Origin of the sequence: Microbacterium azadirachtae, from assembly GCF_000956505.1 — a bacterium.
Lineage (GTDB): Bacteria > Actinomycetota > Actinomycetes > Actinomycetales > Microbacteriaceae > Microbacterium > Microbacterium azadirachtae_A.
In genome coordinates this window covers 1-111,574 of sequence record NZ_JYIX01000037.1, presented here as the reverse complement: position 1 = coordinate 111,574, position 111,574 = coordinate 1, and the positions used below count along the sequence as shown (strand labels likewise).

The window sequence follows — 111,574 nt, the reverse complement described above, 5'->3', positions numbered from 1 at the left end:
GGTCACGAGGTCTCCTTCACGAGAGGGGCTTGGATGCTCGGGCGCAGCGAGGATTCGCGCACGTGCAGCTCGGGGCTGAGCTTCACCCGGAAGGCCGGGCGGCCGCCGCCCGCGTCGAGCCGGGCGATGAGCAGGTTCACGGCCTCGCGTCCGACGTGCTGCTTGGGTGGACGGACGGCGGTGATCGCGGGGTCGCCGAACCGGGCGACATCGTCGTCATAGGCGACGATCGCGAGATCGTGCGGCACGCGGAGCCCCCGGTCCAGCACGTGCTGCTCGAGCGCGAGCGCCTGCGGATCCGGGAGCACGATGACCGCCGTGGTGGCGGTGTCGCGAATGACCTTGAGTGCGTCGTCCATCGCCTGCTCGCGACCCGCCGTGTCGAAGCGCACGCCGTTGATGCTGGCGGCGTCGGTCGGCAGTCCGAGAGATCGCAGGGTGCTCTCCCACCCGCGCCGGACGTAGCGCCCGGTGGGACGCTCGGTCTCGGTGATCAGGCCGATGCGCTCGTGCCCCTGCTCGTGCAGGTGCCGTACGGCGAGCGCGGCGCCTGCGGTGTGATCGGAGACGACCGAGTCCAGATGCGGCGCGGCGGCCGCAGCGCGCACCCGGCGCTCCGCGAGCACGACGGGCACGGGCAGCGCGTCGAGCCACTCCAGCATCTCGACCGCGTTCTCGCCGAACGTGTCGGGGGCGACGATGAGACCGTGCAGACCCGGGGTGTTCAGCAGCGCCTCGACCTGGCGGCGGTTGTCCCGCAGGTCGTACGTCGATGCGCGCAGCAGCAGCCGGGCGCGCAGCTGGGCGGCCTGGGCTCTCGCGCCGTGCACGATGGGCGGCCAGTAGTAGTCGAGCGAGGGCACCACCATCCCGATCGTGTAGCGCGTGACGGCCGGGTCGTGCCCGGTGAGCGCGGGGCTGAGCCCTGGTTCGAGGGCGCTGCGCAGGGTGGCCCCGCCGTGCACGCGCGTGACGAGCCCCTGCTGGGCGAGCGTATTGATGTCGCGCCGGATCGTGAGCTCGCTCACGCCCAGGCGGGCCGCGATCGTGGAGACGCTGACGGAGCCGTGCTCGCGGATCTCGTCCATGATCCGCTCCCGGCGCTGCAGGGCGAAGAGCGGATCCCGCCCGCTCACGACAGCTCCTCGATCACGGTCGCGAACGTGCCGGCTCGTCCCCCGACGTCGTAGACGAGGCGGGTCAGCCGCGGACCCCATACGGCGATGAGCTCTGGGTCGTCCAGCTCCCACGCCTCGAGCGAGGGCAGGACCGGGGCGCTCCCGTCGTCCGCGGCGATGCGGATCCTCCGCCCGTCGGCCGCGATCTCGACCGCGCCGCCGGAGCGCGTGACCTCGCCGGCGGCGATGAGGTGGATCCGGTGGGTGCCGTCAGCCGTCAGCCGCCACCGGTCCACGACCTCGATGCGGTCCGCGCCCGCGCCCGCGCCGCCGGCATGGAACCGGAATGTGCGGCGCCAGCAGTCGCCCGCAGGGAGCGGGTAGGCGCCCGCAAGCTCCAGCTCGAACTCCCCGGTCTCCCCGGCCTCATCCGCCTCGCGGACTGTGGGGCGAGTCGATCCCGACTCACCCTGCGGCGCGGCGATCACCCGGGCCGCGAACGTGGGGCCCTCGCCCTGCTCGAGCCCGAACGGCGCGGGGGTGCTGTGCCAGCCGCTCTGCATCGCGCGGATCAGGTAGCGCTCGGCACTGAAGGTCTGCGCGGTGTAGGTGGGCTTCCCCACGTCGACGAGCAGCTGTCGGCCGCCCGCGGCGACCAGGAAGGATCCGAGGTCCTTGTGATTGTGGTTCTCGTCGTTCGCACCGCCCTTCGCGGCGAGCGCGAGTCCCGCGGCGGAGCCGGCGGTGGCGCGCCGCACATGCACCTGGACCGACGGCAGCCACACCGCTTCCGGAAGCGGTGCGGCTGCCGGGACGGCGTCCCGCCAGGCGGTGTCGGCGAGCGCGCGCACCAGCCGCGGCAGCCCTCCCGCGGCGTCCGCCACGGGCGCGCCCGGCCGGCGGGCGGCCCGTGCCCACTCCGTCACCCTCGCGTCTCGGGTGAGGCTCCCCCAGCGGAACGGGAGCTGCCAGGGCTCGTGCCCGCGCGAGCGCGCCCAGCCGTCGGCCACGTTCACGTACCAGGCCCCGCCGAGGTGCATGCGCATCGGGAACCGCAGGACCTCGGCGACGACGGGGATCCCGGTGGCGTCGAGTCCGCCGTCCGTGATCGCGGCCACGGTGTCCAGCATCTCGAGCATGCGGCCGGCGCCGTTCCACCAGTAGGCGACGCCCTCGTCGATCGCCCCGTCGGCGGGCAGCTCCGCGACGTAGCGGTCGAGGCTGTCGAGCCCGCGCGCGAGCAGACGGGCGATGCGGTCGGTGTCGTCGACCAGTAGCACCGCGGCGAGCAGCACGTTGCCGAGGATCCAGGGGTTCCAGTTGTTGACGTCGCGCCAGTAACCGAGCCACCACAGGTCGTCCCGGGTCTCGAACGGAAGGAACACGCGCGTCTCGGCCTCGTGCCGGATGCGCTCGCGCAGACCGGGCCAGCTCTCGTCCCAGCGCGGGCCGATGACGCGGTCTGCGACAGCAAGCTGCGCGACGATCTCGCCCGCGACGAGATCGAGATACGGGGAGGCCACATCGGGCAGCACGAACCCGCGCCGGGCATGCGCGTCGTCGTGCGCGGGCAGCGACCAGGTGCTCTGCTCGCACAGCACCACGACGCCGTCCGCCGCCTCGTCGATCCACCCCGGTTCGTCGGTCACGGCCGCGGCCACCACGGCGCGGCTCAGCCGCTCCTGCCGCGCGGACACCGCGCGCTCGTAGGTCGCCCGGTCGCCGTCGCGGACGTAACGGGCGAACAGCGAGCCGAGGGCGCCGGCCCAGGGGCGGTCGCGGTCGCCCCCGGCGTCCGCCAGGATCCGTTCGATCGTGTTCGGATCCGCGTGCATCCAGACGTCGCGGCGCTCGATCGAGGGGATCCCCACCCGTTCGCGCAGCGCCGCGGCGGTGGCGCTCCCGAACGTCGCGAGCAGCGCCTCCTCGCGCATCGCCGAGCCCCACTCCGCGTACAACGGGCCGCGGAATTCCGCGGCGCTCACGGCTGTTCCGGGCGGCGGCACGGCGTGCGCGCTGACCCGCGAGAGGGTGTCCGCATCGGGGTTCCGCGTCATGGTTCAACCTTCGCTTGTGCTTGTATCTGTTCGACTCTGAATGTTTGGTTTCGTCTCGAACGAGTCCGAGTATCTACTGAGTTCAGCGACGACGCAATGCCTGCCTCGTCCGGATCTGACGAAGGACGGGAACCTCCGGGAATGACCGCAACGACCACCCCCAACGCTCTCGTCGTGATGTCCCGCGAGGTGTTCGAGCGCCAGTTCGACCCCGCACGCATCGCACGACTGCGCCGCATCGCGACCGTCCCGGAGCCGGTCTTCACCGAGGATCTCGACGACCCCGCGCTGTCCGAGCGACTGGCCTCGGTCGAGGTGCTCCTGACCGGCTGGGGCGCCCCTCGCCTCGACGCCGAGCGCCTGGACCGGATGCCGAACCTGCGCGCGATGCTGCACTGCGCCGGCTCCATCCGCCCCCAGGTGAGCGAGGAGTTCTGGCGACGCGGGATCCGTGCCGCCTCGGTCGCCGAGGTCAACGCGGTGCCCGTCGCGGAGTTCACGCTCGCCGCGATCATCTTCGCGGGCAAGAAGGCGCCGTTCATCGCCGCCGACCCCGAGACGCGCCGGCAGAACGGGCTCAGGGCGGAGCGGTTCGGCGGGCTCGGGAACCTCGGTCTGACGATCGGCGTCGTCGGCTTCAGCCGCGTCGGCCGCCGCGTCGTCGACATCGTGCAGCAGCTCGAGGACGTCACCGTCCTCGTGGCGGATCCGTACGCGGACCCATCCGAGATCGCCGCGGCCGGTGGCGTGCACACCACGCTCGAAGAGCTGCTGCCCCGCGTGGACGTGCTGTCGCTGCACGCCCCTGAGCTGCCGTCGACCCGGCACATGATCGGCACGGCGCAGCTCGCCGCACTCCGGGATCATGCGACCGTCATCAACACCGCCCGGGGCAGCGTGATCGACACGGCCGCGCTCGAGCGCGAGTGCGCGACCGGCCGCCTCAACGCGATCCTCGACGTGACGGATCCCGAGCCGCTGCCCGCCGACTCGCCGTTGTACGGCCTGCCGAACGTGATGATCACGCCGCATCTGGCGGGCTCGCTCGGAACCGAGCTGTACCGCATGACCGACGCCGCGCTCGACGAGCTCGAGCGCTTCGCGGCAGGCCTGCCCCTGTACGAGGAGGTCACCGTCGACGCCCTGCAGCTCAGCGCCTGAGCCGCTCCTCCTCTTCCCCCCGGCACCACCCGATTCCACCCGATTCCACCTCAGAAGGAGAACCTCGCATGAAGCGATCCCTCATCGCCGTCGGCACCGTCGCCGCGGCGGCGCTCGCCCTCGCCGGCTGCGCCGGCACGTCCGCCCCGGCCTCCACCGCCTCGGGCGGCGGCAGCACCACACTGCGCGTCTCGGTATGGAACTACGCGCAGACGCCCGAGTTCAAGGCCCTCTTCGACGCGTTCCACACGGCGAACCCCGACATCACGATCGAACCGGTCGACATCCTCGCCGCGAACTACGAGGACAAGGTCACGACGATGCTCGCCGGCGGCGACACGACCGACATCATCACTGTCAAGAACCTCACCGACTTCGGCGGATACGCGCAGAAGAAGCAGCTCGTCGGCGTGAACGACCTGGTGAAGGCACTGCCCGCCGACAAGATCCCCGCACTCGACGAGTACAAGGCCGACGGCACCTACTACGCGGTCCCCTACCGCCAGGACTTCAGCGTGCTGTTCTACAACAAGCAGCTGCTCAAGGACGCGGGCGTCTCCGACCCCTCGGCCCTCACCTGGGACGAGTTCGCCGCGGATGCCAAGAAACTCACGAAGGGCGACGGCGCGGACAAGGTCTACGGCGCGTACATCCACACCTGGAACTCGCTCGTGCAGGGCTACGCGTCCGCGCAGCAGGACAAGGCCTTCGACAAGCCCGACTACTCCTGGATGAAGGACCAGTACGACCTCACGCTCGGCATGCAGAAGGACGGGACGATCCTCGACTACGGCACCGCGAAGAGCCAGCAGGCCCAGTACAAGACGATCTTCGAGACCGGCAAGGCCGCCATGGTCCCGATGGGCACCTGGCTCATCTCGCCGCTGCTGGCCGACACGGCCGCGGGCACCACGTCCGTCGACTGGGGCATCGCGCCGATCCCGCAGATCAAGAGCGGATCCAAGATCACCACCATGGGCGGCCCCACCGGCTTCGGGATCAACAAGAACTCCAAGAACCAGGACGCGGCGAAGAAGTTCCTGTCCTTCGCGGCAGGCCCTGACGGCGCCAAGGCCGTCGCGTCGATCGGCATCGTGCCGGCGTACCACAGCGACGAGATCACGACGCAGTACTTCGCCCTGAAGGGCATGCCGCAGGACGCGACCTCGAAGAAGGCGTTCACGCCCGACACGATCCGCCCCGACGGCGCGACCGGACCGCTCGCGGCCCAGCTGCAGGGTGTGCTCGATCAGGAGCATCAGCTCATCATGACCGGCAGCAAGTCGGTGGCCGACGGCATCTCCGAGATGCAGAGCCGCGTGACCTCCGAGGTGCTGAACCAGTGACACGACGGGGTCGTTGACCGCCCTTCGTCTCGTCGCTGCGCTCCTCGCTCAGGGACCGCTGACCCACCGGTCCCTGAGCGAGCGCAGCGAGACGAAGGGCCCTCGACGCCACTGAACCCCCTCCCCGAATCGGAGCAGAGAGAGACATGACCACCACCACGGACCGCCCGCCCGCAACGGTGCAGCGCACGGTCGCGAGCCGACGGATGCGCCGGCGCAGCATCCTCATCGGCTGGAGCTTCATCCTGCCGAACTTCCTCGGATTCGCGCTGTTCACGCTCGTGCCGGTGCTCGCCGCCTTCGTGCTGGCGTTCATGAACTGGGATGCGTACAACCCGCCCACCTTCGCCGGGATCAAGAACTTCACCCGCCTGTTCGGCGACCAGAACTTCCACGTCGCCCTGGGCAACACCCTGCTCTACGCGATCGGTCATGTGCCGCTGACCCTCGTCTGCGCGCTGGGGCTCGCGATCCTGCTCAACCAGAAACTGCGCGGCATCGCGTTCTTCCGGGTCGCCATCTTCTTCCCGTACATCACCTCGCTCGTCGCGATCGCGATCGTGTGGAACATGCTCTTCGATCCGGTGAACGGGCCGATCAACCAGTTCCTGCATCTGCTCGGGATCGCGAATCCGCCGGGTTGGACCTCGAGCACCGGCTGGGCGCTGCCCGCGGTGATCATCACGAGCGTGTGGCGCGACATGGGCTACTACATGGTGCTGTTCCTCGCCGGGCTCCAGGCCATCCCTCAGGAGTACTACGAGGCCGCCGCGATGGACGGCGCCGGCCGGTGGCGCACGTTCTGGAACATCACACTGCCGTCGCTGCGGCCCACCACGTTCCTCGTGCTCGTGCTGCTGAGCGTGTCGAGCTTCAAGGTGTTCGACCTCATCTTCGTGATGACCGGCGGCGGCCCAGGGCGCGCGACGCTCGTGCTCTCGCAGCTCATCTACCAGGACGGCATCCTGAACGGTCAGTTCGGGTACTCCTCGGCGATCTCGCTCGTGCTGTTCCTGATCGTCCTGATCGTGACCGTCTTCCAGTTCCGGATCCAGCAGAGGAGGGAGCGCTGATGTCCGCTCTCACATCCGACCTCGCTCAGGAGCTCGACGGCGGGCGCGTGCCATCCCCGTCCGTCCCCCGGCGCCGCACGCGGAGGGGCCGCGAGCGGATCGGCCGCATCGGGATGTACGCACTGCTCGTGGTCCTGCTGACCGTCGTGCTGCTGCCGTTCCTGTGGATGCTGTCCTCGTCGTTCAAGCATGACGACCAGGTGCTCACGGTGCCCGTGCAGTGGCTGCCGACCACCTGGGTGTGGAGCAACTACGCGGAGATCTGGACCCAGATACCGATGGCCGGCTACCTCGCGAACTCCGCATTCCTCGCGATCGTCATCACGATCCTGCAGGTGCTCACGGGCAGCTTCGCCGCCTACGGCTTCTCCAAGGTGCGCTTCCCCGGCCGGGACGCCCTGTTCCTCGCCTACATCGCGACGATCGCGGTGCCGTGGCAGGCCTACATGATCCCGCAGTACGTGATGATGCAGAAGGCGGGCCTGACGAACACGTTCACGGCGCTCATCCTGCTGCAGGCGTTCGGCGCGTTCGGGGTGTTCCTGATGCGGCAGTACTACATGACCATCCCGGATGAGCTCAACGAGGCCGCGCGGATCGACGGCCTCAGCGACTACGGCATCTGGGCGAGGATCATCCTGCCGCTCTCGAAGCCCGCCCTCGCCTCACTCGCCCTGCTCACGTTCGTGAACACGTGGAACGACTACATGGGACCGTTCATCTACCTCTCCAGCAACGAGCTGTGGACCGTGCAGATCGGACTCAAGTCGTTCATCGGCCAGTACTCCGCGCAGTACGCGCTGATCATGACCGGATCGGTGATCTCGATCATCCCGATCCTGGTCATCTTCCTCGCCGGACAGCGCTACTTCATCAGCGGCATCGCGACGAGCGGGATGAAGGGATGAGCGCGGTGAGCGGCGATCGCGCCCAGGCCCGCCCGTCGCGGCGGCGGATCCTGCATCTGCGCCAGGAGACCATGGAGTCGATGTTCGGGTACGCGTACACGATCCTGATGACGGATCTGCTGCTCGTGCTCGCGAACCTGCCGCTCGCCGTGCTGCTGTTCGCCTCGCGCGATGCGCTGCAGGCCTGGCCGACCGTGCTGCTGCTCTCCCTCACGCTCGCCCCGTCGCTCGCGGGGGCCTTCGAGGTCTTCCGCCGCATGCGCGGCGAGGAGCCCCCGCGTCCGTTCGCCGCGTTCTGGCACGGCTTCCGCAGCCGCGGCGCGGCGGCCGCGCTGCTCGGCCTCGTCACGGCACTCGTGATCGGCTTCGTCCTGTACGACGGCGCGATCCTGACCGGCACGGTCTGGGCGCCCCTGCTCGCGCCGACGTTCGCCCTGGTGGCGGCCTGGGCTCTGGTGACGTGCACCTCGGCGCTCGCCGGTCTCGTGCTGTACCCGCAGGCGTCGGTGCGTGCCATCGTGAAGGCCGCGATCTACCTGTCGGTCCGGCGCTGGTACTTCAGCGTGTTCGCGCTCGTACTGCTCGGGATCTCGGCGGCCGCGGTCGTCGTGCAGCCCGTGCTGGGCGCACTCGTGCCGGGGCTCCTGCTCTACGTCGTGTTCGCGAACGCGGAGTTCGCGTTCCGCCGGGCGGTGCAGGCAGAGGTCGCGGCGACCGCGTGAGCGCCGCGGCGACCGGAGCGTTCGCGCGAGACACGGCATCGACCCTGGACCCCGCGCCTCCCAGGAGCGCATGCTGGGACCATGACCGCCTTCCAGCCCACGCACGCATTCAGCGGGTTCAGCGTCGATGACGTCGACGCGGCCCGGACCTTCTACGGCGAGACCCTCGGCCTGGACGTCTCGACCAACCCGATGGGGTTCCTCGACATCCGCCTGCCGCAGGGCGGATCCATCCTCGTCTATGCCAAACCGGATCACACGCCGGCGAACTTCACGATCCTGAACTTCCCGGTCGACGACGTCGAGGCGGCGGTCGATGACCTCAACGGCCGCGGCGTGATCACCAAGATCTACACAGATCCCGATTTCGGCACGGACGAGAAGGGCATCGCACACGGCGGACCCGGCCGCGGGCCCGACATCGCCTGGTTCACCGACCCGGCGGGCAACGTGCTGTCCGTGCTGTCCGCGGGCTGAGGGGGATCGCGATGAAGCACGCGACTCTCGGCACCCTCTCCGTCGGCCGCCTCGGGCTCGGCTGCATGGGCATGTCGGCCTTCTATTCCGGTGCGAACACGGACGAGGCCGAATCCATCCGCACGATCCACCGTGCGCTCGATCTCGGCGTCACGATGCTCGACACCGCCGAGATGTACGGCCCGCACACGAACGAGGAGCTCGTCGGCCGCGCACTCGCGGGGCGGCGCGACGGCGTCGTGATCGCCACGAAGTTCGGCGTGCACGCCCGCAGTGAGGGCGGCCGGGCGCTCGACGGCACTCCGGAGAACGTGCGGCGCTCCGTCGAGGGCTCGCTGCGGCGCCTCGGCACCGATCGCATCGATCTCTACTACCAGCACCGGATGGATCCGGAGACACCGATCGAGGACACCGTCGGAGCCCTCGCCGAACTCGTCTCCGAGGGCAAGGTCCTGCACTACGGCCTGTCCGAAGCGGGCGAGGCCACGATCCGCCGCGCGCACGCGGTGCATCCGGTGACCGCGCTGCAGACCGAGTACTCGCTGTGGACCAGGGATCCCGCGGAGGAGCTGCTGCCTGTGCTGCGCGAGCTCGAGATCGGCCTCGTGCCGTACTCGCCGCTCGGCCGCGGCTTCCTCACGGGCGCGATCCGGAAGGCCGAAGACCTGGACGCCGGCGACTTCCGGCGCAGCAACCCGCGCTTCGCCGGGGAGAACCTCGACGCGAACCTGCGGATCGTCGACGCCGTGGAGCGGATCGCCGCCGAGCTCGACGCGACTCCGGCGCAGGTCGCGCTCGCCTGGGTGCTCGCCCAGGGCGACGACATCGCGCCGATCCCCGGCACCAAGCGGGTGTCCCGCCTGGAGGAGAACGTCGGCGCGGACGCGCTCGCGCTCACGGCGGGGCAGCTCGCCGCCCTCGCCGATCTCCCGCGTGCGGCCGGCGAGCGCTACGCCGACATGTCGAGCATCGGGCGCTGAGCCCCTCGCCGTGCGGGCCGGCTCTCCGCAGAGGGCCGGCCCGTTCGCCGAGAGCGCGCCGTGCCGTTCAGTCGGCGAACCGGCGCTGCACCTCTGCGTAAGGGAGGGCGCCGTCGAGGAAGCCGAGCGTGCCCGTGTCGAGCAGCTCGCGCCCCGCGCGCTCGAGCGCGGTCAGCGCGGCACGGGCGAGGCTGCCGCCGAGACTCACCCGCTTCACGCCGAGCGCGAAGAGCTCCGGCGCCGGGATGACGTGCGAGGCGAGACCGGCCACGATGTTGAGCGGGACCGGGATCTCGGCGACCAGGCGCCGGATGCTGTCCTCGTCGTTCACGCCCGGAACGAAGACGCAGTCCGCGCCGGCCTCGACGTAGCGCTGCGCACGGGCCACGGTCTCGGCGAAGGGATCCGCCGCGCCGCCGAAGAAGTACGCGTCCGTACGGGCGTTGAGCACGAAGGTCCCCCGCGGCGCCGCATCGCGGGCCGCGGCAATCCGCTCGGTCGCCTCGTCGATGCCGAAGAGCGCACCTCCGTCCGTGTCCTCGAGGTTGCCGCCGACCACGCCGATCTGGGTCGCGCGCAGCACAGTGCGCGCGACGTCCTGCGGGTCGTCCCCGTAGCCGGACTCGAGATCCGCGGTGACCGGGACGTCGACCGCCGCCACGATCGCCGCGACCTTCTCCAGCATCGTGTCGAGGTCGACCGCCCCGCCGTCGGGCACGCCGAGCGACCAGGCGATGCCGGCGCTCGTCGTCGCGATCGCGGGGAAGCCGAGCTGCGCGAGCATGCGCGCCGATCCCGGATCCCACGCGTTGGGGAGCACGAAGCCGGATCCGTGATGCAGAGCGAGGAACGCGGATGCGCGGTCGTTCGACATGGAGTTCAGTCCTCCGGATCCTCGCCGCGGTTCCACGCGATCTGGACGAGCCGGCGCAGCACGCCGAGGTCGATGTCGTCGAGCTTGCGCACGTAGACGCATCCGCGCCCCTCGGTGTACTTCCCGAGGCTCGGCAGGAGAGCCGCACCCTCGGGCAGATCCTTCAGGCCGTAGAGCGACAACTGCGCCTTGCGGGGCGAGAACGCGACCCGAGGCCAGTCGCCCTCGCTGCTGGCGCCGCGATAGCGGTAGGTGCCGTAGCCGACCATCGTCGGCCCCCAGAGCACGGGCTCGGCGCCGGTCACTTCGCCGAAGATCTCGGCGAGCGCGAGACCGTCGAGCCGGCGGCGCTCCGGCGTCGCCGCGTCGAGGAAAGCAGGGACGTCCGCGGTCGTGGGCTGGGTCTTGATCTCGGCCATGAGGCCATCATCGCGCACGGCGCCGACACGGGACAGGGCGACGCGGGGGGATCCGAACTCGGGCGGTCCGGGACTCAGGCGATCCGGGCGAAGCGCGGGCCACTGTACCCGTCGCGCTCGACGTGCTCCTCGAACATCGCGAGCGGCCGTGCCCAGTGGCTGTAGTCGTCGTAGAGCTTGCGGTAGAAGACCAGCTGCTCCTCGGTCTCGCTGTGGCGACCCACGGCGATGACCTCGTAGCGAGCGCCCTTGAAGTGCTGGTAGATACCAGGCTCGACCGCCATGCGGGATGTCCTTCCCCCGAGGAGGCGCGGATCCGGCAGCCCCAGAAAGGATCGCGGATCAGGGATTCGTGACGAAGACGGAGGATGCGAGCCCTCGGACCCCGTTGACCTCCACCCTACCAAGGCAACGCTCGCGCCCAGGTTCTTCGCGCGCTCACGAGCGTCGTCCGATGCGGATCTGATGCCAGGCCGATGAGGGTCCGACCTACCGCGACGGCTCTTGGGGAGGCACGGCAGGGTTGAGCCGGTTCAGCGCGGCGAGCATCGGCTCGAACGACCAGGACTGTGTGAAGACGATCAACGACTGGTGGCCAGGCGCGCGAAGGACGCAGAAGAAAGTGCCGAAGAGCCTCCCCGCACTGGTGATCGCGCCCACCGACAAAGCCCCGCTGGCGAATGGTGCTTTCCAGTGCAACGTCTCACCGACGAGCTCGACTCGATGCGCAACACGGAACAGCCACCAATAGACGTTCCACCCGAGGACGACGAACCAGATCGCGAGGAACCACAGCGGCGGCCCCGCGTGACCGGTCATGGTCAGCACCAGGATGGACACGCCGACGATGACGAGGACCGACATGGTGAGCAGCTGGAACCATACCCAAACGACCGGCAGCGACCAGCTCTCGTTGCCAGTCACGTCGTCCGGTTCGTCGCGCGTCATGGATTCCCTCCGGAGTGTTATCGGCCGAGAATACCAACGTGCGGCGGGCGTGACACAGCGCCTCGTACGCCAGACATCGCGGAGACCCGGCGGCACACAGGCAGCGCTTGCTGTTATCGGGTTCCATCCTTGCTTGAAGCCCAGCGCGATTCCGTTCGTGTCAGAGGGGATGCTTAGTCTCTACGCATGGCCACGCTCGATGATCTGCGTCGTGTCGCCGCCCGTCTGCCCGGCAGCGAGGAGCGCACGATGACCAGCGGTGCCGCCTGGTTCGTCCGCAACAAGCTCTTCGCGTGGGAGTGCTCGCCGTGGCCGAGCGTCCCGGAAGATCTCCGTGAGGTCATGGCGTCGGAGCTTGTTGTCGGCGTGAAGGTCGCCGACGAGCTCGATGCGCTCGCGTTGCGCGAAATGGTGCCAGACGTGTTCCTCCGCCAGACGACACGGTGGGGCGAGCCGAAGATCGCGTTCCGGATGCGGGCGATTGACGACGATCATTTCGCCGAGCTCGTGACGGAGGCGTGGCGGGTGCAGGCACCCAAGTACCTGCGTCGCGAGTTCGACTAACGCAGTCATCACAGCCAGCAGGCAAAGCGTGGGAGAGAATTGCGTACGCAGACCGCACGCAAAGGCGCTCATCGATCGGCCTGAAAGTGCCTCTGATCAGGAATTCTGTGGCGGAGACGGAGGGATTTGAACCCTCGGTCCCCTTAAAGAGGACTCCACCTTAGCAGGGTGGTGCACTAGGCCACTATGCGACGTCTCCAGATGCCCGACGAGCCGGACACCAGCATCCATCCTAACGGGTCCGCAGGCACCGCGCGAACCAGGCGGGTCCGCGGCGCGGGGCGCGCGCCGGATCCGTCGAGGCCCCCGCTCAGCGCCGACGCCCCCTCGCAGACACGTCGCCACGAGGGGGCGTCGGTGCTGCGAGGGGGCGTCGAGGCAGAAGCAGTCGAGGCAGAAGCGGTGGGCGTCAGCCGCTGAAGCCGTTGCCGTTGGAGCAGGTCTGCTGCGCCGCCGACTGGCCGGAGACGTTCTTCGGCAGCTGGACCGGGCCCGATGTCGCACCGGGCGTCGGCGCCGCCGACGGATCCGTCGTGGCGGGATCGGTCGTGGCGGGATCGGTCGTCGCAGGATCCGTCGGTGCGGGCGTCGCGGAGACGACGGCGTCGTCGCGCTGGCCGGCGACCTGGATCGGCTGGTTCGCGGCGAGCGCGGCCCAGAGCTGGTCTGCGCTGTCGGTGTCGGGGACGACCTTGTTCGGGTCGTCAGGGTCCTGGAGCACCGGGTAGTTCACGAAGTTGATCTGGTCCAGCGGCACGTCCTTCATCGCCAGGGCGATCTGCACGAGCAGAGTCGGGCTGGTCAGCGTCGTGCTGGGCGTGACGTTCGACATCACGGTGTTGGCGAGCTTCAGCAGCGTGCCGGGGTTGCCGAGCACCTCGTTCGAGACCATCTTGCGCGCGAGCGAGGACATGTACACCTGCTGGTTGCTGCCGCGGCCGAGGTCGCTGCCATCCCCGACACCGTGCCTCGTGCGCAAGAACTGGAGCGCCCAGTAGCCCTGCAGGGTGTGCGTGCCCGCGGTCAGTTCGAGCCCCGTGTCGGGGTCGCTCATGCCGTTCGCGATGCACACGTCGACGCCGCCGATCGCGTCCGTGATCTTCATCACGCCGCCCCAAGTGACCTTGGCGGCGAACTGGATGTCGAGTCCGGAGACCTTGCTGATCGTGCGGGCGACGCAGGCGAGACCGTTCTTCGGACCACCGGTCTCGAGCGTGACGTTGATCGGCTGCTTCGACATCTCGCTGGTCGCGTTCCCGTCGGAGTCCGTGCACGACGGAATCGGGACCATGAGGTCGCGCGGGAACGTGATGACCGTCACGCGCCGGGGGCTGTCGGAGATGTGCAGCAGCAGGTTGGTGTCGTTGCGCTCGCCCGCGTTCTCGGGGTCGGAGCAGCGGTCGCCGAACTCGGCCGAGAACTCCGGCTCGCAGGCGTCGCTGCCGACGAGAAGCATGTTCACGCCGCCCTTGATCGCGCCGATGTCCGGCGGCACCGACTTCTCGCCGTCCAGGGCGACCGCGTTCGCGCTGAACGTGGTGCCGAGGTCATAGGCGACGTAGGAAGCGACGGCGACACCGGAGACGAGCACCACGATCGCCGTGATGCCGAGCATCTTCATCAGCTGGCTCCAGGCGGACGGCCTGCGCAGCTGGCCGTGCCCGGCGACGGGACGTCGGGATCGGGTCATCGCGCTCACACGGTGCCTTTCAGGAATCAGCGGGTGAACCGCGCCACCCTGCGCTCACTCAGCGGAGAGTGTGGGATTCGAACCCACGGGACATTGCTGCCCACTGGTTTTCAAGACCAGGTCCTTCGGCCGCTCGGACAACTCTCCTCGGCGCGCATGCGCACACCGAACAGGCGTCGAGTCTAACGGAGAACCGGGTAGCGCCCTGTGAGCGCTTCTCCATTGTGCCGCGGACCCCCTGGGCGGCCGCTGAGTGAAGGCCTGATGAAAGCGCAGAAGAGAATCAGGGAACGACGGGAACGGTCAACACGATGCGCTCGATCGCGGTGGCGAGCCCGCCGTCCTCGACGTCGTCGGTGACCTCGCCGGCCGCGGCCTTGACCTCGTCCGGAGCCTGGCCCATCGCCACGGCGCGCCCGCCGAGCGCGCGCGCCCAGGCGAACATGCCGAGGTCGTTGCGGCCGTCACCGGCGACGAACACGCGGTCATCCAGCACGCCCCGCGACTCCCGCACGCGCGCGAGCGCCGTGCCCTTGTCCACGCCCCGAGGAGCGATGTCGAGCCACGCGGTCCAGCCGATCGCGTACGAGACCTCGTTGAGCCCGGCGTCCTGCACGAGGCGGTGGAAGTCGTCCTCATCGTGCCCCGGGGAGACCACGACCACGCGCGAGACCTCCTGCGCGCTCAGCTCGGCGAAACCGACCTGGCGTCCGCCGTCGAGGGTCCAGTCGTCGAGCTCCGCGGTGTACAGGCGCTGGCCTGATCCGAGTTCGACCATGTACCGCGCGTCCGGCAGGCGGTCATGCAGCAGACCGAGCACGGCGGAGGGATCGAACGTCTCCACGTTCCAGCGCTTGTACTCGTCCACCGCTGGACCGTCGTCCGTGGCGGTGTCATCCGCAGCGGATCCGATCCGGCGCATCGTGACGGCGCCGTTCGAGCACACGACGAACTCGGGACGGATCTCGAGCTGGTCCAGGAAGCGATGCGTGCCCATCCAGCTGCGCCCGGTCGCGAGCATGACCTCGTTCCCGGCGTCGCGGGCCCGGCCCACGGCATCCACCACGCCAGGGCTCATCGTCTCGTCCTGCAGCAGAATGGTGCCGTCGATGTCGAGAGCGACGAGCCAGGCGTTCGTCATGCGCCCGCGCCCCCTGCAGCGTCGTCCGAGTTCAGCGGCCGGAGCACCTCGAGTCCGCCGAGATAGGGGCGGAGCACCTCGGGCACCCGCACGGATCCGTCCTCCTGCTGATGCGTCTCCAGGATCGCGACGATCCAGCGCGTGGTGGCGAGGGTGCCGTTCAACGTGGCGACGTGCTGCGTCTTCGCCGCACCCTCCACGGCTTCCGGACGGTGCCGGATGTCGAGGCGGCGCGCCTGGAACGTGGTGCAGTTCGAGGTGGAGGTGAGCTCGCGGAACGCGCCCTGCGTGGGCACCCATGCCTCGATGTCGTACTTGCGCGCGGCGCTGGATCCGAGGTCCCCTGCCGCCACGTCGATCACCCGGTAGGACAGGCCGAGTGCGGTGAGCATCTCCTCCTGCAGCGCGACGAGGCGCAGGTGCTCGGCCTCGGCGTCCTCCGGAGTCGTGTAGACGAACATCTCCAGTTTGTTGAACTGGTGCACGCGGATGATCCCGCGGGTGTCCTTGCCGTACGAGCCCGCCTCGCGGCGGTAGCAGGTGGACCAGCCCGCGTAGCGCAGGGCGCCGCGGGTCAGATCCACGATCTCGCCGGAGTGATAGCCGGCCAGGGCCACCTCGCTCGTGCCGACGAGGTACAGGTCGTCGTCCTTGTCGAGGTGGTAGACCTCGTCGGCGTGCTTGCCGAGGAAGCCGGTGCCCTGCATGATCTCGGGCCGCACGAGGGTCGGCACGATCATCGGGGTGAACCCGGCGCCGAGCGCCTTGTCCAGCGCGAGGTTCATGAGCGCGATCTCGAGACGCGCGCCGATCCCGGTGAGGAAGTAGAACCGGGCGCCGGAGACCTTCGCGCCGCGCTCCATGTCGATGGCACCGAGCAGCTCGCCGATCGCGAGGTGATCGCGCGGCTCGAAGTCGAACGTCGGAGTCTCCCCCACACGGCGCAGTTCGACGAAATCGTCCTCGCCACCCGCGGGCACCCCGTCGACGACGACGTTCTCGATCGCGGAGAGCGCGTCGGCGGCGACCTCCGCGGCCTCGTTCGAGGCGGCCTGCGCCTGCTTCACGCGCTCGGCGAGGTCCTTCGCCTGCGCGACGAGGGCGGCCTTCTCGTCCTTCGGCGCCTTCGCGACCTGCTTGCCGAACGCATTCTGCTCGGCGCGCAGCTCTTCGAACGCCGCGAGCGCGGCGCGGCGCGATCGGTCGGCCTCGATCGCCGCATCGACGGTCTCCGGCGCGTTGCCGCGCGCGGCCTGGGACTGACGGACGAGCTCTGGCTCGTCGCGGAGAAGGGCGAGGTCGATCACCCGTCAAGTCTAGCCAGGCGGCGCGCCGCGGTTCTCCGGCCCCGGAGCACCCGATTCGCAGCGCGCACATTGCTGGATCCTCGGCCCCGATGCCGCCACTCCCGCGCTTCGAAACCGGGATGCTGTCCTCCGGAATAGGCTGTGCCCATGACTGACGATGCCGGACGCCCGCGCGCCGCACTCGTCGTCAACCCGGTCAAGGCCGATGCGCCGAAGCTCGTCGAACTGCTGCGCACGCTCTCGGCGCAGGCGGACTGGGACGCTCCGCTCATCATCGAGACCTCGGTCGAGGATCCGGGCCAGGAGGCCACCCGCATCGCGCTGGCGGACGGCGCCGCCGCAGTGCTGGTCGCGGGCGGCGACGGCACCGTCCGCGCCGTGTCCGAGACGATGGCGGGGACCGGAGTGCCGCTGGCCATCGTGCCGAGCGGCACGGGCAACCTGCTCGCGCGCAACCTCGGACTCGCCCTGGCCGCGCCCTCGGCCGCGATCGATGCGGTCTTCCACGGCGACCGCCATCCGGTCGACATCGGCTGGGCGGAGCTGACGCGCGCGGACGGCGCGGTGCAGAAGCACGGTTTCGTGGTGCTCGCCGGCATCGGGCTGGACGCGCACATGATCGCGAACACCCGCCCCGGCCTGAAGAAGTCGGTGGGCTGGGTCGCCTACGTGGACGGCGCCGCACGTTCGCTGCCCGGCGCGAAGCCCTTCCGCATCATGTACGCGGTCGACGACCTCAAGCTGCACTCGGTCAAGGTGCACAGCATGCTGTTCGCGAACTGCGGGGCGCTGCCCGCGGGCATCGCCCTGATCCCCGACGCCTCGATCACGGACGGCAGCCTCGACGTCGCGGTGATCCAGGCCCGCGGTCCGTTCGGCTGGCTCGCCGTCTGGCGCACCGTGTGGTGGCAGAACTCCGTGCTGCGGCGCAGCAAGGCCGGCCGGCGCGTGATCGAGCTCACCGGATCCGGCGGTTCGATCCGCTATCTCCAGGGCGTCGATGCGGACGCCGCGACCACCGAGCCCGCTCCCGTCGAACTCGACGGCGACGAGTTCGGCGAGGCGGTGCGGATCCACTGCCGCATCGATCCTGGCGCGCTTGTGGTGGCGGTTCCGGCCGGGCACGTGATCAGCCCGGCCTGATCCGGCGTCAGCCGATGACCGAGACCTGGCCGTCCAGGTGGTCGCCCTTGAGCGTGAGCGAGTAGCCGGTCGGATCCGCGGGCGCCTCGACCCCGAGCACGGTGATCCGGGGCACGAAGTCCATGGTGCACATCTGGGCGGGGTCGGTCTGGAAGGTGACCGTGGCCCCCTTCTTGTCCTGGTTCTCGACCAGATCGCTCACGACGGGGCGGCACGTCGAGGAACCCCAGGTGAGCAGCAGGATGCCGTTGTCGGAGAACCAGCCGGCGCTGGGCTTGCCGTCACTGCTCCCGCCGGCGCTGAGCGTGCTGTTGCCCGCGAGGGGCAGCCGCCCCTGGAACCCACCGCCGTCGAACGACACCGTCACGTCCTTGGTCGGATCCACACCCTCCGGCACGCCGACGAACGTCGCCCGCGGCGCGAAGTCCGCCGTGCAGGCGACGGTGGGATCCTGCTCCGCGAGGGTCACCGTGATGGTCTGCCCGTCGGCGTTGACGTCCTGCACGACCGGAGTGCAGGCGAGGGACGAGGAGCCGTAGGTCACGAGACCGATCCCGCGCCCGCCGTCGAGCCAGGCCGCCGTCGGATCCGTGGACGGCTCGGGCGACGTGGTCGACTCGGCCGTGGGGACCGGCGGTCCGACCGGCTCGAGCTGGGCGCAGCCCGCGAGGGCGATCGTCGCGGAGGCGGCGAGCGCCGCGATTGCCAGAACGGTGCGGATCCTCATGCGCTCATGCTATCCAGCAGGGATGCCCGTCACCATGCCTCGTTCGACGACGTTCCGCCGGTCGGCCGCACCCGGGCGCTGGGCTACTGCAGCGACGAGGTGAGCCGGGCGAGGTTGTCCAGCACGGTGGAGCGCAGCGGCTGCTGCATCCACTCCTCGAGCGTCAGCTCACGGCTGAGGGAGCGGTACCGGTCCTCGACCTCGCGCAGCTCCCGTACGAACTCCTCGCCGCGCACGAGCATCGAGATCTCGAGGTTCAGACCGAACGAGCGCATGTCCATGTTGCTGGATCCGATGACCGCGACGTCGTCGTCGATCGTCAGGCTCTTGGTGTGCAGGATGTACGGCTTGCGATACATCCAGATCCGTACGCCCGCCCGCAGCAGCGCCTCGTAGTAGCTGCGCTGCGCGTGGTAGACGATCGCCTGGTCGCCCTCCTCTGACACGAACAGCTCGACCTGGAGCCCACGGTCGCACGCCGTGGAGACGGCGAGCAGCAGCGCCTCGTCCGGCACGAAGTAGGGGCTCACGATCATGATCTTGCGCTTGGCGGCGTACAGCAGGCCGAGGAACAGCCGGAGGTTGTTCTCGGCCTCGAAGCCGGGACCCGACGGCACGATCTGGCAGTCCAGGTCGCCGCTGCCGCTCTCGGTCGGTGCGAACGCGACCGACTCCGGCACATCGTCCGTCTCGCTGTACCAGTCGGACAGGAACACCGCGTTGACGCTCCCGACCACCGGCCCGTCGACGCGCACCATGAGGTCGACCCAGTGCAGGCCGCGCTTGATGTTCTTCGGCAGGTTGTAGGTCGAGTCGGTGACGTTCTGGGAGCCGAGGAAGGCCACCTCGTTGTCGACGACGAGCAGCTTGCGGTGGTTGCGCAGGTCGGGGCGCTGCGTGCGCCCCTTGAGCGGCTGCACCGGCAGCATCAGATGCCAGTCGGCGCCCATCGCATCCAGCCGCGCGATGGTCTGCTTGTAGCGAGGCTTCCAACGGTTGGCCCAGTGGTCCAGCAGCACCCGCACGGGCACGCCACGGGCGGCCACCTCCTCGAGGGCGCGGAAGAAGTTGTCGGTCGAGGCGTCCGACTGCAGGATGTAGAACTCCACGTGCACGAACTCGGTGGCCTCGCGGATCGCGTCGGCCATCGTGTCGAGCGACACCTGGTATTCGGAGATCAGGTGCGCGCCGTTGTCTCCGAACAGGGGCAGGGCGCCGAGGCGCTGGTTCATGCGCACCAGGGACGCGAGGCTCTCCGGCATCTGGATGTCAGAGACGCCGAGGTGCAGGTCCTTCGTGACCTCGGCGATGGTCTCGTTGATGAGGTCCTGCTTCTTGCGCCGCGCCCGTGGCAGCCGCGGGTTTCCGATCAGCAGGAACAGCAGCACCCCGATGTAGGGGATGAAGTAGATCGCGAGGAGCCAGGCCGTGGCGGCCGTGGGGCGCCGGTTGCGCGGCACGACGATGATGGCGATCACGCGGATCGTCAGGTCGACGGCGACGGCGAAGGCGCCGACCCACCAGGGCCACGACTGAGACCACATGCCGCCTCTTCCGCACGGGAAACCGCCGCCGGACAGCGACTTCGTCCACAGTAGCGGCTGCGCAGGACAAAGCCCGGCGCGGCTCGGAGCCGTACGGGCCCGCGCAGCCGCGCGGCGCGCTCAGGTCAGGAGGAGCGGGGCGGCAGGCCGCGCGCGGCGCGCTCTTCGGCCTCGATGCGCGCGTGCGTCTGCCGTTCGGTGCGATCGAAGCGCAGGATCCCGCGCAGCACGAACCAGAACACGATGCAGACGACGATCGTGGGGATCACCGACCACGCGGCAGCCACCCAGAATTCGTCCATGCTCCGATCCTACCCGTGGGTCCGGTGCGCCGGCTGAGAGGGGGCGGCCCGTCGCCCGCACGACCGGTCCGCACATCCGGGATCCCCGGGATTCTTCCGCACTGTTCCGTTCCTGACGCGGAGGGCGTTCCGCCGCGCTGCGCAGGGTGGATCCATGACGACCATCGTTCACGCCGCGGGCGCCGCAGAGCTGCTCGCCGCCATCCCCGTGCTCACCGGCTTCACCCCGCGCGATTCCGTCGTGCTGCTGCCGTTCCGCGGCCCGCGCACGGCGGGCGCGCTCCGCTTCGATCTGCCGGCGGGCACCACCGGAACCACGTCGCCGAGACCGACGGCGGCGGAGTTCGCCGCCACCGCGATCGGGCTGGCCTGCCGCGTGCCGGACACGGATGCGCTCGCGATCGCGGTGTACGCCGATGGCAGCGCGGCCGTGAGCGGGGCGCTCCCCGCCGCCGCCCTCGTCGATGAGCTGATCGGGCGCGCGCAGGCGTGCGAGCTGCGCGTGGTCGAGGCGCTGTTCGTCGGAGGCGGCTCGTGGGCCGACTACCGGGATCCGGAGTCCGCTCCGCACCCGCTGACGGAGCTACCGCCCCCGCCCTCGGTGCCCGGATTCGCTGGCCCCGCCCCGGATCAGTTCAGCGGCACCGAGCTGCCCTCACCAGGACTGTTCGCTGCGGAGTCGGTCGGTCGCGCGCTGCTCACCGTCGAACGCGTGCTCGGTCCCGCCGTGCCGGGGCGCACCCGGCCGCCGGCCACGGAGCGCGCGGATCCGAGAGCGCACGAGACCGCGCTGCTGCTGGACGATCTGCCGTCGTTCCTGGAGGAGGCGCTGGACGCGCCAGAGGCGCTCTCTCCGTTCGCCACGGCCGCGCTCGTGTGGGTCCTGAACCGCCCTGCGCTGCGCGACGTCGCCCTCGTGCAGTGGGCGAGCAGCATCGACCGCGGAGATCGAGCGCTCGCCGCGCAGCTGTGCCACGGGACGAGAGCGGCCGTCGTCCCGTCGGACATCGGCGGCATCCTGATCGGAGACGGACCGCGGCCGGACAGCGACCGCCTGGGCGTCGCGCTGACGCTCGTGCGCCGCACGGTCGCGCTCGCGCCGCGGGAGACCCGCGGCGGCCCGCTCGCGGCCGCCGCCTGGCTGTCCTGGGCCTGCGGACGATCGACGCACGCCGCTCGCTACCTGGATCAGGCGCAGGCGGTCGACCCGAAGCTCACGTTCGCGGAGCTGCTGCGCGCGGTCGTCGATGCCGGCATGCTGCCGCGCTGGTCCTTCCGCGCGGCGGCATGAGGCTCGCGGGATGCGTCACTTCACGAGCGGGAACAGGATCGTCTCGCGGATCCCGAGGCCGGTGACCGCCATGAGCAGGCGGTCGATGCCCATACCCATTCCGCCGGTCGGCGGCATGCCGTGCTCGAGCGCGCGCAGGAACTCCTCGTCCACGCGCATGGCCTCCAGGTCGCCGCCCGCGGCGAGCTTCGCCTGCTCGACGAAGCGCTCGCGCTGGATGACGGGGTCGACGAGCTCGGAGTAGCCGGTGGCGAGCTCGAAGCCGCGCACGTAGAGGTCCCACTTCTCCACGACGCCCGGGATCGAGCGGTGCTCGCGCACGAGCGGGGAGGTGTCGACGGGGAAGTCCATCACGAAGGTCGGCCGCTCGAGGCCTCCCTTGACGAAGTGCTCCCACAGCTCCTCGATGAGCTTGCCGTGGGTGGCGTGCGGCGGGATGTCGACGCCGTTCGCCTCGGCGAACGCGATGAGGTCGGCGACCGGGTCGGACGGGGTGAAGGTGCGCCCCGCGGCCTCGGACAGCGAGTCGTACATCGAGATGCGGGCCCAGTCGCCACCGACGTCGTACTCGGTGCCGTCCGCCCAGGTGACCAGGGTGGATCCGGCGACCGCGATCGCCGCGTTCTGGATCAGCTCCTGGGTGAGATCGGCGATGCCGTTGTAGTCGGAGTAGGCCTGGTAGGCCTCGAGCATCGCGAACTCGGGGCTGTGCGTCGAGTCGGCGCCCTCGTTGCGGAAGTTGCGGTTGATCTCGTACACCCGCTCGATGCCGCCGACCACGGCACGCTTCAGGTACAGCTCGGGCGCGATGCGCAGGAACAGCTCGGTGTCGAACGCGTTGGAGTGCGTGATGAACGGTCGGGCGGAGGCGCCGCCGTGCTGCACCTGCAGCATCGGGGTCTCCACCTCGAGGAAGTCGTGACTCGTGAAGGTCTGGCGCAGGCTCGCGTTGACCGCGGCGCGGGCGCGCACGGTGCTGCGGGCCTGGTCGCGCAGGATCAGGTCGAGGAAGCGGCTGCGCACCCGGCCCTCGTCGCTGAGCTCGCCGTAGGCGTTCGGCAGCGGAAGGATCGCCTTGGACGCGATCGTCCAGGAGTCCGCCATGATCGACAGCTCGCCGCGGCGGCTGGAGATCACCTCGCCGTGCACGAACACGTGGTCGCCGAGGTCGACGAGCTCCTTCCACTGCGCAAGGGACTCCTCCCCCACGTTGGCGAGCGAGATCATCGCCTGGATCCGGGACCCGTCGCCCGCCTGCAGCGAGGCGAAGCAGAGCTTGCCGGTGTTGCGGCTGAACACCACGCGGCCCGCAACACCGACCAGCACTCCGGTCTCGGCGCCGGGCTCGAGCTCGCCGTACTCGGCGCGCAGCTGCGGGATGGTGTGCGTGACCGGCACGGCGACGGGGAAGGCCCCGCCGGCCGCGTCCGCGCGATCGGCGATCAGCCGGTCGCGCTTGGCCAGACGCACCGCCCGCTGCTCGAAGGTGTCCTCGGCCGCGTCCGTCGAGGGGTCGCTGCTGTCGGGGGTCGGCGCGGGCGCGTCAGTCATGGGTAAGGCTCCTCGGAAGTCGCCGATCAGTCTACCGGCGCGCGCCTTCGCGCCCGCCCGGGGCGTGACCCCGGCCGCGAGCAGGGGGGTGCCCGCGGTGGGATCAGGGCAGCTCGTCCGCCGACACCTCGCGGAGTGCCCGGTCGAAGGTCGACGAGACGAGCGCGGAGAGGTATCCGCCCGGGTTCTCCACACCGATCCCCCGCAGGATCCCGGTCGCCTGACCGACGATCGAGCGCGCGAACTCCGAGGCCGTCGAGATGGCCTCGGCATAGGCGGGCCGGTCGGCTTCGTCGATCACCACGGGCTCGCATCCGAGCTCCACCGCGAGGGCCTGCGCGATCGGCAGCACCATTGCCGGTGCCGTCACGGCCGCATACGACGCCTGCAGTTGACGCAGGTCGAGCGTGGTGCCGGTGAACGAGATCGCGGGGTGCACCGCGAGCGGGATCGCACCGCCGCGCGCGGCCGGCTCCAGGACGTCGGTGCCGTAGGCGGGATCCGTGTGCAGCACGAGCTGACCCGGCTGCCATGCCCCGAGATCAGCGAGGCCGGACACGAGCCCCGGCAGCTGATCATGCGGCACGGCGATCACGACGAGCTGCGAGGTGCGGACGAGCTCTGGCGCCTCCATCACGGCGACACCGGGCAGCACCGCCGCGGCGCGATCCGGGTCGGATCCCGCGGTGATGCCGACGAGGGCGTGGCCGGCGCCGCCGAGTGCCGCACCGATCACGGGGCCGACGTGGCCGGCCCCGACGATGCCGACGTTGAGGCGCCCCGCGCGCGTCATGAAGTGCGCTCCGCGGATCCGCCGAGCCCCGGGGGAAGGCTGTGACCCGAAGGCAGCCCCTGGCCCGCCGGAAGGTCGTGCCCGGTGCGCAGCCCCTGACCGATGAGCAGACCCTGGCCCGCCGACGCGGGCTCGTGCTCCTCGGCCCAGCGATGCGCGCGGTCGGCGGCGGCCGCGCGGGCGGCCGACACCGATAGCGTGTTCAGCATGCCGAGCAGCACCTGGCTGTCGAGGCCCGAGACGTCACCGCGCACAGGGCCGACGGCGGAGTGCGCCTGCGCCTTGGCGACGCCCTGCACTCGATCGATCGGCCCCTGGTGCAGCGAGAAGCCCTGCAGCCGGGCGAGCGGGAACACCGCCAGCTGCCGCCAGATCCGGCCGCGGCGCAGCAGCAGCGCGAAGTCGGTGAGCGCGGCGCCGTGCCGGCGCCAGGACAGCGGACGCCGCCACCATGCACGCGGCGGGATCGTCGTGTACGGATCGTCGGCGACCGGGCCGAGCACGCCCTGCTCCCAGATCAGCGGAAGCACCTCGGCGGGGACATCGGGCAGGATCAGCCTCAGCACGCGTTCGACGTCCGCACGCGCGCCCACCGGCAGCACGATGTTGAACTGCTGCGCCTGGCTGGACTGCTGCTGGGAGGCGGCCTTGCCGCTCATCCGGTTGATCCGCACGGACCACCAGCCGAAGGGCCGCCACAGCAGCGGCTGCATCACCTCGACGGCGAAGATGCGCCCGGGTGGAATGGTCTCCGTCACCGTCGTGAACAGGCCGAACGTGATCCGCACGCCGTCGGGGGTGGGCGCGATCGAGTAGCGCAGGGCCCGCGCGATCCTGCTCCAGGTCACCGCGATCGACGCGAGCAGCAGCGGGATGCCCATCGCGAGCGCGATGCCGATCGCGATCGCGCCTCCGGCGGGCCCCGCGTCGGAGAGCACTGCCGGCAGCGTACCGATCATGCCGCCCACGAAGATCACCGCGAACAGGGCGAGCCAGGTGAGCCCCGACAGCACGTGCGAGCCGACCAGACGCCCCGTGGGGATCCGCAGCACGTGCTCCGGCGCGATGTCGTCGAGGTCGACACCGGTGATCAGCCCGGTGACGCCGGCGTCCATCGAGGCGGCGAGCTGCGCGCGCATCGTGCGGGCCGCTGCCGCGTCGCCGCTTCCGCGCGTCGCCTCGCGGGCGTGCCGCGCACCGGAGGCGAGGCGCAGGATGTCCGCGCGCACCGACTCGGCCTTCGCGGTGGAGAGGTACTCGAGAGGTACGTTGGCGTCATTGCCCGCCCCGTCGACCTCGAGCTTCGCGAGTCCGATGAGGCGTGCGGGGAACGGGCGGGTGAGGTTCACGCCCTGCACGCGGTCGAGCGGTGCTCGGCGGTGCGAGCGGAAGACCACGCCCTTGCGGACCTCGACGTGCGCCTCGGTGATGCGGAAGTCGTGGAAGCGCCACATCAGCCAGAACATCCCCACGAGCAGCACAGCCAGGGCGAGCACGCCGAGCAGCACCACGAGCACGAGGTTGTTGTTCAGGACCCAGTCGACGGGGTCCCCGCCGAACTCCGGCACGCGGGTGGGAGTGAACAGCGAGATGAACCAGTACACGATCTTCTCGCGCAGGTTCGCGATCAGGTAGCCGATCACGATCACCAGCACCAGGCCGCCCTTCATGAGCGGCGTGAGCGGGTGCATCCGGTGCCATTCGCCGTCGGCGAGCGAGGGCGCACCAGGCGCCCGTCCCGGCACGGCGGTCGGGAAGGGCGGGACCCCCGGTGCAGGGGGCGAGCCGTAGGGCTGCTGCTCGGGCGTACTCACAGGCCGGTCCGGCGCATCTCGGCGACATCGATGAGCGTGTCCCGCAGCGACTCCGCCGCGTCCTCGGTCATGCCGGGGATCTCCACGCCGGTGGTCGCAGCCGCCGTCACGAGCTTCAGCTTGGCGATCCCGAAGGCCCGGTCGACCGGCCCGCGGGTGATGTCGACCAGCTGCATGCGGCCGTACGGGACAGCGATCATGCGCTGCCACAGGATCCCGCGGCGGAAGACGATGTCGTCGGCGCGCAGCATGTAGCCGATCGCCCTGGCCTGACGCGGCAGGATCACGAGCTCGAACAGGATCACGACCGCGATCACGCCGGCCACGGTCCAGGCCCACGGCCAGGGCTGGGCGAGGAGGGTCGTGGCGGCGTAGGCGCCGACCGCGATCACCGCGAGCAGGAGGATGCGCAGCAGCACCTCGGCGATCACGTACTTCGGCGAGATCTGGTGCCACGTGCCGTCGAGGGCCAGAGCTCCGCGCGCCGTGGGCGTGCGGAGCACAGGGTACGTGCCGTCGTCGAGCACCGGTGCGGCCGCAGGTGCCGTGTGCGCGGGCGGCACGGCGTTCGCGGACTGGGCGCGCGCCTGGGCGCGGGTCGGCGGCGCGACGGGATCAGTGCCCGGGATCTGCGGCGGTTCGGGATTGGTCGTCATCGTCGTCCTCCAGGCGCGGCCCGGTGAGGCCGTCGGGGTCGTGGGGCCCGTTTCCAGGCAGCAGGCAGAAGCTCTCCGCGATCACCGCCGCGATCGTGAGCACGAGTGCGGCGACGGTGGTCGCGATGATCGAGCCTATCGGCGGCGTGATCGGGCGGGAGAGCAGATAGGCGATGAGCCCGATCCCGAACCCGGTGATCACGGCGCCGACCAGGCTCGAGGCCCTGGCGAGCATCGCGATCCGCAGCGCACGGAACGGGTTGACCGGCGGACGCTCGGCCGACCGCGTGCTGCGCCGGATCGGCCAGGCGAGGGCCAGCACCGCGAGCGCCAGCAGCACGAGGAAGATCGACAGCAGGATCGACGGCGTGAACGTGGCCCTGCCGGCGGTGGTCATCGCGTGGTCGAGCAGGAATCCCGCCGCCGCGCCGGCGAGCGCCAGCACGGACAGCAGCACCGGGGAGATCCGCTTCATGAGCCGTCCTCGAGCGCGGCCAGCAGGTCGGCGACCCTGCCGCGTCCCGGCAGCACCGCGTCAGGATCGACGTCGAGCCACGGTCCCAGCACGAACCCGCGCTCGGCCGCGCGCGGGTGCGGCAGCAGCAGGTGCTCGTCGTCGCTGCGCAGGTCGTCGTAGGCGATCAGGTCGAGATCGAGGGTGCGGTCGCCCCAGCGCTCGGCGCGGACGCGTCCGTGCTCCTCCTCGATCGCGTGCAGCATGCCGAGCAGGACCTGCGGGGCGAGGCGCGTGGTGACGATCGCGACCGCGTTCGCGAACTCGGGGGCGTCCGGATCCGGCCCGTCCAGCCGCAGCGCGACCGTGCGGAAGACCTTCGAGACGCGCACGTCGTCGACGAGGGGCAGGCGGCGGATCGCCTGCACGGCCTCCTCGATCGTGGCTGAGGTGTCGCCGAGGTTGGATCCGAGCGCGACGACCGCCTCGACCGGCTCCTCCTCGGGACGCGGGTCGATCGCGGGCAGGCGCCGTCCGCGCGGGACGGGCGGGATCGGGTGCGTCGGTGTCATCCCTCGCTCCATTCGCGCTGCACGTGGCTCACGCGCTGCACCGTGACGGACACATCGGCGAAGTTCAGCGGGATCGGCGCATGGGGCTTGTGCACGGTGACCTCGACGCCGTGGATCCGCTCGTCCTCGAGCACCATGTCCGCGATGCGGGTGGCGAGCGTCTCCAGCAGGTTCACGGGCTCGCCGGCGACGACCGCCGCGACCTTCTCTGCGAGCTCGCCGTAGTGCACGGTGTCGGCGACGTCGTCGCTGGCCGCGGCCTGACGCACGGAGAGGTGCAGGCGCAGGTCGACGATGAAGTCCTGGCCGTTCTCGCGCTCGTGCGCGAACACGCCATGCCGCCCGAACACCGTCAAGCCGGTCAGCGTGATCGCGTCGAGGTAGTCCATGCCCCCAGCCTACGGCGAGGGACCGACGCGGATCGCGGCTGTCCGCGAAGGGCGAAGCGCGGACGTCCCGTACCCGGAACGGCCCCGCACCCGCACCAGGTCGCGCGTGAGGCGCTCAGCCGTCCCAGGCGCCGAGCACCGCGAGGGCGTCGCGCGTGTCTGCGACGTCGTGCACGCGCACGGCCCACGCCCCGGCGCGTGCCGCGAGCGCGCTCGTCACGGCGGTCGCCAGGTCCTTGCGCCGCTCATCGGCGTCATCGCCCAGGGCTTCGGCGAGGAAGCGCTTGCGCGAAGTCCCCACGAGCACGCGCGGTCCGAGCGCCACGACGTCGGCGAGCTCGCGCAGCAGATCCCAGTTCTGCCCCGCGGTCTTCGCGAAGCCCACGCCGGGATCGACGATGATGCGCGAGGGGGCGATGCCGGCGGCGGCCGCGGCCGCCACGCGCTCGCGCAGCTCGCCGGCCACCTCGCGGCCGACCCGTGCGTACTCGGCGCGGGCGTACATGTTCGAGGACGGCCCGCGCCAATGCCCGAGAGCGATGTCGGCGCCCGATTCGGCCACCGCCGCGAGCATCTCCGGATCCGCGAGGCCGCCCGACACGTCGTTCACGATCCGCGCGCCCGCGCGGACGGCGGCCACGGCGGTGGCGGCGTTCAGGGTGTCCACGCTCACGGGGACCCCCTCGGCGGCGAGGCGCTCGATGACCGGCAGCACGCGACGCTGCTCCTCCGCGACGGGCACCCGCTCGGCGCCGGGCCGGGTGGACTCCCCGCCGATGTCGAGCACGTGGGCGCCCTGCGCGCGCAGCAGCAGGCCGTGCGCGACCGCATGGTCGGCGTCGGCATAGCGCCCGCCGTCGCTGAACGAGTCGGGGGTGGCGTTGACGATCCCCCAGATCGCAGTCATGCGGTGGTTCCTGACGCGTCGTGCCCTTCGGCGGGCTGGGCGACCGGGTCGGCGACCGACCGTGCGCCCGCCCCGATCAGGGCGATCAGCTCGGCGCGCGCGACAGGATCCGTGTACACGCCCCGTGCGGCGATCGTGAGCGTCGACGCCTCGGTCTGCCGACCGCCGCGCATCGTGACGCAGCCGTGCACGGCGTCCATCACCACGAGCACGCCCTGCGCGTCGAGGTGCGAGGCGATCGCGTCGGCGACCTGCTCGCCGAGCCGCTCCTGCACCTGAGGGCGGGACGCGAGGATCTCGACCACCTTGACCAGCGCGCCGAGGCCCACCACCTGCTCCCCCGGCAGGTACGCGATGTGCGCGTGCCCGGCGAACGGCAGCAGGTGGTGCTCGCACACCGAGCGGAACCGGATGCCGCGCAGCAGCACGGCTCCGGAGGGCAGGGTGTCGGGCGCCGGACCGTGCGAGACGCTGATCGTGTGCGCAAGCGGTGCGCCGGGATCCTCGCCGAGACCGGCGAAGAACTCGGCGTACAGGTCGGCCATCCGCGCCGGGGTCTGCTTGAGCCCTGGACGTTCCGGATCCTCGCCGATCGCGAGGAGCAGCTCACGGGTCAGGCTCGCGACGCGGTCCCGATCGACGGCCATCGCTCAGGCCGTCGCGGGGCGCGGCTTCCCGCCACCCGCGGTGCCCGGCCGGCGCTCCGTCGACGGCTGGGCCGCCTCGGTCGCCGCGGTGCCGACCTCGACGACGCGCTGCGGCATGTCGATCGGGGGCAGCAGCGACACCGGACGGTCCTCGCTCGAGAGCCACTGCGGACGCTCGGGGAGCTTGCGGATCTCGGTGAAGATCTCCGCGATCTGGTTGTGGTCCAGCGTCTCCTTCTCGAGCAGCTCGCGCGCGAGCTTGTCGAGGATGTCACGGTTGGCGCTCAGCACCTCGTACGCCTCGTTGTGCGCCTGCTCGATGAGAGCGCGCACCTGCGTGTCCACCCGCTCGGCGATCGTCTCGGAGTACTCGCGCCCGCGGCCCATGTCGCGGCCGGCGAAGGGCTCGCCGCCCTCGGTGCCGAGCTTGACCGGTCCGAGTTCCGTCGTCATGCCGTACTCGAGCACCATCTTGCGGGCGATGGACGTCGCCTTCTCGATGTCGTTCGAGGCGCCCGTGGTCGGGTCGTGGAACACGATCTCCTCGGCCACGCGGCCGCCCATCGCGTAGGTGAGCTGGTCCTGCAGCTCGTTGCGGGTGACGGAGTACTTGTCGTCCAGCGGGAGCACCATCGTGTAGCCGAGGGCCTTGCCGCGGGGCAGGATCGTGATCTTGGTGACCGGGTCGGTGTAGTTCATCGCCGCCGCCGCGAGCGCGTGACCGCCCTCGTGGTACGCCGTGATGAGCTTCTCCTTGTCCTTCATCACGCGGGTGCGGCGCTGCGGGCCGGCGATGACGCGGTCGATCGCCTCATCGAGCGCCCGGTTGTCGATGAGCTGCGCGTTCGAGCGCGCCGTCAGCAGGGCGGCCTCGTTGAGCACGTTGGCCAGGTCGGCGCCGGTGAAGCCAGGAGTCTTGCGGGCGACGACCTCGAGGTCGACACCGTTCGCGAGGGGCTTGCCCTTGGCGTGCACCTCGAGGATGTGCTGGCGGCCCTTGAGGTCGGGCGCATCCACGCCGATCTGCCGGTCGAAGCGGCCGGGGCGCAGGAGCGCGGGGTCGAGGATGTCGGGGCGGTTGGTCGCCGCGATCACGATGACGTTCGCGTTCGGGTCGAAACCGTCCATCTCGACGAGCATCTGGTTCAGCGTCTGCTCGCGCTCGTCGTTGCCACCGCCGAGACCCGCACCGCGGTGCCGGCCCACGGCGTCGATCTCATCGATGAAGATGATCGCGGGGGCGTTCTCCTTCGCCTGCGTGAAGAGGTCGCGCACGCGGGAGGCGCCCACGCCGACGAACATCTCGACGAAGTCGGATCCGGAGATCGAGTAGAACGGGGCGCCTGCCTCGCCGGCGACGGCGCGGGCGAGCAGGGTCTTTCCGGTTCCGGGAGGGCCGTACAGCAGGACGCCCTTGGGGATCCGCGCGCCGATCGCCTGGAACTTGCCCGGATCCTGCAGGAACTCCTTGATCTCGTGGAGCTCCTCGATGGCCTCGTCGGCGCCCGCCACGTCGGCGAAGGTGACCGTCGGGTTCTCCTTGCTCACGAGCTTCGCGCGGGACTTGCCGAACTGCATGATCTTGCTGTTGCCGCCCTGGGCGCTGGAGAGCAGCCACCAGAAGAGCAGGCCGAGCAGCACCATGGGGATGAGGATCGACAGGAAGCCGTCGAACCAGCTCGCCTTCGGCACGGCGTCGTTGTAGCCGTCCTTGGGGGCGGCGTCGTCGATCGCCTTGACCACTTCCGCCGCGCGGGCCTGGACGTAGTAGAACTGCACGCTGTCCGCGCCCTTGTACGGCTTGGACAGCGTCATGTCCACGCGCTGGTCGCCATCGGTGTTGACCACCTTGGTGACCGTCCCGCCCTTGAGCAGGTCCAGCCCATCCTTGGTCGACACCTGCGAGGAGGATCCGAGGTTCGAGATCAGCAGGAACCCGCCGACCAGGAAGAGACCGATCAGCACCACATACGTGAGCCAGCTGCGCGTGATCTTCTTGACATCCATGATCAGATCAGCGTAGCGCGAGAGACTTAGCGCCCCCCTGGAGATTCGCCCACGGCGTACGGTTCTGCAGCCGGGTGGATCCGGTCTCAGGCGTAGACGTGCGGCGCCAGCACCGCGACGTCGCGCAGGTTGCGGTAGCGCTCGGAGTAGTCGAGGCCGTAACCCACCACGAACTCCGGCGGGATGTCGAAGCCGACGTACTTGCAGTCGATCTCGACCTTGGCCGCCTCGGGCTTGCGCAGCAGCGCGAGCACCTCGATCGACTCGGCGCCGCGCGAGGCGAAGTTCTCCAGCAGCCAGCTCAGGGTCAGGCCAGAGTCGATCACGTCCTCGACGATGAGCACGTGCTTCCCGTGCAGGTCTGTGTCGAGGTCCTTGCGGATCTGCACGACGCCGCTCGACTTGGTGCTCGCGCCGTAGCTCGAGACCGCCATCCAATCCATCGGCACCGAGAACGGCAGCGCCCTGGCGAAGTCGGCCATGACCATGACGGCGCCCTTGAGCACGCCGATCAGGAGCAGATCCTTGCCCGCGTAATCTTCGGCGACCCGGGCGGCGAGCTCGTCGAGCTTGCTGCGGATCTCCTCCTCGGTGACGAGGATCTCGGTCAGGTCTTCGGGGATGTCCGCAGCGCGCATGGAACGATTTTACGCGACCGGATCCGCTCTCCCGCAGGCGTCCTGCGCCCGCTACTGTGAGCGGAGAGGCGGGGTGGCGCTTGGGGGAACCGAGCCCCCGCCGCGGACGGAAGGAGTCCCATGGACATCGACGAGATCCTCAAGCAGGTGCCGATCGGCGATATCGCCCAGAAGCTCGGCGTCAGCGAGGACGTCGCGCGACAGGCGGTGCAGGAGGGCGGCGCCGCGCTGCTCGGAGGCCTCGCCAAGAATGCCGAGACCGAGGAGGGATCCTCCGCGATCGAGGCGGCTCTCGCCAAGCACGACAGTTTCTCAGGGGCGGCGTCGGTCGACGACATCGACGAGGCGGATGGTCAGAAGATCGTCTCGCACGTGTTCGGCGACAACGCCGACCAGGTCGCGCAGACCCTGACGAGCGACCAGAAGACGGCCGGCATCGACTTCGGCAAGCTGCTCCCGATGCTCGCCCCGATCGTCATGGGGCTCATCGCGAACAGCCAGAAGGGCTCGGCCGGCGGCAGCGGCGGCGGCGGTCTCGGCGATCTGCTGGGCGGCCTCTTCGGCGGCGGCCAGCAGCAGGGCTCTGGCACGGCCTCGGGCGGCGGCGGCCTCGGCGACATCCTCGGCGGGCTCGGCGGCCTCTTCGGCGGCGGCCAGCAGGGCTCCTCGGTCGGCGGTGCGGGCGGCATCGACATCGGCGGCCTGCTGGGCGGCCTTCTCGGCGGCAAGAAGTAGGACCACCACGAGACGCGGCTTTCCCCCGGGGAGCCGCGTCTCGCCATGTCCGGGGCGGATGCGGACTCCCGCCGTGTGCACGGGATCCTGTCGAGCGCACGGCCTGTTCACGTCAAGGAGCGGTGCGCTCGACAGGAACCCGTGCACTCGCGAGATCCCACCGAGCACACGGCTTGTTCACGCTGTGCTCCGTGAGACGCCCCCGAGCACACGGGATCCTGTCGAGCGCACGGCCTGTTCACGTCAAGGAGCGGTGCGCTCGACAGGAACCCGTGCACTCGCAGACGCGGATCCACGGGCCCCCGCTCCCGCACCTAGCGCGCGGCGAACACGATCCGTCCCCCGGCGCGGGCGGCCGTGCAGCCCGGCAGGTCGATCGGCCCCTGGCCCGACCAGTCGGTCACCAGGCGCGCGACCTCGACGGTCTGGGCGCGGGTCAGGCCGACGCCGAACTCGCTCTGCACGACGAGGCGGATCACGCGGTTGCGCAGGGCTGCGGGATTCGCGGCGAGGGCGGCGGCGCTGACGGAGATCCCCGCTTCGGCGTGCTCCACGATGTCCTCGATGGTCTCGTGGATCATCTCGTCGAACGCCTCCGCGTCCTCGCGCAGCTGCTCGGCCGTGCGGGCGAGCGCTTCGGCGATGCCCGGCCCGAGCTCGGCCTCGAGCACCGGCAGCACACGCTCGCGGGCCCGCACGCGCAGGTAGCGGGGATCGGCGTTGTGCGGATCGTCCCAGGGCCCGAGTCCCTCCGCGGCGCACGCCGCACGCGTCGTCTCGCGCCGGACGGCGAGGAGCGGACGGATCCAGGTCGTGCCGTCGTCGTCGATTCGCACGGGCGCCATGCCCTGCAGGCTGCCGGCGCCGGATCCGCGGGACAGCCCCAGCAGCACGGTCTCCGCCTGGTCGTCGAGCGTGTGGCCGAGCAGCACGGGCGCGTCCTCGGCCTGCGCGACGCGGCGCAGCGCGGCGTAGCGGGCGGCCCGCGCGTCGGCTTCAGGTCCCTCCCCCGATTCGGCGACGACGACCCGTTCCACGAGCGCCTCGATGCCGAGCGCCGAAGCCTTCGCCGCGGCCTCGGCGGAGACGCGCTCTGATGCGTCCTGCAGCCCGTGGTCGACCGTCACGCTCCGCACGCCGATGCCCGCGGCGCGCGCCTCGAACGCGGTGGCGGCGGCCAGCGCCAGGGAGTCGGCGCCCCCGGAGAGCGCCACGATCACCGTGGTCGGCTGTTCGGGCAGTGCGGCCAGCGCGGCGCGCACGGCGCGGCGGATCTCGGCGACGGCGGGAGAGAGGGACGGCACGCTCTCACGCTACCCGGGTCGCGCTCGCTCCTCGCCGTTCCCCGACGCCGACGGGCGCTCAGTGGCGTGCGCAAGTAGGCTGGTGCGCGGCATCCAACCGTCTTTCCTGAGGAGTACACGCATGGGCGCACACGACGCCGTCATCGAGATCCCGCGCGGCAGCCGCGTGAAGTACGAGGTCGACCACGAGACCGGACGAGTGCACCTCGACCGCGTGCTCTACACGACCTTCGGCTACCCGGCCGACTACGGCTACTTCGACAACACGCTCGGCGAGGACGGCGACCCGCTGGACGTGCTGGTGCTGCTCGACCAGGCCATCTTCCCCGGCGTCGTGGTGAACGTGCGCCCGGTGGCCGTGCTGAAGATGAGCGACGAGGCGGGCGGAGACGACAAGCTCGTCGCCGTGCTGAGCAAGGACCCGCGCTGGTCGCACATCCAGGACCTGGGCGACCTGGCCGAGTACACGAAGAAGGAGATCGCGCACTTCTTCGAGCACTACAAGGACCTCGAGCCCAACAAGTGGGTCAAGGTCGACGCGTGGGGCGAAGCCGCCGAGGCGCAGCGGATCCTCGACGAGGCCATCGAGCGCTTCAAGAACGACGGCCACTGAGCCTTCGGACGCAGACGAACAGAAGGCCCCCGGTGCCGCTCAGCGGCCCGGGGGTCTTCTGGTGAAGGATCCGAGGATCACCCCATGTAGACGCCCTGGTTCTCCATGAAGTTGATGGGGTTGATGGTGCTGCCCCACTGGTAGACCTCGAAGTGCAGGTGGCAGCCGAAGGATCCGCCGGTGTTGCCCGCATAGGCGATCACCTGGCCGGCGTTGACCCAATCTCCCCCGCTGACGTTGTAGCCGCCGTTGAGGATGTGGCCGTAGCCGGTGGCGAGGCCACTGCCGTCGCTGTTGTCGATCTTGATGTAGTTGCCGTAGCCGCCGTTCCAGCCGGCGTACACGACGGTGCCGGAATGCGCTGCGAAGATCGGCGAGCCGCAGCTGCCGTCGGCGAGGTCGACGCCCGCGTGGAAGCTGGACGAGCAGCCCCAGACGTCGCAGTCGGGAACGCGGTAGCCGTAGCCGGAGGACTGATAGCCGCCGAACGGACGGACCCAGCCGCCGCTTCCGACCGAGCCTCCTCCGCTGTCGCCGCCTCCGCCGCCGCCACCGCCACCGCCGCCGTTCTGGCGAGCGGCTTCTTCGGCGGCTTGACGCTCGGCGGCGAGCTGCGCCTGACGAGCGGCCTCTGCAGCGGCACGGGCCGCTTCACCGGCCTGGTACTGGGCGACGGTCTTGGCCGTCGTGTCCTGCAGGGCGGCGAGCTGCGCCTGCAGCTGGCCGAGGTACGTCTGCTGGTCCGCGAGAGCCTTGGCAGCGGCGTCGGCCGCGGCCTGGGCCTTCTGCATCTTCTCTTCGGCGATCTTCGCGAGGCGGTCGCGCTCGACCTTGGCCGCGGTGGCCTGGTCCGTCAGCGACTGTGCGGTGTTCTTCGCCTCGAGAGCCTTGTCGTAGATCGCCTGAGTGCCCGAGAGCACGCGGTCCATCTGTCCGAGGCGCTGCAGGAGCTCGTCGGTGTTGGCCGTCGACTTCGAGAAGAACAGCTGCAGCGCCGTCGTGTCGCCACCGTCGCGCGAGAGCTGCGCAGCAATCTGGCCTGCCTTGCTGGCGGTGTCGTCCGCGACCTTCTTCTGGGTGTCGGCCTGCCCCTGCAGATCCGCCAGCCGTCGGGCCTGGGCGTCGAGTGCCTGCTGCGCGGCGAAGTACTCATTGCCGGCGGCCTCGGCCGCAGCCTTGGTGTCGGCGACGTTCTGCGTCAGCGAGGCGATGAGCCCCTGGATGCGGCCGACCTCGTTCGCGGCGGCGTCCTCGTTGGCCTTCGCCGCCTGCACGTCGTCCCAACTGGGGTAGTCGTCGGCGTATGCGGCAGGAGCGCCGAGGAAGAGGCCCAGGATCAGCGCACCCACGGTGGCGATGCTGAGCACGGCGCCGCTGCGACGGCGTCCCTGGCGTGCCGCGCGGGCACGCCGAACGAGCGACGCCTGTCCGGGTCGGCGGGCGTCTTCGATGTTCGGATGGTTCACGCGGCTCCCTTTCGCCGGTTTCACTCATGTCACACTAACAACATCAGCATCTTTCGCAACCCTCGGATCCCGCTCGGGATCGGGAATTCTTCGGGTCTTCATCTGATGGTCGTGCGTTCGGGGACGGGACGGGACCAACCTTCATTCTGCTCCCGGACACGCCCGGGATCCAGAGCGACGCGCTCTCGATTGGTGTTTTGCCTCAGAAACCCCTTATGCTTGAGCGTCGGCAAGGGAACCCCCGAGGTTCGCCTCCGGCCCCATCGTTTAGCGGCCTAGGACGCCGCCCTTTCACGGCGGTAGCACGGGTTCGAATCCCGTTGGGGTCACTCTTTCCGATACAATTTCATAGTTCTGGCCCTGTAGCGCAGTTGGTTAGCGTGCCGCCCTGTCACGGCGGAGGTCGCGGGTTCAAGTCCCGTCAGGGTCGCTCCAAGCGACAGGCCTTTCTTCGGAAAGGCCTGTCGTCTAGGACGCAGGTCAGAAGCTTCCACCTTCCGGTCTGTGCGGCTCTGTAGCTCAGTTGGTAGAGCGTTCGACTGAAAATCGAGAGGTCACGGGATCGACGCCCGTCGGAGCCACACGGGTGATCGTTACAATCACCCCAGAAACCCTCGCGTAGCTTCTACATCGCGGGGGTTTCGCCTTTTCCCCAGTGATCTCCGGATCAACTCCCGCTCCGCCGATGCTCCGCATCCGGTCGTCGAGCGAGCGGAGCCCCGGTCGTTGAGCGAGCGAAACCCCGGCCGTTGAGCGAGCGAAGCGAGACGAAACGCCTCTCCCGCAGAACCTGTGCCGGTGCTGCGCCGGTCCGACGAGTGAAGACGGAAGGACCTCGCGACCCTGGGGCCGCGTTACGGCTTGACGATCGATGACGACCGCCGGACACTGAGCTCATGCCTTTGTCCTCTGGGTCGCTCGTCACGGAGACCTTGGGATTCGACGGCGGACGTCGGGTGAGTGCGTATGTTCCGGCGTCTGCACCTGCCGCTGTCGTGTACGCAGCCGATGGCCAGTTGACCGCTCCCTGGGGGCGCCTGTTGGAGACCGGGAATCTGCCTCCGGTGCTTGTCGTCGGCACCCACCGCGTCGATGACGAAGTTCGTCGGATCCAGGAGTATGTGGCGGGTACGAGCAACGCCGAATTCTCGTTCGATCCGAAGCTCTTTGCGGCGCACGAGTCGTTCTTCGTCGATGAGGTGCAGGCCTGGGTGCGGAAACGCTTCGACGTGTCGTTCCCACGCCGACGTACTGCCGTCTACGGAGCCTCCGCCGGCGGTGAGCTTGCCTTGGCGATGGGGATCCGTCATCCAGAGATCTACGGAACCGTTCTGTGCGCCTCGCCCGGTGGCGGGTACCGGCCGTCATCCACGTTGCTGCCCCCGCTGCCGAACACATACTTCGTGTTCGGACGGGACGAGCCGTTCTTCCAGGAGAACGCCCTCCGATGGGCGGAGGCTCTCCGTAACGCGGGGGCCGATGTCGTCTCCCGCCAGCGTGATGGAGCCCATGGAGACCCCTTCTGGCGAGAAGAGTTTCGGGAGATGGTCGCCTGGGCATTCGCCCCGCGCCCCGCGGAGGAAGGGGCATCCGCACGTGAACGGTGACTGGATCCGCGTCGGGCGCGGCGTGTTCCAGCGCCGCTACCAGCCGCTCGACATCTCGATCGGAGTGGTCGTCGGCCCCACCGGGCTCGTGATCGTCGACACCCGTGGCAATCCCGCCGAGGCGGAGGAGATCCTCCGCGACGTGGCCGAGGACTTCTCGCTCCCAGTCGTCGCCGCGGTCGACACGCATGCGCACTACGACCACACCTTCGGGAACCAGGCCTTCGTCGCGCGGGGCATCCCCGTCTACGGGCACCACCGGATTCCCCACCACTTCGCCCGGCACGAGGAGCGCCGACTTGAGAAGGTCCGGAATCAGCCCGAGTCCGAGCCCGACAAGCAGTGGCTCGACGTCGAGCTCACGGCGCCGACGATGCTGGTCGACGCACGGCTGCGCATCGAACCCGGCGGACGGGCCGTCGAGCTTCTGCCATTGCCGCCGGGCCATACAGACACCGACCTCGCGATCCTCGTCCCGGACGCCAGGGTGTGGTTCCTCGGCGACGTCATCGAGCAATCGGGCCCTCCGATGTTCGGATCCGGCTCCTTTCCGCTCGAGTGGCCGGAAGCGCTCCGCAGCTTGCTGCAGGAGATCCGTGCCGCAGACGTGATCGTGCCCGGGCACGGATCCGTCGTCGATCGCGCCTTCGTCGAGACGCAGGCGACACAGTTGCAGGCCGTTGCCGACGAGATCCGAGCCGCTCACGACGCGGGTGTCGCTCCCTCCGATGTCCGCCTGGGGCGACAGCTTCACGATCACTGGCCGGACAGCTTCCTGCGATCGGCCGTGCGTGACGCGTACGCACGCCTCTCGGACGGGTAGGCAGGTTCCCTGGATCCCGCGAGAGGCTACGCTCGACCCATGCCGCTGGAACTCGAATCCGTGATGTTCCGCGGCACCGATCCGTCCAGAGCTGCCACGTTCTGGGCGACCATGTTCCAGCGCTCTCCGCAGGAGGACCCGGACGGCATCCTGCTGGCCGGGACGCCGACACAGGTGGGTCTGCGGTTCGGTCGGGGCGGCGCGCACTCTCCGCTCAAGAACCGCGTGCACCTGCATCTCAGCCGGGTCGACCGCACGCAACGGGAGACGATCGCGGCAGCGGAGAAGGCCGGTGGCCGACGGCTCGGAAGCGGGAACATCCCTGCGGGCAGCTACGCGGTGATGTCCGACCCGACCGGAGACGAGTTCTGCATGATCGAGGATCAGAACCGGTATCTGGACGGGTGCGGGCCGTTCGGCGAAGCCACTTGCGAAGGAACACGAGCCTCTGGCCGGTTCTGGTCCGAGGCGCTGGGCTGGCCCCTGGTCTGGGATCAGGGCGAGGAGACCGCGATCCAGTCGCCCGCCGGCGGCACGAAGCTGGCCTGGAGCGGCGATCAGATCGACCCCGCGCGCGACCCGTCACGTCAGGTGTTCGTGCTCGCGGTCGATCCGGGCGGGCTCCCGGACGAGCTCGAGCGCCTGGTGTCCCTTGGCGCCACGCTGATCGGCGCCGGCCCGACCGGAGCGACGATCCTCCGCGACCCGGACGGTGTGGAGTTCTTGATCCGCTCCTAGCGGGGGCCCGGCATCGGCGACATTCCGTCCTGGAAGATCGCCGCGACCGGCTTTGCCATCTCGCGTCGAGTGAGCTACTCCCTGGCCTCACCCGCTGTCGTCAGGAGCGCCCGACCGGTGAAGCACATGACGAGAAGAGCGACCGCTGTCAGGGCCGCGGCGATCCATATCGGTGCCGACAGCCCCGCGCCCATCGTCAGCCCGAACGCACCCAGCGCCGGCCCTGCCGCGGCTCCGGCGTTCAAGGCTGCGGTCGCATACGAGCCGCCCATGGTCGGCGCCCCCGACGCCGCGTACAGCACGCGCGCGATCACGGTGCTGCCGACGCCGAAGGACAGGAACCCCTGGATGAGGAGCAGCACGAAGAACGCAACGGGATGCGATGCGACCGACGCCAGGAGGATCCAGCCCGTCAGCAGCAGCGGCCCGCCGATGGCGAGCACGACGCCGGGTCGTCGATCCGACAGCCGCCCGGCGATAGTGACCCCGAGGAACGAGCCGATGCCGAACATCACGAGCGCGACGGAAACCCACCCTTCGGCCAGACCTGCAGTCCCTGTCACGACGGGTGCGAAGAAGGTGAAGGCCGCGAAGGTGCCACCGTTGATCAACGCGCCCAGCGTCATCGCCAGGATGAGCCGCGGCGTCGCCAACGCGGTGAGCTCCGCACGGAGCCGCAGCGCGGACCCGCCTGCCGCGGCCTGACCGGCATTGCGCGGGATGCCCCGGATGATCCCGAAGACCGCCGGGATGCACAGGATGACGATCGACCAGAACGTCGCTCGCCAGCCGAGCGCGGTGCCGAGCAGCGCCCCCGCAGGGACGCCGGCGACGGTGGCGATCGTCGTGCCGGACAGCAAGATCGACAGGGCGCGTCCCTTCTGGTCCGCCGGCACGAGGGTGGTCGCCGGGCTCAGCGCGACGGCGAGGAATCCGGCGTTCCCGAGAGCGCCGAGCACCCGCGTGATGAGGAGAAGCGAGAACGCAGGTGTCAACGCGGCGATGACGTGGCTCCCCGCGAACACGAGAAGACAGGCGATCAGCGTGAGCCGAGGCGGCCAGCGTCGAGCGAACGCCGCCATGACAGGCGCACCGACGACCATGCCGACCGCGAACGCCGAGTTCAGCAGGCCGGCCGTGCCGACCGAGACGTCGAGTTCGGTTGCGATCGCGGGAAGCAGTCCCGCCAGCATGAATTCCGAAGTTCCCATGACGAAGACCGCCAGGGCAAGCAGATAGAGGGCAAAAGGCATCGAGTGCTCCGAGGTGAGTGATCAGGAGATGGTCCTTCTCGTCACCACGGCCGGCGCCCAGGGGCAGTCCAGACATCCGCCCACTCAGATCGTGGGCGTCGTGATCAGCGGCTCAAGGGGCTGGCGGTGGGACCGTCAACCCCTGACCTGTCTGACTCGGGACTCGACACGCCTCAAACCTATCGCGCTTGCCCTGCGGCGCCCCTTGATCGGACAGCCCGGAACGCGTCCGCCAGGAGCGCGGTGGCGGCGTGCGTGACCTGCGAGGACTGGCCGAACGGAAGTCGGATGTGCGTCCGCATCCCTCCGGTCACCGAGAATGCAGGGCCCGCGACGATGCGCACTCCGACCTTCCTCGCCGCTTCGGCCAAGCCCAGCGAATCGATCCCCGTATCGATCCAAAGTCCCGTTCCGCCGGATGGGGTGACATATGACCAAGACGGCAGCCGCTCGTGGAGGGCCGACAGGAGCAGGTCACGCCCGGTGCGGAGTTCACGCCGACGTTCGGCCCGTGCCGCTTCCGCATGAGCGGTGAGTCGGGCGGCGACCAGTTGGTCGACCGGGGCGCCTGCAAGATCAACGGCCTTACGGATCTCAGAGAGCCTGCGGAGCACCGCCGGCTCGCCACGGATCCAGCCGACGCGCATACCGCCCCACCAGAGTTTGGAAGCAGTTCCGATGGTCAGCACCCGCGCCGCGGAACCGACGACGGTAGCCAAGGTGGGTGGCGGGCTGGAGTCGAAGAGGAGATCGGCCGAGCTCAGGTCCTCGACGACAGTGACCTCGTGGGCTGCCAACGCTCTGGCAAGTGCACGCCGCTTCTCGATCGGCAGGGTCGCGCCGGTCGGGTTGTGCGCGGTCGGCTGGAGGTAGACGAGACGCGGCCGCATCCGTTCGATGTGGTGGAGGAGGATCTCAGTGTCGACGCCGTCCTGGCGCACAGGAACGCCGATGAGGCGCGCACCCATATTGCCGAGGGCCTCGATGGCGCCACGGTACGAGGGCTCTTCGAGCAGCGCGACATCTCCCGCGGTGACGAGCAATTGCGCACAGAGCCAGACCGCCTGTTGCGATCCGGAGGTGATCAGGAGATCGTCGGGAGAAGTGGGTGTGCCTCGGGCAGAGAGATCGTCAGCGATCGCCTGGCGAAGTGGGAGGATACCCATCGGGTCGTAGCCGTCGCCCGCGACCAGGGGCTCGATGTCGGCGGCGGTCAAGCTCGTGTAAGCCGCCGCCACGGCGGGCAGACCTGGAAGAGAACCTGAGGAGAGGTCGAGAACGTCGGCGCGGTCCGAGAAGGATCGCAGCCGAGCAGTGGTCTTGAGAACAGCTGCGCCTCCGCGAACGCGTGCTCGCGACCCCGGCTGCAGATCGATGTACCCGTCCAGGGCGAGCTGATCGTAGGCCTGGCCAACAGTCCCTCTTGCGAGGCCCAGGATCTGTGCGAGATCCCGCTGCGACGGGAGACGAGTCCCTGTGGGGAGCGCAGAGCTCGCGATGAGCTCGCTCAGGCCGACAGCAAGCTGCTTGGACACCGGCGCCCCTGGGTGGGACCAATCTCCGAGCATTCGCGTCAGGTCCGCGGCGTCGAAATCGGTGGTCACGTGCTGACCTCCATTCGTTTGTCGGTACATCTTCGCCCCCTCCTTGGGGTTTGTGAACGCCGCGGTGAGCCAGTTGGCTCCAACTGGACTAACCAAGCCTCGCGTTCACGATCGACACTCGAGAGGTCGCGGTGACGTTGCCGTGCCGAAGCAGACCGTAAGGAAGTCATCATGGCCACAGTTGTCCTGGTGGGAACGCTGGACACGAAGCGGGACGAGTGTGCATGGATACGCGAAGAGATCGAGCATCTCGGCCACTCGGTCCTCGTGATCGACGTCGGAACGTTCTCCGACTCTTCCGACGACACATTCGTCAGTTCTGAAGACGTGGCGCAGGCGGGAGGCGCAAACCTGTCGAAGCTGCGCGAGGCTGGAGACCGGGGTGCCGCGATGACCACGATGGCGGAGGGCGCCGCCATCGTGGCTCGTCGTCTGTTCGATGACGGCAAACTGGACGGCATGATCGCGCTCGGCGGATCCTCGGGTTCGTCTGTGGCCGCCGCGGCCATGCAGATCCTGCCTGTCGGCGTGCCGAAGGTGCTGGTGTCGACGATGGTCTCCGGTGACGTCTCCGCCTATGTGGGTGCAAAAGATATCGTGCTGATGCCGTCGATCGTCGACATCGCCGGAATCAACCGCATCTCGCGAACGATTCTTGGGAACGCCGCTGCCGCGATCGCCGGAATGTCCACCCGATATGCACTTCGCGCGGAGGAGACCAGCTCGGCTCTGACCATCGCTGCAACGATGTTCGGCGTCACAACGCCTGCTGTCGAAGAAGCCCGTGCCCGCCTGGAGGAACTCGGTTACGAAGTGCTCGTGTTTCACGCGACCGGTGCCGGCGGCACCGCCATGGAGTCGCTCGTCGACGACGGTCTGATCGACGGAGTCATCGACCTCACCACCACCGAACTCGTCGATGACCTGGTCGGAGGCGTGCTGTCGGCGGGACCAGGCAGGCTCGAGGCGGCCGGCCACGCCGGGATTCCCCAGGTCGTCAGCCTCGGGGCGCTCGACATGTGCAACTTCGGTCCACGGGACACCGTCCCCGAGAAGTTCGCCGACCGCATTTTGGTCGTGCACAACCCCACCGTGACCCTCATGCGCAGCACTCCCGCAGAGAATGCAGAGCTGGGCAGACGCATCGGGAGCAAGCTAGCAAAGGCCCGCGGCCCGGTCGCCGTCTTCGTCCCCGAGCGTGGTTTCTCCGCTCTCGACGTCGAGGGACAGCCATTCTTCGACCCAGCAGCAGACAAGGCGGCCATCGATGGGATGAAGGACGCGCTCAACGGTTCGGCCGTCAGGATCACGGAACTCGACATGGCGATCAACGACTCCGGGTTCGGCAGGGCGGCAGCTGACGCTCTTCACGAGCTCATCTCGAACCCCCGGAAGGGAAACTCATGAACAGAGCAGAAGCACTCCGTCGCCTTCGCGCATCGGTCGATGCCGGTTCGCCGATCATCGGCGGCGGTGCAGGGACGGGCTTGTCGGCGAAAGCCGCCGAGGCCGGCGGGATCGACCTCCTGATCGTCTACAACTCCGGCCGCTACCGCATGGCCGGTCGCGGGTCTCTTGCCGGACTTCTGGCTTACGGCGATGCCAACGCGATCGTCGTCGACATGGGACGCGAGGTGTTGCCGGTCGTCAAGAACACGCCCGTGCTCGCGGGCGTCAACGCGACCGACCCGTTCCGCCTTCACGGCCAGTTCCTCGACCAGCTGGCCGCTGCCGGGTTCACCGGTGTCCAGAACTTCCCGACGGTGGGCCTGATCGATGGCGTCTTCCGCCAGAACCTCGAGGAGACCGGCATGGGCTTCGGCCTGGAGATCGACATGATCGGCGTCGCCCACGAACGCGGACTGCTCACCAGCCCGTATGTGTTCGACTCCGACCAGGCAACGGCGATGGCCGAGGCCGGTGCCGACATCCTGGTCCCCCATATGGGTCTCACCACGTCCGGAACGATCGGCGCGCACACGGCTCTCACCCTCGAGGAGTCAGCACGCCGGGTGCAGGAGATGCACGACGCGGCCAAGAGCATCAACCCCGACATCCTCGTGCTGTGTCACGGCGGCCCGATCGCCGAACCTGCCGATGCGCAGTACATCCTCGACCACACCGAAGGCGTCGTCGGATTCTTCGGCGCCTCGTCCATCGAACGCCTCCCCACAGAACGCGGCATCACGCAGCAGACCGAGGACTTCAAACGCCTCGCGTTCCAGACCGCCGTTGCCACCAGCATCTGACCATCCGAATCCCAAGGAGACAGTGATGTCCATCGAAGCTCTTCGCAGCCCCCGTTCCCTCCCCACCGACGTGTTCGACTGGGGCACGATCAAGTGGCACGTGACCCCGTCGACCGTGCCCGACGCGACCTCCACCCTCGGCGAAGTCGTCATCTACCCCGGTCAGGGCCACGCCACCCACGTCCACGAAAGTGCCGACGAAGTGCTGTACGTCATCGAGGGCGAAGGAATCCAGACCGTCGGCGACGATGACGGGTTCCCCATCGCAGCCGGCGACGCCATCTGGGTGCCCAAGAACACCCAGCACTCCACCTTCAACGTCGGCTGGAAGCCGCTGCGTCTGATCGCCACCTACACCCCTGGCGGCGAAGAAGCGGCACTGCGCGGGCTGCCCGACTTCACGGAGCTCGCACCCGGCACGGCGCCTGTCTGGGCACAGGCGAACAACACCCACTAGTACCCGAAACGAATGAGGGGCTCGACCCGCCCGAGCGAGCCCCTCAACATCCAAGCTCCCGACCTGCGCACCGTCGCGCAGTCACCAAACCCGATGGAGACGATCATGGTCGATCGAACCACTGCCCCTCTGACCGAGCCCGCCGCTTCCCCTCCGCACGACCCCGATGCCGCAGTCAACGAGGTTCCGAAGTTCGGCAGACTCGCGCTCTACAGCATCCAGCATCTGCTCACCTTCTATGCGACGGTGCTCGTGTTGCCCATCATCATCGCAGCCGGTATTCACCTGAGTCAGTCCGACACCGTCGTCCTCCTCGGAGGCACGATCCTGGCCGGCGGCATCGCGACGATCATCCAGTCCGTCGGCATCTGGAAGGTGGGTATCCGCAAGCCTTTGGTCCTCGGCGGCTCGGCCGTCGTGATCGGGCCGACGATCGCCATCGGCAACGCAAATGGTGGCGGCACCGTGGGGCTGCTCGCCGTATTCGGCGCATCGATCATCGCCGGGCTGGTCCTTGTCGCGGCGGCACCGCTCTACGGATGGCTGATGCGGCTCTTCCCCCCGATCGTGGTGGGCTCGGTGATCGCGATGGTCGGCTTCTCGCTGCTGCCAATCATGGTCGGCCTCGTGGGAGGCGGCGACCCGACCGCGAAGTCCTTCGGCGACACTGCCAACCTCACGATCGCCGGTGCGACGTTCGCGACGATCATCCTGCTCTACAGATTCGGTCGCGGCCTGCTGAAGAGCATGGCCATCCTTCTCGGCCTGATCGTCGGCTTGATCGTCGGCGTCGCCTTCGGCATCGTGGACTTCGCTCCTGTCGCCGAGGCGAGCTGGTTCAATCTCGTGCTTCCGTTCCATTTCGGAGTCCCGACGTTCAACTTCAGCGCGATCGTGGCGATGACCATCGCGATCCTGGTGGTCGGGGTCGAATGCACCTCCAGCTACTTCGCGATGGGCGAGATCATCGGCCGCCCGCCGACCAACAAGGAGATCCGCAATGGCATCTTCGCCGAAGGCATCGCTGCTGTTCTCGGCGGCATCTTCAGTGCCGTCCCGCCGACCACGTTCAACGGCAACGTCGGCCTTGTCCGCGCCAGCAACATGAAGAGTCGCTGGGTGGTCGCCACCGCCGGGGTGCTGATGATCCTGCTCAGCTGCCTGCCCAAGCTGGCAGCGGTGGTCTCCGTGCTGCCATCGGCGACCGTCGGAGCCGCGCTGCTGACGCTGTTCGGCATCATCGCCACAATCGGCATCCAGACGCTCGGCAAGGTCGACCTCAGCCAGGACCGGAACCTCATCGTCGTCGCACTCAGTCTCGCCGCCGGAATCATCCCCACGGCCCATCCGCAGATCTTCCAGCATCTTCCCTCCGGTCTCCAGATGGTGCTGCAGAGCGGCATCGTGGTCACCGCCGTCGTCGCAGTCCTGCTGAACCTCGCGTTCAACGGACTGACACGAAAGAACGGAGACGAGACGTCCTCACCGGCCATCGAAACGCCTGAGGCGACCACCGCCCGATAGACCAGCGACTCTCAACCGTCGCGCTGGACGCAACAACGACGTCAGGAAAGACACGCATGCACATCAAGACCACCGAAACCCGCACCCTGCCCATCCGCCGCCCTCCGGTGTTCCCGGTCCACGAAGGAAAGCGGATCATCGTCACCGGAGCGGCCCAGGGACTCGGCCGGGCCGTCGCGGAGCTGCTGCTCGCGCAAGGAGCGAAGGTCGTGCTCATGGATATCCGCGAGGACGCGATCTTCGCCGCGGCCCAGGAGCTCGGAGGTGCAGATCGAGGGGTCGCCGCCGTGGCCGTCGACATGAGCTCCGCCGAGAACGTCGCGAAGGCTGCCGCCGCCGCTCTCCGGAAGTTCGACGGCATCGATGCACTGGCGAACGTCGCCGGCATCGTTCGACACTCCGATCCGCTGCAGGTGCCCAGAAGCGACTGGGATGCGCAGTTCGCGGTCAACGTGATCGGACCCTACGAGCTCTCCCGGCTGGTGGCCGAGCACCTCATCAGCGAAGAGCGCCCCGGGGCGATCGTCAACGTCGCCTCAGAAGCCGGCAAGATCGGCCACGCCCAATCCCTCGCATACAGCGCCAGCAAGGCCGCGCTCATCAACGAGACACGCATGATGTCGGCCGCGCTCGCCTACGCCGACATCAACATCAACTGCGTGTGCCCGGGCGGCATGCCCACCGCCATGCTGCGCGAGGTGGCCGACGCGTACTCGGACCGCATCCACGAAACGGCGGGCGACATCTTCGACGCGATGATCACCGAACAGGTCGGACGGCACCTCGACCTCGCCGAAGTCGCCCGCACGGTCTCCTTCCTCCTCTCGGAGGACGCATTCGCGATCCGCGGGCAGGCGATCAATGTCGACGGCGGCGGAACTCCGTATTGAGCTCGCCCGGCCAAGCGACCCGGATACGCGTGACCAGCTGAACGGCGCGAGCGCGATCGGGTCGATGGCCTTCGAGTCGAGTTGACGATGCCAGAGCAGCAGAGAGCCGTCCGGGATTCTGGGCGGCTCTCGGGGCCATCAGGCCGGGACGTACTCCTGCCGGACTCTTCCGTCGGTCGCGAGCGCGATGTATCCGAAGTCGTGATCGGAGTTCAGGATCACCGCATCGTTGGCGACGGCGTACGCGGCGATCAGGCAGTCGAACGCCGCGGCCGCGCGCACGAGTCCCCTCTCCCAGAGCGCCTGCTGAATGTCGAGCACCTCCTGCTCATTGGGGTGCTCCCACGCCGGCAGGAGCTCGTCCATGTCTTCCCGGAGCTCCGCGTATTCGTGAGGATCCCGCGCGGAATGGCAGTACTCGAGCACCTGCGGCGGGCAGGTGATGATGAGGTGGTTCGGAGAGAGCGATCGCAGTTTGTCGGCGATCGCTCTGCTCGAGCCCGCCCTCTGCCAGACGCTGTTGTCGACGAGGTACGTCGTCACGTACGCGCGGCAGCCGGTGCGATCGTGGGAGCGTCGATCTGCTCCGGGGCGAACGTGCGGCCGATGATGCGCTCGACGGCGGCAGGCTGGCGACGAACAGCGATGAGCGTGCGCAGTGCGAGATCGACAGTCTCGCGGTTGGTAGATGTGCCGGCGAGCTCCTTGGCCTGCTTCAACTCGTCAGGGTTGATGTCGATGGATGTGACTGCCATGGTTCCTCCTTCGCCGATTCTATATAGAACAGTATATAGACGAGCAGTGCCGGGAGCGCTGCTGCGCCAGACGTCGGTCTCAGTGGAAGACCGAGCCGCCCGCGAGCAGGACGCAGAGCGAGGCCGCGCCCGTGACCGCCGCGATGGCGATGCCGAGCGTCGCCCACCCCTGCCACGTCACCGGCACGGAGACCGAGCCGTTGAAGCTGAACCACTCGGACAGCTGCCTCATCGCAGGCTGTCCTCGCTGATGCGGGTCACCGGGCTCTTCCTGACTGCGGATCCTGAGGATCCGCCGGGGTGTGTCGTCTCGCGGAGGTAGGGGATCGAGATCACCGCGGCCACGACCAGCGTGCACGCGACGATGAAGACGGCGGGCTCCGCGGCGCCCAGGAACCCGGGGCCCGGCATATGCGCGAGCATCGCCATCAGACGGCTCGCTCCGATGACCGCGAAACCTCCGACCGCGATCAGCCCGCAGGCCAGACGGATCCTTCTCAGAGCGGCGATCATGCCGCGGGACTCGCCGCCGGCCACATCAGCTTCAGGAACACGGCGCCCACGCCGATGACGGCGCCGGCCATGAGGAACACCTGCGCCCACAAGAGTGTCGCGGTGAACAGGCTGGAGCCGCGCTCCAGTCCGACGAGCGCATACGCGGTCATGGCTGTCCCGGTGAGGACGAGCACAGCCGTGAGACCGATCGCGGCGAACGTCGCCGACTTCAGTTGGTGTCGAGGGTCGGTCATCTGTCATCTCCTCGTGGCGGCAGGGTCTCACGACACTCGATCAGGTGCCGGTCTCGTCAAGACGTGCAGACATGGCGCGAACGGGAACGCGCCTGCATTCATCGTCGCCAGCGCGCGGCACCAGGCGTTAGGACGAAGGTGCAGACATCGCTAGACGATTGTCCAGACCGATGAGACGGATGGCCGGGCGCTCAGGTGAACGAGACGAGCCCGGAACGAGCGGCGCGGATCAGCACCTGAACGCGATCACGGACGCCCCACTTCGCGATGATGTTGCCGAGGTGGGCCTTGACGGTCCCCTCGGAGACGTGCATCTCCAGGGCGATCTCCGCGTTGGAGAGGCCCGCGGCGAGAAGCCGGACCACTTCGATCTCCCGGTCTGAGAGCACCTCGAACTCCGCGAGCGGTTCGACGGCCGGCGTCGAGACTTCGCGGATCGAGGCGATGAGCCGGGTGGTGACCCGCGGAGACAAGACGCCGTTGCCTGCGAGCACTCCGTGCACGGCGGCGACGATGTCCTCGGGGTCGGTGTCCTTGAGCAGGTAACCGGAGGCTCCCGCGCGGAGCATCGGCATGATCGACTCGATCGACCCGAATGTCGTGATCGCCAGGACCTTCGTGTCCGGCGAGTGCTCGATGATCCCTGCGGTGGCCGCGACGCCGTCGACGCCCGGCATCTGCACGTCCACCAGAGCGACGTCCGGGCGCAGGCGCCGAGCGGCCGCGATCGCGTGAGCGCCGTCCGGAGATTCCTCCACGACCTCGATGCCGGCGGTCGTCAGGAACACGGCGAGAGCGCGCCGCACCAACGGATCGTCATCGGCGATCAACGCGGTCGTCGAGGTCATCCTCCGAGACTACGCGCGCGCGTGCTCACCGAAGGTCAGAAAAGGACTGGCCAGAAGTCTGGGCAGGGCTGGCCAATGGTCCAATGTGCGCACTTCCCACACGGATCCAGCATGCAGACACCCGACCGAGCGACCCGACGCCCGGCTCAAATCTGCGAAGGAAGTGCGCCATGTTCATCGTCTCGACCTACACCGGAATCTGGGACTGGCTCTGCAAGACGTTCGGCGTCTGCAACTAGTGGTGGTGTCGCAGGCGAGGTGGGTCAGCGCCTCACCTGCGACCTTCACGGCGCATGGAGAGCGGCCCGCGATAATGAGGGCCATGTCTTCCGAACCGTCGCGACCGGCCCATCGGATCGCTCGACTGCTCCGGCTCGGGGCGTCCACGCCGCTCGTGACGGCCGAACGCCTGACGCTGCTCGCCCTGACCTCCGCGGGCGTCGTCATCAGTCTTGTCCTCGTGATCGTCTCCCCCGCGGACGATCTCGTCTCCTCCATCTTCCAGCTCGCCCTCACCGCGGTGTTCGCCCTCTTCGCGTGGTCACCGTTCCTGGCCGTCGTCATGCTCCTGTCCGCGATGTGCGTCTCCTTCGCCGTCGCGAACGAGGGCGCGGCGGTCGTCGCGCTGGCTGTCGCCATGGGCTGTGTCGTGAGGACCGGGACCAGGCCGCTGCTGGTGGCCTTCGTCGGCGGCTTCCTGCTGTCCGGCGCAGCCGCCGCGACTTTCGCCGTGCCGGGCCTGACGCTGACCAACGTCGCCGCAGCACTCGTCGTCGCGACGGTCTCGGGAGCAGTCGGCTATCTGCTCACCGTGGGTTCCGCGCGCGAGCGGCGCCTCCAGGAGAGCCTGCGCGCGCAGCATCTGGCCGAACAGGAGGCCGCCTTCGCCGAGCGGCAGAGGATCGCAGACGAACTGCACGACGTCATCGCCCACGACCTCACCGTCATCGCGATGTACACCCGGGTCTTGGAGCAGCCCATCGACGAGGAGCTCCGCGAACAGTCCCAGCAGACGATCCGCGATGCCGCGCACAAGGCCCTCGGCGATCTGCGCCGGGTCGTCGAACAGGCGAAGGGCCCCGCAGTGCTGGCCGAGGCGCCTCGTGAGAGCCTGGCCGACGCCCTCGAGAGCGCGCGATCGGAGCTGCACGGCGTGGGGGCGACGCTCCTCCTCGATGGGAACGCCGCGGACCCCCGGGTTCCCCGCGTCATCGACGCGGCACTCGCCCGCATCGCGCGCGAGTCGATCACCAACGTGCTCAAGCACGGCGGCCGAGAGGCGGTCGAGATCACCGTGCGAGTCACATCCGGCACCGTGCGGATGTCCGTGCGGAGCCCGCTGGCGACGAAGGCCGCACGAGATGTGCTCCCGTCCGGTGGCTACGGCATCATGCGGATGACAGCGCGGGCACACCAACTCGGTGGCGAGCTCACCGTCGGTTCCGTGCACAAGGCGTGGGTCCTCGAGGTGCAGTTCCCTCTCGTCTGAGGAGACGGCGCTCCTCGCGACGGCGCGTCCTGGCCAGAAGTCCAGTGATCTCTAGACGTTTGGCCATTCCCGCAGCGGGAGCACCTTGACAGTATGGGCGGGCCGATGAGCGAAGGGCTTCACGCCAGACTTCCAGGCGGCTTCGGGGGTAACGCAGCCGTCGTCCCAGGTCTCACGCTCATCGAGTCCCCACCCGGACTTCGTGCTCGCCGCCACCCCATTGCGGCCGAGCCGAAGGACGGCCTGGACCGACTGGAGGACATGCGGGGAGGAGCGTTCTGCTCCTCCCCGCATCCATGTGAGCGTCGTCCGCCGCGTCACTTTTTCGTCCTCAGGCACTCCTTTGTCTATAGGAGATGCGGAGTCCTCCCCCGACCCCGCTGATCCTGTCGGTGCAGCCTCCCGCGACGGGAAGCGGCTGGGCGAGCACGTCGGCCGGGGCTTGGGGGCTCGGTCAGGCTGCGCCGACTCGCGCGCTCGATCGCAGGTCACGGGATCAGGGGACGACGAAGGAGAAGGTCATGTCCTCCGGGGCAGGACCCATCGGGTCGTAGACGGCGACGGGATCATAGACATCGAGGTTGTGCTCCCAGAGCGGACCCCAATAGCCGTCCGGGTCGAAGTAGCTCATCGTGAACCAGTACCAGCCGTACGAGTTCATCAGCAGTCGCCGCTTCGCATAGCCGTTGTCGTCGAGCGCGACGAGGCCGGTGTTGCCCTCCATGGTCTGTACATAGACGACACCCTTGGGCGGGCCTCTGAACTCCACGACGAGTCCTGTGGTCTTCGCCTCGGTCACCGCCAGGTCCTCGGATCCGGTGACGTTCTCGAATCCGGAGACCTCGAGCGGGAGCACCGTGAACGTGCCGTCGACGGCCGGGGATGACGACGCATCGGTGTAGGCCCAGACCTGGTAGGCGTACGATCCGGCACCGAGCTCGAGTCCTCGGCTGTCGAAGGCCCAGGAGCCGTCTGGCGCGACGGTCGGACTGTAGCGCCGCGTGGCGAGCTGGACGGCGACCTGGGTGCCCGGTGCCGTCTTGCCGGTGATGACAGGGGAGATGTAGGCGGACGAGGCCATCGGGCTGGTGACGCCGGGGGACGGCGTCGAGTTTCCTGGGCCGGGCGACGGCGATGGCGTCGGCGTCGGCGTCGAGGTCGGCTCGGAGGGGGTACCCGGTCCCGACGCGGGCGCGGGGTCCGGCACGCCGCTCGCGGGAGCCGGGCGCGGCTGGTACCCCGGCATGAAGTGCGCAGGATCGTCGGTCAGACCGATGGCCTGATCGGCGGGATCGATCTGCCCCGACGCGACCTCCGGCTCGACCGGTTCGACGGGCTCCGGAGGCGCGGCGGAGGGACCAGGAACGAAAGGAGCAGAAGCCTGCGGGGCAGCCGGCGCCGTCTGCACGTGTGCCGGCTTCGGCACGGCTTCCGCAGGACCCACGGTGAAGAACGACGTGATGACGAGGCCGCCCGCGGTGACGGCGGCAACTCCCCCGCCGACCACCCAGGCCACGGCTCCGGCGCCGGCCACCACAGCGAGCGCGGTGGCCGTCGTCGCCGACGACAGCGTCGCCGTGGCCGCGCCGATCCCCGCGGTGCCCAGCAGCACCGCGAGCGTGCCACCGCCGACGCGCGCAGCCGCACCCCGCGTCTCGTGCAGCAGCACACGGCAGTCTGCGCACTCGGCGACGTGCAGGTTCACCTCGGCGGAGACCGCGCGGTTCGCGGGCTCCGTCAGGTATTGCGGAAAGAGCCGTGCGGCATGAGATTCGTCATTGCGGAGGGCCGCGGGGACCTGGAGGGTCAGCCATTGGTACTTCAGCCCCGTCCGCGCACGGCGCTGCAGAGCCGAGACCGCGTTGGGCTTGATCTTCAGCTCGCGCGCGATCTCTGGACGCCCGGCCTCCGCGACCTCGGCCAGCCACAGCACGCGCTGCCATCTTTCCGGCAGCGCCTGCAGCGCGGCGAGAACGTCACCGGCGTCGCTGTCGGACTCCGCGATGCTGAGCGCATCACGCTCATCGACGCCTTCGAGGTCATCGGTGAGGACGAGCCGATCGGCTTCCTTGGACCAGCGGATCGCGGCATTGCGCATCACGGTCTTCAGGTACGACCGGAACGCGAACTGCGGTCCTGCATCCGTCGTCGTCACCTGCTGGTAGATCGCGAGGAACGATTCCGAGACCAGATCCTCCGCCCGGGACGGGGACAGGCGGTGCGCATAGCGCTGGGCGGCACCGGAGTGCCGCTCCCAGAGCGCCGCGTACGCATACTTGTCGCCGCCGCGCAATGCGGCGAGAAGCTCGGCGTCGGTACGACCGTCCACGATCCCTCCCAGGAACGAGGCTCATCCGGATCTTCGCAGCGGGAAGGATCCGACCGGCGATGACGGTGCCGCCCAGAGGAAGACTCCCGGTGGCACCGCCATCGCGGTTGCGATGCGCGCTAGATCAGGCCGGCACGACCAGGATCTGGCACTGCGCGTGGTTGCCACCGGTCGGCGTGGAACAGACCGTCGTCGGCTCCGAGGTGATCAGGCCGGTCATCCCGCTCTGGACACCGCGGTTGCCCGCGTTGATCTGATCGATGAGGTACCAGTAGACGGCCGCGGAGTTGGGCGTCTCGAAGCTCCAGTTCGCATCGAACGTCAAGTCCGTGTAGCGCCAGATCGCGTACTGGGTCGCCTCGATCGCGTCGTTCGCGCTGAGTGGCGTCGTGAAGGGGCGTCCGGCGGCAGCAGCGTTGGCGGCGACGGCCGCGGTCAACGCGCCGAGGGTGACCCCCGGGTAGCTGTTCTGGATGATCCAGAGCACCTTGCTGTAGATGTCGGCGCTCCCGGTGAGGTAGTTGGCACCCAGGAATGTGGTGAGGTCCCCCGTCGTCGCCGCCATGTTCGGCTTCGCCGTCACGTTGTGCTCGACGCAGTACGAGTAGTAGTCCGGCGTACCAGGGTTGCCCGGGTTCGCGGGCGTGTTCTTGTAGACCGCGTGCATCCCGGTGCCGACGTAGCCCTGGGACGCGCCGATCCACACGCCGGAGACCATGACCTGGATACTCGAGGTCGCGCCGTTCGGGGCGACCTGCCCGAGGACCGTGTAGGTGCCGGGCGTGGAGCTCGTCACGATGCGGTTCGTGAGGTCGACGATGCCGTTCGCATCCGACGTGAAGGTCTTCGGTGCGGTGGAGTTGTCGTCCCAGTGGAACGAGGACTGACCGGACGGCGCCGCCGGCGGCAGCGTGACGATGATCGCCTGGCCGGCGACCGGCGCGCCGTTGTTGGTGATCTTGAAGCTGATGACGCCCAGCGGCGTGCAGACGCCGGTCGGCACCGGCTGGCCCTCCGGATCGATGACGACGCTGGTCGATGCCGCGTACGCGGGCACCGCCACCGCTGCCGCGATGACCGGCAGCGACCACGCCGCCCCCTTGACGACCGTGCGCCGCGAAAGAGCTCTCTTCGGGCTCTCGTTGCCGAGCTGTTCCATATCTACTCCCCAGTTGTCGCGGTGGCCGAGTCACCACCGTCCTGCCTCATAGAAGGAGTTCGTTCCCTCGCGAAGGTGACGCGAGGAACAGAATTGACCTTGCTCGGCGGCACGAGCACCTCGAGCAAGGTCGTCGTCCCCTCCCGGAAGCCGGTCGCGAGGACCAGGTATCGTCGCACCATGATGACGACGCCCGTGCCGCCCCATCGCGCGCGAGTCGTCGGGGCGGTGCGCCTCATCGGGGGCGCCTCGGTGATCGCGATCCTGTTCCTCACCTTCTTCCAGGGCGGAGCCGTCAACGGGCTCAACCCGTTCGACTACTTCGGCTTCTTCACGAATCTGACGAGCCTGCTCACCGCCGTCGTCCTGATCCTGGTGGGGGCTCGCTGCATGGCCGGCCGAGCGGTGCCGGGCTGGCTGGTCGAGGCTCGTGCAGTCGCGACCGCGTGCATGCTGCTGGTGGCGGTGATCTACAACGGGCTGGTTCCGGGGACCGGATCCGCTCCGCCCTGGGTGAGCCTCACTCTGCACATCGTGTTCCCCATACTCCTGGCGCTGGACTGGCTGCTGATCGGCGACCGCGGGCCGATGCGGTGGTCCCGTCTGTGGATCCTGGCTCCCTACCCCGTGCTCTGGCTCGTGGTGGTCCTCGTGCGGGGTGCCACGGATGGATGGGTGCCCTACGGATTCCTCCTGCCCGAGCGCGGCGCCGGCACGATCGCGCTGACGGGGTTCGCGCTGCTGGCCGTCCTGGGCGCGGCGGGATCGCTCGTCTGGGGGGCGAGCCGACTTCCCGGTCTGGTCCGACCTGCGGTGAACACAGACTGAAGACCCCCGACGTGGCTCGCGCCGTCCGTCTCGACGTGCGAGGGTTGAACAGTGATATATCGGAACGGACGCGTCGCGGCGTTGATCGGAATCGCTGCCGCCGCAGCCCTCCTCTTGAGCGCATGCACGGCGAACCCGATCGAGGACAGCCCGCACGACACCGCAGCACCCAGCGGCGTCACGATGCAGAAGGCCGAATCGACGGATCCCGAGCCTGCAGCCCAGACCGCGCCCTCGCGCCAGGGCGCCGCCGACGCGTTCCGCGCCTGGCTCGACACATCGCGCATCCCCGACGCCGCGGCGTCGTGCGCAGCCCTCTCCCCCGAGCTCGCGACGCGGATGATCGCCGAGCTCAATGAGCGCGGCCCGATCCGCGTCTCGAGCTGCGACGAGCTGATCGCCGTCTCGGCGGAGCTCTATCGAGCGCTGAATCAGGATGCATCGGTCGACATCTCCGTGCAGCAGGAGACCGCGACCGACGCGACGCTCTTCGTCACCTACCTCGCGACGGGCAGCTGCGGCACCGTGGTGATGACGCGGCCCGCGGGCGACTGGATCATCACCGAGCAGTCTCAGGAGTGCCTCGGCTGAGCCGCAGCACTCCGAAGGCCGGCGTCAGTCGCGCGCTTCGAAGTGCGCGAGCCACCCCGCCAGAGTCGCCTCCAGCGCCGCCCGCTCCGACGAGGGCACCATCGCCAGCAGCCGCTGCTCGTTCGCGACATGATCGGCGAAAGCCGCATCGATCAATGCCTTGCCTTCCGCCGTCAGGGCGATGACGCGGCCTCGCGCGTCGCCGGATCCGACGCGGCGGGTGACGAGTCCCGCTCCTTCGAGTCTGTCGATGCGCTTGGACATCCCGCCGCTCGTGATCATCGTCGAGGCGGCGAGATCCGTGGGGCTGGCCTCGTAGGGATCCCCCGAACGGCGCAGCGCCGCCATCACGTCGAAGTCCCCCTCGGACAGTCCGTGCGCACGGTAGACCGCGACGAGCTCCTCGGTCAGCGCCAATGCCAGCCGGTGCAGCCGTCCGATCGTGCCGATCGGGGTCACGTCGAGGTCCGGACGCTCCCTCCGCCACGCCTGCTGGATCCGCGTCACCTGATCTTCGATGTCCGTCACCCCTTCACTATATCTTCCGAGGAAGCTATAGTGTCTTCCATGGAAACTAATCGGAGATGGCTCGCCGTCGCGATGATCGCGCCGATCGCCTGGGGCAGCACCTACTTCGTCACGCGCGAGTGGCTCCCGGACGCCCCCGTCTGGGGCGCGGCCATCCGCGCTCTGCCCGCTGGGCTCGTGCTCCTCGCGCTGGTCCGGCGCCTCCCCCGAGGCTCCTGGTGGTGGAAGTCCGCCATTCTCGGAACCCTCAACGTCGGCGCGTTCTTCGTACTCGTCTATGCCGCGGCGCAGCTGCTGCCGACGAGCATCGCGTCGACGATCATGGCCACCTCCTCCGTCGCGATCGCGGTCGCCGCGTGGGCGATCCTGCGCGAGCGTCCGGGGATCCTGCGAATGCTCGGCGCCTTCGTCGGCATCGGCGGTGTCGCGCTCATGCTGCTCGGCACCGCGACCGCCGTCGATCCGAGGGGCGTGATCGCCTCGATCGCCGCGATGGCCATGTCGTCGGTCGGATTCATCCTCGCCAAGCGCTGGAACGGGGAGGTCGGGATCCTGCCCTCCACCGCCTGGCAGCTCGTCTTCGGCGGCCTCGCGCTCATCCCGTTCGCGATCGTCGTCGAGGGCCCGCCGCCCGTCGTCGACGGCGCGGGCCTGGCCGCCTACGGTTACCTCACCCTGGTCGCGACCGCCCTCGCCAACGTCGCGTGGTTCGCCGCGCTGAAGCACCTGCCCTCGGGCACGGTGGGCCTCATCGGCCTGCTCAACCCGGTGACCGGCGTGCTCCTCGGCGTGCTCGTGGCCGGGGAGATCCTCGAGGGACGACAGCTCGCGGGACTCGCGCTGGTCCTCCTCGGCATCGCCGCACCTCTCGCGCTCGAGGGCCTCCTGGCGCGGCGCCGGAGGGCGCACGCCGCCGCGGTCAACCCCGCTCCCGAACCGGCATCGGTCACCGGCACTACATGAACGAGGGCCGGTCCCCCTCACTGCCCGGCTTGTCGATACCAAGACTGGACCCGACATGCAGTGTGGGGTCCAGGATGATCGTCAGGATCAGATCGGCGACGCTCTTGCGCGAGACCACCGTCCCCTTGAACGGCTCGCCCTTCTCCGTGAGCTCGTAGTCGACCTCGTCCGCGTCGTCGAGCCAGGCCGGACGCACAAGCGTGTACGCGAGATCCGAGGCCCCGATGGCGTCGGCGGCCTCGCGGAACGTCACGAGAGCGGATCCGATCGCCTGACGGTTCCATGCGCCGAACGCGCCGGGTACCTCGTCGTAGATGCCCAGCGCGAGCACGAAGATCAGCCGCTTCACGCCGGACGCATGCATGGCCGCGATCACGCTGCGCGCCTGTTCGCCCATGTCGTCGCCGGTGAGATTCGCGTACACGAGATCCTGCCCGGCCATCGTGGCGCTCAGCGCCTCCGTGTCGCGCACGTCGCCCGTGACGACGCGGGCCCCGGCAGGACGCGATCGCAATCGCGCCGGATCGCGCACGAGCAGCGTCTGCGTGATCGATGGGTCGCCCGCCGCTCCATCGACGACCCATCGAGCGATCTGCCCGCCGGCGCCGAGAATCAGGACATTCGTCATCGCGATCTCCTTCTCCGTTCAGAGCATGCCTCGGCGAGGCTACTCCCTGTCGCCACGGATGTCCCACGAATCAGGAATCGCCTCCCCGAGCGGTCCCGGTCCGTCGATCCGCAGCAGCCGCCGCGGGGTGTTCCAGAGGACGTCGGCCAGCCAGGGATCGCCCAGACCCCAGCCGTCGAGCACCTCGAGCTGATGCGCGTAGGGGTACGGGATCGAGGGGAAGTCGGTGCCGAGCACGACCTTGGGGCCGAGGACGGCGAGCCTCTCGGCGTAGCCGGGCGGCAGCGGCGCGATCCGCTGCATGTAGGACGTGCCGACCATCGTCGTGTCGAGGTAGACGTTCGGATGCCGCGCAGCCAGCTCGGCGAACCCGAGATAGTCGGGAAGCCCGGCATGCGCGATGACCAGCACGAGAGAAGGATGCCGCTCGACGAGAGCGCGGACGGGCTCGAGCCCCGTGTACCTGCCGCCGTGCGGCCCGTTCCCGCAGTGGATCACGACCGGAGCCGCCGCCGCCGCGACCCGTTCCCACGCCTCGGTCAAGAGCGGGTCCAGGGGCGAGAAGTCGCCGACCTGCACGTGGATCTTGAACACTTTCGCACCCCGGTCCAGGGCGCGCTCCGCGATCTGTCCCGCACCAGGCTCCGGGTAGAACGTCGCCGAGGAGATCGCGTCCGGATACGCCGCCGCGAACTCCGCCGCATAGTCGTTGAGCCACTGCGCCATGCCAGGACGATGCGCGTAGCTCAGCGTCGTGAACCGGCTCACCCCGATCGCACGCAGCTGCGCGACGCGCTCCTCGTCCGTGCCGCGATAGCGGATCGGCCACGCCGGCGCACCGCGCTCGGCCACGCGGTCGAAGAAGCCCCACACCTTCTGCTGCACCCGATCCGGCATGAAGTGCACGTGCAGATCCACGATCCCCGGCACGCCCCGCTCCCGCAGCCACGCGGGGACGGCGGCATCGGAGAGCGACTCGGCGGAGGCGGACATCACGGTCAGCCTATGCCGCCGCGGCGAGCGCGGCAGCCCTCCTACCGCTTTCGCGCCGGCGTGGTCGATGGCGTGAACAGCTCGTCGATGCGCTTGCCGAACAGGTCGGCGATGCGGAACGCCAACGGGAGGGAGGGGTCGTACCGCCCGGTCTCGAGGGCGACCACGGTCTGTCGCGACACATCCAGCCGCTCGGCGAGCGCCGCCTGGGTCCATCCCCGTTCTTCGCGTTCGGCGCGGATGCTGTTCTGCATCAGGCGTGGGGCGCGCCGGTGAAGAGGTTGGTGATCTGCCAGGACAGCACGCCGGCGATGCAGATGAGCCATCCTCCGTTCGGCACCGCGAAACCAGCGGAACTGAGCACGCCGAACACGACCGACACGAGCATGGCCACGACGAACCCGACCGCGAGGCCCGGGAAGAACAGCTTCACCTGGTACTCGTCCATCTGACGCACGCGCAGCACGGTCGCAGCCACCATCCAGACGAACGGGATCAACGGCAGCACCACCAGCACCCAACGCCACGGCGTCGACTGATGCCCCCAAGCCGAGAGCGCGAAGAAGGTCAGGACGAAGAGCCCGGACCCGACCCACATGCGGATCTGGAACCCGCGGCGTCGCCGCAGCTCGGAGGGAGACTCCCCCTCCATGTCAAGGTCGCTTGTCATGGAGCGAGGTTACGTCCACCATTTCGGCATGTCAAGGAGACTTGTCATCGGCGTGCTCTGACAGGATGCCTTCCGGCCCGACAGTGTGCATTTCTGCACACTCCGCCCGCCGCATATGGGCATTGTCGCATCGACGGCATCGGCTCAGGCTGGAGAACCGACAGACGTCTCCGAGCGTGCAAAGGAGCACACACATGGCGTACGAGACAGCATCCCCCTCAGGCCTGCGTCGGGTCGTGGCCGCCTCGATGGCGGGCACGGTCGTCGAATGGTACGAGTTCTTCCTCTACGCGTCGGCGTCGACCCTCGTCCTGGGCACGGTGTTCTTCCCGCCGTCCGACGACCCCTTCAGCGGCATCATCGCGGCGTTCGTCACCTATGCGATCGGGTTCATCGCCCGACCACTCGGCGGGATCGTGTTCGGGCACCTCGGCGACAGGTACGGACGCAAGAAGCTGCTGCAGGTCAGCATCCTGATCATCGGCGCGGCGACCTTCCTCATCGGCTGCCTGCCCGGCTTCGCACAGGTCGGGTACCTCGCTCCGGCCCTGCTGGTCCTGCTGCGGTTCGCGCAGGGCTTCGCGATCGGCGGCGAGTGGGGCGGGGCCGTGCTCCTGGTCGCCGAGCACAGCCCGCGCGAACAGCGCGGCTTCTGGGCCAGTTGGCCGCAGGCGGCGGTGCCGGTCGGCAATCTGCTCGCCACGCTCGTCCTCTTCGCGCTCTCCTCGACCCTGCCGCAGGACGCGTTCCTCGGCTGGGGCTGGCGGATCGCGTTCTGGCTGTCGGCCGTGATCGTCCTCATCGGCTGGTACATCCGCACCAAGGTCACCGAGGCGCCGATCTTCCTGGAGATGAAGCAGGCCCAGGAGCAGGAGGCCTCGAAGAGCTTCGGTCCCCTCGAAGTCGTGCGCCGCTACCCGCGGGGCGTGCTCGTCGCGATGGGCCTGCGCGTCGCCGAGAACATCCTCTACTACGTGGTGGTCACGTTCTCGATCGTCTACCTCACCCAGACCGTCAAGGAGGCGACGTCGGCGACGCTTCTCATCCTGGCCGGCGCCCACGTCGTGCACTTCCTCGTGATCCCGCTTTTCGGGCGACTGTCCGACCGATGGGGCCGCAAGCCCGTGTATGCGGCCGGCGCCCTGCTCGGGGCCACCTGGGGCTTCTTCGCCTTCCCCATGATGAACACCGGCAACCCGCTCGTCATCTGGGCGGCCATCGCCCTCGGGCTCGTCTTCCACGCCGCGATGTACGCGGGCCAGCCCGCGATCATGGCCGAGATGTTCCCGACCAGGATGCGCTACTCCGGTGTCAGCCTCGGCTACCAGGTCACGTCGATCTTCGCCGGCTCGCTGGCGCCGATCATCGCGACGAGCCTGCTCGCGCAGTACGGATCGAGCGTTCCGGTCGCGATCTACGTGGCCATCGCCTGTGCGATCACGCTCGTCGCCGTGGCGGCCGCGCGGGAGACGAAGGGGGCGGATCTGCGCGCCCTCGATGCCGACGACCGCTCGCGCCTGGCGGGCACCGTGGTCTCCCCGGAGGGCGCGATGCGGCGGCGCTGAGGCACTCTCCGACCGAACGGCGGCGCTCCTTCTGGGGGCGTCGCCGTTCGCTGTACTCGGCGAGGCCCTACCTCCCGTAGTCTCATCCTGGGATATCGGTCTGGGGACTCAACAAGCCTGGGGACTGGACAGAAGGAACACACATGAGAGGCGCCTCCCCGCGCACCCCCACGGCCGCTCGTTTCCGGCCATCCATCACTCTTCGGATCGGCCTGCCCGCCTTGGCTCTGATCGCGTGCGCGACGCTCATCGTCCCCTCCGCGGCGAGCGCGGACGATGCCGCTCCGGTGCTGTTCGCGACGAATGCCCCGGCGCACGACAACACGATCCGCCCCAAGATGCCGATCAGCGATCTCGCGATCGTCGCCGGCCAGCTCTACACCGGGTACGGCGACTACGGCCTGAACACCGGGCCCACCGAGATCATGTCCTACGACCTCGCCACCGGTGCGGCGACGGACCGCTTCACCCTCAACGGCGAGGCCGTGGGCCACTTCCGCACCTTCGACGGCGACCTCTACGCCCCCGACATCGATCCGAAGCTCGCGTGGGACGCGAACGTCGGGTACGCCACAGGCTCCGGCGGCTCCTGGCACTACGTCTTCGGGACGCCGTTCGAGCACGTGTTCGACGTCGCCAAGATCGGCGGCACGCTGTTCCTCGCCGGACAGGTGCTCAACCCGGACAAGGCCGTGTACGGCCCCGCGAACGAGCTCGCCGTGATCAAGAAATCCACGGACGGCGGAGCGACCTGGACGATCGAGAAGGCGCGCGACTCCGGCAGCGCAGCCATCGGCTACGACCGCTACTACCAGCTGACCGTCGCCGGCGACACGCTCTACGCCCAGGCGACGCTCGACAACGGCGTCGTCCAGCCGGTCGACGCGTGGAAGGGCGGCATCTGGAGCACATTCCCCCAGGGCGGCGGCGTCGGCTTCACCGGAAGAGACGTCCCCGGTGTGCTCGGCGGGACCCGCTTCGACGGAGCGAGGACGATCGTGTTCAACGGCAACATCGTGCAGGGCGGTTCCCGCTTCGCGCTCAGCGGCTCGGGCTACGGCGTGTGGGTGCAGCCGCAGGACACACGCCCTTCGGGGAAGTACGCTCCGACCTACGCCGCCATGCCCGGCCAGGTCGTCGATCTCTTCCGGGACGGCGGCACGCTGTACGCGCTCAGCCAGAACTCGTCCGGCACGACGTCGTTCATCTCCTCCTCGACGGACGGGGTGTCCTGGCAGACCAGGGCGACCTTCCAGAACCCGCTCGGCGAGCCGTTCGCGCACGGGACGACGACCATTCAGAACCCCGTCGGCTCGTTCTCCCTCGCGGTGTCCGGATCCGATGCGTACATCGGAACGTCCGAGTCCACGATCTACCGGGTGACGCTGGGCGTGTCCGCCGCACCGTCGACCCCGGCGCCGACGACCCAGCCCCCGGGCAAGAAGAAGAAGTAGCGCGCGCAGAAGGGCCGGGAGCTCCGCGAGGAGTTCCCGGCTCTTCTCCGTGATGTCAGGTTTCTGTGCCGTCGGGTGCGCGGGTCAGGACCACTGGGTGGACAGCGGGATCCTGACCTGCTTCATCCACTCCTTGCGCTGGAAGTCGCGCGCCTTGATCGTGACCGATTTGGCGCCGACCTCGACCTGGAGCCCCTGGTTGAACCCACCGGGGACAACGGCCTCGCCGCCCGTTCCGTTGTCGGTCCAGCCGGTCTGGATCGCGCCGGTGTTCACGACGTTGAAGCCGTCGAGGTTGCCCGATCCCGGGACGATGCGGCGCGCGTACCAGTCGGAGAGCGCGAGATCCCAGTGCGTGTGGCCCGTGAAGAGGAACACATCGGGGTGACGTCCGAGAAGACCCAGCAGACGGTCGGTCTGCAGGTAGTCGGACATGTAGAGCTTGTTCCGCGAGCCGGACACCGTGTTCGGCAGCGGGTGGTGGCTGATCACCATGACCGGGCGCTTGCGTCCGCGCCAGTACCAGAGCCGGTCCTCGAGCCAGGCGAACTGCGCGTCACTCATCCACACCTCGTCCCAGAGGGTGGCGTCGTGGTAGTGCATGTACTTCTCGGTGCCGATCATGAGCACGGGGATGTCGCCGAAGACCTGCTCGTTGTAGGTCCTGTTGCGGCCCGCGAAGGTGTAGAAGCTCTTGAACAGCGAGTCCTCGGTTGTCCCGTTGGGCCAGGTGGCCTGGGCGAGCGTGTTCGGGTCGGAGTACTTCGGCACGTAGAACTCGTGGTTGCCGATCGCCCAGGCGAGCGACTTCGGCGCCGGGTTGGCGGCGAGGACCTTGCTCACCTGCGCGTACTCGAAGTCGTAGCCGCGCGGAGTGATGTCGCCGGCGATCGCGATGCCCCTGCTCCTCGGGTTGATCTGCGCGATGTCCTGCAGCGCCACCGCGAAGTCGGCGAGGTCGCCCTGGATATCGCTGATGACGTTGAAGGAGGTGACGGATCCGCCGCCCTGGTCGTTGTCGTCTCCCTGACCGTTGCCGTTGCCGTTGCCGGCCGGCAGGATGCGCGCGGACGCCGAGGCCGCGGTCTCCACGGCGAGGAGCGCTCCGGCCGCCGCGCCGGTGGTGATGAGTGAGCGTCGAGAGATCACGATGTTCCTTTGCTGTCGCAGAATCGACTGTCGATGTCGAGATCAGCAAAGGCGCCAGAACAGGGAGTGAACGGACGGCGACGAGACAGCATCGCCGGGCGACTCCGGCCGAAACGCTCCGCCGAGTGTGCACATTGGGCCCGACCCGGCGAAGGATCCGACCCGCTCGCCTCATGACTCTCGGCCCTCGCGGACCTCTTCCCCCTGTGGATAACTTTCGAAGCTATCTTCTAGAATCGGTAGACTCGGGACATGACCAGCACACTCGATCCCCTCCTGGAGGCGACCCGCGTCCTCCAGGATGCGTGGGGTGCCGCTAGGACGTCTGCGGACCTGAGCCGCGCTCAGATGCTGGCCGTCAACGATGCCCTCGGTCTGGTGAAGCGGGTCTCGGAGGGCCTGCACTCCGAGGTCGGCAGCAGGATCTCGTACGAGTCCCGGGCCGAGCTCGGCCCGCAATCGCTCGCCAAGCAGCAGGGCTTCCGCAATGCGGCGCAGCTCATCGCCACCACGACCGGTGCTTCCACGGGAGAGGCCGCACGACTGGTGAAGGTCGGAGAGGCGATCGCCCCGCAGACGAACCTCCTCGGGGAGGCGCGCCCCTCGCGGTTCCCGCTGGTGCAGGCCGCAGTGCACGACGGGCGGCTGAGCGCAGCCTCGGCGATCGCGATCATCACGTTCCTGGAGAAGATCCGTCTCGCGATCGGCGCGACGCGGGTGGCGGACGCCGAGCGGACCCTCATCGAGCGGGCGCCCGGGCTGTCCCACGACGGCGTCCGCACTATGATCACTCGCCTGGAGGCGCAGCTCGATCCCGACGGCGTCGCCCCTCGCGAAGACGAGTTGCGCGCCAGGGCATCGCTGTCGATGTTCGAGCGCGACGGGATGCTCCATATCAACGCGACTCTCGACCCCGCGCGGGGCGCCCCGGTCAAGGCCGCGATCCAGGGCTTCGTCTCGGCCGAGTTCGCCGCGAAGCGCGACGGGCGCGACCCGTCCGCTCCCGAGGCGGACCGGCGCTCCGTGGCCGCCATCCAGGCCGACGCGCTCGTACATCTCGCCGAGCACGCGCTGACCTGTGAGAGCACCTCGTCCCTCAACGGGGCGAGCGTCGTCGTGCGCATCGGGCTCGACGACCTCAGGAACGGCACCGGTCACGGCCTCATCGACGGCATCGAGCAGCCCGTCAGCGCCACGACGGTGCGGAGGATGGCCGCCGGCGGCGGAGTCATCCCCTGGTGTGCGGGACGAAGGGCGAGATCCTCGACTGGGGCCGGAGACAGCGTTTCTTCAGTGCGTCCCAGCGACTCGCGCTCGCCGAACGCGACGGCGGGTGCGCGTTCTGCGGACTACCCCCCGGGATGACGAAAGCCCACCACATCGAGTGGTGGGCCCGGGATCACGGCGGCACCGATCTGGACAACGGGGTGCTCCTCTGCGAGACCTGTCATCACCTCATCCACGACAACGGGCGGGACATCCGCATCGAGGGTATCGGCGTGCGGGCGAAGGTCTGGTTCCTGCCACCTCCCTCGACGGATCCGCTCCGCACGCCCCGGCTCGGCGGACGAGCCCGCACCGAACTGCTCGCCTGACGGACGATGCTCGTCTGAGAGACGACCGGCACGAGGATGGCGGGCGCCCTGGGGAGCGCCCGCCATCCTCTGCCTGATCTGCGGAACCGGAACCGGATCCGGATCAGCCGGCGGAGCCGGCCGGGGTCGTCGTCACCTTCGTGCCGGCGTCCTTGTTGGCTTTCTGGGCGTAGTCGTTCGTGAACGTCTTCGAGATGTCGATCTTCGACGTGTCGAGGCCCAGCTGCTTCTCCATGTCCAGCACCGTCTTGGGGCCGCCGGCGGGCATGATGCCGTCGGGCAGGAACTGGCCCTTGTCTGTGGTGAGACCGGCGACGTACTGGTCCTTGGTGATCGTGGAGTTGTTCACGTAGTCGGCGGGCAGCTTGTTCGCGATGTCCGCGGCGGAGTGCTCGTCGATCCAGTGCATCGTGGCGACCAGGGCGTTCACGACCCGCTGCGTGGCGTCCTTGTGCTTGTTCACCCAGGACGCGTTGCCGATGAGCCCCGCCGCCGGCCATGCCCCGCCGAGCGCCTTCTGCGCACCCTCGGTGGTGGCGAGGTCCACGACGGTGTCGGCGACCTTCTGCGTGGTGAGCGCGGTCACGGTCGGCTGCGTGGTCATCGCGCAGTCCGCGGAGCCCTGCTTGAGCGCGGCGATCGCGGTCGCGCCAGCGTGAACGGCGACCGTCTGGTAGTCGCTCGTGGACAGTCCGCCCTTGTGGGCGATGAACTGGGTGAGCTTGTCGGTGCCGGATCCCAGGTCGGTGACGCCCATGTTCTTGCCCTTGATGTCGGACGGGCTCTTCACGCCGCTCTTGTCGGTGCACATCAGGCGCTCACCGGGCGCTCCGGACAGCTGCACGACGTCGATGACCTCCTTGCCCTTGGGCTGCAGCTCGATCGTGTGGTTGTACCAGGCGCCGGCGAAGTCGACCTGGCCGGAGATCATCGCGTCCTCCGCGCCGACGCCGCCGTTCTGCTCCGTGGAGAGCTCGACGTTCACGCCGAACTTCTTGTAGAAGCCGAGCTGCTCGGCGAGCTTGTACGGCAGGTAGATCTGCTTGTCGATGCCGCCGACCATGATCTTCACGGTCTCGGGAGAGGAGCCGTTCGCTCCGGCGGTGCTGGACCCGGAGGATCCGGATGCTCCGCCACTGCAGCCTGCGAGGCCGAGCATCAGTGCTCCGGCCGCCGCGACGGCGACGATGCCGCGCTTGTTCATGTGGGTTTCCTTTCGTTGCGCCGATCGGGCCGGCGTTCCTGGTGAGGAGGGATTTCGAGGGGAGGGAGAGTTCAGATCGACGACGCCTCGGAGCGCGTCGGCGGGCGCCAGCGCAGCACCTGCTTCTCGAGCAGCGAGATGAGGAATTCCGCGACGAGGGTGAACACGGCGATGATGACCATGCAGGCGAACACGGTGTTCGGGTCGAAGGACCCCTGCGCCTGGCTGATGATCAGGCCGATGCCGCGCTGCGCGCCGAGCACCTCGGCGACCAGCGCGCCGATGATGGCGAAGCCGAACGCGGTGTGCAGGCTCGCGATGATCCAGGTCATCGCGGACGGGATCGTGACGTGACGGGCGACCTGGAGGGGCGATGCGCCCAGGACCCGCACGTTCGAGATGAGGTTCGGATCCACCTCTCGGACGCCCTGGAAGGCGTTGAAGAAGACCGCGAAGAACACCAGGACCGCGGCGAGGAGCACCTTGGCGGGCATCCCGAGACCGAACGCGACGATGAAGATCGAGCCGAGCACGATGCGCGGGATCGCGTTGATGATCTTGATGTACGGGCCGCACACCTCCGCGAGGAACCGGTTGCTGCCGAGCAGGATGCCGACGACCATGCCCGCGAGCGTGCCGACCGCGAAGCCCAGCAGCGCCTCCTGCACCGTGACCCACAGGTTCTCCCAGATGGATCCGAAGGCCGTGCCCACGGTGAACAGGTGCACGAGGCTGTCCCACACCGCGGTGGGCTGGCCGAAGAAGAACTTGTCCACCCAGCCCATGGCGGTGAACAGCTGCCAGCCGCCGAAGACGACCACGGCGACGCCGATGCGGCCGACCCACACCCAGACGGTGTGGCGGCGGCGGGCGCGGCGCCCGGCTGCCTGAAGCTCGGCCTCGCTCTGCTCCGGCTCGCTCACCGTGCTCGCATAGGGACGTCCGGTGGCGTCCGCAGACGGCATGCGAACGGTCGCGGCGGTCATGCTGCCACCGCCGCGGTCTGCGCGTAGGCCCGGTCGACCTCTTCGCGCAGGGACTCCCAGATCTGGCCCTGCAGCTCGAGGAAGCGCCCCTCGTGCCGGATCTGCTGCACGTCGCCGCGCGGACGCGGAAGGTCGATCTCGAACACGTCCTTCACGGTGCCGGGGCTCGAGGTCATGATGACCACCCGGTCGGCGAGGGCGACCGCCTCGTCGAGATCGTGCGTGATGAAGAGCACGGAGGGCCGCGACTCCTCCCACAGCTGCAGCAGCTCGGTCTGCATGATCGCCTTGGTCTGCACGTCGAGCGCGCCGAACGGCTCGTCCATGAGCAGGATCCGCGGCCGGTTGATGAGCGCCGCCGCCATCGCGACGCGCTTGCGCATGCCACCGGAGAGCTGGTGCGGGTAGCGGTCCTCGAAGCCGGCCAGGCCGACGCGGCGCAGCCAGTCCAGGGCGAGCGCCGTCGCCTCCTTCTTCGGGGTGCCGGTGAGGACCGGGCCGACCATGACGTTGTTCAGCACGGTCTTCCAGGGGAACAGCGAATCGGCTTGGAACATGTAGCTGACGCCCTGCGTGATGCCGTCCACGATGCGTCCCCCGACGCTCACGGATCCGGCGCTCGGGCGCTCCAGCCCTGAGACCTGCGCGAGCGTCGTCGACTTGCCGCAGCCCGTCGGCCCGACGATCGCGCAGAACTGTCCCGGCTCGACGCTCAGCGTCACGTCGCGGATCGCGGTGAAGGTCTGCCCCTTCGGCGTCAGGAAGCGCTTCGTCAGCCCGACGATGTCGATGCGGGCGGCTTCGCCCGTCGTGTCGGCGACGGATCCTGCCGTCGCTCGTGTGTCACCCATGTCGAGACCTCTCTGTCCTGCGGTGGTGTGGGATCGATGTTCGCCGCCAGGGGGACCGGCTGTCTCGCTTGCGCGCATTGCGCGTCGTTGTGGGCGTTCCCGCACCTTTTGGGCGTTCTGCGCAGAGCCGCCGCACGGCCCGCAGTGAGAGAATCCGGTGTGATGCGACGACGGATCCGAAGACTGTCGACCCTGATCCTCCTGGCTCAGGTCGCGATCCTCAGCGCCTCCCTGCTGATCGGCTTCGTGCTGTTCGCGGTCACCGCACGCGCCAACCTCACCAGCGACTACCAGGACCGCGCGGCGGACATCGCGCAGACCTTCGCCGAGATGCCGGCCGTGCAGAACTGCCTCTCCTCCGGGGGCTCGGTCTGCGACGACGACGTGCAGCAGCTCGCGACGGCGACCGAGAAGCGCACGGGCGCCGCCTATGTCGTGGTCATCGACATGGACCGCGTGCGGCATTCGCATCCGAACCCCGCCCTGATCGGGAAGAAGGTCACGGAGGACGTCGTCGCCCGCGACGGGAAGGTGCATCGCGCCACGGACGTCGGATCCACCGGCACGACCGCCAACGCCCGCGTGCCCGTGTTCGATGGCTCGACGGACACGGTCATCGGCGAGGTATCGGTCGGCATCAGGGAGTCGAGCGTCGCCGCCGAGCTCCTCGGCCAGCTGCCGATCTACGCGACCTGGATCGTGCTCGCGTTCGCGATCGGCACGGCGGTGTCATTCGGGCTGGCTGCCCTGCTCAAACGCCGCACGTTCGGCCTCGAGCTCGACGAGATCGCCCGGCTGCTGCAGGAGCGCGAGGCGACTCTGCACGGGATCCGCGAGGGCGTCATCGCGATCGATCCCTCGGGGCGGATCACGGTCGTGAACGACGAGGCCCAGCGTCTGCTGAACCTGCCGGAGGGCGCGCGCGGGCGCCGCCTGGACGACGTGCTCGTCGCGAGTCCGATCCGCGACGCCCTCACGGGCACGACAGAGGTGAAGGACGCGATCGCCGTGACCGACGCGGGCGTGCTCGTGCTCAACCGCATGCCCGTCACCCTCGCCGGGCGACCGCACGGTGCGGTGCTCACCCTGCAGGACCGCACCGAGGTGACCGGGCTCACCCAGGAACTCGACGGCGAGCGCAGCTTCGCCGAATCGATCCGCGCCCAGCAGCACGAGTTCTCCAACCGGATGCACGCGGTCGCGGGGCTGCTCGAGCTGGGCCGCACGGACGAGGCTCTGCAGTATCTCAACGAGATCCGCGGCACCTCGGCCGACCTCGACCGCACCCTGCGCACACACGTGGGGGCGCCCATGATCGTCGGCCTGCTGCTCGGCAAGGCCGCAGAGGCGAACGAGCGCGGGATCGACCTCGTGATCGCCCCCGAGACGGACCTCGGATCCTCGCCCGACCGGCTGCAGGCGCTCGTCACGATCCTCGGCAACCTGATCGACAACGCCTTCGACGCGCTGTCCGACTCCCCGGCTCCGCGCCGCGTGACCGTCGCGATCGTGGAGACCACGGAGTCCCTGACGGTGCGTGTCGCCGACAACGGACCCGGCGTGCCCGACGGCTCCGTGCCGCGCATCTTCGAGAGCGGCTACACGACCAAGCGCGGCTCGCGATACCTGGGCACGCGCAGCGCGACGAAGGGCGCACGGCACAGCGGGCTCGGACTGTCGCTCGTGCACACGACCGCGAGCAGGCTCGGCGGCACGGTCACGCTCGCGAGCGACGCCGGGGCCGCGTTCACCGTGGTGATCCCGCGCTCCGGCGCTCGCTCGACGACCGGGTCCCCGAGGCAGGAGGGCTCACGATGACGGATCCGGACTTCACGGTGCTCGTCGTCGATGACGACTTCCGCGTGGCGAGCGTTCATGTCGGCTTCGTCGAGGCGGTGCCCGGCTTCCGCGTGGTCGGTCAGGCCGGATCCGCCGCCGAAGCACTGCGGCAGGCCAGGGACCTGCGACCGGATCTGGTGCTCATGGACGTGTACCTGCCCGACGGGGACGGGCTCGAGGTGGTGCGGCAGCTGCTCGCGGATCCGGATCCTGCGACGAACTCCGGATCCGCCCCCGCGGTGATCGTGATCTCGGCCGCGAACGACGTGGCCACCGTGCGCCGCGCGGTGCAGCTCGGCGCGCTGCACTACCTGGTGAAGCCGTTCGGCTTCGCAGAGCTCGCCGAGCGCCTCACGGCGTACCGGCACGCGCAGGAGCGGATCGCCGCGCTCGGCGACGCGGCCACGCAGGACGACGTGAACCGCCTGTTCGACCTGCTCCGGCCGACCTCGGCTCCCCCGGCCGAGGAGGGGCGCCGGCTCGCGCCGACCCTGCAGGCCGTGCTCGATGCGGTGGCCGCCCAGCGCGCGGACGTGTCGGCGCAGGAGATCGCCTCCGCCATCGGGATCAGCCGCACCACCGCGCAGCGCGCGCTCACCCAGCTGGAGCAGTCCGGCCTCGTCCGCCTCGAGCTGCGCTACGGCAGCACCGGGCGTCCGGAGCACCGTTACGCGGTGCGGCGAGCACGCTGAGCCGGCTGGGCTCAGCCGCGCGGGATCGGGTCCCCGTCCGTGAGCACGAATCGCAGCGCGTCGCCGGAGGAAAGCACGGACAGATCCTCCACCGGGTCGCCCGCCACCGCGATGAGATCGGCTCGAGCCCCCTCGCGGACCACGCCGACACGACCGCTTTCGCCGATGATCTCCGCCCCGACGACGGTCGCCGAGCGGATGACCGCGAGGGGATCCTGCACCCGGCCGCGGATCGCGAATTCCTCGAGCTGGAACGCGAGCCCCTCGCCGTGCAGATCCGTGCCGTACCCGATCTTCACTCCGGCGCGATCCGCGAGCGCGAGCGACTCGAGTCCGCGCTCGAAGACCTCGACGACCGCGGCGCGCTTGGCCGCGTCGAGGTGCTGACCGGTGTGCCCCTCGACGATCGCCCAGAACGTCGCGAGCGTCGGCACGTAGAACGCGTCCCCCTCCAGGAAGAGCGCAACGCACGCGTCGTCGAGGAAATTGCCATGCTCGATCGTGCGCACGCCGAGGCGCAGCGCGCGCGCCACGAACTCGGCCGAATAGACGTGGGCACCGACGTAGCGGTGCGCCAGGTTCGCCTCGTCGACCGCGGCCAGGATCTCTGCCTCGGAGAATCCGAGTGAGTCGATCCGCATCTTCGAGATCACTCCGCCGGAGAGCGTCAGCTTGATGTGGTCGGCACCGTCGCGGAGTTCCGCGCGCAGCGCCCGCCGCACCTCGACCTCGCCGTCGATCACCCTGGTGAGAGCGTGCCCGCCGGTAGGCGCGAAGATCGGACCGCCGACTCTGAGATGCGGGCCCGTGATGAGGCGCTCCTCGACGGCGCGGCGAACCCCGGTGTCCGCGCCGCCCATGTCGCGCACCGTGGTGAAGCCGCGGAGCAGCATGCGATGCAGCTCCTGCGCGGTGCGCGCGGCGTGATAGCCCGGCGACCAGGAGAGGATCTCGGCGAAATCGCCCGAAGCCTGCGTGACGTGCGCGTGGGCGTCGATCAGCCCGGGCAGCACCGTCGTTCCGGCGAGCGAGAACTCGGCCGCATCCGGGACGCTGCGCGTCGACTTCGAGATCTCGACGATGCCCCCGTCCCGCGCAACGATCGTGCGCGGCGCGGACACCTCGCCGGTCTCGACGTCGAGGATCGCGGCATCGCGCAGCACGACGGTCGAGGGTGCGGGCGCGGATCCCGGATCGATCCTCAGCGGCATGGCGGATCCTCTCAGGCGAAGTCGACGTGGGGGATCGAATCGAGCAGAGTGCGGGTGTAGGGGTGCTCGGGGTGGTCGAAGACCTGCCCGATCGGGCCTTCCTCGACGAACCGACCCGCCTGCATGACCACGACATCGTCGGCCACGTGACGCACGACGGAGAGGTCGTGCGAGACGAAGAGGTACGAGAGGTCGAGGTCCTTCTGCAGGTCGTCGAGCAGATTCAGGATCTGCGCCTGAATCGACACGTCCAGCGCCGACACCGGCTCGTCGAGCACGAGCACCTTCGGGTTGAGCGCCAGCGCACGGGCGATTCCGACTCGCTGCCGCTGCCCGCCGGAGAACTCGCCCGGCCGCCGCGCGGCCATCTCGGCGCTCACTCCGACCCGGTCGAGCAGCTCGTCGATCGCCCTGCGGTCGTACGCGCCTGTGATGCGCAGAGGCTCCGCGACGATCTCGTGCACGGTCATCCGCGGGTCCAGGGCCGAGTACGGGTCCTGGAACACCATCTGCATCCGGCCACCGAACTGGCGCCGCTGACGCGGCGGGATCCGGGTGATGTCCTTTCCGAACGCGCGGATCGTGCCCGACGCGACCGGGCTGAGCCCGAAGAGCGAGCGGATCAGGGTCGACTTGCCGCAGCCTGACTCGCCGACGAGACCGAGCGTGCGTCCCGCAGTGAGTGTGAGGCTCACGCCCTGCACGGCCTGCACCCCGCGCCCGCGGCGGATGGCGCCGCGACGACCGTAGGTGATGTGCAGGTCGGAGACCTCGATCAGCGGTTCGGAACCCGGCCTTGCGGGAGTTTCCGTGGCGTCCGACATCATGCCTCCGATCCGACGGGCTCGACAGGAACGGCGATCCCGACCTCTTCGGCGAAGTGGCACGCCGACCTCGAGCCGTGGGGCCGCAGCTCGAGCGCCGGGCGCACATCGACGCAGATCGACCGACCACGGGACAGTTCGCAGCGCGGTGCGAAAGCGCAACCCGACGGGCGCAGTCGGGGCGAGGGAGGGTTGCCGGGGATGGCGTAGGCGCGGTCATCCCGCGCGGTGAGCTGGCTCTTCAGGAGGCCCTGCGTGTAAGGGTGGGCGGGCGACAGGAAGATGTCGCGGGTGGTGCCCGACTCCACGATCCGGCCGGAGTACATGATGAGCATCCGCGAGGCGTTCTGCGCGGCGAGGCCGAGGTCGTGCGTGATGAGGATGAGCGCGGACGACAGCTCGGCGCGCGCTTTCTCCAGCGTCTTCATGACCTGCGCCTGCACGGTCACGTCGAGCGCCGTGGTCGGCTCGTCCGCGATGAGCAGTGCGGGGTCGTTCGACATCGCCATCGCGATCACGGCGCGCTGGCGCATGCCGCCCGACCACTCGTGCGGGTATGCGTGGGCGCGCTTCGCGGCCTCCTTCACGCCGACCCTGCCCAGCAGATCGTGCACTCGACCCTTGGCCTCGGCGCGCGACATCCTCTGGTGCAGACGGATCGCCTCGGCGAGTTGCGACTCGATCCTGCGCAGCGGATTGAGAGCGGTCATCGGATCCTGGAAGATCATTCCGATCTCCCGGCCCCGGATCTCGCGCATCTCGCGCTCGCGCAGGCCGACGATGTTCTCGCCGCGCCAGCGGATGGTCCCTTCAGCGACTTCGAGGCCGTACGGCAGCAGGCCCATCACGGCGAGCATGGTGAGACTCTTCCCGGAGCCGGACTCCCCGACGATCCCGACGACCTCGCCGTCGTTCACGGTGAACGACACGTCGTCGATGAGTCGGACGACCTTCCCGTCCGAGCCGGTCGTGGTCACGACGAGGCCCTGCACTTCCAGGAGCGGCGGCATCTCGATCATTTCTGCAGGCATGTCACCGCACCTTTCGGAGGGGCTGGGTGCTCTCCGCCGTGAATCGCTGGCTGAAGAACGTCGTCCCGCCGACCACGAGGAAGATCGCGAGGCCGGGCAGGATCACCTGCCACGGCGACAGGCGCATGTACTTCTGGCCCTCCAGCACGAGCCCTCCCCAGGTCGGCTCCGGCGGCTGGATGCCGAGGCCCAGGTAGTCCAGGCCGGCCTGCAGCAGGATCACGGATCCGATGCTGGTCACCGCCACGATGAACATCTGCGGGAGCACGTGCGGCAGGATGTGCGTCCGGATGATGCGCAGAGAGGAGGCGCCGAGCATTCGCGGGGCCATCACGAAGTCGCGCCCCCGCAGCGACAGGGCCGTCGCCCGCGCGAGGCGGGCGAAGCTCATCCAGTGCGTGAGCCCGAGGACGAGGATCATCAGCAGCGCGCTCGGTCCGAAGATCGCCGACAGCGCGATGAGCAGCAGCACGGCGGGCAAGGCCAGGCTGACGTCCGTGACGAGGGCGATCACGTTGTCGGCCCAGCCTCCGAAGAACCCGGCGAGCAGACCCAGCACCGTGCCGACGAAGAAGTTCACGAGCACGATCGCCGCCGTGATGAGCAGCGTCGTCTGCCCGCCCGCCGCAACCCGGCTGAGCAGGTCGCGGCCGACGACATCGGTGCCGAGCGGGTGCGTCGGGTCCACGAACGGGCCGAGGCGGGCGTGTGCGAGATCCTGGCTGAAGGCGTCGAAGCCGGGCCAGAAGTGCACGGCGATGATGGCGACGATCACGAGCACCACGATGGCGCCGCCGATGGTGGAGAGCGAACGTCCCTGTCCCGGGCTGAGCTGCACGCGACGGCGGCGCGAGCCTGCGGCCACCTGTGCCATTGCCACTGTGTCGGTCATGCGAGTTTCACCCTCGGGTCGATGAGCGAGTAGAGAAGGTCGACGACGACGTTGACGACCACGAAGATCAGCACCACCACGAGCAGCCCCGCCTGGACGACGGCGAAGTCGCGCTGGCTGACGGCGCTGATCAGAGCGACCCCCATGCCCGGCCACGAGAACACCTGTTCGACGATGATCGTGCCGCCGAGCAGGCCGGCCAGGTTCAGCCCAGCCACGGTGAGGATCGGCAGGAAGGCGTTGGGGAGCATCTCCGTGGCAACGACTGCCGCGTGGCTCTTCCCTCGCGCGTACGCCGTGCGCACGTATTCCGCCGTGCTCTGTTCGCTGAGCGCCGAGTCCAGCAGCCGCACGTACAACACGAACTGCGCAGTGGCGATCGTCGCCACCGGGAGGACGAAGGAGGGAAGACCGGTGTAGCCGAGGCTCGGCAGCCAGCCGAGTCCGACAGCGAAGATCAGCACGAGCAGCACCCCGAAGAAGAAGTCCGGCACGGACGAACGCAGCGCCCCGCTCCAGACGAACATCGCGCGCAGGGTGTGGCTGCCGGTGATGTGGACGAGCGCTGCGGCGACGACAGCCAGCGCCAGGCCGATCGCGAAGGACGTCAGTGCGAGCGTCGTCGTGGCGGGGAGCCGCTCCAGGATGATCCCGATCGCCGACTGCGAAGGGTTGCGGTAGGAGACGCCGAAGTCACCGTGCAGCAGACCGGCGAGGTAGCGCCCGTACTGCACGAGCAGCGGGTCGTTGAATCCGAGCCTGCCGTTCAGATCGTCGATCTGTTGCGCGGTCGCGCCCTCGGTCAGGATCAGGGCTGCGGGCTTGCCGGAGGCTCGTCCGAGGACGAAGGCGATCGTGACCGCGACGAACAGGGTCACGACGGCCTGCAGCACGCGACGGATGACATAGGACATGGAGGTCTCCTCAGCGAAGATCAGTGCGCGGGCCCGAGGCCCTGGGCCCGCGCGCTGACGTCATTTGGCCGCGCGGCCGATCTCGGCCGCGCGATAGATTCCGTCCACCGCCGGGGTCCAGGAGATCGTGCTCGCTGTCGCGTACGCGTTGGTGTTCTGCCACAGCGGGACGTTCGACACGTTCGTGGCGTTCCACTCCCAGATCTTCTTGAACACGTCGGTGCGCTTGTCCGCGTTCGCCGCCTGCTGGTCGAGGTACGCCTGCGCCATCTCCGGGCTGCGCGCGTAGTCCTCTGGACCGCCGGCGAGCAGCTGGCTGACCACGACGTCTCCGTCCATGCTCGACGGGGACCAGTAGTTCAGGTACAGCCCGGTGATCTGGTGGTTGGCCAGGCTCAGGCTCAGGCTGGACTGCTCGGCACCCACCAGCTTGATCTTCAGACCCGCCTTGCCTAGGTCCGCCGCGATCGCCTGCGCGACCTCGGGGTCGGTCGGGGATCCGCCGGTGCTCGGATACTGCAGCGTGATCTCCGCACCGTCGTAGCCGGATTCCTCGACGAGCTTCTTCGCGGCCGCAGGATCGTACTTCGGTGTGGAGAACCCGTCCACGTAGCCGGTGACACCCTTCGCGACCGGCTCACCGGTCGGCGACGCATAGCCGTTCAGCAGGCTTTCCACGATCGACTTGCGGTCGATCGCGAGAGGGATGGCCTGCCGCACCTTGAGGTTCGACAGGGCCCCGGCGGTCGTGTTCACACCGATGAACGCGACCTGATTGGACGCGGCCTCGATCACCTTGGCGTTCGCCGCGCCGTCGAAGACGGGGACCTGGCTGGCCGGGATGATCGCGGTGTCCAGCGATCCGGATTCGACACCCGTGACACGGGCGTCCGGAGCGCCGACGAAGGAGAACGTGATGTCCTTGATCTTCGCCTTGTCACCCCAGTAGTCGTCGTTGCGGGTGACCTTGTAATCCACGCCATGGTTCCAGGCGACGAAAGAGTACGGGCCCGTGCCGACAGGAGCGTTCGGGAACTTCTCCGGCCCCTCCGCCTCGTACACCTTCTCGGGCACGATCCCGATCGTCGCGACCTGGTTGAGCCACGCGCTGAAGGGATTCTTCAACGTGAACTGCACCGTGTGGTCGTCCGTGGCCTCGACCTTGCTGATCATCGCGATCGCCACGCGGTTGGTGGACTTGTCGCTGGCGAGGATCTTGTCGTAGGTGTAGACGATGTCCGAGACCTTCAGTTCGGACCCGTCCTGGAATTTCACGCCCTTGCGGATCGTGAACGTCCAGACGTCCTGAGTGGAGTTCGACTTCCAATCCGTCGCGAGCCCCGGCTGGATCTTGCCCTTGGCGTCGATGCGGGTGAGCCCGTCGAAGACCGCGTAGTACATGTTCCAGGCCGACAACGAGCGCATCATGATCGGGTCGATGTTGGCCGGCTCGGTCGGCATCGCGAGGGTCGCGGAACCGTTGTCCGTCGTGGCCGCGTCGCTGCCGGCGGAGCTGCTCGTCGAGCCGGCGTTGCCCATGCAGCCCGCCAGCAGCACCGTGCTGACGGCGAGTGCGGCGCCAAGGCCCACGAGACGCCCGCGTCGCTGTGTCTTCATTGACATTTCGGGTTCCTTTCGTCCGGGCGCGAAGCATCTGCGCGCGCACGGAAACAGGTCGGGTAGCGAAAGTAGTGTGTAATACATTACTTTCGCTACCCGAGTTTGGTATACAAAATCGATCATGTCAAGAGCCTGACATCATCGATTCCTGCTACGAGGACGCGATCAGAACACCCATCTGCGGCATACCCGGCACGGCGATCTCGGAGACCGCGAGCGAGTCCAGATCGACGATCGCCAGGCCGTCCCACGGGCCGCGGCTGGTGGATCCGCCGGTGAGGATCGCCTTGCGCCGGCCGTCCGGCGCATCCAGCCACTCGACGACGTTCTCGTGCCCCTTCTGCAGCGGCAGCACCTCCTCGTCGCCGGATTCGAGGTCGCGGATGGTCAGACTCGGCCCCTTGGTCGCCCCGCCGATCGCGCCGACCCCCACCACCAGGAGGCGCCCGTCCGAGGTCAGGCCCACGCCGTGCTGGTGCGAGTCCGCCGTCATCGGCTGCGTCTCATACGTGCGGGTCCCGGGCGAATAGACCACGAGGCCCTGCCCCTGGTACGGGAGATAGAGCGTGCCGTCGTCGGCCACCGCAGCGTAATGCGGCTTGTAGTGGGACATCAGCCCGCCCTCGGTGCCGAACGGCGCGATCTCCGTGCTGGTGACGATGTGCTCCGGAATGCTGATCGTGTTCAGCGTGAACGAGTCGTGATCGATCGTGTAGATCTCGTCCCCCGCGGGCGAGATCTGCACGTCGAACGGGCGCAGTCCCACGTCATGGGTGTCCGTGAATGCGCCGGACGCCGTGTCGAAGCGCTCGACCGCGGAATTCTCTCCGGCGCGGGTGACAGCCACATACACTGCCGATCCGTCAGGAGTGACAACGACGCCCGTGCCCCCCGGACGCTCCTCGCCATAGGCGATGTCCACGGGCTGCGACAGATACGGGACGAGCCCGAGGCGCTCCCGGGAACCGAGGTCGACGATAGCGAGACCTACTGCCGTGCTGACGTATGCGCGGCGAGACGCCTCGTGCACCGCGATCGCCCACGGCGCCTCGCCGACGACCGTCTCCGACTGCACCGGCGCATCGGGCGACGTCAGATCGACGAAGGCGATCTTGTCCCCATGACTCTCCGTGACCACGAAGATCGTGCCGTGTCCGGGGGTGGTGGTGCGGATGACCATGCGTACTCGCTTCCTCCGGGCGCTCCGGATCGACTCGGCACCGACGAGCACGGAGCGGATCCGGAAGACCTTCGAGAGCGGATCGCACGATCCCGCGCGTCGTCGGCGACGGGACTCGGCCCGCCGCTTCGAGTGGTCTCGAAATGGTATTCCATTTAGCCTCTTGTATACAACGACCAGATTTCGACCATCAGCGGCGCGTCCAGGGAGCCGCTCTCCGCAGCTGTACGCCCGCACGACGCGAACCCGCCCGGCCCCCTCGAGGACCGGGCGGGTTCGCGTCGTGGAACCGCTACTGCACCCAGGCGGCTCTGGCGCTTCCCCAGCCTGTCTCGGTGTCCCAGCCCGTGCCGACGGACTGGGTCGTGGTGGCGCCGTCGAACGTGCGCACCGAGTAGGCGTAGCCGCCCGAGGCGTCGAGGCCGTTCGTGAAGTCGACGCGGATCGCGCCCTTGTCGATGCCCGCCCCCGTCACGTCGTGGAAGCCCTGCCCGTGCGTGCCGTAGATCGTCGGGTTCAGCAGGCCGAGGCCACCGCCGGCCGCCTGGATCTTGAGCGCCGTGATGCCCGCGAACAAGGGGGACGCGAGGCTCGTGCCGCCGATGCGGTACGTGTCGTACGCGGCCTTGCCCGTGAACGTCTGGGTCTGGCCCACGAGCATGCCCGTGGTGGGGTCGCCGTCCATCGAGACGTCGGGCACCGCGCGGCCGCCGTTGGGGCTCACGATGCCGGCATCCTTCTGGTACTGCGGCTCGGCGATGTTGGACGAGTAGCCGCCGCCCCCGCCGTAGAGGAACGCGTCGCTCAGCGTCCAGGCGCCGTCCTTCAGCACGTACTTCGACGTCTGCCAGCCGGTCTCACCGGTGAGACCCTGGTCGGTGATCGCCGTCGACGTGCCGCCCACGGCCGTGACGTACGGGTCGGAGGCGGGATAGTCGGTCTGCGCCGTACCGAGGCGGGCTGCCTCGTCGCCGTCGTCGCCGCTCGAGAAGACGTAGCTGATGCCCTGAGCGGCGCCCTGCAGGAACGCCGTCTGGTAGGCGAGCAGCAGCGACGGCTTCACGACGTCGCCCGCCCCGCCCCAGGAGTTCGTGACGATGTTCGCGACGTTCTCGTCGTTGATGCGCGTGAACGTGTCAAGCAGATCCGGATCCATGCAGCTCTTGCCCGCGTAGTAGCGGATGTTCGCACCGGGAGCCATGGCGTGCACGGCCTCCACGTCGAGCGTCTCCTCGCCGTACCAGCCGGCCATGCCGCACTGGTGATTCGACTTGTTGCTGTTGACGTTGGTGTACGCGTTCGGCACGTTCTGCGAGAACTGTCCGGCGGCGAACGGCTTGTCACCCGTGTCGGTCGCGTACTGGTTCGCGTCGGCCTCGACCGTCGGCGAGGCGTAGGCGTCGGTGATCGCGACGGTCACTCCGGTGCCGTCGAGACCGCCGGTGAGACCGGCCTCGTACGCGCCGCGCAGCTGCGGCCCCGTGTATCCGCACGGCGAATACGGAAGCGTCGCGCCGTCGAACGCCGGGAGCGTCGTGCCGTCGGGCGTCGCCAGATTTCCCGGGTTCGCGGATCCGTAGGTCTTGCCGCAGATCGGCGAGTTGCGGAATCCGCCGTCCGGCGGGGCCGGCTTCTGGGTCTTCGGCTCCACGAGCGACGGAGTGGTGTCCAGGCCGTCCACCGCGATGACGGCGCCCGCGAGCGAGCCGGGGGTGCTGGCCGCACCGTCCGGGGACTGCACGGTGAGCCCGTCGTGGGTGTAGTTCGAGATCGTGACGCCGAACGCCTTGTTCGCGTTGCCCACTCCGCCCTTGACGTCCACGTACCGGTGGCTCGGGTCGACCGTGGTCTTGAGCCCCGCGCCCTGCAGCCATGAGGTGACCGCATCGACGGTCGACGACGAGGCGTCGAACGTCGCGTGGTACTGGTCGGCAGAGAGGAAGTGCCGGTACTGCGTGGATCCAGGTGTCGAGACGGCGGTCGCGAGCGCGGCCAGGGCATCCATGCCGCCGGCCGGTGCGAGGTACACGCGGGCGCTCACCGCACCGCTGGCCGGTCCGCCCTTGGTCGCGTTCTTGAGCCAGCCCGGCGTCGAGTTCGGGATCGGGCTCTGGCTCGGGGGCGGCGGCGCCGCGCTCGCGGCGCCCGCTCCGGCGAAGGTGGCAGCGACGGTGGCGACGACCGCGAGGGTGACACCGAGGACTTTTCTACGCATCCGGGATCTCCAGACATCAAGTTCGGTCCTCGGCGGTCGCCGGTGACCGAGGGTGATGCTATTCCCGTGCGAGGGAGCGGCGCGAGAGGCTCCGGCCTCTTGGGCCTCGGCTCACAGCGCACGCATCGGGTTCTCCCAGCCGACGCATTCCCGCCGTTCGAGACTCGGGTCAGGGGGTGGCGATGTCGATCGTGAGATCGCTGCGGATCCCTCCCACGGCGACCCTGATCGTGACCCGCCCCGACCCCTCCGCGTGTAGTCCGAGCGAACTCGCCACCCCGTCGGAATCCGTGGCGGAGGTCTCGAATCCGCCCGGGTACGTCGCCGGCCCCGACAGCACCTCGAAGGTCGCGTCGCGCTCCGCGAGGGGTGCGCCGTCGTCGGTCGCGCGGATCACGAGCCGCACCTCGTCGCCGAGCTTCACCGCACCCTCCGGGGAGACGACGCGGATCGCCGGACCGTGCTGCGCGGCGTCGGCGGATGACGGGGCCGACGGCTTCGCCACTCCTGGTCCGCCCACAGTGCAGCCGCTCAGGACGACGGGGAGGAGCACCGCCAGCAGCGCAACCGCCCCCGCCGCCCGCCTCACGCCTGCACCAGGGTGATCACGAAGGTCCGCGTCACCGTCCCCACGTGCACCAGCACCGAGAACGTGCCCGCGGCGAGCGCCACGATCGGGAGGATCAGGGTCCCGTCCGTGTCGATCGAGGCGGAGGCCAGGGCGCCCTGCAACAGGACGGACTCATCCCACGACGCGATCCCTCCGGCGTTGACCAGCTCCGCCGTGCCGTCGGCGGGGATCGGCCCGGAACCGGCGACCTGGAAGATCAGCGGCGCGGTGTCCCCCGCGGCAGAGAACGGGTAGGTCTGCGCGTCGTCCACGGCGCCGAGGAGATCGACCGTGATCGCGGCCGATGCCGAGGCCTGCGGCAGCGCGACCGCCGCCGCGATGACCGGCACCGACCAGGCCCCGGCGACGATGGCACGTCGTCTGGTCCATCCGCGGTCACTCCGAAGAGCGCCTTCTTCGTCCATCGCCGTGCGGTGGTTCGTCATGGTGCTTCCTCCTGCGTGGGTGTCTCCGCGGCGTCGGGTGCGCGGTGGACGGGATCGGGTGACCGCGCTCATCGCGCGGCCGGGTAGGGCGTCGGGATCGTGGCCATGCCGGATCCGCTCGTGAGGGTGACGGTCGCGGTGCCCGCGGGGATCGCGGCCAGCATGGTGCTGAATCCGTAGGACACCGTCGCCCCCGGCGCGACCGCCGGATACGTCCTGGTGCCGTACTTGGTGGCGATCTTCACGTCGGCGGCGGCGGATCCGGTGTTCGTCACCGCGACCGTGAGCACGACCTTGCCCGAGACCACGGCCGGCGTGACCTTGACGTCGGCGGTCAGGGTCGCGACGGGGTCGACGACGGTGATCGGGGGCAGCGTCGCGGTGCGATCGCGGAACGCCGCGGTGATCGTCACCGTTCCCGCCGTCGCGGCAGTGGCACTCGGCACGACCGCGATGCCGGCCGCGTTGCTGGAGACGGTCGCGGTGGTCGCTCCCCCGGCGAACGCGCCGCCCGAGATCGTGAACACCACGTCGGCGCCGGAGACCCCGTTGCCGGCCGCGTCGACCACCCTCGCGCCGAGACCGGTGATGGCCTCGCCGCGCAGCACGGTCTTCGCGGTGCCGAGACTCTGCACGTCCTGTGCCGCATCGGCGCCGGTCGCTGCGAGCGTGAGGCCTGAGATCGGCCCGCTCACGCCCTGGTCCGTGGCGCGGTACTCGACGAGCGAGGCGGCCGTGCCCGGCACCGCGAACGGCGCGGCATAGGACTGCCAGGCGCCGCCGCCGACGCGGTACTCGATGCCCGCCGATCCCGCCGGGACCGTGTGCAGCGTGACCGTGCGGCCGTCGGCGCTCGCGACCACCGCGGGCAGCGAGGACGGATCCGGAGCACCCTTGCCGAGCGCGAACGAGGCCACCACGGCGCGGTGGTTGCTCGCCCAGGCGTTGCGGAGCACCGCGGTCGGCGAGGGCCAGCCGGCGACGACCGTGTTCGCGCCGAGCACGCGCAGCGCCGAGCCGGCGTAGTGCACGGTGTCGATGCGGTCCTGCGGCTCATCGGCGCCCGACGGCGTCTTCACGACGAGCGGCGACCAGGTGTCGCCGGCGTCGGCGACCGCGTCGGGGTTCGCGGTGCGATACGCGTCCGCGAGGCCGGCCTGCTGCAGGCGGGCGGGCACGGGCCAGTCCACCGCACCGACGCCGCAGTGCGCGTCGGCCGTGGCGACGGTCCAGTCCGCGCCGGACGGCGACTCCAGATCCGAGAGGACGACGACAGGCGTCGCCGCGGAGGTCTCGGTCGCGATGGCCGCCGCGAGCGCGCCGACCTGGGCGTAGCGGGTGCTGCCGTGCTCCGCTGCGACGAGCGCGGCCGGGTCGGTCACGCCGTCCAGGCACGCGGCCTCGGGCCCGTAGCCGGTGCGGTCCAGACCCATGGTCCAGACCCGCACCTTCCGGCCGAGCACGTCCACGGTGGCGCCGAGGCCCGGCTGGTCCCCGACGACGGTGCGCGCGCTGAGCGGGTGGGGCGAGAGCAGTCCCACGCCGCCCGGTCCTTCGAGCGCGTTCCAGCCGAGCGCCTTCGCGAGGGCGGTCGCGGCGGTGCCGCCGTCCTGCTGCACGCCGATCACGTCGAAGCCGTTCTCGGCGATCACGGCGAGGTTCTTCAGGGCGGCGTCGTTGACGTGCCCGCCGGCGTCCCAGAGGTTCCAGGTCACCGCGTCGAACGGCGCAGCAGCATCGGCCGCGACTACGGGGACCTCGACCTCGATGCGGGCCGTGGTCGTGCCGTCCGTGGCCTCGATCGTGAGATAGCCCGGGTCGGCCGGCGCCGTCGTCGGCGCCGTTCCGGTCACGACGCCCTGCGCGTCGACGTTCAGCCAGCCGTCGCCCTCGACCTTCGTGTACGAGGTCACGGATCCGCCGTTCCAGAGACCGGCGACGGTCTGCGAGACCGCACCGCCCGCACGCACCGAGGGCGCGCGCAGCACGCCGGACGCGAAGCCGCGGGCGAGCGTGGATCCGTCCGTAACGACGTCGCCGGAGTGCGTGGCCATGTAATCGTTCTGGATCTGCGCGGCCGAGATCGCCTGGTCGTAGAAGTCGAACGTGTCGATCGCCGCGTTCACGAAGCCGTCGCCGTCGTCGAGCAGCGATCCCTCCGCGCCGACCCGGAACGGATAGCCGCTGACCAGGGAGAAGCCGGAGCCGAGGCTCGTGCTCTGCGCAGTCTGCTCGCCGTCGACGAACGTGGTCATCGTGCTGGCGGAGCGGTCCACCACCAGGGCGACGTGATGCCAGGATCCGATGACGGACGTGCGGCTCGCGTCGGCGAGGTAGTTCTGCGTCGTGGACGTCCCGTTCTGACCGAAGCAGCCGCGCAGGATGCCGGGGCTGCCCGCGGTGTTGTAGAGGGTCGCGCCGCGGTTGTAGCAGTGCCGGAAGTCCTGGTTCGAGACGATCGGCGAGTCGGAGCTCGACGAGGCCTCCTTGAGCCAGAACGTGTAGGAGAAGCTGCCGGAGCCGTCGGTGTGGCCGGGGACCAGCGGCAGGGAGAAGAAGTGCACGCCGCGCGTGCTGCCGTCCGGCGCGTTGACGTAGGCCGCCTTGCCGGTGGTGCCGGCGACGTAGGACGGGGATCCGGACCAGCTCGCGTCGTTGCCGCGTCCCGAGGAGTCGGGGATCGCGGCGCCGTCACCGGTCTCGAAATCGTAGGAGGCGAACGGGGCGACCGTGTCGCCCGCCGCCCGCAGCCGGCTCCAGATCGCGGAGAGCGTCACCGTGGTGTTCGCGCGGACCGTGAGGTCCGCGGCCGACTGCCCGTCGGCGTAGACGACCTGGCCCTTCGCGCTCAGCGCCCAGCCCTGGAACTGGTAGCCGGGGCGGACGAAGCCGTTGGCCGCGAGCGTCGACGCCGTGCCGATCGTGAATGTCTGCGCCGCCATGGCGCCCGAGGTCGCGCCGTTGCCGTCGAAGGCGACCGTGTAGGTGCCGGAGTCGGGCTTGAGCGTCGCGTAGTCGTCGGCGACCTGAGCCGACGGCAGCACCGCGTCGTAGAACCGGAGGTCGTCGATCGCGGCGTTCACGTAGCCGTCGCTGACGTCCTTCTCGCTGCCGCTGAACCCGCCGATGTTGAACGCGAGCCCGCTCTTCAGGTTCGTGGACGCGGTCACCTCGCCGGCGGCCGAGCGCTTGGTCTCGACCCCGTCGGTGTAGACGATGATGACGTTCGCTGTGCGGTCGACCGTGACGGCCACGTGGTGCCAGGATCCGGCGATGTTCGGCGAGGCCCCGTTGATGTAGCGCTTCGTGCCGCCCGCCGTGGTGCCCCAGCACGCCTGCAGCACGCCCTGCGTGGTCTGGTTGTAGAGCGTGAGTCCCGCGTTGTTGCACGAGGCGAAGTCCTGGTTGCTCATGAGCGTGCCGTAGGAGGTGCGGTTCTGCTCCGACATCCAGAACTCGTAGGAGAAGCTCGCGGCGCCGTCGGTCTTCCCGGCGACCAGGGGCAGCTTCACGTAGTTCGTGCCGAGGCCGATCGTCGCCGCGGATCCCGAGACGCCGGGGCGGTAGCCCGGGGATCCGACCCAGCGCGCGTCATTGCCGTTGCCCGAGACGTCCTTCACGGTCGACCCGTTGTCGGCGTCGAAGGTGTACGCCGCGACGGGCGAGATCGCTCCCGGCACGGCAGCGCGCGGAGCCGGCGCCGCGGTCGCGGCGGGTGCGGTCGTCGCGGGTGCGGGTGCGGTCGTCGCGGGTGCGGGTGCGGTCGTCGGCTCTGGCGCAGGATCCGCGGTCGGCGACGACGACGGCTCCAGGGCGGGAGCGGGCGTCGGGGCGGCCGTGGACGACGGTGCGGGGATCGGATCCGCGACCGCCGCGGGCGTCGCCGCGAACGTCGAGACGACGACGGCGGCGCCTGCGAGGGCGGCGAGGGCGAGGCGGCGCAGACGCCGGCGCTGGTGGGGCATGCGGGACTCCATCGGATCGGGTGCGGGCGTGATCGGGTGCTCGGCGGGGTGGATGGCGGTCAGGCCGGCAGCTGCGCGACGCGACCGGCGTAGCGGTGCCGCCAGCCGCTGTTCGTGTCGGCGGTGACGACGACGTCGTAGTAGCCCTCGGATGTGGGCCAGCTCACCGTCTCGGTCGCGCCGGGCTTGACCCAGATGCGCTGCGCGGTGCCGGCGTAGTCGTTCGGCGTGAGCGCGTAGTGCACGCTCTGGCGGCCGTCGTTGTGCAGCGCGATCTTGACGGTCGGCGTCTCCCCCGCGATGAGATCGACGTCGATGCGGGGGACGGCGCCGCCGTTCTGCCCCACGGGCAGGACCGTGCCAGCGTGCGCGCGGATGAATCCGTCGGGGCCGTACACCGAGAACGCGTAGCGGCCGTCCTGCGCCGTCGCGTCCCAGACGTGGGTCGCGGGCTTCGTCCCGGAGACCGTGTACGGGGTGTTCGCGAAGGGCAGGTACTTGTCGGGGAACGCCTGCAGGCTCAGTGCCTTGCCCGCAGCACCTCCGACAACGCTGAGCTGCACGCTGACCTTGCCCGTCTTGCGGTCCTCCACGAAGACGCCGTGCGGGTGGTACGACAGCGGCCGGTGCTTGAGCGGGGTGCTCGACCACTTGTCGGCCGGCGGCACCTGGGTGCCGATCGTGCCGCCCGCGCGGGCGATCTGCACGAGGGCGTCGGTGTCGGGCAGCGAGGGGACGTCGATCACGGGGTGCGCGAAGTCCATCGCGCTCGTGAGGTCGCCGCTGATCCCGCGGCGCCAGGCGCTGATCGTGGTCGACATCGCCGGGGTGCCGATCGCGGTGGTCCACGTCTCGAGGAAGCGGATGAGCGAGGTGTGATCGAAGGTCTCGGTGCCGACCCAGCCGCCGCGCGTCCACGGCGAGACGAGGATCGTCGGGATGCGGGCGCCGTATCCGATCGGGGTGGATCCGTTGTACTCGCCCGGGGTGCCGGGCTCGGCGAACGGCGGCAGCACGTGATCGAAGTAGCCGTCGTTCTCGTCGAACGTCATGATCAGCAGCGTGCTCTTCCAGATGTCCGGGTTGCTCTGCAGCGTCTGGATCACGCGGTTCGAGAAGTGCGCGCCGTGCTCGGGGTTCGCCGAGGGGTGCTCCGACCAGCTGTACGGCGCGACGATCCAGGAGACCTGCGGCAGCGGGTACTGCGCACCGGGCTTGCAGGCCGCGATGAAGTCCTTCAGCACGCCGTTCAGGTTGGCGTCGCTGTCGTTGTTGGTCACCCCGGTCGACGCGTAGGGCGCGGATCCCGCCCGCCACACCAGTCCCGTGCCGGCCGCGTTCTTGGTCGCGTCGGCACGGTTCGCGATGTCCTGTGCGGACGAGCCGGACGTCGTGAAGGCGTTGAAGCCGCGGATCGGGTTGTCGGTGTAGTCCCCGACCCAGCTGGATCCGTTGTTCGTGTTGTCGACGTAGATCCGCCAGGAGACGCCTGCGGCCTGCAGCGCCTCGGGGTAGGTCTGCCAGGTGCGGTTGCCGTTGGACTCGCCGCCGTTGTCGACGACGCCGCCCGAGGTGCCGGTCCAGGCGTAGAGCCGGTTCGGCGTGGTCGGTCCCATGACCGAGCAGTGCCAGTTGTCGCAGATCGTGTAGGCGCTCGCGAGCGAGTACTGCCAGGGGATCTCCTCGCCGGAGACGTAGTGCATGGTGTTGGCGCCCTTGGCGCCGATCCAGTTGTTGTAGCGTCCGCCGGCCCACGCCGACGTGCCGCCGGAGTACGAGTGGTCCAGGCCCGTGGTGGTGCCGGCGACCGTGGTCACCCGGCTGGGTTTGACGAAGGCGGATCCCTGCGGCTGGGAGAAGACGTCGGTGCCGTTCTGGAACCGGAGGGCCTGCTTGTCGTCGAAGCCGCGCACGCCGGGCAGAGCGCCGTAATAGTGGTCGAACGAGCGGTTCTCCTGCATGAGGACCACGACGTGCTTGATGTCGGTGATGTCACCGGAGAAGCCCTCCGGCAGGGCGTAGACCCGGGGCGCACCGGCGGTGGCCGCTCCCGTGCCCGCTCCGCCGGCGGCCGAGGCGGAGGTGGCCGCCGCCCCCGCGCCGAAGCCGGCGCCCACGGCGGCGGCGCCGCCCAGCAGGCCGAGGGCGCGCAGCATTCCGCGACGGCTCATGCCGCTGCGCAGCACCTCGTCGGGGACCGTTCGCGTGCGCTCGTAGGGATCCGGGCTGAACGGTACGGGCTCGCTGGACATGACGCTCCTCGGGACGACGGGGCACCCGGAAGCGGGCGCCGACCTCGAGGAGAGCAAGCCGAGGGGAACGGCGGGTGAACGCGGGAGGACGAGCCGGTGGCATCGGCCCTGTGCACCCCTGATCCGGCCGCCGAGCGTGCACACTGGGCTGTCTCCCGCCTACCAAGCCCCGGCCGTTGAGCGAGCCGAAGGCGAGACGAAACGCAGCCCCGGCTCAGAGCGCGGTGCGGACCGTCTGCCCCGCCTCGATCTCGAATGCGATCGCGCCGGCGCGGTAGCGGTCGACGCCGATCTCCACGAGCCTGCCCTCGCGGGTCGTGGTGGTGCGGCCGACCTGCAGCAACGGGCTCGATCGGCGCACGCCGAGCAGCGCCGCATCCTCGGTGGTCGCGGCGGCCGCCTCGATCCGGTGGTTCGTCGACGCGACGCGGATCCCGGCCTCGGCGAGCGCGACCGTGGTCGAGCGCACGTCATCCGGCACCACGGTGATGACCTCCGCCACCCAGGGCGCCCAGACCGACCGCTCGATCATGACGGGCAGCCCGTCCAGCGTGCGCAGTCGGACGAACCGGAGCAGCGGCTCGCCGAGCCGGATCCGGAACTGCTGCGCCTCACGCGCATCCGCGGGTCCCACGGTGCGGGAGGTGATCGCGCCCCCTGGGACGCGCCCTCCCTCGCTCGCCCACTCCGTGAACGACTGCATCCGCGCGAAGCCCTGGGTCTGGTGCGCGGCCTGGACGATCCATCCGCCCCGCGGCCGGGAGACGACGAGGGACAGACGGGCGAGACGGGCGAGCGCCCCGCGGATCACGCTGCGCGTCGTGCCGTACTCGGCGCTCAGCATCGCCTCGCTCGGCAGCCGGGTGCCGGCGGCGAAGCCGCCCTCGGAGATCCGCCGGCGCAGATCCGCGGAGATCTGCGCCGTGCGCGAGCTGTCGCGGGATCCCTCGGTCACGTCCCGCCCCCACATGCAGGACAGGGGATCGGTGGCCGGAGCATGCCCCCATTCTCGCGCACGCGCGCCGGCGGCCCGCCATGCACAGGCACGACGGGCCGACCGGTCGCAGGTTCAGGCCACGGCTGTCAGGCTCAGGCCTCAGCTGTCAGGTTCAGGCCTCAGCTGTCAGGCTCAGGCCTCGGGGCGGTTCGCGCGGAGCACCTCGAGCCGGGCGCGGTACTCGGTCTCATCCACGTCGCCCTTGGCGAAGCGGTCGGCGAGGATCTGCTCCGCGGTGCGGCTCTGCGCCGCGCCGCCCTGCTGCGCCATGCCGGCCCAGGGCGCCTGCGCGCCGTGGGCTCCCGGAGCGCCGTGCCAGGCCCACGGACCGGGACCGCCCCAGCGACGACGACGCACGAGGAGGGCGATGAGCAGGCCTACGATGACGAGGAACATCAGCGGCCCGATGATGAAGAAGGGCCAGAACGGGGCCATGCCCCAGTGCCCGGGGTGCGCGGCGACGGCCGCGACGGTTGCGATCATGAGTGACCATCCTTGGATCGGTTCGGTCGCATCTCGACCGATGGATCCAGCCTCGCGATCCGCGCCCCCCACCGAATCCGGCCCGGGGAGTGATTCCCCTTGCTCCCCCGGGAGTACACCCGCCCTCGTCCCCCTACTTTCGAGTCGTCCCCATGAGCGGAGCCCATGGCGTGCGCTGATGGGGACGACCCCAAGAGGTGGCCCGCTCCACTTCCAGTCGTCCCCGTCAGCGGGGCCCACAGCATCCGCTCATGGGGACGACTCGGAAGTGGAGGTCCACTCCACCGCTCTTTGGGTCGTCCCCGTCAGCGGAGGCCATAGCGTGCGCTCACAGGGACGACCCAAAGGTGGACCCACGCATTTCCGAGTCGTCCCCGTCAGCGGGGCCCATAGCGTCCCCTGAGGGGGACGACTCGTTACTGCCAGCCGGGGGCGACGAGGCCGGTCTCGTAGGCGATGACCACGAGGTGCACGCGATCGCGGGCGTGCAGCTTGGCCATGATCCGGGACACGTGCGTCTTGGCGGTGAGCGGACTCAGGAACAGCCGTTCCGCGATCTCGTCGTTGGTCAGCCCCAGGCCGACGAGGCGCAGCACCTCGCGCTCGCGCTCCGTGATGCCGTCCAGCACCGTCGCCTCCGGCGCATCTCGCAGCCCCACCGTGAGCCGCTCCAGCAGCCGCTTGGTGACGCCCGGCGAGAGCAGCGCGTCACCGGCCGCCACGACCCGCACCGCGCGCACCAGATCAGCGGGCTCCGTGTCCTTCACGAGGAACCCCGCCGCCCCGGCGCGCACCGCCCGCACCACGTATTCGTCGAGCTCGAACGTCGTCACGATCACGACGTGCACGTCCGCCAGCGCAGTGTCCGCCGCGATCTGCTCCGTGGCCCAGAGTCCGTCGCCGTCGGGCATGCGGATGTCCATGAGCACGACGTCCACGGGCGTCGCGCGGATGCGCTCCAGCAGCTCGCGTCCGCCCGCGGCCTCGGCCACGACCTCGATGCCGTCCTCCGCGTCGAGCAGCGCGCGGAACCCCGCCCGCACGAGCAGCTGGTCATCGGCCAGAGCGACCCGGATCACGACGCCCTCCCCCACGGCAGCCTCGCGACGACGCGCGCACCGCCCGCCTCGTCGTCGCCGATCGCGATCGTGCCGCCGAGCAGCGCCGCCCGCTCCCGCATTCCGAGGACGCCGCCGTGTCCCGAGACCTCCGGATCCGCTCCGCCGAAGCCGCGGCCGTCGTCGGACACCGTCACGACGAGAACCGGATCCAGCCCGTCCTGGCGCTCCAGCACGACGCGCACATGGCGGGCGTGCGCATGCCGCACGGCGTTCGTGAGCGCCTCCTGCACGATGCGGTACGCGGCGAACTGCGCCGCGCGGCTGGGCGCGTGACCGGCGAGCTCGTCGTCGAGCTCGATGTCGAGGCCAGGAGCGGTGAGGCCCGCGATGAGCCGCGGGAGCTCCGCGAGCTCAGCCTGCGGGACGAGCGGCGCCTCCCCATCGCGGAGCACGCCGAGCACGCCGCGCACCTCCTCCAGCGCCAGCTTCGAGGTGTCCTTCACGTTCTGCAGCGCGGTGCGCGCCTGCTCCGGGTCACGGTCGAACAGGTGCAGCCCGACGCTCGCCTGCACGTTCATCTGCGACAGTGCGTGTCCCAGCACGTCATGCAGCTCGCGGGCGATGCGCACGCGCTCGCGCTCCTCGGCGCTGCGGCGGTGACGCTGGGCATCGGCGCGCATCGCGGCGATCCTCGCCCCGCGCGTCCGCACGAAGGCGCCGATCGCGAAGCTCGCGGCCAGGGCGAGCGTGGCCGCGACGATGAGCCCCGGATGCCAGATCCGGCCGATGGCGACGCCGGTGAGGATCGCGGCGACCCACGCGGTCGCGACGGAGGCGGCAGCCCAGACCGCGGCGCCGCGGGCCACGGCGATCGCGATCGCGAACGCCAGGGCGAGGTACGGCGGCCCGTAGACGGGCGTGGTGAGGACGTCGAGCAGTGCGAGCGCGGACACGAGGGCGACCGTCGGGCCGGGGAACCGCCGGGCCGCGAGCAGTGCCAGCGGCCCCGCGACGGCGAGCAGGAGGTGCAGCGCCATCCGCCAGTGCAGGCCGTGGTCGGCGTGCGCGGCGACCCAGATCGAGGCCGGCACCTGCACGAGCAGGCACAGCACGACCGGCGCGATCAGGAGGAGGCGTGGGGGCGGCCCGGCCGGGATCCGTCCGGTATCGGTTCCGAACGCCGCCGCCCTGCCCCATACGGCATGGTCGAGCGGCTGATCCGACATCCTCCGATGCTAATCGCGCCGCGCAGGGGGCGGATCCTCCGAAGGTGTGCCGTCGGCGTACTCCCCGGGGAGTACGCGGAGGGAGCTCAGTTCTCCCAGGAGCGCGAGCGCTTGGTGGCGCCGCCGGGCTCGCGCATCATGTACGCGAGGGCCAGGCAGATCGCAAGGATGCCCGCGACGAAGACGGGACCCTGCCATGCGGGCAGGCCGGGGGCGATGCCCAGCAGCACGAATCCGCCGAGGAACAGAATTCCGAACACGATGTAGTGAAGGATCACCGGGCAACCTCCTGTTGAGCCTCTCGAGTCTATCGCGTCGCACCGCACCGCCTCGACCCGGCCGCCCCACGGCCCGCCCGAGCGGCCCGCATCACCCGCAACGCCGCGATGTCGGAGCCGGTGGCTACGCTCGCGGGCATGAGCATCTCCTACCCGCAGGTCCCGGGGCTCGTGAACAGCCCCGCGTTCAGCCATGTCGCCGTGATCCCGCCCGGATCCACGATGATCCACGTGGGCGGCCAGAACGGCGTCGATGAGACCGGCGCCGTCGTCTCCGATGACGTCGCCGTCCAGTCGGCCCGCGCCGTCGACAACGCCGCAGCCGCCCTGGCCGCCGCCGGGGCCACCCTCGCCGATGTCGTCAGCTGGACCGTGCTGCTCCATCAGGACGCGGATCTGCGCGCGGCCTACGGCGCGGTCGGCCCGAAGCTCGCGCGCGAGGGCGCAGCGCCTCTCGTCACCGCCGCGCTCGTGGCGGGGCTCGGCGTACCAGGCGCGCTCGTCGAGATCGGCGCCGTCGCCGCGCTGGCGCCCTGACCCTGACCTGTGACGGATGTCATAGCGGATCCATGACATCGTTCATCGTGCGCCTCGCGCCGCGCGGAGCAGACTGGATGACATGAACGAGGCGACATCATGAGCGAAACCCAGACGGCGCGGACCGTCATCCAGGCCCCCGCCGCGCCGCATCCCGCGATCACCGCGACCGGACTCACCAAGCACTTCCGCGGCTTCACCGCGGTCGACGGCGTGGACATCTCCGTCAAGCAGGGCGAGGTCGTCGCCTTCCTCGGGCCGAACGGCGCGGGTAAGACCACCACGATCGACATGCTGCTCGGCCTCTCCCAGCCCGACGCCGGCCAGGTGTCGCTGTTCGGGCTGACCCCGCGCCAGGCGATCGGCCGCGGCCTCGTCTCCGCGGTCATGCAGACCGGGGGCCTGCTCAGCGACGTCACCGTGCGCGACACCATGAAACTCACCGCGTCGCTGTTCACGCACACCACGAGCATCGACGCCGCGCTCGAACGGGCCGGCATCGCCGACATCGCCGACCGCAAGGTGCAGAAGTGCTCGGGCGGCCAGCAGCAGCGGCTCCGCTTCGCGATGGCGCTGGTGTCGGATCCTGGGCTCATCGTGCTCGACGAGCCGACCACCGGCATGGACGTGGAGGGACGGCACTCGTTCTGGCAGGCGATTCACGCCGACGCCCAGCGCGGCCGCACCGTGCTCTTCGCGACGCACTACCTCGAAGAGGCGGACCAGTACGCCGACCGGATCGTGCTGATCCGCCGGGGCCGCATCGTCGCGGACGGCACCACCGCCGAGATCAAGGCGATGGCCTCCGGCCGCACGGTCGAGGCGGAATGGGACGACGCGAGCGGTTCCGGCCAGGCCGAGATCGCCGCCCTGGAGGGCGTCGACTCCGTCGAGGTGCGCGGCCCGCGCATCATCATCCGGGCGAACGACTCCGACGCCGTCGCCCGCCATCTGCTCACGCGCACGTCCGCGCACGACGTCACGATCACCAGCCAGAACCTGGAGCAGGCGTTCCTGCAGCTCACAGGCGACGACACGGAAGGGGAATGACATGACCACCGCCACCGAGCGCCTGGACCGGATCGATCCGTCCTCCCGCCGCGTACCGCCGATGGGCGGCTTCAGCCTCACGTTCCTCGGCGTCGAGCTCAAGCGCCTGTTCCGCAACTCGAGCGTGGTCGTGTTCACGCTGATCTTCCCGATCGCGATGCTGGTCATGATCGGGCTGCCGAACAAGAACTCGTCCATCTCGAGCGTCCCGGTCAGCCAAGGGGGAATGTCGGCCGCGGTGCCGATCATGATCTCGATGGCCGTGTACGGCGCCATGGTCGCGAGCACGATGACCGGCGTCTCCGTCGCCGCGGAACGCGCCCAGGGCTGGAGCCGGCAGCTGCGCCTCACGCCGTTGAACCCGATCGTGTACATCCTGGTCAAGGTCATCTGCGGCCTCGTCCTCGGCGGCATCGCCGTGCTCGTCACGCTGATCGTCGGTGCAGCGCTCGGCATCACCGCCCCGCTCGGCAACCTGATCCCGGCCGGCGTCCTCGCCTGGCTGAGCTCGCTCATGCTGACCAGCCTCGGTCTCGCGGTCGGCTACGCCTTCCCCGCGCAGAACGCGATGCGCTACCTCGGACCGATCCTCCCGATCCTGAGCTTCATGGGCGGCCTGTTCGTCCCTCTCGCGATCATGCCGGACGCGGTACAGGTCGGCGCACGATTCACCCCGCTGTGGGGCATCGCCGAACTCGCCCAGTCCGCCGTCATCGGCGTCGCGCCGAACGGCTGGGCCGTGCCGAACCTCATCGCCTGGTTCCTCATCTTCACGGCGCTGGCCGTGCTGATGTTCCGCCGCGACACCAAGCGCGTCTGAGGTGACGGACGACGCCTGCGACGAGCAGGGCGTGCCGGCTGCGGCCGCACGCCCTGCTCGTCGTGCGGGTCGGTTCGGTTTCGTGACGCGCTTGGGCATCCGCGAGGGCGGCTTCCTCGACGCACCGTCCCTGGACGGTGTCACGGGCTGGGCCCGGCTGCGGCTCACGCTCGGCGCCCCCGGCGCGAAACGCTGGTATCCGGGCGCTCTGATCAGCCAGGTGTTCATCATCGGGTTCATCCTGGTGCCGATCCTCACCCAGCTCCCCGCGCCGGGATCCTGGTTCTGGGGACTCGCGGTGGTCGTCTACGGCGCGCTCTTCACGTTCTCGTTCCCCGTGGCGATGGCACTCCCCGACCGCTGGCGGTGGGTCCCTCCGGCGGGGCTCCTGCTGCTGTCGCTGCCCTTCCTCGTCGTGCTCGGGCCCGACCTGTCGGGACTGTGGACGTACGTCGCGGTCTCCGCCGCGCTCTGCTTCGGCGGCGACTTCCGCGCCATGCTCGCCGTGATCGGTCTGTCCGCCGTGTCGTTCGTGATGAACCTCGTCGACGGCGCCTTCCAGCCGACGAGCACCCCGCCCTGGACGATGCCGCTGATCATCCTCTCCATCGGCACCCTGATGGCGGCCTTCACCCGCAACCTGCAGACCCTGGCTCAGCTGCGCCGCACGCAGAAGGAGCTCGCCGTCGTCGCCGTCGAGGAGGAGCGCAACCGCGTCGCCCGCGACATGCACGACATCCTCGGGCACTCCCTCTCCGCCATCTCGCTCAAGGCGGATCTGGCGGCGAAGCTCGCCGATCGGGATCCTGCTGCCGCCGTGGCGGAGATCCACGAGGTGCAGACCCTCGCCAGGGCCACGCTCGGCGACATGCGCGCGGTCGTCTCCGGCTACCGTCAGGTGCGGATCGCGAGCGAACTCGCCTCGCTGCGCACCCTGCTGCCCGCCGCGGGCATCACGGCGCACCTGCCGATGACGACGGACGATGTGCCGGAGCGCAACCGCGAGCTGTTCGGCTGGGCGCTGCGCGAGGCCGTCACGAACGTGATCCGGCACGCCGGGGCGACCAACTGCTGGGTGATGCTGAGTCCGGGGCGCATCGCGATCGAGGACGACGGCGTGGGGCCGGCGCCCCGCCCCGCCGACGAACCGGCCGGCACCGGCCTGCACGGACTCGCCGAGCGCGCGGCCGACGCGGGCGGCGCGCTGAGGATCGGCCGCTCCCGCCATGGCGGATTCCTGCTGGAGGTCACTGCATGACGGCGAACGCGCCGATCCGGATCCTGCTCGCCGACGACCAGGCGCTCGTACGCGGCGCGCTCGCGACGCTGCTCGGTCTGGAAGACGATCTCGTGGTGACCGCTCAGGTCGGACGCGGCGACGAGGTGCTCCCCGCCGCGCAGGAGCACCGCCCCGACATCGCCCTGCTCGACGTCGAGATGCCCGGCATCGACGGACTCACCGCCGCGGCGCAGCTGCGTCAGGCGCTGCCAGGGGTGCGGATCGTGATCGTGACGACGTTCGGCCGCGCCGGATACCTCTCCCGCGCCCTGTCCGCGGGGGTCGCCGGCTACGTGGTCAAGGACACCCCGGCTTCCGAGCTCGCCGACGTCGTGCGGCGCGTGATGCGGGGCGAGACCGTGATCGACGCCGCGCTCGCCACCGACGCGCTCACGGCGGGCCCGTCGCCGCTGACCCCGCGCGAGGCCGAGGTGCTGGCGGCCGCCCGCGACGGCGGCACGATCTCCGATGTGGCCCTCGCGCTGCACCTGTCCGAGGGGACCACGCGGAACCACCTGTCCTCGGCGATGCAGAAGCTGGAGGCCCGCACGAGAGCGGACGCCGCACGGATCGCCCAGGAGCGCGGCTGGCTGCTCTGAGCGGCGCGCTCATGATCGCGTCAGGATCCGGCCCCATCGATCCCCTACACTCAGCACCATGACCGGAGGATCACCTGCTTCGTCGCGCCGTCCGCGCCCCTCACGTGCGGTGATCCGCCGTCGCCGCCTCGTCATCGGGCTGATCGCTGTGCTCGCCGTCGCGCTCGTCGCCGTCGTGGGCACCATCTCGGTGCGGGCCCTTCTCGGCGGAGGCCAGGACAAGGCGGCCGCGGCGGGCGCGACCAGCACGCCGACCCCGAAGCCGACGCCGCTCACGCCCGTGCAGGTGCTGCTGAAGACCGCGGCCGACCCCGCCACCGCGTGCGCCGTGTCCTTCGCCGGTGATGGCATCGAGCACGCGCCGATGCTGCAGAAGACGGGCGTGCTGTTCTCGGGCCTGCCCATTCCCGAGCGGGCCGGATCCGTGTTCGCCGGGTGGTATCCGACCCCGGAGGCCGCGCAGGCGCAGGTGCAGACGGACCGCGTGAACGGGTCGCAGCTGACCACGTGCACGGACAACCAGCGCACGCTCTACGCCGCCTGGACCACGCCGGAGCAGAACACCGCGACCGCGTCGAAGATCCCGATCCTGATGTACCACCAGTTCACGACCAAGCCCGAGGGTGAGGACAGCTGGCTGCGCAACAACTACGTGTACATCGAGGACTTCAAGGCGCAGATGGACTACGTCGCCTCCCAGAAGTTCTACATGCCCACCTGGGACGAGCTGAACGCCTTCATCGACGGCAAGCTGTTCCTGCCGCAGCACTCGCTCATCATCACCGACGACGATGCGGATCCGACCTGGCTCCAGCTCGCGGTGCCCGTGGTGACGGAGCGGAAGCTGCTGACGACGTCGTTCGTGATCACCGGCGAGCGCAAGGACGGATCGCCCTCGCCCTATGTCCTGCAGCGCTCGCACACCAACGACATGCACCGCGCCGGCGACAACGGCAAGGGACGCATGGTGAACCTGTCGGCCGATGAGGTCGCCGCCGACCTCGAGGAGTCGGCGAAGGTGCTCGGCGCGAAAGAGGTCATCGCCTACCCCTATGGTCACTACAACGCGACCGCCGAGGAGGGCGTGACCAAGGCCGGGTTCCTGCTCGCGCGCACGATCGACTTCGGCTACGTGAAGATCGGCACGAACAAACTCCAGCTGCCCGTGGTCCGGATCAACTACGGCGACACGGTCAACGGGCTGAAGAACAACATCGGCTGACGCCGACACGTCCGGCTACGGGGATCCCCGTAGTTCGGTTCGGGGTGCGTCCCTTCGTTCGGCGTCGTCCCGTTCGGGGCGCGTCCCTTCGTTTTGGGGCGCGTCCTGACACGGATTCCGGGTGCGGCGCGCCCCAAATCGTCGGCGCGCGCCCCAAACCACGCGGGGGCGCCCAGATGGAGAACCCTCCACCGGCCGGGATCACTCCGCGGCGGCGGTCTCCGCCTCGAGCCGCGCGCGACGCTCCTCGGCCTTGCGCACCTGGCGCACGGACCGGCGCGGCGCGTACACGACGAGCGAGTGGAACAGGAAGCGCACGAAGAACGCTGCGACCAGCGAGATCGCCGCGGCCAGGATGCTCGAGATGTGCCAGCTCTCGACCATGAGCGCGAGGATCGGGATCCGCACGGCGGCCTCGACGTTGTTGAACGTGAACGACTGCGCGAAGCGCACGGCGATCCCCTGTGCGTCGCCGCGCATGTCGTTGAAGACGTAGCGCTCCTGCAGGATGAAGTTGCCGACGATCGTCACCTCGGCGGCGATGATGGCCGCCCAGACGTACTCCATGCCGAGGTGCGTGAGCGCCCACATGATGACGAGGTTCGCGAGGGCTCCGACGGCCCCGATGATCGCGAACAGCGACATCTTGCCGAAGCGCAGCCGGGCGAGGTGCTTGAGGAATTGCATGCCCTGCACGAACGACGCCTTGGAATGTCCGTGCAGACGCTCGCCGAACTCCATCGGGACCTCGGCGATGCGCACGTCGGAGCGCACCAGGATCTCCAGCAGGATCTTGAAGCCGTTGGGCCGCAGCGCATCCGGATCCACACGGGTCCGGTCGACGAGGAAGTAGCCGGTCATGGGATCCGAGGCTCCGGAGAGCCGGATCGGGAACATCGCCTTGGTGAGGAGCGTCGCGCCCCGCGAGACTCCCACCCGCATGGCGCCCGCCAGGCCGCCGTTGTCGCCGCCGCCGATGTAGCGCGACGCGACGACGACGTCGGCATCGCCGTCCTCGTAGCGATCGATCATGTCGGGGAGCAGCTCCGGCGGGTGCTGCAGGTCGCCGTCCATGACGATGCAGACGTCGTAGGACGCGGACCGGATCCCTTCGACCACGGCACCGCCGAGTCCGCCCTCAGGCTTGTCGCGATGCAGGAGACGCACGGGCATCGGCGCGGAGGCGGCGAGCGTGCGGATCACCTCTGGGGTGTCGTCCGAGCTGTCGTCGACGAAGAGGATCTCGCCGTCGCGATCGCTCAGCGCGGCGGAGACGCGCGAGATGAGAGCGGCGATGTTATCCCGCTCGTTGAAGGTCGGAATGATGACCGTGGCACCGGGGATCCTCTCCCCTGCCGACATGTCTCCCATGCCCCCTCCTCCGTTCGCGTGACTCGACATGGTCCCATGCGAAACCATGCGGAACCTGCGCGTTTCCCGTCAGACACCCTCTCCCACCCAGGCTAACGGGCGGTGAACACCGGGCAAGGCCCTTGCCTTCTCGCCGATCCCACCCCCTCCGATGGGCCGTACCCTGGATTCATGACCACCCCCGCCTCTGACACGATCACCATGTTCGGCGCCGACTGGTGCCGCGACTGCATCCGCACCAAGAGGCAGCTCGACGAGCTCGGCGTCGCCTACACCTACGTCGACCTGGTCGAGGATCCCGCCGCCGCCGACGTGGCCAAGGAGATCTCCGGCCGCATGAACATCCCTGTGGTGGTCTACCCCGACTCCTCGCACCACGTCGAGCCGTCCAACGCCGACGTCGAGGCCAAGCTGCGCGAGCTGTCCCTGATCTGACCCCCCGGGGTGCGCGCCTGTTCGGGGTGCGCGCACGCCGTTTTGGGGCGCGTTCTCCCGTTTCGGGGCGCGTCCTGACACGGATTCCGGGCGTGGCGCGCCCCAAAACGGGGAAGTGCGCCCCAAAGCCGGGTTCCGCAGCCCCCGGGCCGGACGGAACCGGGCTCGCCGATACACTGGCGCGCATGAGCACCGCCGCTCGCGCTGAACGAGCCCCCACGCGCCTTCCCGCCCGCACGGTCGCCCGTTACGCCACGGGATCTCTCGGCACCGGGGGCTTCGCCACGCTGCCCGGCCTGGTGCTCGCGTACTTCCTCACCGACAACCTCGGCGTCGCCGCGATCCTCGCCGGAACGATCGTCACCCTCGCGAAGGTGTGGGACGTCGTGATCGACCCGGTGATCGGCGCCTGGTCGGATCGCAGCCTCATCCGCACCGGCAGCCGGAAGCGCTTCATGCTGATCGGGGCCTTCACGCTGCCCGTGTTCTTCGCCCTCACCTTCGCGGTGCCGCCGGCGTTCGGTCCGGTCGCGGGCGTGATCTGCGTGCTGCTGGCATTCCTCGCCACGGCCACCTCGTTCAGCCTGTTCCAGGTCCCCTACATCGCGCTGCCGGCCGAGCTCACCTCGAGCTACGACGAGCGCACCCGGCTGCTCAGCTGGCGGGTGATCGCGCTCACCGTCACGATCCTGCTGTTCGGCGGCGGAGGCCCGGAGCTGCGCCGCATCACCGGGGACCCGGTCATCGGCTACCTCGTGATGGGCGTGGTCGCCGGCATCGTGATCGGCGTGGGCATGCTCATCGCCGCGCGCACCGCCGACGACGCCGTCGCCGCCCCGGCGACCGTCGAGCACGTCGGGATCCGCGCGCAGTACGCCGCGGGCTTCGCCGCCGTGCGCCGGTCGCAGCCGTTCCGCGCGCTGCTCGGCACGTACCTGCTGCAGGCGCTCGCCACCGGCACGATGCTCGCAGGTGCGCAGTACGTCGCGACCTGGGTCATGCGCTCGGAGAGCGCGGTCACGCTGCTGTTCATCGCCCTGGTCGCCCCGGCCGTGATCGCGACCCCCGGCTGGGAGCGGCTGTCGCGCCGGATCGGCAAGGAACGCGCCTTCCGGATCGCGTCGACGATCTTCCTGGTCGCATCCGCCTCGATCGTGCTGGCGCTGTGGATGCCCGGATCCTGGATCTACGCCTCCGTGGCCGCCGCAGGCGTCGCCTACGCGGGCATGCAGGCGCTGCCGATGGCGATGCTGCCGGACGTGATCTCGCACGACGAGCGCGACAGCGGACCGGGCAACGCCGGCACGTTCACCGGCATGTGGACGGCGTCGGAGACCGTGGGCTTCGCGCTGGGCACCACGATCGTCGCGGTCGTGCTGGCGGTCACCGGCTACATCTCGCGTACCGCGGGCGCTGCGAGCGCGGTCGTGCAGCCGGGGAGCGCCGTGACCGGGATCGTGCTGATCTTCAGCGTCGTCCCGGCCGTGCTCATGCTGCTGAGCCTCGCGACGCTGGCCCGCTACCGACTGCGTCGCAGCGACATCGACGGTGCCGATCGCTGAGACTCGGTTCCACACCGAGCGCGTACGCTGAACAAAGACCGCGCCGAAGGAGATCCCGATGCCAGACACCCTCGCCGACGACGTCCGCGCACCGATCGAGAGCGCGATCGCGGAGCTGCAGAAGGGATCCGCCGCCTGGTCGGCTCTCACCGTCGGCCAGCGCGTGACGCTGCTGCGCGGAGTGCGGCGCACGGTCGCCGCGAACGCGCGGGCATGGGCGCGCTCCGCGGTGCGCTCGAAGCAGCTGAGCGACGACCACCCGCTCCGCGGCGAGGAGTGGCTGAGCGGCCCCTACGCGACGCTCGGCGCGCTGGACGCCTACATCGAAACGCTCGACCGCATCGCGCACGGCCGCAACCCGCTCGACGGCCTCACCGTCGACCGCACCGCGAGCGGGCAGACCCGCGTGCACGCGTTCCCGCTCGAGGGCATCGACAAGCTGCTGCTCTCCGGTTTCACGGGCGAGGTGTGGCTCACCCCCGGCGTCACGCCCGGCGATGCCAGGGCTCGTGCGGGTCTCGCGCAGCGCTCCCCTGCCGACACGGACGGCGGCATCGGCCTCGTGCTCGGCGCCGGCAACATCACCTCGATCCCCGTGCTCGACGTGCTCTACGAACTCCTCGCGCACGACAGGGTGGTGCTGCTCAAGGTCAACCCCACCCAGGACGCGCTCGTGCCGGTGTTCGAGAAGGCCCTCGCGCCGCTCATCGCCCCCGGTTTCCTGCGGATCGTGCGCGGCGCGGGCGACGTCGGCGCCTACCTCACCGCGCACGACGCCTTCGCGCACGTACACATCACCGGATCCGCCCCGACCTTCGACGCGATCGTGTGGGGCCCTTCGACGGGCTCGGGGGCCACCCAGGCCAAGCGCCGCAAGCGCGAGAACCGGCCGCGGCTGAAGAAGCCGATCACGGCCGAGCTCGGCGGCGTCTCGCCGATCATCGTCGTGCCGGGCCATTGGAGCGACGAGGATCTGCGGTTCCAGGCCGAGCACGTCGCGACGATGCGCCTGCAGAACGGCGGACACAACTGCATCGCGGGGCAGGTCGTGCTGCTCTCCCGCGACTGGGCGCAGAAGGACCAGTTCCTGATCGAACTGCGCCGCGCCTACGCGCTCGCCCCGGAGCGCCCCATCTGGTACCCGCGTTCCGATGAGCGGATGGCGCAGGCGGCCGACGCCTATCCCGACGCGCTCGTGCTGGCGGACCGGCTGCTCGTCGAGATCGGCGAGGGCGACGACCCGTCCGCCCTGGAGCAGACCGAGTACTTCGCCCCTGTACTGGGCGTCGAGCAGCTGGCCGGCACCGGCCAGGCGTTCCTGGATGCCGCCGTCGCGCACGCGAACGGGAAGCTGCAGGGCACACTCGGCGCGAATGTGCTGATCGACCCTGCCACGGAGGCATCGCTCGGCGCGGGCTTCGAGCGGGCCATCACCGCGTTGCACTACGGATCCATCGCGATCAACACCTGGACCGCGTTCGGCTTCATCACCCCCACCGTGACCTGGGGCGCGTTCCCGGGCAACACGCTCGCCGACGTGGGCAGCGGACTCGGCGTCGTGCACAACGCGCTGCTGCTGGCCGACGTCGAGCGCTCGGTGGTGCGAGGACCGTTCCGGCCGTTCCCGCGGTCGGCGTCGATCGTGCGCGACGGCGGACGGTTCACGATCCTGCCGAAGCCGCCGTGGTTCGCCTCGTCGCGCACGGCCGCGGAGGTCAGCGAGGGCCTGACCCGGTTCCGCGCCCAGGGCGGCGTGCTCGCCCTGGTGCGCACGCTCGTGCAGGCGATGCGGGCCTGAGCTCGCGAGAGCGCCGCGTTTCGTCTCGCTGCGCTCGCTCAACGACCCCGGGAGAAAGGGCAAAGAGGCCGCGCCCGCTCAACGATCCCTAGGGTGTGGCCACCGAGAACGTGTCGCACTGGCCCAGGCCGTTCTTGTAGCCGTTCGCGAACCAGTAGTCGCGCTGTTTGCTGGATCCGTGCGTCCAGCTCTCCGGGTTCGTGTAGCCCGCGGACTGCTGCTGGATATGGTCGTCGCCGACGGCCGCAGCGGCGTTGAGAGCGTCCTTGATCTGGGCGTCGGTCGGCTTCTTCATGTACGCGACGCCGTTCTTGTCCTTCTCCTGCGTCATGTCAGCGATGAAGGCTCCCGCGTAGCAATCGGCCTGCAGCTCGGTGCGCACGCCGTTGCTCGCGGGGCCCGTGCCGTTGTTCGGGTACTTCGCCATCGTGCCGGTTATGTTCTGGATGTGGTGCCCGTACTCGTGGGCGACGACGTACACCTGCGCCAGGTCGCCCGCCTCGGCGCCGAACTGCTGCTTGAGCAGCTGGAAGAAGGTCGGGTCGATGTAGACGGTCTGGTCCGAAGGGCAGTAGAACGGGCCGACGTCGTTCGACGCGGTGCCGCACGGGGTCGAGGTGGATCCGTCGACGCTGATCTGCCCCGGCTCGACATAGCCCTTCACGTTCTTCGCCCAGTAGTCGTTCAGCACCAGGGAGACGGCGGCGACGCGGCAGTCGACGCTATTGTTCGCGTCCGTGCCGGTGGAGCAGTTCTGCACGGATCCCTCCGTGGATCCGGCGCCCTGCTGCTGGCTCTGCGACGTGCCGGTCCCCCCGCCGAGGAGGCCGGAGAGGTCGACGCCGGTGAAGGCGCTGATCAGCAGCACCACGACCGCACCGAGTCCGACGACGCCGCCGCCGGCGATCGCCGCCGTACGACCGCCGCTGCGTCGCTTGACCTTGTTGTCCGAGACATCGGCATCCGGGTTGAACGTCATGAGCACAGTTTTCCACGGTCTGCGCCCCAACGGGGAGGCATAGGCTCGCACTGTGCGTCGCGCCGCGACCGAAGGGAGCCGAAGTGACCACCACGGTGACACTGACCGGTGCAGGAGGACAGATCGGCTACGCGCTGCTGTTCCGGATCGCCGCAGGCGACATGCTCGGCCCCGACGAGAAGGTGCGGCTGCGGCTGCTCGAGATCCCGGCCGGGATCGCGGCCGCGGAAGGCGCTGCTCTCGAATTGCAGGACGGCGCCTTCGGGCTGCTCGAGCACGTGGAGGTGACCGATGACCCTGCGGTGGGCTTCGACGGCGCCGACCACGCGCTGCTGGTCGGCGCACGCCCGCGCGGCCCCGGCATGGAACGCGGCGACCTGCTCGCTGCGAACGGCTCGATCTTCGGACCGCAGGGAGCCGCGATCGCGGCGCACGCCGCCGCGGGCGTGCGCGTGACCGTGGTCGGCAATCCCGCGAACACGAACGCGCTCATCGCCGCGGCCTCCGCCGACGGCGTCCCCGCTGAGCGGTTCAGCGCGCTCACCCGGCTCGACGAGAACCGCGCCCGCGGTCAGCTCTCGGCGGCGCTCGGCGCTCCGGTGGCCGATATCGCGGGCGTCACGATCTGGGGCAATCACTCCGCGACGCAGTTCCCCGATGTCGCCTACGCGACCGTCGCAGGGCGTCCCGTGCCGGAGGCCCTCGCCGCGCAGACCGGCGACGTTCGCGCATGGCTGGAGAGCACGTTCATCCCGCGGGTCGCCAAGCGCGGCGCCGAGATCATCCAGGTGCGCGGATCCTCCTCCGTGGCGTCGGCGGCGAGCGCGACGATCGACCACGTGCGCGACTGGGCGCTCGGGACCGGCGAGCGCCGCACCAGCGCCGCCGTGGTCTCGCACGGCGAGTACGGCGTGCCGGAGGGCCTGATCAGCTCGTTCCCGGTGCGTGCGGTCGACGGCGAGTGGCGGATCGTCGAGGGCCTGGACCCCGACGCCTGGGCACGTGAGCGCATCGACCGCTCAGTCGCCGAGCTCGTCGAGGAGCGCGACGCCGTCCGCGCGCTCGGGCTGATCTGACCGGGCCAGCGGGTGGCCGCCCGGGTCCCTGGGCGAGGAGCGAAGCGACGAGACGAAGGGCGCTCAGCAACCACGAGACGAACCGCGCAAGGGCGTCCTTCGTCTCGCTGCGCTCGCTCAGGAACCGGAGGCACGCTGCGCTCGCTCAGGAACCGAGGAGCGCCCGGTCCCTGAGCGAGGAGCGAAGCGACGAGACGAAGGGCGCAGGTGGGTACGAGATCAGCGTCCGCGCGAACGCCTGCTCCAGCCTTGCAGGTCGTCGTATCGCCCCTCGATCAGCGCAAGCTTCTTAGCCCGGTTCCAGCGATGGATCCTGCGCTCCCACGCGAACGCCTCGTCGATGCGCTCGAACTCCGCGGTCCAGGCGAGCTCCACGGGAAGCCGGCGACGCGTGTAGTCGCCACCGAAACCCGCCTGATGCTGTTCCAACCTCCAGGCGAGGTCCGTGGTGCTGCCCGTGTAGAAGCTGTCGTCGACGCAACGGAGGATGTAGACGTGCGGCATGGTCGCACGGTACCGAATTGACCGCCGCACTCGCCTCTGTTATCCACAGGCGTCCTTCGTCTCGCTGCGCTCGCTCAGGAACCGGAGGCACGCCGTGCTCACTCAGGAACCGGAAGCACGCGGCGCGCGTCAGATCGTTGCGACGTCGATCACGAAGCGGAACTTCACGTCGCTCGCGAGCACGCGCGCGTAGGCGGCGTTGATGCCCACCGCGTCGATGAGCTCGATCTCGGCGGCGATGCCGTGCTCGGCGCAGAAGTCGAGCATCTCCTGGGTCTCCCTGATCCCGCCGATCGACGACCCGGCGAGCGAGCGGCGCCCGCCCAGCAGCAGGCCTGCACGGAACGACATGGGCTCCGGCGGCGCACCGACGCTGACCATGGTGCCGTTCGTGTCGATCAGGTTCAGGTAGGCGTCGAGCGGCAGCGGGGCGCTGACGGTGTTCAGGATCACGTCGAAGGAGCGCTTGTTCGCGGAGAACGTCTCCGGATCCGACGTGGCGAGGTAGTGGTCGGCGCCGAGCCGGATCCCCTCGTCCTTCTTGCGCAGCGACTGCGAGAGCACGGTGACCTCGGCGCCCAGGGCGTGCGCGATCTGCACGGCCATGTGCCCGAGTCCGCCGAGCCCGACGACGGCGACGCGCGTGCCCGGGCCGACGTTCCAGTGCCGCAGCGGCGAGTAGGTGGTGATGCCGGCGCAGAGCAGCGGAGCGGCACGGTCGAGCGGGATCGCGTCGGGGATCCGCAGCACGAACGCCTCGGTGACGACGACCTGGCGCGAGTAGCCGCCCTGGGTGATCGTGCCGTCACGGTCGGTCGCTCCATAGGTGCCGATCGCCCCGCCCCTGCAGTACTGCTCCTCGCCGCGCAGGCACGCATCGCACTCTCCGCAGGAGTTCACCAGGCAGCCGACGCCCACCCGGTCGCCGACGGCGAACCGCGTGACGTCGGATCCCACGGCGGAGACCGTCCCGGCGATCTCGTGACCGGGGGCGAGCGGGTAGTGCTGCGGACCCCAGTCGCCCTGCACCGTGTGGATGTCGGAGTGGCAGATGCCCGCGTAGGCGATGTCGATCACGACATCGAGCGGGCCGGGCTCGCGGCGCTCGATCGTGGTCGGGACGAGGGGTGCACCCTCGCTCGGTGCGGCATAGGCGGCGACGACGGGCATGGCGCTCCTCAGGGCTCCGGGGGTGGGACAGTGCGAGCGTACTCCGCCCGGTGATGGCACAGCTGCATCCGCATCTCCCCGGACGCCGATGTCCGTGGGAGAAGGCACAATAGAGGCGGAGGCGGATGACATGGAAGCGACCACGCACACGCACGGCGATGCGGACGGCACCACGGGTGCGCCGCTCGACGCCGCCCTCACCAGCCCGCTGCATCTCCCGCACGCGGCCGCGGAATGCCCCAAGTGCTTCACCGAGCTGCAGCAGAACCGGGACTGGTGGTCTGCCAAGCCCGACGGATCCCGTCTGGTCGGCCTCGTCGTCGCCCGTGACGGCATGCCCTCGGTGGTGCAGCAGCGTGAAGACCTCACCCGTTTCGGCGTGCCGATCGAGGGCTTCCGCCACCCCGCGCCCGACATCCTGGAGAGCTGGACCGATCGCATCGGCCGTCTCATCGACACGCTGCGTCCCGGCGACGTGCTCGTCGTCGCCAACATCCACGCCCTCGGGCGCGACATCGACGAAGAGACGCGGACGGTCGCGGCGCTGCGCCGTCTCGGCGTGATGGTGAAGGTGCTCAGCCACGACGCGCGCCACCTCGCCGACGCCGGGCGCTGACGCCGCGCACCGCGCACCAACACCGAGGCCGGCTCAGGCGGAGGCGGCGTCCCCCGCGGGGAGCCATGCCAGCGTGGACACGCACAGGTCGAACAGCGTGCGCATCGCCACCATCGGCGGATCGTCCGCCGGCACGTCGACCGGCCGCATGATCACGAGCACGAGGCGCAGGGCCCTGCGCCGCTGCGAACCAGGGATCGGCGTCAGATACATCACGGTCGTGACCGCGACCCGTTCCCCCTCCAGGGTCTGCACCTCGTCGGTCTCCATGCGCAGGAAGCGCTTGTCCTCGAGCAGCGCGGTCGCGCCGCGCTCCGCGATCGCCTCTCGCACCACCGCGTCGAGGTTCTCTCCGGCCGGGGCGCGCTGGATGCTGGCGGTCAGCGAAGCCGGCAGGTAGAGGGCCTCGGAGGCGTCGGCCGACGGCACGAACATCGCGACCGCCTCGACCCGGCGCATCTGCGTGAACGCATCGCGCAGCAGCCGGTCCATCTGCGCGTACAGGTCTGGGCGGTGCGCCTGCATCAGACGGCTGCGCATCGCACCGAGCATGTCCTTCTCGACGGCCCCGTCGACGCTCCTGCGGATCCACCCCGGAGGCAGCACGAGCGTGAAATCCGGGTCGGGGGCGGCACCAAGCTCCGCCCGGAGGCTGATCCGCTCCGTCGATCCCTCGGGGGCGTTCATAGGGTCTCCTCCCCGGCCCGCGCCGGCATCGGTCATGACGACATCCTCCGCGCGAGGAAGCCGGGCTCGGCCTCCAGTGCGCGCTGCGCGTCTGCGGGCGAGATGATCCCGCGCCGCCGCAGGATCCCGATCGCCCCGGCGAGCTCGGCGCGGATCCGCTCCCGCTCCTCGGCAGGGATCGCGGCGATCGCGGCGCTGCGCCGCGCCACCGCGTCGGAATCGGGCAGCGTCTCGGCCGCGGAGTCGCCGCGGCGCCCATCTCGCTGCGTGCGGCGAAGGCTCCGCCGGGCCAGCATCGCGACGGCCGCGCCGAGCAGTGCCGCCACCACGGCGACCGCCGCCCACACCTGCCAGCCCGGAACCTGGTCGGCCGTTCCCCTGGCTCCGATCATCACGGCGGCGACGACGCCGACGACCGCGGCGATCCAGCCGCCCACCTCGGATTCCGCGATGCTGCGACCGAGCATCCCGCGGATCAGGGTCACGGCCTGCCACCCGGCGGAGGCGACCATGAGCCACCCGGCGACGGAGATCGCGACGGCGGAGTCGGCGAGGACGAGCCCGAAGTCACTGCCGGCGAGCGCCGTGAAGGCGAGCACCGGCAGCAGGACGAGGGCCAGCGCGGGCAGCACGGCGAGGACCAGTGCCAGCAGGAACCACGGGCTGCGCGCCTGTTCGCCTCGCCGTTCGAACGCCCCGGCCCCGCCGAGTTCGGCGAGGACCCTCGGACGCCCGCGGAACGCCCTCGCCTCGACCTCCGCCCACGGCACCCTGGCGCCGGTGGGCAGGTCGTTCGCCCATGCGGTCGTGCTGCGGTCGCGCTTCATCGGCTCTCCCCCGGCCACTCCTCGTCGGCCATCACGAGGCCGCGGTTCAGGTCGCCGCCCCGCCATGGCTCACCGTCCACGAGGATCCGCAGATCGTCCACGAGAGCCGCGACATGCGGGGTCGCGAGCAGGAAGGCATCGGCGAGCACGGGCTCCAGCGTCACCACGGTCATGACGGCGTCATCGGCGAACACCGCCTGCCAGCCTCGCGTCGCGATCTGTTCGGATCCGGGAACCTCGCCGTCGAAGATCCACTGGCATCCGCTGCCGAGATGCTCCGAGGGCGAGACCGCGCGCCAGGATGCGGCGCCCTCGCGGATGCGGCGACGTACCTCCTCCAGCCCCGGGGACTCCTGCACGGAGACCCGGACGACGAAGGGGAAGGCATCCTGCGGCCAGAGCTGCAGCGCCAGCACGTCGTGCGGCGTCACGGCCGTCGCGGCATGCGCGATGAATTCGGCGCGCAGCTCGACCGGCATCGGTGCGATGTCCTCGGCCGCGCCGAGACGTGCGGCTGCCGCAGCCACCCAGTCCGTGTCGCTGCGTCCGGTGAGCACGACGACGCGCTCTTCGTCGATCCCGACCTCGGCAACAGCTCTCATCCGCACCCCTCCGCCACCAGCATGTCATCCCCGCCTGCGCGGGGCGGACGGACGCCCTGCGGCATCACTTGTCGCCGGCGATGGCATGCACGATCGCGGAATTGATCGACCCGCCGGATCCCGGGATGTTCCCGACGATCGTGTTCGCGCGGGAGTACATGTTCCACCCGACGCTGATCAGGATGTCGGGGGCACTGGACATGTTGTTCAGGGCCGTCGCCCCCTTGCCCGTGAAGAACCGCGCGATCGAGTCGACGGCGCGGCCGTCGGCGCCGTGGTTCTGCAGCAGCGTGCCGAAGAAGTTGCGGGCTCCGGCGCCGAACGACCCTGTGAACTTGAAGGCGGCGGTGCCGCTGCCGAAGACCCTGGTGAGTTCCTGGCGGATCGGCGCGCGGCCCGCCCCGGTGAGCAGTCCACCGAGCGCGCTGTCGGCGAAGCCCCGCAGCCCCTTCATCCCGCCGAACAGCTTGCCCATGCTGCCGAACGGTATGACGCCGATCGCGGCGATGATGACATCCGTGAGCCCGGCGTCATCGCGGCTCCACTGGTAGAGCGTGAGCGCCAGGGTCGCGATCGCGACGATCGCGGCGAGGGCGGCGATGATCGGCCCGCCGATGATGATCGCGGCGACGGTGAGGATGAGGCCGACGACCTTCAGCACCTCGAGTGCTCCCGCGACGAAGCCGTCGACGTCGTCCCAGAAGCCGTCCTTGATCTTGCCGCTGGTGGCGTTGCCGATGCCGTCGACGGCGGTGTCGAACGCGGTCTCCCAGGTGTCGTATTCGGAATCGAAGATGCGCGCCTCGGCGACGAACTCCTCGTGCTTCTGCTTCTTCGAGGCGTCGTCCTGCGCGTTCTCGGTCGCCTCATCCGAGCCCTCCTTGGGCGGCACGACCCACGTGGGGCGGTCTCCCGGCAGGTAGCCCGGCAGCCCGGCGAAGGTCGTCCACAGCTCCTCGCAGCTCTTCACGGCCGCGTTGAGCCGGGGCTGGACCTCGGAGAGCGTCGTCGCGTAGGAGACCAGCACCGGACCGGTCGGCCGGTACAGCTCGCCGGCGAGCTTGAGCTGCTCGTGGGTGTCGCCCACGATCTCCTGCAGCTTCTCGATCGCCTCGCCCTTCTGCCCCGAGCTCTTGTCGTGCAGCGACTTCAGGAAAGAGGCGCTCTCGCCCATCGCGTCGCCGAGAGCCGTGATCTCCGCACCGCGCTTCGAGATCGTGTCCGCATTGCCCTTGAGGCGCTCGATCTGGCGCCCCTTGGGCGAACGTTCCATGTACATCAGGGCGTTCCGATCTTCCGCGGCGGGTTCTGTCCGGTGGCGTCGACTTCCATGCTCTTCGCCGTGTCCTCGTCCCACTTCTTGCAGCCGTCGAGCACGCCCTGGACGTGCTCCTGGACCTTCCCGATGTCCCGGGCCAGGTCGTGGCGCTTGTCGTCCCAGCGCGACTCGAAGTCGCCGACCTCGTCCTTGAGCTTCGACTTCCCGAAGGGCGAGTCGATCGCGTCCTGCACCGCGTCGGTGCGAGAGGAGGCCCCCTCCAGCTCCGTCACGATGTCCTTGAGCTTGAGGCTCACCGCGCTCAGCTCCTCGTACTTGATCCAGATGGCCTCGGCCATGCGATCCTCCCCCTCCGACCCGACAACATCAACCTAGGGAACCTCGCCGCGCGCGTCGATGGGGAGGACTCCCCATCGGATCCGCGACATGCGCGCTCACGACAGAGGGACCGGCGGCCGAAGCCACCGGTCCCCCGAGATCGTGCGGTGCGGTGTCAGCCGCCGGCGAGCTGCGTGTCCAGATCCTGGATCGCACGCATCATCCCCAGCAGCGACTCCGACATGTCATTGATGCCATCCACCGCCTGCTTCAGACCCGTGGTCAGCTCC

Annotated in this window: 112 protein-coding genes and 5 tRNA genes (1 of these 117 cut by a window edge); 44 read left to right on the top strand and 73 right to left on the bottom strand. The window is 69.6% G+C overall.

The features are described from left to right. The 3 genes in view from RS86_RS13370 to RS86_RS13360 are tightly spaced (each overlapping or abutting the next) and all read right to left on the bottom strand, a layout consistent with a single transcriptional unit that may run on beyond the window. A protein-coding gene (locus tag RS86_RS13370) for a DUF2264 domain-containing protein (protein ID WP_200892811.1) crosses the window boundary here: on the bottom strand, positions 1-6 show its 5' end (the start). It extends 1,968 nt beyond the left edge of the window; 6 of the gene's 1,974 nt are visible here — the first part of the coding sequence; its start codon is at positions 4-6; its stop codon lies beyond the left edge, outside the window. Continuing rightward, positions 3-1,136 (bottom strand): substrate-binding domain-containing protein, encoded by a 1,134-nt coding sequence (locus tag RS86_RS13365; protein WP_045272745.1) that lies wholly within the window; start codon positions 1,134-1,136, stop codon positions 3-5. The genes RS86_RS13370 and RS86_RS13365 overlap by 4 nt, the downstream gene beginning before the upstream one ends. Then, positions 1,133-3,175 (bottom strand): heparinase II/III domain-containing protein, encoded by a 2,043-nt coding sequence (locus tag RS86_RS13360; protein ID WP_052680263.1) that lies wholly within the window; start codon positions 3,173-3,175, stop codon positions 1,133-1,135. Before RS86_RS13360 ends, RS86_RS13365 begins: the two co-directional genes overlap by 4 nt. Positions 3,176-3,316: 141 nt before the next feature. Here RS86_RS13360 and RS86_RS13355 point away from each other — a divergent pair, with 141 nt between their 5' ends. The 7 genes from RS86_RS13355 (at position 3,317) to RS86_RS13325 (ending at position 9,842) form a co-directional block, all read left to right on the top strand. After that, the gene (locus RS86_RS13355; protein ID WP_045272744.1) at positions 3,317-4,336 is read left to right on the top strand and encodes a hydroxyacid dehydrogenase; all 1,020 of its coding nucleotides are present in this window, start codon (positions 3,317-3,319) and stop codon (positions 4,334-4,336) included. Between the two features lie 68 nt (positions 4,337-4,404). Beyond that, complete coding sequence (locus tag RS86_RS13350; RefSeq protein ID WP_045272743.1) at positions 4,405-5,682, top strand: ABC transporter substrate-binding protein; 1,278 nt, start codon at positions 4,405-4,407, stop codon at positions 5,680-5,682. A 146-nt stretch (positions 5,683-5,828) separates the two neighbouring features. Next, a complete protein-coding gene (locus RS86_RS13345) occupies positions 5,829-6,755 on the top strand; it encodes a carbohydrate ABC transporter permease (RefSeq protein WP_045272742.1) in 927 nt (308 codons plus the stop codon). Next, positions 6,755-7,663: a carbohydrate ABC transporter permease gene (locus tag RS86_RS13340; RefSeq protein WP_045272741.1), complete on the top strand. Its 909-nt coding sequence runs from the start codon at positions 6,755-6,757 to the stop codon at positions 7,661-7,663. Before RS86_RS13345 ends, RS86_RS13340 begins: the two co-directional genes overlap by 1 nt. After that, complete coding sequence (locus RS86_RS13335; RefSeq protein WP_045272740.1) at positions 7,660-8,385, top strand: DUF624 domain-containing protein; 726 nt, start codon at positions 7,660-7,662, stop codon at positions 8,383-8,385. The genes RS86_RS13340 and RS86_RS13335 overlap by 4 nt, the downstream gene beginning before the upstream one ends. Before the next feature lie 81 nt (positions 8,386-8,466). Continuing rightward, a complete protein-coding gene (locus RS86_RS13330; RefSeq protein ID WP_045272739.1) occupies positions 8,467-8,862 on the top strand; it encodes a VOC family protein in 396 nt (131 codons plus the stop codon). Positions 8,863-8,873: 11 nt separating this feature from the next. Then, positions 8,874-9,842 (top strand): aldo/keto reductase, encoded by a 969-nt coding sequence (locus RS86_RS13325; RefSeq protein WP_045272738.1) that lies wholly within the window; start codon positions 8,874-8,876, stop codon positions 9,840-9,842. Positions 9,843-9,909: 67 nt separating this feature from the next. On the opposite strand, the gene RS86_RS13320 is transcribed toward RS86_RS13325, so the two are convergent. The 4 genes from RS86_RS13320 to RS86_RS13305 all read right to left on the bottom strand — a co-directional run bounded on the left by RS86_RS13320 (position 9,910) and on the right by RS86_RS13305 (position 12,083). Beyond that, entirely contained in the window at positions 9,910-10,716 is an 807-nt protein-coding gene (locus tag RS86_RS13320) for an isocitrate lyase/PEP mutase family protein (RefSeq protein ID WP_045272737.1), read from the bottom strand. Between the two features lie 5 nt (positions 10,717-10,721). Continuing rightward, entirely contained in the window at positions 10,722-11,135 is a 414-nt protein-coding gene (locus RS86_RS13315) for a DUF1801 domain-containing protein (protein WP_045272736.1), read from the bottom strand. 74 nt (positions 11,136-11,209) lie between these two features. Continuing rightward, on the bottom strand, positions 11,210-11,419 hold the full coding sequence (locus RS86_RS13310) for a DUF1653 domain-containing protein (RefSeq protein ID WP_045272735.1): 210 nt from the start codon (positions 11,417-11,419) through the stop codon (positions 11,210-11,212). A gap of 205 nt (positions 11,420-11,624) precedes the next feature. Beyond that, on the bottom strand, positions 11,625-12,083 hold the full coding sequence (locus RS86_RS13305; RefSeq protein ID WP_045272734.1) for a hypothetical protein: 459 nt from the start codon (positions 12,081-12,083) through the stop codon (positions 11,625-11,627). Between the two features lie 186 nt (positions 12,084-12,269). On the opposite strand from RS86_RS13305, the gene RS86_RS13300 reads away from it, so the two are divergent. Continuing rightward, complete coding sequence (locus tag RS86_RS13300; RefSeq protein WP_045272733.1) at positions 12,270-12,647, top strand: MmcQ/YjbR family DNA-binding protein; 378 nt, start codon at positions 12,270-12,272, stop codon at positions 12,645-12,647. Between the two features lie 108 nt (positions 12,648-12,755). Here the strand turns inward: RS86_RS13300 and RS86_RS13295 are convergent. The 5 genes from RS86_RS13295 to serS form a co-directional block, all read right to left on the bottom strand. Next, positions 12,756-12,846 (bottom strand) — tRNA-Ser (locus RS86_RS13295). Between the two features lie 210 nt (positions 12,847-13,056). Continuing rightward, positions 13,057-14,337 (bottom strand): LCP family protein, encoded by a 1,281-nt coding sequence (locus RS86_RS13290; protein WP_045272925.1) that lies wholly within the window; start codon positions 14,335-14,337, stop codon positions 13,057-13,059. 62 nt (positions 14,338-14,399) lie between these two features. Beyond that, positions 14,400-14,484 (bottom strand) — tRNA-Ser (locus RS86_RS13285). A 136-nt stretch (positions 14,485-14,620) separates the two neighbouring features. Further along, positions 14,621-15,478 carry an HAD family hydrolase gene (locus tag RS86_RS13280; RefSeq protein ID WP_045272732.1) on the bottom strand — a complete coding sequence of 286 codons (858 nt, stop codon included), beginning with the start codon at positions 15,476-15,478 and terminating at the stop codon, positions 14,621-14,623. Then, positions 15,475-16,785 carry a serine--tRNA ligase gene (gene serS, locus RS86_RS13275; RefSeq protein WP_045272731.1) on the bottom strand — a complete coding sequence of 437 codons (1,311 nt, stop codon included), beginning with the start codon at positions 16,783-16,785 and terminating at the stop codon, positions 15,475-15,477. Before serS ends, RS86_RS13280 begins: the two co-directional genes overlap by 4 nt. 147 nt (positions 16,786-16,932) lie before the next feature. Between serS and RS86_RS13270 the strand changes: the two genes are divergently transcribed. Beyond that, positions 16,933-17,928 (top strand): diacylglycerol/lipid kinase family protein, encoded by a 996-nt coding sequence (locus RS86_RS13270; RefSeq protein WP_045272730.1) that lies wholly within the window; start codon positions 16,933-16,935, stop codon positions 17,926-17,928. A 7-nt stretch (positions 17,929-17,935) separates the two neighbouring features. Here RS86_RS13270 and RS86_RS13265 read toward each other — a convergent pair whose 3' ends face one another. The 3 genes from RS86_RS13265 to RS86_RS20820 form a co-directional block, all read right to left on the bottom strand. Then, entirely contained in the window at positions 17,936-18,655 is a 720-nt protein-coding gene (locus RS86_RS13265; protein ID WP_045272729.1) for a hypothetical protein, read from the bottom strand. A gap of 83 nt (positions 18,656-18,738) precedes the next feature. Continuing rightward, complete coding sequence (gene cls / locus RS86_RS13260) at positions 18,739-20,199, bottom strand: cardiolipin synthase (RefSeq protein ID WP_045272728.1); 1,461 nt, start codon at positions 20,197-20,199, stop codon at positions 18,739-18,741. A 125-nt stretch (positions 20,200-20,324) separates the two neighbouring features. Then, entirely contained in the window at positions 20,325-20,501 is a 177-nt protein-coding gene (locus RS86_RS20820; protein WP_181158261.1) for a hypothetical protein, read from the bottom strand. Positions 20,502-20,655: 154 nt separating this feature from the next. On the opposite strand from RS86_RS20820, the gene RS86_RS13255 reads away from it, so the two are divergent. After that, the gene (locus RS86_RS13255; RefSeq protein ID WP_045272727.1) at positions 20,656-21,792 is read left to right on the top strand and encodes a DUF4192 family protein; all 1,137 of its coding nucleotides are present in this window, start codon (positions 20,656-20,658) and stop codon (positions 21,790-21,792) included. Positions 21,793-21,807: 15 nt separating this feature from the next. Here the strand turns inward: RS86_RS13255 and lysS are convergent, their stop codons facing one another. From lysS to hpt, 11 genes are all read right to left on the bottom strand, one after another. Further along, positions 21,808-23,343, bottom strand: a complete 1,536-nt coding sequence (gene lysS, locus RS86_RS13250) for a lysine--tRNA ligase (protein WP_045272726.1) — start codon at positions 23,341-23,343, stop codon at positions 21,808-21,810. A 103-nt stretch (positions 23,344-23,446) separates the two neighbouring features. Then, positions 23,447-24,136 carry a DUF2520 domain-containing protein gene (locus RS86_RS13245; protein WP_045272725.1) on the bottom strand — a complete coding sequence of 230 codons (690 nt, stop codon included), beginning with the start codon at positions 24,134-24,136 and terminating at the stop codon, positions 23,447-23,449. After that, positions 24,133-25,950 (bottom strand): PH domain-containing protein, encoded by a 1,818-nt coding sequence (locus RS86_RS13240; protein WP_235281776.1) that lies wholly within the window; start codon positions 25,948-25,950, stop codon positions 24,133-24,135. The genes RS86_RS13245 and RS86_RS13240 overlap by 4 nt, the downstream gene beginning before the upstream one ends. After that, on the bottom strand, positions 25,947-26,513 hold the full coding sequence (locus RS86_RS13235; RefSeq protein WP_419177704.1) for a PH domain-containing protein: 567 nt from the start codon (positions 26,511-26,513) through the stop codon (positions 25,947-25,949). The genes RS86_RS13240 and RS86_RS13235 overlap by 4 nt, the downstream gene beginning before the upstream one ends. Positions 26,514-26,565: 52 nt before the next feature. Beyond that, positions 26,566-27,081 carry a DUF3180 domain-containing protein gene (locus tag RS86_RS13230; RefSeq protein WP_052680262.1) on the bottom strand — a complete coding sequence of 172 codons (516 nt, stop codon included), beginning with the start codon at positions 27,079-27,081 and terminating at the stop codon, positions 26,566-26,568. Beyond that, positions 27,078-27,632: a 2-amino-4-hydroxy-6-hydroxymethyldihydropteridine diphosphokinase gene (gene folK / locus RS86_RS13225; protein WP_235281775.1), complete on the bottom strand. Its 555-nt coding sequence runs from the start codon at positions 27,630-27,632 to the stop codon at positions 27,078-27,080. Before folK ends, RS86_RS13230 begins: the two co-directional genes overlap by 4 nt. Beyond that, positions 27,629-28,021, bottom strand: a complete 393-nt coding sequence (gene folB, locus RS86_RS13220; protein ID WP_045272723.1) for a dihydroneopterin aldolase — start codon at positions 28,019-28,021, stop codon at positions 27,629-27,631. Before folB ends, folK begins: the two co-directional genes overlap by 4 nt. Positions 28,022-28,136: 115 nt before the next feature. Next, a complete protein-coding gene (folP, locus tag RS86_RS13215) occupies positions 28,137-28,928 on the bottom strand; it encodes a dihydropteroate synthase (protein WP_045272722.1) in 792 nt (263 codons plus the stop codon). Next, positions 28,925-29,575 carry a GTP cyclohydrolase I gene (gene folE, locus RS86_RS13210; RefSeq protein ID WP_045272721.1) on the bottom strand — a complete coding sequence of 217 codons (651 nt, stop codon included), beginning with the start codon at positions 29,573-29,575 and terminating at the stop codon, positions 28,925-28,927. Before folE ends, folP begins: the two co-directional genes overlap by 4 nt. A gap of 3 nt (positions 29,576-29,578) precedes the next feature. Continuing rightward, on the bottom strand, positions 29,579-31,582 hold the full coding sequence (ftsH, locus tag RS86_RS13205) for an ATP-dependent zinc metalloprotease FtsH (RefSeq protein WP_045272720.1): 2,004 nt from the start codon (positions 31,580-31,582) through the stop codon (positions 29,579-29,581). 86 nt (positions 31,583-31,668) lie between these two features. Continuing rightward, positions 31,669-32,220, bottom strand: a complete 552-nt coding sequence (gene hpt, locus RS86_RS13200; RefSeq protein WP_045272719.1) for a hypoxanthine phosphoribosyltransferase — start codon at positions 32,218-32,220, stop codon at positions 31,669-31,671. 120 nt (positions 32,221-32,340) lie between these two features. On the opposite strand from hpt, the gene RS86_RS21090 reads away from it, so the two are divergent. Beyond that, on the top strand, positions 32,341-32,955 hold the full coding sequence (locus RS86_RS21090; protein ID WP_045272718.1) for a DUF937 domain-containing protein: 615 nt from the start codon (positions 32,341-32,343) through the stop codon (positions 32,953-32,955). Between the two features lie 314 nt (positions 32,956-33,269). Here RS86_RS21090 and tilS read toward each other — a convergent pair whose 3' ends face one another. After that, positions 33,270-34,259, bottom strand: coding sequence for a tRNA lysidine(34) synthetase TilS (tilS, locus tag RS86_RS13190; protein ID WP_045272717.1), 990 nt, complete (start codon positions 34,257-34,259; stop codon positions 33,270-33,272). A gap of 121 nt (positions 34,260-34,380) precedes the next feature. Between tilS and ppa the strand changes: the two genes are divergently transcribed. Beyond that, the gene (gene ppa, locus RS86_RS13185; RefSeq protein WP_045272716.1) at positions 34,381-34,872 is read left to right on the top strand and encodes an inorganic diphosphatase; all 492 of its coding nucleotides are present in this window, start codon (positions 34,381-34,383) and stop codon (positions 34,870-34,872) included. A 77-nt stretch (positions 34,873-34,949) separates the two neighbouring features. On the opposite strand, the gene RS86_RS13180 is transcribed toward ppa, so the two are convergent. After that, the gene (locus RS86_RS13180; RefSeq protein WP_235281774.1) at positions 34,950-36,338 is read right to left on the bottom strand and encodes a peptidoglycan DD-metalloendopeptidase family protein; all 1,389 of its coding nucleotides are present in this window, start codon (positions 36,336-36,338) and stop codon (positions 34,950-34,952) included. Positions 36,339-36,594: 256 nt separating this feature from the next. Here RS86_RS13180 and RS86_RS13175 point away from each other — a divergent pair. The 6 genes from RS86_RS13175 to RS86_RS13150 all read left to right on the top strand — a co-directional run bounded on the left by RS86_RS13175 (position 36,595) and on the right by RS86_RS13150 (position 39,506). Further along, positions 36,595-36,667 (top strand) — tRNA-Glu (locus RS86_RS13175). A gap of 27 nt (positions 36,668-36,694) precedes the next feature. Then, positions 36,695-36,768 (top strand) — tRNA-Asp (locus RS86_RS13170). Positions 36,769-36,846: 78 nt separating this feature from the next. After that, positions 36,847-36,919, top strand: a tRNA-Phe gene (locus RS86_RS13165). Between the two features lie 315 nt (positions 36,920-37,234). After that, complete coding sequence (locus RS86_RS13160) at positions 37,235-37,945, top strand: alpha/beta hydrolase (RefSeq protein WP_045272715.1); 711 nt, start codon at positions 37,235-37,237, stop codon at positions 37,943-37,945. Further along, complete coding sequence (locus RS86_RS13155; protein WP_052680261.1) at positions 37,935-38,768, top strand: MBL fold metallo-hydrolase; 834 nt, start codon at positions 37,935-37,937, stop codon at positions 38,766-38,768. Before RS86_RS13160 ends, RS86_RS13155 begins: the two co-directional genes overlap by 11 nt. A 39-nt stretch (positions 38,769-38,807) precedes the next feature. Then, on the top strand, positions 38,808-39,506 hold the full coding sequence (locus tag RS86_RS13150; RefSeq protein WP_045272714.1) for a VOC family protein: 699 nt from the start codon (positions 38,808-38,810) through the stop codon (positions 39,504-39,506). 74 nt (positions 39,507-39,580) lie between these two features. Here the strand turns inward: RS86_RS13150 and RS86_RS13145 are convergent, their stop codons facing one another. Continuing rightward, complete coding sequence (locus tag RS86_RS13145) at positions 39,581-40,759, bottom strand: Cmx/CmrA family chloramphenicol efflux MFS transporter (protein ID WP_045272713.1); 1,179 nt, start codon at positions 40,757-40,759, stop codon at positions 39,581-39,583. A 179-nt stretch (positions 40,760-40,938) separates the two neighbouring features. Beyond that, a complete protein-coding gene (locus RS86_RS13140) occupies positions 40,939-42,363 on the bottom strand; it encodes a PLP-dependent aminotransferase family protein (protein WP_052680260.1) in 1,425 nt (474 codons plus the stop codon). Between the two features lie 171 nt (positions 42,364-42,534). Here RS86_RS13140 and RS86_RS13135 point away from each other — a divergent pair, with 171 nt between their 5' ends. The 5 genes from RS86_RS13135 to RS86_RS13115 all read left to right on the top strand — a co-directional run bounded on the left by RS86_RS13135 (position 42,535) and on the right by RS86_RS13115 (position 47,483). Beyond that, entirely contained in the window at positions 42,535-43,770 is a 1,236-nt protein-coding gene (locus tag RS86_RS13135) for a Tm-1-like ATP-binding domain-containing protein (protein WP_045272712.1), read from the top strand. Beyond that, complete coding sequence (locus tag RS86_RS13130; RefSeq protein WP_045272711.1) at positions 43,767-44,612, top strand: phosphoenolpyruvate hydrolase family protein; 846 nt, start codon at positions 43,767-43,769, stop codon at positions 44,610-44,612. Before RS86_RS13135 ends, RS86_RS13130 begins: the two co-directional genes overlap by 4 nt. Before the next feature lie 25 nt (positions 44,613-44,637). Continuing rightward, positions 44,638-45,069, top strand: a complete 432-nt coding sequence (locus tag RS86_RS13125; RefSeq protein WP_045272710.1) for a cupin domain-containing protein — start codon at positions 44,638-44,640, stop codon at positions 45,067-45,069. 105 nt (positions 45,070-45,174) lie between these two features. After that, on the top strand, positions 45,175-46,593 hold the full coding sequence (locus RS86_RS13120) for a nucleobase:cation symporter-2 family protein (protein ID WP_052680259.1): 1,419 nt from the start codon (positions 45,175-45,177) through the stop codon (positions 46,591-46,593). Between the two features lie 56 nt (positions 46,594-46,649). Continuing rightward, positions 46,650-47,483 (top strand): SDR family NAD(P)-dependent oxidoreductase, encoded by an 834-nt coding sequence (locus tag RS86_RS13115; protein ID WP_052680258.1) that lies wholly within the window; start codon positions 46,650-46,652, stop codon positions 47,481-47,483. A 138-nt stretch (positions 47,484-47,621) separates the two neighbouring features. On the opposite strand, the gene RS86_RS13110 is transcribed toward RS86_RS13115, so the two are convergent. From RS86_RS13110 to RS86_RS13090, 6 genes are all read right to left on the bottom strand, one after another. After that, positions 47,622-48,026, bottom strand: a complete 405-nt coding sequence (locus RS86_RS13110; RefSeq protein WP_045272709.1) for a PIN domain-containing protein — start codon at positions 48,024-48,026, stop codon at positions 47,622-47,624. Continuing rightward, positions 48,023-48,238, bottom strand: coding sequence for a type II toxin-antitoxin system VapB family antitoxin (locus RS86_RS13105; RefSeq protein ID WP_045272708.1), 216 nt, complete (start codon positions 48,236-48,238; stop codon positions 48,023-48,025). The genes RS86_RS13110 and RS86_RS13105 overlap by 4 nt, the downstream gene beginning before the upstream one ends. 79 nt (positions 48,239-48,317) lie before the next feature. Continuing rightward, a complete protein-coding gene (locus tag RS86_RS20650; RefSeq protein WP_160299694.1) occupies positions 48,318-48,470 on the bottom strand; it encodes a hypothetical protein in 153 nt (50 codons plus the stop codon). After that, positions 48,467-48,751 (bottom strand): hypothetical protein, encoded by a 285-nt coding sequence (locus RS86_RS13100; protein ID WP_152642174.1) that lies wholly within the window; start codon positions 48,749-48,751, stop codon positions 48,467-48,469. Before RS86_RS13100 ends, RS86_RS20650 begins: the two co-directional genes overlap by 4 nt. After that, the gene (locus tag RS86_RS13095; RefSeq protein ID WP_045272706.1) at positions 48,748-48,987 is read right to left on the bottom strand and encodes a hypothetical protein; all 240 of its coding nucleotides are present in this window, start codon (positions 48,985-48,987) and stop codon (positions 48,748-48,750) included. Before RS86_RS13095 ends, RS86_RS13100 begins: the two co-directional genes overlap by 4 nt. Before the next feature lie 191 nt (positions 48,988-49,178). After that, a complete protein-coding gene (locus RS86_RS13090) occupies positions 49,179-49,835 on the bottom strand; it encodes a response regulator (RefSeq protein WP_200892810.1) in 657 nt (218 codons plus the stop codon). A gap of 322 nt (positions 49,836-50,157) precedes the next feature. Between RS86_RS13090 and RS86_RS13085 the strand changes: the two genes are divergently transcribed. Continuing rightward, a complete protein-coding gene (locus tag RS86_RS13085) occupies positions 50,158-51,324 on the top strand; it encodes a sensor histidine kinase (protein WP_045272705.1) in 1,167 nt (388 codons plus the stop codon). Between the two features lie 496 nt (positions 51,325-51,820). Here the strand turns inward: RS86_RS13085 and RS86_RS13080 are convergent, their stop codons facing one another. Continuing rightward, entirely contained in the window at positions 51,821-53,653 is a 1,833-nt protein-coding gene (locus RS86_RS13080) for an RNA polymerase sigma factor (RefSeq protein WP_045272704.1), read from the bottom strand. Positions 53,654-53,777: 124 nt separating this feature from the next. Further along, positions 53,778-54,812, bottom strand: coding sequence for a thioester domain-containing protein (locus tag RS86_RS13075; protein WP_045272703.1), 1,035 nt, complete (start codon positions 54,810-54,812; stop codon positions 53,778-53,780). 180 nt (positions 54,813-54,992) lie between these two features. Between RS86_RS13075 and RS86_RS13070 the strand changes: the two genes are divergently transcribed. Both RS86_RS13070 and RS86_RS13065 read left to right on the top strand, forming a co-directional pair. Then, positions 54,993-55,640 (top strand): Pr6Pr family membrane protein, encoded by a 648-nt coding sequence (locus RS86_RS13070; RefSeq protein ID WP_045272915.1) that lies wholly within the window; start codon positions 54,993-54,995, stop codon positions 55,638-55,640. 51 nt (positions 55,641-55,691) lie between these two features. Then, the gene (locus RS86_RS13065) at positions 55,692-56,231 is read left to right on the top strand and encodes a hypothetical protein (RefSeq protein ID WP_045272702.1); all 540 of its coding nucleotides are present in this window, start codon (positions 55,692-55,694) and stop codon (positions 56,229-56,231) included. A gap of 24 nt (positions 56,232-56,255) precedes the next feature. On the opposite strand, the gene RS86_RS21000 is transcribed toward RS86_RS13065, so the two are convergent. Next, on the bottom strand, positions 56,256-56,759 hold the full coding sequence (locus tag RS86_RS21000) for a MarR family winged helix-turn-helix transcriptional regulator (protein WP_045272701.1): 504 nt from the start codon (positions 56,757-56,759) through the stop codon (positions 56,256-56,258). A gap of 39 nt (positions 56,760-56,798) precedes the next feature. Between RS86_RS21000 and RS86_RS20995 the strand changes: the two genes are divergently transcribed. Beyond that, on the top strand, positions 56,799-57,722 hold the full coding sequence (locus RS86_RS20995; protein ID WP_082076769.1) for an EamA family transporter: 924 nt from the start codon (positions 56,799-56,801) through the stop codon (positions 57,720-57,722). On the opposite strand, the gene RS86_RS13050 is transcribed toward RS86_RS20995, so the two are convergent. Genes RS86_RS13050 through RS86_RS13035 form a run of 4 tightly spaced genes read right to left on the bottom strand, consistent with a single transcriptional unit; the run spans position 57,715 to position 60,013 of the window. After that, positions 57,715-58,350 (bottom strand): SDR family oxidoreductase, encoded by a 636-nt coding sequence (locus RS86_RS13050; RefSeq protein WP_045272700.1) that lies wholly within the window; start codon positions 58,348-58,350, stop codon positions 57,715-57,717. The two genes, RS86_RS20995 and RS86_RS13050, sit on opposite strands and share 8 nt — an antisense overlap. 39 nt (positions 58,351-58,389) lie before the next feature. Next, entirely contained in the window at positions 58,390-59,343 is a 954-nt protein-coding gene (locus RS86_RS13045; protein WP_045272699.1) for an amidohydrolase family protein, read from the bottom strand. A 41-nt stretch (positions 59,344-59,384) separates the two neighbouring features. Further along, complete coding sequence (locus tag RS86_RS13040) at positions 59,385-59,597, bottom strand: helix-turn-helix transcriptional regulator (RefSeq protein WP_045272698.1); 213 nt, start codon at positions 59,595-59,597, stop codon at positions 59,385-59,387. Beyond that, positions 59,597-60,013, bottom strand: a complete 417-nt coding sequence (locus RS86_RS13035; protein WP_152642173.1) for a hypothetical protein — start codon at positions 60,011-60,013, stop codon at positions 59,597-59,599. The genes RS86_RS13040 and RS86_RS13035 overlap by 1 nt, the downstream gene beginning before the upstream one ends. Before the next feature lie 194 nt (positions 60,014-60,207). On the opposite strand from RS86_RS13035, the gene RS86_RS13030 reads away from it, so the two are divergent. Both RS86_RS13030 and RS86_RS13025 read left to right on the top strand, forming a co-directional pair. Continuing rightward, positions 60,208-61,578 (top strand): MFS transporter, encoded by a 1,371-nt coding sequence (locus RS86_RS13030; protein WP_045272696.1) that lies wholly within the window; start codon positions 60,208-60,210, stop codon positions 61,576-61,578. A gap of 143 nt (positions 61,579-61,721) precedes the next feature. Then, positions 61,722-63,032 (top strand): hypothetical protein, encoded by a 1,311-nt coding sequence (locus RS86_RS13025; protein ID WP_152642172.1) that lies wholly within the window; start codon positions 61,722-61,724, stop codon positions 63,030-63,032. An 84-nt stretch (positions 63,033-63,116) separates the two neighbouring features. On the opposite strand, the gene RS86_RS13020 is transcribed toward RS86_RS13025, so the two are convergent. Beyond that, positions 63,117-64,181 carry a metallophosphoesterase family protein gene (locus tag RS86_RS13020; RefSeq protein ID WP_200892808.1) on the bottom strand — a complete coding sequence of 355 codons (1,065 nt, stop codon included), beginning with the start codon at positions 64,179-64,181 and terminating at the stop codon, positions 63,117-63,119. A gap of 252 nt (positions 64,182-64,433) precedes the next feature. On the opposite strand from RS86_RS13020, the gene RS86_RS13015 reads away from it, so the two are divergent. After that, positions 64,434-65,546: a DUF222 domain-containing protein gene (locus RS86_RS13015; protein WP_235281773.1), complete on the top strand. Its 1,113-nt coding sequence runs from the start codon at positions 64,434-64,436 to the stop codon at positions 65,544-65,546. Then, positions 65,543-65,776, top strand: a complete 234-nt coding sequence (locus RS86_RS20990; protein ID WP_235281772.1) for an HNH endonuclease — start codon at positions 65,543-65,545, stop codon at positions 65,774-65,776. Before RS86_RS13015 ends, RS86_RS20990 begins: the two co-directional genes overlap by 4 nt. Positions 65,777-65,879: 103 nt before the next feature. Here the strand turns inward: RS86_RS20990 and RS86_RS13010 are convergent, their stop codons facing one another. From RS86_RS13010 to RS86_RS13000, 3 genes are all read right to left on the bottom strand, one after another. Further along, positions 65,880-66,980, bottom strand: a complete 1,101-nt coding sequence (locus tag RS86_RS13010) for an ABC transporter substrate-binding protein (protein ID WP_045272694.1) — start codon at positions 66,978-66,980, stop codon at positions 65,880-65,882. Positions 66,981-67,051: 71 nt separating this feature from the next. After that, positions 67,052-67,966 (bottom strand): ABC transporter permease, encoded by a 915-nt coding sequence (locus RS86_RS13005; protein WP_200892807.1) that lies wholly within the window; start codon positions 67,964-67,966, stop codon positions 67,052-67,054. Continuing rightward, complete coding sequence (locus RS86_RS13000; protein WP_045272693.1) at positions 67,963-68,817, bottom strand: ABC transporter ATP-binding protein; 855 nt, start codon at positions 68,815-68,817, stop codon at positions 67,963-67,965. The genes RS86_RS13005 and RS86_RS13000 overlap by 4 nt, the downstream gene beginning before the upstream one ends. A gap of 162 nt (positions 68,818-68,979) precedes the next feature. Here RS86_RS13000 and RS86_RS12995 point away from each other — a divergent pair, with 162 nt between their 5' ends. Continuing rightward, entirely contained in the window at positions 68,980-70,635 is a 1,656-nt protein-coding gene (locus RS86_RS12995; RefSeq protein WP_052680256.1) for an ATP-binding protein, read from the top strand. Beyond that, complete coding sequence (locus RS86_RS12990; protein WP_045272692.1) at positions 70,632-71,348, top strand: response regulator; 717 nt, start codon at positions 70,632-70,634, stop codon at positions 71,346-71,348. The genes RS86_RS12995 and RS86_RS12990 overlap by 4 nt, the downstream gene beginning before the upstream one ends. A gap of 11 nt (positions 71,349-71,359) precedes the next feature. Here the strand turns inward: RS86_RS12990 and RS86_RS12985 are convergent, their stop codons facing one another. The 17 genes from RS86_RS12985 to RS86_RS12900 all read right to left on the bottom strand — a co-directional run bounded on the left by RS86_RS12985 (position 71,360) and on the right by RS86_RS12900 (position 92,553). Next, entirely contained in the window at positions 71,360-72,559 is a 1,200-nt protein-coding gene (locus tag RS86_RS12985; RefSeq protein WP_045272691.1) for a metal-dependent hydrolase family protein, read from the bottom strand. 11 nt (positions 72,560-72,570) lie between these two features. Then, complete coding sequence (locus RS86_RS12980; RefSeq protein ID WP_052680255.1) at positions 72,571-73,386, bottom strand: ABC transporter ATP-binding protein; 816 nt, start codon at positions 73,384-73,386, stop codon at positions 72,571-72,573. Then, entirely contained in the window at positions 73,383-74,414 is a 1,032-nt protein-coding gene (locus RS86_RS12975) for an ABC transporter ATP-binding protein (protein WP_200892806.1), read from the bottom strand. Before RS86_RS12975 ends, RS86_RS12980 begins: the two co-directional genes overlap by 4 nt. A gap of 1 nt (position 74,415) precedes the next feature. After that, positions 74,416-75,306, bottom strand: coding sequence for an ABC transporter permease (locus tag RS86_RS12970; RefSeq protein ID WP_082076767.1), 891 nt, complete (start codon positions 75,304-75,306; stop codon positions 74,416-74,418). After that, the gene (locus RS86_RS12965; RefSeq protein ID WP_052680253.1) at positions 75,303-76,220 is read right to left on the bottom strand and encodes an ABC transporter permease; all 918 of its coding nucleotides are present in this window, start codon (positions 76,218-76,220) and stop codon (positions 75,303-75,305) included. Before RS86_RS12965 ends, RS86_RS12970 begins: the two co-directional genes overlap by 4 nt. 60 nt (positions 76,221-76,280) lie before the next feature. Then, positions 76,281-77,843: an ABC transporter substrate-binding protein gene (locus tag RS86_RS12960; RefSeq protein ID WP_152642171.1), complete on the bottom strand. Its 1,563-nt coding sequence runs from the start codon at positions 77,841-77,843 to the stop codon at positions 76,281-76,283. 148 nt (positions 77,844-77,991) lie between these two features. Beyond that, on the bottom strand, positions 77,992-79,020 hold the full coding sequence (locus RS86_RS12955; RefSeq protein ID WP_052680252.1) for a YncE family protein: 1,029 nt from the start codon (positions 79,018-79,020) through the stop codon (positions 77,992-77,994). Positions 79,021-79,312: 292 nt separating this feature from the next. Beyond that, positions 79,313-81,235 (bottom strand): S53 family peptidase, encoded by a 1,923-nt coding sequence (locus RS86_RS12950; RefSeq protein WP_045272688.1) that lies wholly within the window; start codon positions 81,233-81,235, stop codon positions 79,313-79,315. 169 nt (positions 81,236-81,404) lie between these two features. Continuing rightward, positions 81,405-81,740, bottom strand: coding sequence for a hypothetical protein (locus RS86_RS12945; protein WP_045272687.1), 336 nt, complete (start codon positions 81,738-81,740; stop codon positions 81,405-81,407). A gap of 80 nt (positions 81,741-81,820) precedes the next feature. Next, positions 81,821-82,291, bottom strand: coding sequence for a hypothetical protein (locus tag RS86_RS12940; protein ID WP_045272686.1), 471 nt, complete (start codon positions 82,289-82,291; stop codon positions 81,821-81,823). A 68-nt stretch (positions 82,292-82,359) separates the two neighbouring features. After that, positions 82,360-86,256, bottom strand: a complete 3,897-nt coding sequence (locus RS86_RS19920; RefSeq protein WP_052680251.1) for a LamG-like jellyroll fold domain-containing protein — start codon at positions 86,254-86,256, stop codon at positions 82,360-82,362. Positions 86,257-86,315: 59 nt separating this feature from the next. After that, a complete protein-coding gene (locus RS86_RS12925) occupies positions 86,316-88,508 on the bottom strand; it encodes an alkaline phosphatase family protein (protein WP_045272685.1) in 2,193 nt (730 codons plus the stop codon). A gap of 214 nt (positions 88,509-88,722) precedes the next feature. Beyond that, on the bottom strand, positions 88,723-89,463 hold the full coding sequence (locus tag RS86_RS12920) for a GntR family transcriptional regulator (protein WP_160299693.1): 741 nt from the start codon (positions 89,461-89,463) through the stop codon (positions 88,723-88,725). Between the two features lie 174 nt (positions 89,464-89,637). Then, complete coding sequence (locus RS86_RS12915; protein ID WP_045272683.1) at positions 89,638-89,988, bottom strand: SHOCT domain-containing protein; 351 nt, start codon at positions 89,986-89,988, stop codon at positions 89,638-89,640. Positions 89,989-90,404: 416 nt separating this feature from the next. Then, entirely contained in the window at positions 90,405-91,067 is a 663-nt protein-coding gene (locus RS86_RS12910) for a response regulator transcription factor (RefSeq protein WP_045272905.1), read from the bottom strand. Beyond that, entirely contained in the window at positions 91,064-92,275 is a 1,212-nt protein-coding gene (locus RS86_RS12905) for a sensor histidine kinase (RefSeq protein WP_052680250.1), read from the bottom strand. The genes RS86_RS12910 and RS86_RS12905 overlap by 4 nt, the downstream gene beginning before the upstream one ends. 86 nt (positions 92,276-92,361) lie before the next feature. Then, positions 92,362-92,553: a hypothetical protein gene (locus RS86_RS12900; protein WP_045272682.1), complete on the bottom strand. Its 192-nt coding sequence runs from the start codon at positions 92,551-92,553 to the stop codon at positions 92,362-92,364. A 138-nt stretch (positions 92,554-92,691) separates the two neighbouring features. Between RS86_RS12900 and RS86_RS12895 the strand changes: the two genes are divergently transcribed. The 6 genes from RS86_RS12895 to RS86_RS12870 all read left to right on the top strand — a co-directional run bounded on the left by RS86_RS12895 (position 92,692) and on the right by RS86_RS12870 (position 98,060). After that, positions 92,692-93,090: a RidA family protein gene (locus RS86_RS12895; RefSeq protein ID WP_045272681.1), complete on the top strand. Its 399-nt coding sequence runs from the start codon at positions 92,692-92,694 to the stop codon at positions 93,088-93,090. A gap of 99 nt (positions 93,091-93,189) precedes the next feature. Next, the gene (locus RS86_RS12890) at positions 93,190-94,140 is read left to right on the top strand and encodes an ABC transporter ATP-binding protein (protein ID WP_045272680.1); all 951 of its coding nucleotides are present in this window, start codon (positions 93,190-93,192) and stop codon (positions 94,138-94,140) included. A 1-nt stretch (position 94,141) separates the two neighbouring features. Beyond that, positions 94,142-94,960: an ABC transporter permease gene (locus RS86_RS12885; protein ID WP_045272679.1), complete on the top strand. Its 819-nt coding sequence runs from the start codon at positions 94,142-94,144 to the stop codon at positions 94,958-94,960. A 1-nt stretch (position 94,961) separates the two neighbouring features. Next, positions 94,962-96,218: a sensor histidine kinase gene (locus RS86_RS12880; protein ID WP_052680249.1), complete on the top strand. Its 1,257-nt coding sequence runs from the start codon at positions 94,962-94,964 to the stop codon at positions 96,216-96,218. Beyond that, entirely contained in the window at positions 96,215-96,838 is a 624-nt protein-coding gene (locus RS86_RS12875; protein WP_045272678.1) for a response regulator transcription factor, read from the top strand. The genes RS86_RS12880 and RS86_RS12875 overlap by 4 nt, the downstream gene beginning before the upstream one ends. 58 nt (positions 96,839-96,896) lie before the next feature. Continuing rightward, positions 96,897-98,060, top strand: coding sequence for a polysaccharide deacetylase family protein (locus RS86_RS12870; protein WP_152642168.1), 1,164 nt, complete (start codon positions 96,897-96,899; stop codon positions 98,058-98,060). A gap of 201 nt (positions 98,061-98,261) precedes the next feature. On the opposite strand, the gene RS86_RS12865 is transcribed toward RS86_RS12870, so the two are convergent. Next, on the bottom strand, positions 98,262-99,431 hold the full coding sequence (locus tag RS86_RS12865) for a glycosyltransferase (RefSeq protein WP_152642167.1): 1,170 nt from the start codon (positions 99,429-99,431) through the stop codon (positions 98,262-98,264). A 171-nt stretch (positions 99,432-99,602) separates the two neighbouring features. On the opposite strand from RS86_RS12865, the gene RS86_RS12860 reads away from it, so the two are divergent. The 3 genes from RS86_RS12860 to RS86_RS12850 all read left to right on the top strand — a co-directional run bounded on the left by RS86_RS12860 (position 99,603) and on the right by RS86_RS12850 (position 103,226). Continuing rightward, a complete protein-coding gene (locus RS86_RS12860; RefSeq protein ID WP_045272677.1) occupies positions 99,603-99,866 on the top strand; it encodes a glutaredoxin family protein in 264 nt (87 codons plus the stop codon). Positions 99,867-100,051: 185 nt separating this feature from the next. Beyond that, positions 100,052-101,428, top strand: a complete 1,377-nt coding sequence (locus RS86_RS12855; RefSeq protein ID WP_045272676.1) for an MFS transporter — start codon at positions 100,052-100,054, stop codon at positions 101,426-101,428. Between the two features lie 58 nt (positions 101,429-101,486). After that, positions 101,487-103,226, top strand: a complete 1,740-nt coding sequence (locus RS86_RS12850) for an aldehyde dehydrogenase family protein (protein WP_045272675.1) — start codon at positions 101,487-101,489, stop codon at positions 103,224-103,226. Between the two features lie 88 nt (positions 103,227-103,314). Here RS86_RS12850 and RS86_RS12845 read toward each other — a convergent pair whose 3' ends face one another. Next, positions 103,315-104,205 (bottom strand): neutral zinc metallopeptidase, encoded by an 891-nt coding sequence (locus tag RS86_RS12845; RefSeq protein ID WP_045272674.1) that lies wholly within the window; start codon positions 104,203-104,205, stop codon positions 103,315-103,317. 83 nt (positions 104,206-104,288) lie between these two features. On the opposite strand from RS86_RS12845, the gene RS86_RS12840 reads away from it, so the two are divergent. Further along, entirely contained in the window at positions 104,289-105,281 is a 993-nt protein-coding gene (locus RS86_RS12840) for a malate dehydrogenase (RefSeq protein WP_045272673.1), read from the top strand. A 219-nt stretch (positions 105,282-105,500) separates the two neighbouring features. Here RS86_RS12840 and RS86_RS12835 read toward each other — a convergent pair whose 3' ends face one another. Next, the gene (locus tag RS86_RS12835) at positions 105,501-105,785 is read right to left on the bottom strand and encodes a GIY-YIG nuclease family protein (RefSeq protein ID WP_045272900.1); all 285 of its coding nucleotides are present in this window, start codon (positions 105,783-105,785) and stop codon (positions 105,501-105,503) included. A gap of 129 nt (positions 105,786-105,914) precedes the next feature. Continuing rightward, complete coding sequence (locus RS86_RS12830) at positions 105,915-106,955, bottom strand: NAD(P)-dependent alcohol dehydrogenase (RefSeq protein ID WP_045272672.1); 1,041 nt, start codon at positions 106,953-106,955, stop codon at positions 105,915-105,917. Between the two features lie 130 nt (positions 106,956-107,085). On the opposite strand from RS86_RS12830, the gene RS86_RS12825 reads away from it, so the two are divergent. Further along, positions 107,086-107,571: a recombinase family protein gene (locus RS86_RS12825; protein WP_052680248.1), complete on the top strand. Its 486-nt coding sequence runs from the start codon at positions 107,086-107,088 to the stop codon at positions 107,569-107,571. 33 nt (positions 107,572-107,604) lie between these two features. Here RS86_RS12825 and RS86_RS12820 read toward each other — a convergent pair whose 3' ends face one another. The 5 genes from RS86_RS12820 to RS86_RS12800 form a co-directional block, all read right to left on the bottom strand. Continuing rightward, entirely contained in the window at positions 107,605-108,258 is a 654-nt protein-coding gene (locus RS86_RS12820; protein WP_045272671.1) for a hypothetical protein, read from the bottom strand. 32 nt (positions 108,259-108,290) lie between these two features. Beyond that, entirely contained in the window at positions 108,291-109,085 is a 795-nt protein-coding gene (locus RS86_RS12815) for a hypothetical protein (protein WP_045272670.1), read from the bottom strand. Continuing rightward, positions 109,082-109,687, bottom strand: a complete 606-nt coding sequence (locus RS86_RS12810; protein ID WP_045272669.1) for a hypothetical protein — start codon at positions 109,685-109,687, stop codon at positions 109,082-109,084. The genes RS86_RS12815 and RS86_RS12810 overlap by 4 nt, the downstream gene beginning before the upstream one ends. 64 nt (positions 109,688-109,751) lie before the next feature. After that, positions 109,752-110,966, bottom strand: a complete 1,215-nt coding sequence (locus tag RS86_RS12805) for a hypothetical protein (RefSeq protein ID WP_045272668.1) — start codon at positions 110,964-110,966, stop codon at positions 109,752-109,754. Continuing rightward, a complete protein-coding gene (locus tag RS86_RS12800) occupies positions 110,966-111,304 on the bottom strand; it encodes a hypothetical protein (protein WP_045272667.1) in 339 nt (112 codons plus the stop codon). Before RS86_RS12800 ends, RS86_RS12805 begins: the two co-directional genes overlap by 1 nt. Between the last annotated feature and the right edge of the window lie 270 nt (positions 111,305-111,574).

What these genes read in the sequence shown, in the direction of transcription:
- RS86_RS13345 (WP_045272742.1), top strand. Translation starts at nt 5,829, where the DNA reads ATGACCACCACCACGGACCGCCCGCCCGCAACGGTGCAGCGCACGGTC.
- RS86_RS13070 (WP_045272915.1), top strand. Translation starts at nt 54,993, where the DNA reads ATGATGACGACGCCCGTGCCGCCCCATCGCGCGCGAGTCGTCGGGGCG.
- RS86_RS13335 (WP_045272740.1), top strand. Translation starts at nt 7,660, where the DNA reads ATGAGCGCGGTGAGCGGCGATCGCGCCCAGGCCCGCCCGTCGCGGCGG.
- RS86_RS12995 (WP_052680256.1), top strand. Translation starts at nt 68,980, where the DNA reads ATGCGACGACGGATCCGAAGACTGTCGACCCTGATCCTCCTGGCTCAG.
- RS86_RS20820 (WP_181158261.1), bottom strand. Translation starts at nt 20,501, where the DNA reads ATGGACGAATTCTGGGTGGCTGCCGCGTGGTCGGTGATCCCCACGATC.
- RS86_RS12985 (WP_045272691.1), bottom strand. Translation starts at nt 72,559, where the DNA reads ATGCCGCTGAGGATCGATCCGGGATCCGCGCCCGCACCCTCGACCGTC.
- RS86_RS12865 (WP_152642167.1), bottom strand. Translation starts at nt 99,431, where the DNA reads ATGGGAGACATGTCGGCAGGGGAGAGGATCCCCGGTGCCACGGTCATC.
- RS86_RS13300 (WP_045272733.1), top strand. Translation starts at nt 12,270, where the DNA reads ATGGCCACGCTCGATGATCTGCGTCGTGTCGCCGCCCGTCTGCCCGGC.
- RS86_RS13035 (WP_152642173.1), bottom strand. Translation starts at nt 60,013, where the DNA reads ATGACAAGCGACCTTGACATGGAGGGGGAGTCTCCCTCCGAGCTGCGG.
- hpt (WP_045272719.1), bottom strand. Translation starts at nt 32,220, where the DNA reads ATGCGCGCTGCGGACATCCCCGAAGACCTGACCGAGATCCTCGTCACC.
- RS86_RS13280 (WP_045272732.1), bottom strand. Translation starts at nt 15,478, where the DNA reads ATGACGAACGCCTGGCTCGTCGCTCTCGACATCGACGGCACCATTCTG.
- RS86_RS12990 (WP_045272692.1), top strand. Translation starts at nt 70,632, where the DNA reads ATGACGGATCCGGACTTCACGGTGCTCGTCGTCGATGACGACTTCCGC.
- RS86_RS13245 (WP_045272725.1), bottom strand. Translation starts at nt 24,136, where the DNA reads ATGACGCGCGCGGGGCGCCTCAACGTCGGCATCGTCGGGGCCGGCCAC.
- RS86_RS13355 (WP_045272744.1), top strand. Translation starts at nt 3,317, where the DNA reads ATGACCGCAACGACCACCCCCAACGCTCTCGTCGTGATGTCCCGCGAG.
- RS86_RS13115 (WP_052680258.1), top strand. Translation starts at nt 46,650, where the DNA reads ATGCACATCAAGACCACCGAAACCCGCACCCTGCCCATCCGCCGCCCT.
- cls (WP_045272728.1), bottom strand. Translation starts at nt 20,199, where the DNA reads ATGTGGTCTCAGTCGTGGCCCTGGTGGGTCGGCGCCTTCGCCGTCGCC.
- RS86_RS13305 (WP_045272734.1), bottom strand. Translation starts at nt 12,083, where the DNA reads ATGACGCGCGACGAACCGGACGACGTGACTGGCAACGAGAGCTGGTCG.
- ppa (WP_045272716.1), top strand. Translation starts at nt 34,381, where the DNA reads ATGGGCGCACACGACGCCGTCATCGAGATCCCGCGCGGCAGCCGCGTG.
- RS86_RS13050 (WP_045272700.1), bottom strand. Translation starts at nt 58,350, where the DNA reads ATGACGAATGTCCTGATTCTCGGCGCCGGCGGGCAGATCGCTCGATGG.
- RS86_RS13265 (WP_045272729.1), bottom strand. Translation starts at nt 18,655, where the DNA reads ATGAGGATCCGCACCGTTCTGGCAATCGCGGCGCTCGCCGCCTCCGCG.
- RS86_RS21090 (WP_045272718.1), top strand. Translation starts at nt 32,341, where the DNA reads ATGGACATCGACGAGATCCTCAAGCAGGTGCCGATCGGCGATATCGCC.
- RS86_RS13040 (WP_045272698.1), bottom strand. Translation starts at nt 59,597, where the DNA reads ATGCAGAACAGCATCCGCGCCGAACGCGAAGAACGGGGATGGACCCAG.
- RS86_RS13105 (WP_045272708.1), bottom strand. Translation starts at nt 48,238, where the DNA reads ATGGCAGTCACATCCATCGACATCAACCCTGACGAGTTGAAGCAGGCC.
- RS86_RS13160 (WP_045272715.1), top strand. Translation starts at nt 37,235, where the DNA reads ATGCCTTTGTCCTCTGGGTCGCTCGTCACGGAGACCTTGGGATTCGAC.
- folP (WP_045272722.1), bottom strand. Translation starts at nt 28,928, where the DNA reads ATGACTGCGATCTGGGGGATCGTCAACGCCACCCCCGACTCGTTCAGC.
- RS86_RS13340 (WP_045272741.1), top strand. Translation starts at nt 6,755, where the DNA reads ATGTCCGCTCTCACATCCGACCTCGCTCAGGAGCTCGACGGCGGGCGC.
- RS86_RS13150 (WP_045272714.1), top strand. Translation starts at nt 38,808, where the DNA reads ATGCCGCTGGAACTCGAATCCGTGATGTTCCGCGGCACCGATCCGTCC.
- lysS (WP_045272726.1), bottom strand. Translation starts at nt 23,343, where the DNA reads ATGACTGACGCGCCCGCGCCGACCCCCGACAGCAGCGACCCCTCGACG.
- RS86_RS12855 (WP_045272676.1), top strand. Translation starts at nt 100,052, where the DNA reads ATGAGCACCGCCGCTCGCGCTGAACGAGCCCCCACGCGCCTTCCCGCC.
- RS86_RS12850 (WP_045272675.1), top strand. Translation starts at nt 101,487, where the DNA reads ATGCCAGACACCCTCGCCGACGACGTCCGCGCACCGATCGAGAGCGCG.
- RS86_RS13015 (WP_235281773.1), top strand. Translation starts at nt 64,434, where the DNA reads ATGACCAGCACACTCGATCCCCTCCTGGAGGCGACCCGCGTCCTCCAG.
- RS86_RS12810 (WP_045272669.1), bottom strand. Translation starts at nt 109,687, where the DNA reads ATGAGAGCTGTTGCCGAGGTCGGGATCGACGAAGAGCGCGTCGTCGTG.
- RS86_RS12940 (WP_045272686.1), bottom strand. Translation starts at nt 82,291, where the DNA reads ATGACGAACCACCGCACGGCGATGGACGAAGAAGGCGCTCTTCGGAGT.
- RS86_RS12875 (WP_045272678.1), top strand. Translation starts at nt 96,215, where the DNA reads ATGACGGCGAACGCGCCGATCCGGATCCTGCTCGCCGACGACCAGGCG.
- RS86_RS12870 (WP_152642168.1), top strand. Translation starts at nt 96,897, where the DNA reads ATGACCGGAGGATCACCTGCTTCGTCGCGCCGTCCGCGCCCCTCACGT.
- ftsH (WP_045272720.1), bottom strand. Translation starts at nt 31,582, where the DNA reads ATGGATGTCAAGAAGATCACGCGCAGCTGGCTCACGTATGTGGTGCTG.
- RS86_RS12805 (WP_045272668.1), bottom strand. Translation starts at nt 110,966, where the DNA reads ATGTACATGGAACGTTCGCCCAAGGGGCGCCAGATCGAGCGCCTCAAG.
- RS86_RS13010 (WP_045272694.1), bottom strand. Translation starts at nt 66,980, where the DNA reads ATGAACAAGCGCGGCATCGTCGCCGTCGCGGCGGCCGGAGCACTGATG.
- RS86_RS13090 (WP_200892810.1), bottom strand. Translation starts at nt 49,835, where the DNA reads ATGACCTCGACGACCGCGTTGATCGCCGATGACGATCCGTTGGTGCGG.
- RS86_RS20650 (WP_160299694.1), bottom strand. Translation starts at nt 48,470, where the DNA reads ATGAGGCAGCTGTCCGAGTGGTTCAGCTTCAACGGCTCGGTCTCCGTG.
- RS86_RS13075 (WP_045272703.1), bottom strand. Translation starts at nt 54,812, where the DNA reads ATGGAACAGCTCGGCAACGAGAGCCCGAAGAGAGCTCTTTCGCGGCGC.
- RS86_RS13135 (WP_045272712.1), top strand. Translation starts at nt 42,535, where the DNA reads ATGGCCACAGTTGTCCTGGTGGGAACGCTGGACACGAAGCGGGACGAG.
- RS86_RS12800 (WP_045272667.1), bottom strand. Translation starts at nt 111,304, where the DNA reads ATGGCCGAGGCCATCTGGATCAAGTACGAGGAGCTGAGCGCGGTGAGC.
- folK (WP_235281775.1), bottom strand. Translation starts at nt 27,632, where the DNA reads ATGACACCGACGCACCCGATCCCGCCCGTCCCGCGCGGACGGCGCCTG.
- RS86_RS12955 (WP_052680252.1), bottom strand. Translation starts at nt 79,020, where the DNA reads ATGGTCATCCGCACCACCACCCCCGGACACGGCACGATCTTCGTGGTC.
- folB (WP_045272723.1), bottom strand. Translation starts at nt 28,021, where the DNA reads ATGGACTACCTCGACGCGATCACGCTGACCGGCTTGACGGTGTTCGGG.
- RS86_RS13290 (WP_045272925.1), bottom strand. Translation starts at nt 14,337, where the DNA reads ATGACCCGATCCCGACGTCCCGTCGCCGGGCACGGCCAGCTGCGCAGG.
- RS86_RS13130 (WP_045272711.1), top strand. Translation starts at nt 43,767, where the DNA reads ATGAACAGAGCAGAAGCACTCCGTCGCCTTCGCGCATCGGTCGATGCC.
- RS86_RS12950 (WP_045272688.1), bottom strand. Translation starts at nt 81,235, where the DNA reads ATGCGTAGAAAAGTCCTCGGTGTCACCCTCGCGGTCGTCGCCACCGTC.
- RS86_RS12975 (WP_200892806.1), bottom strand. Translation starts at nt 74,414, where the DNA reads ATGCCTGCAGAAATGATCGAGATGCCGCCGCTCCTGGAAGTGCAGGGC.
- RS86_RS12925 (WP_045272685.1), bottom strand. Translation starts at nt 88,508, where the DNA reads ATGTCCAGCGAGCCCGTACCGTTCAGCCCGGATCCCTACGAGCGCACG.
- RS86_RS12825 (WP_052680248.1), top strand. Translation starts at nt 107,086, where the DNA reads ATGGAAGCGACCACGCACACGCACGGCGATGCGGACGGCACCACGGGT.
- RS86_RS12860 (WP_045272677.1), top strand. Translation starts at nt 99,603, where the DNA reads ATGACCACCCCCGCCTCTGACACGATCACCATGTTCGGCGCCGACTGG.
- RS86_RS12965 (WP_052680253.1), bottom strand. Translation starts at nt 76,220, where the DNA reads ATGTCCTATGTCATCCGTCGCGTGCTGCAGGCCGTCGTGACCCTGTTC.
- RS86_RS13320 (WP_045272737.1), bottom strand. Translation starts at nt 10,716, where the DNA reads ATGTCGAACGACCGCGCATCCGCGTTCCTCGCTCTGCATCACGGATCC.
- RS86_RS13270 (WP_045272730.1), top strand. Translation starts at nt 16,933, where the DNA reads ATGACTGACGATGCCGGACGCCCGCGCGCCGCACTCGTCGTCAACCCG.
- RS86_RS13005 (WP_200892807.1), bottom strand. Translation starts at nt 67,966, where the DNA reads ATGACCGCCGCGACCGTTCGCATGCCGTCTGCGGACGCCACCGGACGT.
- RS86_RS13120 (WP_052680259.1), top strand. Translation starts at nt 45,175, where the DNA reads ATGGTCGATCGAACCACTGCCCCTCTGACCGAGCCCGCCGCTTCCCCT.
- folE (WP_045272721.1), bottom strand. Translation starts at nt 29,575, where the DNA reads ATGGCCGTCGATCGGGACCGCGTCGCGAGCCTGACCCGTGAGCTGCTC.
- RS86_RS12960 (WP_152642171.1), bottom strand. Translation starts at nt 77,843, where the DNA reads ATGTCAATGAAGACACAGCGACGCGGGCGTCTCGTGGGCCTTGGCGCC.
- RS86_RS13230 (WP_052680262.1), bottom strand. Translation starts at nt 27,081, where the DNA reads ATGAAGCGGATCTCCCCGGTGCTGCTGTCCGTGCTGGCGCTCGCCGGC.
- RS86_RS13085 (WP_045272705.1), top strand. Translation starts at nt 50,158, where the DNA reads ATGTCTTCCGAACCGTCGCGACCGGCCCATCGGATCGCTCGACTGCTC.
- RS86_RS13360 (WP_052680263.1), bottom strand. Translation starts at nt 3,175, where the DNA reads ATGACGCGGAACCCCGATGCGGACACCCTCTCGCGGGTCAGCGCGCAC.
- RS86_RS13310 (WP_045272735.1), bottom strand. Translation starts at nt 11,419, where the DNA reads ATGGCGGTCGAGCCTGGTATCTACCAGCACTTCAAGGGCGCTCGCTAC.
- RS86_RS19920 (WP_052680251.1), bottom strand. Translation starts at nt 86,256, where the DNA reads ATGCCCCACCAGCGCCGGCGTCTGCGCCGCCTCGCCCTCGCCGCCCTC.
- RS86_RS12915 (WP_045272683.1), bottom strand. Translation starts at nt 89,988, where the DNA reads ATGATCGCAACCGTCGCGGCCGTCGCCGCGCACCCCGGGCACTGGGGC.
- RS86_RS12830 (WP_045272672.1), bottom strand. Translation starts at nt 106,955, where the DNA reads ATGCCCGTCGTCGCCGCCTATGCCGCACCGAGCGAGGGTGCACCCCTC.
- RS86_RS13315 (WP_045272736.1), bottom strand. Translation starts at nt 11,135, where the DNA reads ATGGCCGAGATCAAGACCCAGCCCACGACCGCGGACGTCCCTGCTTTC.
- RS86_RS13030 (WP_045272696.1), top strand. Translation starts at nt 60,208, where the DNA reads ATGGCGTACGAGACAGCATCCCCCTCAGGCCTGCGTCGGGTCGTGGCC.
- RS86_RS13145 (WP_045272713.1), bottom strand. Translation starts at nt 40,759, where the DNA reads ATGCCTTTTGCCCTCTATCTGCTTGCCCTGGCGGTCTTCGTCATGGGA.
- RS86_RS12845 (WP_045272674.1), bottom strand. Translation starts at nt 104,205, where the DNA reads ATGACGTTCAACCCGGATGCCGATGTCTCGGACAACAAGGTCAAGCGA.
- RS86_RS12835 (WP_045272900.1), bottom strand. Translation starts at nt 105,785, where the DNA reads ATGCCGCACGTCTACATCCTCCGTTGCGTCGACGACAGCTTCTACACG.
- RS86_RS13000 (WP_045272693.1), bottom strand. Translation starts at nt 68,817, where the DNA reads ATGGGTGACACACGAGCGACGGCAGGATCCGTCGCCGACACGACGGGC.
- RS86_RS12820 (WP_045272671.1), bottom strand. Translation starts at nt 108,258, where the DNA reads ATGAACGCCCCCGAGGGATCGACGGAGCGGATCAGCCTCCGGGCGGAG.
- RS86_RS13095 (WP_045272706.1), bottom strand. Translation starts at nt 48,987, where the DNA reads ATGACCGACCCTCGACACCAACTGAAGTCGGCGACGTTCGCCGCGATC.
- RS86_RS13350 (WP_045272743.1), top strand. Translation starts at nt 4,405, where the DNA reads ATGAAGCGATCCCTCATCGCCGTCGGCACCGTCGCCGCGGCGGCGCTC.
- RS86_RS13255 (WP_045272727.1), top strand. Translation starts at nt 20,656, where the DNA reads ATGACGACCATCGTTCACGCCGCGGGCGCCGCAGAGCTGCTCGCCGCC.
- RS86_RS12815 (WP_045272670.1), bottom strand. Translation starts at nt 109,085, where the DNA reads ATGAAGCGCGACCGCAGCACGACCGCATGGGCGAACGACCTGCCCACC.
- RS86_RS13045 (WP_045272699.1), bottom strand. Translation starts at nt 59,343, where the DNA reads ATGTCCGCCTCCGCCGAGTCGCTCTCCGATGCCGCCGTCCCCGCGTGG.
- RS86_RS13025 (WP_152642172.1), top strand. Translation starts at nt 61,722, where the DNA reads ATGAGAGGCGCCTCCCCGCGCACCCCCACGGCCGCTCGTTTCCGGCCA.
- RS86_RS20990 (WP_235281772.1), top strand. Translation starts at nt 65,543, where the DNA reads ATGACGAAAGCCCACCACATCGAGTGGTGGGCCCGGGATCACGGCGGC.
- RS86_RS12970 (WP_082076767.1), bottom strand. Translation starts at nt 75,306, where the DNA reads ATGACCGACACAGTGGCAATGGCACAGGTGGCCGCAGGCTCGCGCCGC.
- RS86_RS12980 (WP_052680255.1), bottom strand. Translation starts at nt 73,386, where the DNA reads ATGATGTCGGACGCCACGGAAACTCCCGCAAGGCCGGGTTCCGAACCG.
- RS86_RS20995 (WP_082076769.1), top strand. Translation starts at nt 56,799, where the DNA reads ATGGAAACTAATCGGAGATGGCTCGCCGTCGCGATGATCGCGCCGATC.
- RS86_RS12905 (WP_052680250.1), bottom strand. Translation starts at nt 92,275, where the DNA reads ATGTCGGATCAGCCGCTCGACCATGCCGTATGGGGCAGGGCGGCGGCG.
- RS86_RS12890 (WP_045272680.1), top strand. Translation starts at nt 93,190, where the DNA reads ATGAGCGAAACCCAGACGGCGCGGACCGTCATCCAGGCCCCCGCCGCG.
- RS86_RS13325 (WP_045272738.1), top strand. Translation starts at nt 8,874, where the DNA reads ATGAAGCACGCGACTCTCGGCACCCTCTCCGTCGGCCGCCTCGGGCTC.
- RS86_RS13100 (WP_152642174.1), bottom strand. Translation starts at nt 48,751, where the DNA reads ATGATCGCCGCTCTGAGAAGGATCCGTCTGGCCTGCGGGCTGATCGCG.
- RS86_RS12885 (WP_045272679.1), top strand. Translation starts at nt 94,142, where the DNA reads ATGACCACCGCCACCGAGCGCCTGGACCGGATCGATCCGTCCTCCCGC.
- RS86_RS13330 (WP_045272739.1), top strand. Translation starts at nt 8,467, where the DNA reads ATGACCGCCTTCCAGCCCACGCACGCATTCAGCGGGTTCAGCGTCGAT.
- RS86_RS13125 (WP_045272710.1), top strand. Translation starts at nt 44,638, where the DNA reads ATGTCCATCGAAGCTCTTCGCAGCCCCCGTTCCCTCCCCACCGACGTG.
- RS86_RS12895 (WP_045272681.1), top strand. Translation starts at nt 92,692, where the DNA reads ATGAGCATCTCCTACCCGCAGGTCCCGGGGCTCGTGAACAGCCCCGCG.